The organism is Pseudomonas sp. MWU12-2345 (genome assembly GCF_023242385.1).
GTDB classification, from domain to species: Bacteria; Pseudomonadota; Gammaproteobacteria; order Pseudomonadales; family Pseudomonadaceae; genus Aquipseudomonas; species Aquipseudomonas gingeri_D.
This window is the reverse complement of the sequence record NZ_JALLJA010000008.1, coordinates 56,531-171,873: the sequence shown is the minus strand read 5'-3', so window position 1 is coordinate 171,873 and position 115,343 is coordinate 56,531. Positions and strand designations below refer to the sequence as shown.

At 62.1% G+C, this 115,343-nt stretch carries 105 protein-coding genes, 1 tRNA gene and 1 pseudogene (1 of these 107 cut by a window edge); 54 read left to right on the top strand and 53 right to left on the bottom strand.

Annotation, left to right across the window (positions count from 1 at the left end; all coding sequences use genetic code 11):
- Positions 1–10: 10 nt before the first annotated feature.
- From M5C71_RS17680 to M5C71_RS17670, 3 genes are all read right to left on the bottom strand, one after another.
- A complete protein-coding gene (locus tag M5C71_RS17680; protein ID WP_248768383.1) occupies positions 11–793 on the bottom strand; it encodes a class II aldolase/adducin family protein in 783 nt (260 codons plus the stop codon).
- Positions 794–910: 117 nt separating this feature from the next.
- Positions 911–1,597: an LrgB family protein gene (locus M5C71_RS17675; protein WP_248768382.1), complete on the bottom strand. Its 687-nt coding sequence runs from the start codon at positions 1,595–1,597 to the stop codon at positions 911–913.
- Positions 1,587–1,973, bottom strand: coding sequence for a CidA/LrgA family protein (locus M5C71_RS17670; RefSeq protein ID WP_248768381.1), 387 nt, complete (start codon positions 1,971–1,973; stop codon positions 1,587–1,589). Before M5C71_RS17670 ends, M5C71_RS17675 begins: the two co-directional genes overlap by 11 nt.
- 97 nt (positions 1,974–2,070) lie before the next feature.
- Between M5C71_RS17670 and M5C71_RS17665 the strand changes: the two genes are divergently transcribed.
- Complete coding sequence (locus M5C71_RS17665; protein WP_152740036.1) at positions 2,071–2,967, top strand: LysR family transcriptional regulator; 897 nt, start codon at positions 2,071–2,073, stop codon at positions 2,965–2,967.
- Here M5C71_RS17665 and M5C71_RS17660 read toward each other — a convergent pair.
- Entirely contained in the window at positions 2,951–3,403 is a 453-nt protein-coding gene (locus tag M5C71_RS17660; RefSeq protein ID WP_152740037.1) for a flavodoxin, read from the bottom strand. The two genes, M5C71_RS17665 and M5C71_RS17660, sit on opposite strands and share 17 nt — an antisense overlap.
- 158 nt (positions 3,404–3,561) lie before the next feature.
- Here M5C71_RS17660 and M5C71_RS17655 point away from each other — a divergent pair, with 158 nt between their 5' ends.
- Positions 3,562–4,026: a PAS domain-containing protein gene (locus M5C71_RS17655; RefSeq protein WP_103496562.1), complete on the top strand. Its 465-nt coding sequence runs from the start codon at positions 3,562–3,564 to the stop codon at positions 4,024–4,026.
- A gap of 44 nt (positions 4,027–4,070) precedes the next feature.
- Here the strand turns inward: M5C71_RS17655 and M5C71_RS17650 are convergent, their stop codons facing one another.
- Positions 4,071–5,042, bottom strand: coding sequence for a MerR family transcriptional regulator (locus tag M5C71_RS17650; RefSeq protein ID WP_103496561.1), 972 nt, complete (start codon positions 5,040–5,042; stop codon positions 4,071–4,073).
- Positions 5,043–5,253: 211 nt separating this feature from the next.
- On the opposite strand from M5C71_RS17650, the gene M5C71_RS17645 reads away from it, so the two are divergent.
- The 7 genes from M5C71_RS17645 to M5C71_RS17615 all read left to right on the top strand — a co-directional run bounded on the left by M5C71_RS17645 (position 5,254) and on the right by M5C71_RS17615 (position 9,671).
- The gene (locus M5C71_RS17645) at positions 5,254–5,823 is read left to right on the top strand and encodes an antibiotic biosynthesis monooxygenase (protein WP_103496560.1); all 570 of its coding nucleotides are present in this window, start codon (positions 5,254–5,256) and stop codon (positions 5,821–5,823) included.
- Positions 5,824–5,925: 102 nt separating this feature from the next.
- Positions 5,926–6,636: a dihydromonapterin reductase gene (gene folM / locus M5C71_RS17640; protein ID WP_248768380.1), complete on the top strand. Its 711-nt coding sequence runs from the start codon at positions 5,926–5,928 to the stop codon at positions 6,634–6,636.
- 24 nt (positions 6,637–6,660) lie between these two features.
- Positions 6,661–7,221 carry a GTP cyclohydrolase I FolE gene (gene folE / locus M5C71_RS17635; protein ID WP_103496558.1) on the top strand — a complete coding sequence of 187 codons (561 nt, stop codon included), beginning with the start codon at positions 6,661–6,663 and terminating at the stop codon, positions 7,219–7,221.
- A gap of 2 nt (positions 7,222–7,223) precedes the next feature.
- Complete coding sequence (folX, locus tag M5C71_RS17630) at positions 7,224–7,595, top strand: dihydroneopterin triphosphate 2'-epimerase (RefSeq protein WP_103496557.1); 372 nt, start codon at positions 7,224–7,226, stop codon at positions 7,593–7,595.
- 74 nt (positions 7,596–7,669) lie between these two features.
- Positions 7,670–7,966, top strand: coding sequence for a DUF1244 domain-containing protein (locus M5C71_RS17625; protein WP_103496556.1), 297 nt, complete (start codon positions 7,670–7,672; stop codon positions 7,964–7,966).
- Positions 7,959–8,297, top strand: coding sequence for a HopJ type III effector protein (locus M5C71_RS17620; protein ID WP_103496555.1), 339 nt, complete (start codon positions 7,959–7,961; stop codon positions 8,295–8,297). Before M5C71_RS17625 ends, M5C71_RS17620 begins: the two co-directional genes overlap by 8 nt.
- Positions 8,298–8,420: 123 nt before the next feature.
- Positions 8,421–9,671, top strand: a complete 1,251-nt coding sequence (locus tag M5C71_RS17615) for an aspartate aminotransferase family protein (RefSeq protein WP_248768379.1) — start codon at positions 8,421–8,423, stop codon at positions 9,669–9,671.
- A 54-nt stretch (positions 9,672–9,725) separates the two neighbouring features.
- Here the strand turns inward: M5C71_RS17615 and trxB are convergent, their stop codons facing one another.
- Complete coding sequence (gene trxB / locus M5C71_RS17610) at positions 9,726–10,688, bottom strand: thioredoxin-disulfide reductase (protein ID WP_100942218.1); 963 nt, start codon at positions 10,686–10,688, stop codon at positions 9,726–9,728.
- Positions 10,689–10,989: 301 nt separating this feature from the next.
- Here trxB and cysZ point away from each other — a divergent pair, with 301 nt between their 5' ends.
- On the top strand, positions 10,990–11,745 hold the full coding sequence (cysZ, locus tag M5C71_RS17605) for a sulfate transporter CysZ (protein WP_152740042.1): 756 nt from the start codon (positions 10,990–10,992) through the stop codon (positions 11,743–11,745).
- A gap of 81 nt (positions 11,746–11,826) precedes the next feature.
- A complete protein-coding gene (locus M5C71_RS17600) occupies positions 11,827–13,050 on the top strand; it encodes a glycosyltransferase family 1 protein (RefSeq protein WP_103498236.1) in 1,224 nt (407 codons plus the stop codon).
- Between the two features lie 6 nt (positions 13,051–13,056).
- Here the strand turns inward: M5C71_RS17600 and M5C71_RS17595 are convergent, their stop codons facing one another.
- The 3 genes from M5C71_RS17595 to M5C71_RS17585 form a co-directional block, all read right to left on the bottom strand.
- Positions 13,057–14,160, bottom strand: a complete 1,104-nt coding sequence (locus M5C71_RS17595; protein ID WP_152740044.1) for an NADH:flavin oxidoreductase — start codon at positions 14,158–14,160, stop codon at positions 13,057–13,059.
- A 157-nt stretch (positions 14,161–14,317) separates the two neighbouring features.
- On the bottom strand, positions 14,318–14,800 hold the full coding sequence (locus M5C71_RS17590) for a glutathione peroxidase (RefSeq protein WP_248768378.1): 483 nt from the start codon (positions 14,798–14,800) through the stop codon (positions 14,318–14,320).
- Positions 14,801–14,937: 137 nt separating this feature from the next.
- Positions 14,938–15,423, bottom strand: coding sequence for a peptidylprolyl isomerase (locus tag M5C71_RS17585; protein WP_103498239.1), 486 nt, complete (start codon positions 15,421–15,423; stop codon positions 14,938–14,940).
- 5 nt (positions 15,424–15,428) lie between these two features.
- Between M5C71_RS17585 and M5C71_RS17580 the strand changes: the two are divergent.
- The 3 genes and pseudogenes from M5C71_RS17580 to M5C71_RS17570 all read left to right on the top strand — a co-directional run.
- Positions 15,429–15,731, top strand: a pseudogene (locus M5C71_RS17580) (DUF3565 domain-containing protein); the annotation flags it as partial.
- 57 nt (positions 15,732–15,788) lie between these two features.
- The gene (pta, locus tag M5C71_RS17575) at positions 15,789–17,888 is read left to right on the top strand and encodes a phosphate acetyltransferase (protein WP_103498240.1); all 2,100 of its coding nucleotides are present in this window, start codon (positions 15,789–15,791) and stop codon (positions 17,886–17,888) included.
- Positions 17,889–18,794, top strand: coding sequence for an acyltransferase (locus tag M5C71_RS17570; protein WP_177101119.1), 906 nt, complete (start codon positions 17,889–17,891; stop codon positions 18,792–18,794). It begins immediately after the preceding gene.
- Between the two features lie 82 nt (positions 18,795–18,876).
- Here the strand turns inward: M5C71_RS17570 and cysN are convergent, their stop codons facing one another.
- The 3 genes from cysN to M5C71_RS17555 all read right to left on the bottom strand — a co-directional run bounded on the left by cysN (position 18,877) and on the right by M5C71_RS17555 (position 22,601).
- Positions 18,877–20,775 carry a sulfate adenylyltransferase subunit CysN gene (gene cysN, locus M5C71_RS17565; protein WP_103498058.1) on the bottom strand — a complete coding sequence of 633 codons (1,899 nt, stop codon included), beginning with the start codon at positions 20,773–20,775 and terminating at the stop codon, positions 18,877–18,879.
- A gap of 13 nt (positions 20,776–20,788) precedes the next feature.
- Positions 20,789–21,706: a sulfate adenylyltransferase subunit CysD gene (gene cysD, locus M5C71_RS17560; protein ID WP_100942227.1), complete on the bottom strand. Its 918-nt coding sequence runs from the start codon at positions 21,704–21,706 to the stop codon at positions 20,789–20,791.
- A gap of 136 nt (positions 21,707–21,842) precedes the next feature.
- A complete protein-coding gene (locus M5C71_RS17555) occupies positions 21,843–22,601 on the bottom strand; it encodes a Nif3-like dinuclear metal center hexameric protein (protein WP_248768377.1) in 759 nt (252 codons plus the stop codon).
- 102 nt (positions 22,602–22,703) lie between these two features.
- On the opposite strand from M5C71_RS17555, the gene algW reads away from it, so the two are divergent.
- A complete protein-coding gene (gene algW, locus M5C71_RS17550) occupies positions 22,704–23,861 on the top strand; it encodes a Do family serine endopeptidase AlgW (protein WP_152740050.1) in 1,158 nt (385 codons plus the stop codon).
- A gap of 110 nt (positions 23,862–23,971) precedes the next feature.
- Here the strand turns inward: algW and M5C71_RS17545 are convergent, their stop codons facing one another.
- The 11 genes from M5C71_RS17545 to M5C71_RS17495 form a co-directional block, all read right to left on the bottom strand.
- Positions 23,972–24,697: a hypothetical protein gene (locus M5C71_RS17545; RefSeq protein WP_248746774.1), complete on the bottom strand. Its 726-nt coding sequence runs from the start codon at positions 24,695–24,697 to the stop codon at positions 23,972–23,974.
- Positions 24,698–25,092: 395 nt separating this feature from the next.
- Positions 25,093–26,145, bottom strand: coding sequence for a histidinol-phosphate transaminase (hisC, locus tag M5C71_RS17540; RefSeq protein ID WP_248746773.1), 1,053 nt, complete (start codon positions 26,143–26,145; stop codon positions 25,093–25,095).
- Complete coding sequence (gene hisD / locus M5C71_RS17535) at positions 26,142–27,476, bottom strand: histidinol dehydrogenase (protein ID WP_248768376.1); 1,335 nt, start codon at positions 27,474–27,476, stop codon at positions 26,142–26,144. Before hisD ends, hisC begins: the two co-directional genes overlap by 4 nt.
- A 141-nt stretch (positions 27,477–27,617) precedes the next feature.
- The gene (gene hisG / locus M5C71_RS17530; protein ID WP_103498064.1) at positions 27,618–28,253 is read right to left on the bottom strand and encodes an ATP phosphoribosyltransferase; all 636 of its coding nucleotides are present in this window, start codon (positions 28,251–28,253) and stop codon (positions 27,618–27,620) included.
- Between the two features lie 88 nt (positions 28,254–28,341).
- Positions 28,342–29,607 carry a UDP-N-acetylglucosamine 1-carboxyvinyltransferase gene (murA, locus tag M5C71_RS17525; RefSeq protein ID WP_100942234.1) on the bottom strand — a complete coding sequence of 422 codons (1,266 nt, stop codon included), beginning with the start codon at positions 29,605–29,607 and terminating at the stop codon, positions 28,342–28,344.
- Positions 29,608–29,631: 24 nt separating this feature from the next.
- The gene (locus tag M5C71_RS17520; RefSeq protein ID WP_103498065.1) at positions 29,632–29,871 is read right to left on the bottom strand and encodes a BolA family protein; all 240 of its coding nucleotides are present in this window, start codon (positions 29,869–29,871) and stop codon (positions 29,632–29,634) included.
- Positions 29,872–29,987: 116 nt separating this feature from the next.
- Positions 29,988–30,293, bottom strand: coding sequence for an STAS domain-containing protein (locus M5C71_RS17515; protein WP_100942236.1), 306 nt, complete (start codon positions 30,291–30,293; stop codon positions 29,988–29,990).
- A complete protein-coding gene (locus M5C71_RS17510) occupies positions 30,286–30,945 on the bottom strand; it encodes an ABC transporter substrate-binding protein (RefSeq protein ID WP_103498066.1) in 660 nt (219 codons plus the stop codon). Before M5C71_RS17510 ends, M5C71_RS17515 begins: the two co-directional genes overlap by 8 nt.
- Before the next feature lie 11 nt (positions 30,946–30,956).
- The gene (gene mlaD, locus M5C71_RS17505; protein WP_103498067.1) at positions 30,957–31,424 is read right to left on the bottom strand and encodes an outer membrane lipid asymmetry maintenance protein MlaD; all 468 of its coding nucleotides are present in this window, start codon (positions 31,422–31,424) and stop codon (positions 30,957–30,959) included.
- Positions 31,424–32,221 (bottom strand): lipid asymmetry maintenance ABC transporter permease subunit MlaE, encoded by a 798-nt coding sequence (mlaE, locus tag M5C71_RS17500; RefSeq protein ID WP_103498068.1) that lies wholly within the window; start codon positions 32,219–32,221, stop codon positions 31,424–31,426. The genes mlaD and mlaE overlap by 1 nt, the downstream gene beginning before the upstream one ends.
- Before the next feature lie 2 nt (positions 32,222–32,223).
- The gene (locus tag M5C71_RS17495) at positions 32,224–33,033 is read right to left on the bottom strand and encodes an ATP-binding cassette domain-containing protein (RefSeq protein WP_103498069.1); all 810 of its coding nucleotides are present in this window, start codon (positions 33,031–33,033) and stop codon (positions 32,224–32,226) included.
- Positions 33,034–33,309: 276 nt separating this feature from the next.
- On the opposite strand from M5C71_RS17495, the gene M5C71_RS17490 reads away from it, so the two are divergent.
- The 10 genes from M5C71_RS17490 to M5C71_RS17445 all read left to right on the top strand — a co-directional run bounded on the left by M5C71_RS17490 (position 33,310) and on the right by M5C71_RS17445 (position 40,338).
- Complete coding sequence (locus tag M5C71_RS17490) at positions 33,310–34,284, top strand: KpsF/GutQ family sugar-phosphate isomerase (protein WP_103498070.1); 975 nt, start codon at positions 33,310–33,312, stop codon at positions 34,282–34,284.
- Positions 34,285–34,809 (top strand): HAD family hydrolase, encoded by a 525-nt coding sequence (locus M5C71_RS17485; protein WP_103498071.1) that lies wholly within the window; start codon positions 34,285–34,287, stop codon positions 34,807–34,809.
- Positions 34,810–34,817: 8 nt separating this feature from the next.
- A complete protein-coding gene (lptC, locus tag M5C71_RS17480) occupies positions 34,818–35,390 on the top strand; it encodes an LPS export ABC transporter periplasmic protein LptC (protein ID WP_103498072.1) in 573 nt (190 codons plus the stop codon).
- A complete protein-coding gene (gene lptA, locus M5C71_RS17475; protein WP_103498073.1) occupies positions 35,377–35,922 on the top strand; it encodes a lipopolysaccharide transport periplasmic protein LptA in 546 nt (181 codons plus the stop codon). Before lptC ends, lptA begins: the two co-directional genes overlap by 14 nt.
- Complete coding sequence (gene lptB / locus M5C71_RS17470; protein ID WP_103498074.1) at positions 35,922–36,647, top strand: LPS export ABC transporter ATP-binding protein; 726 nt, start codon at positions 35,922–35,924, stop codon at positions 36,645–36,647. Before lptA ends, lptB begins: the two co-directional genes overlap by 1 nt.
- Positions 36,648–36,834: 187 nt before the next feature.
- Positions 36,835–38,331 carry an RNA polymerase factor sigma-54 gene (locus M5C71_RS17465; protein WP_103498075.1) on the top strand — a complete coding sequence of 499 codons (1,497 nt, stop codon included), beginning with the start codon at positions 36,835–36,837 and terminating at the stop codon, positions 38,329–38,331.
- A gap of 78 nt (positions 38,332–38,409) precedes the next feature.
- Positions 38,410–38,715 carry a ribosome-associated translation inhibitor RaiA gene (gene raiA / locus M5C71_RS17460; RefSeq protein ID WP_017126531.1) on the top strand — a complete coding sequence of 102 codons (306 nt, stop codon included), beginning with the start codon at positions 38,410–38,412 and terminating at the stop codon, positions 38,713–38,715.
- 9 nt (positions 38,716–38,724) lie between these two features.
- Complete coding sequence (ptsN, locus tag M5C71_RS17455; protein ID WP_103498076.1) at positions 38,725–39,189, top strand: PTS IIA-like nitrogen regulatory protein PtsN; 465 nt, start codon at positions 38,725–38,727, stop codon at positions 39,187–39,189.
- A gap of 2 nt (positions 39,190–39,191) precedes the next feature.
- Complete coding sequence (rapZ, locus tag M5C71_RS17450; protein WP_152740058.1) at positions 39,192–40,049, top strand: RNase adapter RapZ; 858 nt, start codon at positions 39,192–39,194, stop codon at positions 40,047–40,049.
- Positions 40,050–40,065: 16 nt separating this feature from the next.
- Positions 40,066–40,338 (top strand): HPr family phosphocarrier protein, encoded by a 273-nt coding sequence (locus M5C71_RS17445; protein ID WP_248768375.1) that lies wholly within the window; start codon positions 40,066–40,068, stop codon positions 40,336–40,338.
- A 189-nt stretch (positions 40,339–40,527) separates the two neighbouring features.
- Here the strand turns inward: M5C71_RS17445 and pmbA are convergent, their stop codons facing one another.
- The gene (pmbA, locus tag M5C71_RS17440) at positions 40,528–41,874 is read right to left on the bottom strand and encodes a metalloprotease PmbA (RefSeq protein ID WP_248768374.1); all 1,347 of its coding nucleotides are present in this window, start codon (positions 41,872–41,874) and stop codon (positions 40,528–40,530) included.
- A gap of 108 nt (positions 41,875–41,982) precedes the next feature.
- Between pmbA and yjgA the strand changes: the two genes are divergently transcribed.
- Positions 41,983–42,504, top strand: coding sequence for a ribosome biogenesis factor YjgA (gene yjgA, locus M5C71_RS17435; protein ID WP_103496431.1), 522 nt, complete (start codon positions 41,983–41,985; stop codon positions 42,502–42,504).
- Positions 42,505–42,553: 49 nt separating this feature from the next.
- Here the strand turns inward: yjgA and tldD are convergent, their stop codons facing one another.
- The 8 genes from tldD to mreB form a co-directional block, all read right to left on the bottom strand.
- Entirely contained in the window at positions 42,554–43,996 is a 1,443-nt protein-coding gene (gene tldD, locus M5C71_RS17430; protein ID WP_100942256.1) for a metalloprotease TldD, read from the bottom strand.
- Between the two features lie 19 nt (positions 43,997–44,015).
- Entirely contained in the window at positions 44,016–44,861 is an 846-nt protein-coding gene (locus tag M5C71_RS17425) for a carbon-nitrogen hydrolase family protein (RefSeq protein WP_248768373.1), read from the bottom strand.
- A gap of 92 nt (positions 44,862–44,953) precedes the next feature.
- The gene (locus tag M5C71_RS17420) at positions 44,954–48,769 is read right to left on the bottom strand and encodes a YhdP family protein (protein ID WP_248746767.1); all 3,816 of its coding nucleotides are present in this window, start codon (positions 48,767–48,769) and stop codon (positions 44,954–44,956) included.
- Between the two features lie 76 nt (positions 48,770–48,845).
- A complete protein-coding gene (rng, locus tag M5C71_RS17415; RefSeq protein WP_103496434.1) occupies positions 48,846–50,303 on the bottom strand; it encodes a ribonuclease G in 1,458 nt (485 codons plus the stop codon).
- Between the two features lie 59 nt (positions 50,304–50,362).
- Positions 50,363–50,968, bottom strand: a complete 606-nt coding sequence (locus M5C71_RS17410; protein WP_248768372.1) for a nucleoside triphosphate pyrophosphatase — start codon at positions 50,966–50,968, stop codon at positions 50,363–50,365.
- 84 nt (positions 50,969–51,052) lie between these two features.
- A complete protein-coding gene (mreD, locus tag M5C71_RS17405) occupies positions 51,053–51,541 on the bottom strand; it encodes a rod shape-determining protein MreD (protein WP_100942261.1) in 489 nt (162 codons plus the stop codon).
- Positions 51,541–52,620: a rod shape-determining protein MreC gene (gene mreC / locus M5C71_RS17400; RefSeq protein ID WP_103496436.1), complete on the bottom strand. Its 1,080-nt coding sequence runs from the start codon at positions 52,618–52,620 to the stop codon at positions 51,541–51,543. Before mreC ends, mreD begins: the two co-directional genes overlap by 1 nt.
- A 147-nt stretch (positions 52,621–52,767) precedes the next feature.
- On the bottom strand, positions 52,768–53,805 hold the full coding sequence (mreB, locus tag M5C71_RS17395) for a rod shape-determining protein MreB (protein WP_002555108.1): 1,038 nt from the start codon (positions 53,803–53,805) through the stop codon (positions 52,768–52,770).
- Between the two features lie 256 nt (positions 53,806–54,061).
- Between mreB and gatC the strand changes: the two genes are divergently transcribed.
- The 6 genes from gatC to M5C71_RS17365 all read left to right on the top strand — a co-directional run bounded on the left by gatC (position 54,062) and on the right by M5C71_RS17365 (position 59,310).
- A complete protein-coding gene (gene gatC / locus M5C71_RS17390) occupies positions 54,062–54,349 on the top strand; it encodes an Asp-tRNA(Asn)/Glu-tRNA(Gln) amidotransferase subunit GatC (RefSeq protein ID WP_152740064.1) in 288 nt (95 codons plus the stop codon).
- 16 nt (positions 54,350–54,365) lie between these two features.
- Entirely contained in the window at positions 54,366–55,817 is a 1,452-nt protein-coding gene (gatA, locus tag M5C71_RS17385) for an Asp-tRNA(Asn)/Glu-tRNA(Gln) amidotransferase subunit GatA (RefSeq protein WP_248768371.1), read from the top strand.
- Between the two features lie 10 nt (positions 55,818–55,827).
- Positions 55,828–57,273, top strand: a complete 1,446-nt coding sequence (gene gatB, locus M5C71_RS17380; RefSeq protein ID WP_103496439.1) for an Asp-tRNA(Asn)/Glu-tRNA(Gln) amidotransferase subunit GatB — start codon at positions 55,828–55,830, stop codon at positions 57,271–57,273.
- Positions 57,274–57,452: 179 nt separating this feature from the next.
- A complete protein-coding gene (locus M5C71_RS17375) occupies positions 57,453–57,824 on the top strand; it encodes a septal ring lytic transglycosylase RlpA family protein (RefSeq protein ID WP_103496440.1) in 372 nt (123 codons plus the stop codon).
- A gap of 50 nt (positions 57,825–57,874) precedes the next feature.
- On the top strand, positions 57,875–58,918 hold the full coding sequence (locus tag M5C71_RS17370; protein WP_247263318.1) for a calcium/sodium antiporter: 1,044 nt from the start codon (positions 57,875–57,877) through the stop codon (positions 58,916–58,918).
- An 11-nt stretch (positions 58,919–58,929) separates the two neighbouring features.
- Positions 58,930–59,310, top strand: a complete 381-nt coding sequence (locus tag M5C71_RS17365; RefSeq protein ID WP_100942267.1) for a carboxymuconolactone decarboxylase family protein — start codon at positions 58,930–58,932, stop codon at positions 59,308–59,310.
- Between the two features lie 200 nt (positions 59,311–59,510).
- Here the strand turns inward: M5C71_RS17365 and M5C71_RS17360 are convergent, their stop codons facing one another.
- The 3 genes from M5C71_RS17360 to M5C71_RS17350 all read right to left on the bottom strand — a co-directional run bounded on the left by M5C71_RS17360 (position 59,511) and on the right by M5C71_RS17350 (position 61,566).
- The gene (locus M5C71_RS17360) at positions 59,511–60,452 is read right to left on the bottom strand and encodes an AEC family transporter (protein WP_103496441.1); all 942 of its coding nucleotides are present in this window, start codon (positions 60,450–60,452) and stop codon (positions 59,511–59,513) included.
- A gap of 79 nt (positions 60,453–60,531) precedes the next feature.
- Positions 60,532–61,005, bottom strand: coding sequence for a WbuC family cupin fold metalloprotein (locus M5C71_RS17355; RefSeq protein WP_248768370.1), 474 nt, complete (start codon positions 61,003–61,005; stop codon positions 60,532–60,534).
- Between the two features lie 3 nt (positions 61,006–61,008).
- The gene (locus M5C71_RS17350) at positions 61,009–61,566 is read right to left on the bottom strand and encodes a hypoxanthine-guanine phosphoribosyltransferase (RefSeq protein ID WP_103496443.1); all 558 of its coding nucleotides are present in this window, start codon (positions 61,564–61,566) and stop codon (positions 61,009–61,011) included.
- Positions 61,567–61,729: 163 nt separating this feature from the next.
- Here M5C71_RS17350 and upp point away from each other — a divergent pair, with 163 nt between their 5' ends.
- Together upp and M5C71_RS17340 are read left to right on the top strand one after the other, a co-directional pair.
- Complete coding sequence (gene upp / locus M5C71_RS17345; RefSeq protein ID WP_103496444.1) at positions 61,730–62,368, top strand: uracil phosphoribosyltransferase; 639 nt, start codon at positions 61,730–61,732, stop codon at positions 62,366–62,368.
- 1 nt (position 62,369) lies between these two features.
- A complete protein-coding gene (locus M5C71_RS17340) occupies positions 62,370–63,644 on the top strand; it encodes a uracil-xanthine permease family protein (RefSeq protein WP_103496445.1) in 1,275 nt (424 codons plus the stop codon).
- 177 nt (positions 63,645–63,821) lie between these two features.
- On the opposite strand, the gene hemH is transcribed toward M5C71_RS17340, so the two are convergent.
- Together hemH and M5C71_RS17330 are read right to left on the bottom strand one after the other, a co-directional pair.
- Positions 63,822–64,847 (bottom strand): ferrochelatase, encoded by a 1,026-nt coding sequence (gene hemH / locus M5C71_RS17335; protein ID WP_248768369.1) that lies wholly within the window; start codon positions 64,845–64,847, stop codon positions 63,822–63,824.
- 13 nt (positions 64,848–64,860) lie between these two features.
- On the bottom strand, positions 64,861–65,763 hold the full coding sequence (locus M5C71_RS17330) for a TIGR01777 family oxidoreductase (RefSeq protein ID WP_152740068.1): 903 nt from the start codon (positions 65,761–65,763) through the stop codon (positions 64,861–64,863).
- A gap of 195 nt (positions 65,764–65,958) precedes the next feature.
- Between M5C71_RS17330 and M5C71_RS17325 the strand changes: the two genes are divergently transcribed.
- From M5C71_RS17325 to M5C71_RS17280, 10 genes are all read left to right on the top strand, one after another.
- Positions 65,959–66,945, top strand: coding sequence for an FAD-dependent oxidoreductase (locus M5C71_RS17325; protein ID WP_103499268.1), 987 nt, complete (start codon positions 65,959–65,961; stop codon positions 66,943–66,945).
- The gene (locus M5C71_RS17320; RefSeq protein WP_152740069.1) at positions 66,942–67,157 is read left to right on the top strand and encodes a TIGR02450 family Trp-rich protein; all 216 of its coding nucleotides are present in this window, start codon (positions 66,942–66,944) and stop codon (positions 67,155–67,157) included. Before M5C71_RS17325 ends, M5C71_RS17320 begins: the two co-directional genes overlap by 4 nt.
- 112 nt (positions 67,158–67,269) lie before the next feature.
- A complete protein-coding gene (locus M5C71_RS17315) occupies positions 67,270–68,235 on the top strand; it encodes a DUF523 and DUF1722 domain-containing protein (protein ID WP_248768368.1) in 966 nt (321 codons plus the stop codon).
- 1 nt (position 68,236) lies between these two features.
- Positions 68,237–69,160: a MerR family transcriptional regulator gene (locus tag M5C71_RS17310; protein WP_248768367.1), complete on the top strand. Its 924-nt coding sequence runs from the start codon at positions 68,237–68,239 to the stop codon at positions 69,158–69,160.
- A gap of 29 nt (positions 69,161–69,189) precedes the next feature.
- Positions 69,190–70,635 (top strand): deoxyribodipyrimidine photo-lyase, encoded by a 1,446-nt coding sequence (phrB, locus tag M5C71_RS17305; RefSeq protein WP_248768433.1) that lies wholly within the window; start codon positions 69,190–69,192, stop codon positions 70,633–70,635.
- Positions 70,628–71,050, top strand: coding sequence for a nuclear transport factor 2 family protein (locus M5C71_RS17300; RefSeq protein WP_248768366.1), 423 nt, complete (start codon positions 70,628–70,630; stop codon positions 71,048–71,050). Before phrB ends, M5C71_RS17300 begins: the two co-directional genes overlap by 8 nt.
- Positions 71,047–71,829, top strand: a complete 783-nt coding sequence (locus tag M5C71_RS17295) for an SDR family NAD(P)-dependent oxidoreductase (protein WP_248746759.1) — start codon at positions 71,047–71,049, stop codon at positions 71,827–71,829. The genes M5C71_RS17300 and M5C71_RS17295 overlap by 4 nt, the downstream gene beginning before the upstream one ends.
- Positions 71,826–73,073, top strand: a complete 1,248-nt coding sequence (locus M5C71_RS17290; RefSeq protein ID WP_248768365.1) for an FAD-dependent oxidoreductase — start codon at positions 71,826–71,828, stop codon at positions 73,071–73,073. Before M5C71_RS17295 ends, M5C71_RS17290 begins: the two co-directional genes overlap by 4 nt.
- Positions 73,070–73,882: a DUF1365 domain-containing protein gene (locus tag M5C71_RS17285; RefSeq protein WP_248768364.1), complete on the top strand. Its 813-nt coding sequence runs from the start codon at positions 73,070–73,072 to the stop codon at positions 73,880–73,882. The genes M5C71_RS17290 and M5C71_RS17285 overlap by 4 nt, the downstream gene beginning before the upstream one ends.
- Positions 73,869–75,140 carry a cyclopropane-fatty-acyl-phospholipid synthase family protein gene (locus M5C71_RS17280; protein WP_248768363.1) on the top strand — a complete coding sequence of 424 codons (1,272 nt, stop codon included), beginning with the start codon at positions 73,869–73,871 and terminating at the stop codon, positions 75,138–75,140. The genes M5C71_RS17285 and M5C71_RS17280 overlap by 14 nt, the downstream gene beginning before the upstream one ends.
- Positions 75,141–75,169: 29 nt before the next feature.
- Here M5C71_RS17280 and M5C71_RS17275 read toward each other — a convergent pair whose 3' ends face one another.
- Positions 75,170–80,044 carry a DUF6543 domain-containing protein gene (locus M5C71_RS17275; RefSeq protein ID WP_248768362.1) on the bottom strand — a complete coding sequence of 1,625 codons (4,875 nt, stop codon included), beginning with the start codon at positions 80,042–80,044 and terminating at the stop codon, positions 75,170–75,172.
- 195 nt (positions 80,045–80,239) lie between these two features.
- Entirely contained in the window at positions 80,240–84,901 is a 4,662-nt protein-coding gene (locus tag M5C71_RS17270; RefSeq protein ID WP_248768361.1) for a hypothetical protein, read from the bottom strand.
- A 198-nt stretch (positions 84,902–85,099) separates the two neighbouring features.
- On the opposite strand from M5C71_RS17270, the gene M5C71_RS17265 reads away from it, so the two are divergent.
- Entirely contained in the window at positions 85,100–85,405 is a 306-nt protein-coding gene (locus M5C71_RS17265) for a YkgJ family cysteine cluster protein (RefSeq protein ID WP_103497627.1), read from the top strand.
- A 147-nt stretch (positions 85,406–85,552) separates the two neighbouring features.
- A complete protein-coding gene (locus M5C71_RS17260) occupies positions 85,553–92,185 on the top strand; it encodes a TcdA/TcdB pore-forming domain-containing protein (protein WP_248768360.1) in 6,633 nt (2,210 codons plus the stop codon).
- A 17-nt stretch (positions 92,186–92,202) separates the two neighbouring features.
- Here the strand turns inward: M5C71_RS17260 and M5C71_RS17255 are convergent, their stop codons facing one another.
- The 6 genes from M5C71_RS17255 to hemA form a co-directional block, all read right to left on the bottom strand.
- Positions 92,203–92,718, bottom strand: coding sequence for an acyloxyacyl hydrolase (locus M5C71_RS17255; protein ID WP_152740078.1), 516 nt, complete (start codon positions 92,716–92,718; stop codon positions 92,203–92,205).
- A gap of 110 nt (positions 92,719–92,828) precedes the next feature.
- A complete protein-coding gene (gene murI, locus M5C71_RS17250) occupies positions 92,829–93,620 on the bottom strand; it encodes a glutamate racemase (RefSeq protein ID WP_248768359.1) in 792 nt (263 codons plus the stop codon).
- Positions 93,613–94,368 (bottom strand): molybdopterin-synthase adenylyltransferase MoeB, encoded by a 756-nt coding sequence (locus M5C71_RS17245; RefSeq protein ID WP_248768358.1) that lies wholly within the window; start codon positions 94,366–94,368, stop codon positions 93,613–93,615. The genes murI and M5C71_RS17245 overlap by 8 nt, the downstream gene beginning before the upstream one ends.
- The gene (gene prmC / locus M5C71_RS17240) at positions 94,362–95,192 is read right to left on the bottom strand and encodes a peptide chain release factor N(5)-glutamine methyltransferase (protein ID WP_248768357.1); all 831 of its coding nucleotides are present in this window, start codon (positions 95,190–95,192) and stop codon (positions 94,362–94,364) included. The genes M5C71_RS17245 and prmC overlap by 7 nt, the downstream gene beginning before the upstream one ends.
- Positions 95,193–96,275 (bottom strand): peptide chain release factor 1, encoded by a 1,083-nt coding sequence (gene prfA, locus M5C71_RS17235; protein ID WP_103497632.1) that lies wholly within the window; start codon positions 96,273–96,275, stop codon positions 95,193–95,195.
- The gene (gene hemA, locus M5C71_RS17230) at positions 96,272–97,561 is read right to left on the bottom strand and encodes a glutamyl-tRNA reductase (RefSeq protein ID WP_248768356.1); all 1,290 of its coding nucleotides are present in this window, start codon (positions 97,559–97,561) and stop codon (positions 96,272–96,274) included. Before hemA ends, prfA begins: the two co-directional genes overlap by 4 nt.
- Positions 97,562–97,745: 184 nt before the next feature.
- Between hemA and M5C71_RS17225 the strand changes: the two genes are divergently transcribed.
- From M5C71_RS17225 to ychF, 8 genes are all read left to right on the top strand, one after another.
- Positions 97,746–99,470 carry a tetratricopeptide repeat protein gene (locus M5C71_RS17225; RefSeq protein WP_248768355.1) on the top strand — a complete coding sequence of 575 codons (1,725 nt, stop codon included), beginning with the start codon at positions 97,746–97,748 and terminating at the stop codon, positions 99,468–99,470.
- 4 nt (positions 99,471–99,474) lie between these two features.
- Entirely contained in the window at positions 99,475–100,092 is a 618-nt protein-coding gene (lolB, locus tag M5C71_RS17220) for a lipoprotein insertase outer membrane protein LolB (protein WP_177101174.1), read from the top strand.
- Between the two features lies 1 nt (position 100,093).
- Positions 100,094–100,945 (top strand): 4-(cytidine 5'-diphospho)-2-C-methyl-D-erythritol kinase, encoded by an 852-nt coding sequence (gene ispE / locus M5C71_RS17215; RefSeq protein ID WP_103497636.1) that lies wholly within the window; start codon positions 100,094–100,096, stop codon positions 100,943–100,945.
- Positions 100,946–100,979: 34 nt separating this feature from the next.
- Positions 100,980–101,054, top strand: a tRNA-Gln gene (locus M5C71_RS17210).
- Between the two features lie 46 nt (positions 101,055–101,100).
- Positions 101,101–102,042 (top strand): ribose-phosphate pyrophosphokinase, encoded by a 942-nt coding sequence (locus tag M5C71_RS17205; protein ID WP_003171603.1) that lies wholly within the window; start codon positions 101,101–101,103, stop codon positions 102,040–102,042.
- Positions 102,043–102,180: 138 nt separating this feature from the next.
- Complete coding sequence (locus M5C71_RS17200) at positions 102,181–102,774, top strand: 50S ribosomal protein L25/general stress protein Ctc (protein WP_103496900.1); 594 nt, start codon at positions 102,181–102,183, stop codon at positions 102,772–102,774.
- Positions 102,775–102,944: 170 nt separating this feature from the next.
- On the top strand, positions 102,945–103,529 hold the full coding sequence (gene pth / locus M5C71_RS17195) for an aminoacyl-tRNA hydrolase (protein WP_100942297.1): 585 nt from the start codon (positions 102,945–102,947) through the stop codon (positions 103,527–103,529).
- Positions 103,530–103,551: 22 nt separating this feature from the next.
- On the top strand, positions 103,552–104,652 hold the full coding sequence (gene ychF / locus M5C71_RS17190) for a redox-regulated ATPase YchF (protein ID WP_103496901.1): 1,101 nt from the start codon (positions 103,552–103,554) through the stop codon (positions 104,650–104,652).
- 141 nt (positions 104,653–104,793) lie between these two features.
- Here the strand turns inward: ychF and M5C71_RS17185 are convergent, their stop codons facing one another.
- From M5C71_RS17185 to M5C71_RS17150, 8 genes are all read right to left on the bottom strand, one after another.
- Positions 104,794–105,648: an alpha/beta hydrolase gene (locus M5C71_RS17185; RefSeq protein WP_248768354.1), complete on the bottom strand. Its 855-nt coding sequence runs from the start codon at positions 105,646–105,648 to the stop codon at positions 104,794–104,796.
- Positions 105,645–107,741 (bottom strand): tetratricopeptide repeat-containing sulfotransferase family protein, encoded by a 2,097-nt coding sequence (locus tag M5C71_RS17180; RefSeq protein WP_248768353.1) that lies wholly within the window; start codon positions 107,739–107,741, stop codon positions 105,645–105,647. Before M5C71_RS17180 ends, M5C71_RS17185 begins: the two co-directional genes overlap by 4 nt.
- 134 nt (positions 107,742–107,875) lie before the next feature.
- Complete coding sequence (locus tag M5C71_RS17175) at positions 107,876–110,488, bottom strand: autotransporter domain-containing protein (RefSeq protein ID WP_248768352.1); 2,613 nt, start codon at positions 110,486–110,488, stop codon at positions 107,876–107,878.
- Positions 110,489–110,799: 311 nt separating this feature from the next.
- Positions 110,800–111,840: a helix-turn-helix domain-containing protein gene (locus M5C71_RS17170; RefSeq protein WP_248768351.1), complete on the bottom strand. Its 1,041-nt coding sequence runs from the start codon at positions 111,838–111,840 to the stop codon at positions 110,800–110,802.
- A 3-nt stretch (positions 111,841–111,843) separates the two neighbouring features.
- Complete coding sequence (locus tag M5C71_RS17165) at positions 111,844–113,094, bottom strand: MFS transporter (protein WP_248768350.1); 1,251 nt, start codon at positions 113,092–113,094, stop codon at positions 111,844–111,846.
- Between the two features lie 416 nt (positions 113,095–113,510).
- Entirely contained in the window at positions 113,511–114,098 is a 588-nt protein-coding gene (locus M5C71_RS17160) for a hypothetical protein (RefSeq protein ID WP_248768349.1), read from the bottom strand.
- A 4-nt stretch (positions 114,099–114,102) separates the two neighbouring features.
- Positions 114,103–114,546: a DUF3592 domain-containing protein gene (locus tag M5C71_RS17155; protein WP_248768348.1), complete on the bottom strand. Its 444-nt coding sequence runs from the start codon at positions 114,544–114,546 to the stop codon at positions 114,103–114,105.
- Between the two features lie 387 nt (positions 114,547–114,933).
- Positions 114,934–115,343, bottom strand: partial view of a GGDEF domain-containing protein gene (locus tag M5C71_RS17150; RefSeq protein ID WP_248746742.1) — the end only. The gene runs 643 nt beyond the window's last position; 410 of the gene's 1,053 nt are visible here — the last part of the coding sequence; the start codon falls outside the window, past its right edge; the stop codon is at positions 114,934–114,936.

The following is a 115,343-nucleotide window of genomic DNA, read 5'->3' as shown; positions in this document are numbered from 1 at the left end:
AGCAGCGGCCTCAGAGCCGGAACCCGGAGTCCTCTTTGTCCAGCTTGCGCAGCAGCGCCGGCCAGGCCAGCGCCCCGCCCATGCCCTGGGCGCTACGGGTGACCGCGGCGACCATGGCCTTGGCTCCGGCGAGTATCTGCGGCTCGATGGCGATCAGCGGCGCCGCGCCATTTTGCGCCAGCACCTGGATATCGCAGGCGCGCTGGAAGGTGAACATCATCAGGAAGGTGTCGGCGATGGTCGAGCCACAGGTGAGCAGGCCGTGGTTGTGCAGCATCAGAAAGTTGTTTTCGCCGAGATCGGCCTGCAACCGCGCTTTCTCCTCATGGTTGAGGGCCACCCCTTCGTAGGCGTGATAGGCCAGGCTCGACAGCACGAACAGCGATTGCTGGCTGATGGGCAACACGCCCTGCTGCTGTGCCGAAACCGCGACACCGGCGGCGGTGTGGGTGTGCAGCACACAGGTCACATCGTGCCGCACCTCATGGATAGCGCTGTGGATGGTGTAGCCGGCCGGGTTGATCTCGTAGGGGCTGTCCAACAGCTTGTTGCCGGCCTGGTCGACCTTGACCAGGCTCGACGCGGTGATCTCGTGGAACATCAGCCCATAAGGGTTGATCAGGAAATCCTCGGTACCCGGCACCTTGGCCGAGATATGGGTGAAGATCAGGTCGTCCCAGCCGTGCATCGCCACCAGGCGATAACAGGCCGCCAGGTCCACGCGGGTCTGCCATTCGGCGGCGCTGACCTGGTTCTTCACATCGGGTGCGGCGGTAACAGGGGCTGCGTTCACGGCACTGACCTCGGGGTTTGCGGTTTTTATTCTAGTACCGACCAGTCTAGAACAGCCGGTTACCCCGACGGAGTCGCATTGCCAGCCAGCTTGATGACTCAGCGGGTCAGCGAGTCATCAGATCACTGCCGCCAACAGCGGTGCGGCAAACAGGTTCAGCAAACCGGTCAACACCATCACCAGGCCCGCCACCGAGCCCTCTTCGCCACCGACTTCACGGGCGCGACTGACCCCTGCACCGTGGGCCCCCACACCGAACAACGCACCGCGGGCCAGACTGCTGCGCAACGGCAACCACTTGAGCAGCAGCCCGCCGAGAAATGCCCCGAACACCCCGGTGACCATCACGAACACCGCAGTCAGTTCCGGCATGCCGCCGAGGTCCTGCGCCAGCGGCATGGCAAAGGGCGTGGTGATCGAGCGCGGCACCAGCGACAAGGCCAGGCTGTTATCCAGCGACAGCGCCCTGGCCAATCCGTAGGAAGTGCCGATGGACGCTGCGCTACCGGCGAGCATCCCCAGCAGCAATGCCGGGCCATGGCGCATCAGCATCTGCCGCTGCTGCCAGATCGGCACCGCGAAGGCCACGGTGACCGGCCCGAGGATCAGCATCAGCCAGTGGGTATCGCGCGAATATTCGGCGTACGCCGTGTGCAGCGGCAACGCCACCGCCAACAGCACGAACGGCACCAGGATCAGCGGCGACAGCAGATAGCGGCCCGTGCGCCCATACACCCAGCGGCTGAACACATAGGCCACCAGAGTCAGGCCCAGCCAGAACAGGGACATCCATTCAAGCTTCACGACGGCTGCTCCAGCGGCAGACAAACTCGACGGTAAAGGCCGTCGCCAGCATCACCGCCAGGGTACTGACGCCAATCACCAAGAGGATCCGCCAGCCGTCCTGGCGAACCATGGCGCCGTAGTCCAGCAGGCTCATCACCGCCGGGATAAAGAACAGCAACATCTCCGCCATCAGCAGCCCGGCCCCCAGTTGCAGGGTGGCGGGCTTGACCCGGCCGGTGGCGAAGGCCAGCAACAGCAGCGCCAGGCCGATCACCCCGCCGGGAATCGGCCAGTGGCTCCAGGCGGCGAACAGCGTGCCCAACTGATAGAGCCCCAGCAACACGGCCAGTTCGGCGAGCAGGCGGCAGGTTTTTTTCAACAACGGACGGTTCATCGGATTCGGCCCTCTCAAGGAGCCGATTTTAAAGTTGTCACTACCATCCCAAAAGCGAATTGTTAGACTGGCAGCCATTCCACTTTGGAATCAGGCCATGGAATTCAAGCAACTGCGCAGCTTTATCGAGGTGGTCCGCCAAGGCGGTTTCACCCAGGCGGCGAAAACCCTGCACATCAGCCAGTCGGCGGTGAGCAAGCAGGTCGCCCAGCTCGAACACGACCTCGGTACGCCGTTGCTCGACCGCCACGGCTCGCGGGTCCTGCTGACGGCGGCGGGCGGCGTGGTCATGCAACGGGCCGAAGCCATGTTGCGCCTGCGCAACGAGTTGCTCAGCGAACTGGATGACCTGAGCCACCTGGCCCGCGGTGAACTGCGCCTGGGTTTGCCGCAACTGGGCGGCGAGGCCCTGTTCGCCAGCCTCTTCGCCGAGTACCGACGGCGCTACCCCAATATCAGCATTCACCTGCTTGAAGGCGGTAGCCTGACGATCGAGCCGGCGGTGCTGAGCGGCGAGCTGGAACTGGGGGCGGGCCTCAAGCCGAGCGATCCGGCACTCGACTACCAGCCGTTTTGCGATGAGCCCCTGGATGTGTTGCTGGCGACCGATCATCCGCTGGCCGAGGAAGGCTCCATCCGCCTGGAACAATTGGCCGATACGCCGTTTCTGCTGTACCAGCGCAGCTTCGTACTCAACCACCGGTTGATGGAGGCCTGCCGGCGAGCCGGGTTCACCCCCAAGGAGAGCGGGCGCAGCGGCCAGGCGGACTTTCTCGCCGCACTGGTGGCCGCCGGGCAAGGCGTGGCGTTGTTGCCCAGCGTGGTCGCGCGTTCGCTGATACGGCCCGGGGTGGTGCGCCTGACCTTGAGCTCACCGACCGACCTGCGCTGGGACATCGCCTTTGTCTGGCGGCGCGGCGCCTACCTGTCCAAGGCCGCCCAGGCCTGGCTGGCGCTGGCGCGCGAGCGACCCAGCCTCAGCGCAACGCGCTGATAAATTCGGCCAGCCAGGGCTCGGCGTCGGTTTCCGGGGTGACGCTTTCGCTGGCATCCAGGCGCAGCATGTCCTTCACCTCGCGCACGCCCAGCTCGGCAAACAGCTCGCGCATTTGCTCGCCGCCGCCGCAGAAGGTGTCGCCGTAGCTGGAATCACCGAGGCCGATCACCCCGCCCGGCAAGCCGCGCCACGCCGCCGGTAGCTGGTCGCGGATGGCGTTGTACAAAGGTTGGAGATTGTCCGGCAACTCCCCCATGCCGGTGGTGGCGGTCACGGCCAGGAAGGCCTGCGGGGCAAAGGCCTGGACATCGGCGAGGGTCGCCCGCGGGTTGTGCCAGGCCTCGAAACCGGCCTCGCGAAGGATTTTTTCAGCGTGGCGGGCAACTTCTTCGGCAGTACCGTAGACCGAGCCGGAAAGGATGGCGACTTTCATCAATCTGATCCTGATGCTTGATAAAAAACCCAGGATACCAGCAGATGAGAGACTTTCTCACAAAACCCGCCCCTCGCCGCTCGCAAATGGGATGGATTATTCAGGACGATGTCTTAAACTTTGCCGGACATGTCAATGGATTGCGCGGGCGTTGAACAATGATAAATCCCAAACTGCTGCAAATGGTGATTGACGCGTCGAACGACGGCATCGTGGTGTCCGAACAGGAAGGCGAAGACCATATCCTGATCTACGCCAACCCGGCGTTCGAACGCCTGACCGGTTACACCAACGAAGAAATTCTCTATCAGGACTGTCGCTTCCTGCAGTCGGGCGACCGCGACCAGCCGGCGCTGGAACTGATCCGCGAAGCCCTGCACACCCGCAAGCCGTGCCGGCAGATCCTGCGTAACTACCGCAAGGACGGCAGCCATTTCTGGAACGAGCTGTCGCTGTCCCCGGTGTTCAACGAAAGCGACCAACTGACCTACTTCGTCGGCGTGCAAAAAGACGTGACGGTGCAGGTCAAGGCGCAGCAGCGGGTGGCCCAGCTGGAAGCGCAACTGGCCGAGGTCCAGGCGCAACTGGCGGCGCTCAAGGCGGCAGGCACAAACCAGCCATGACCGATCAGCGCGGCCGGCCGGTGCAGGAGACGCCTGAGCGGCGATCAGGTGTCGAGGCGGCCCGCCAACAGTTGTTGCAGGCGCCGGCGCATCAGCCGGCCGTCATTGCCCAGGCAACCGATGCTTGAGCCTTCCAGGCGCTCCTGTAACAGTTCCGAGACATCCCCGGCCAACATCACCGCACAGTCCACCGACAGCGCCAGGCGGTTGAGGCGGCGTGGCAGATCCGTCGTCGGCGAACGGTTGGAATACAGCACCAGCGCCTCGGGCCGGACCTTTTCACAGACCAGGGTCAGTTCATCGAAGGGCTGGCCAACCGCCAGGACACTGACGCAGCGGTCGCCGTCACCCAGCAACAGGCCGGCCACCAACAATTCGAGCTCACGACATTGATCCGGTAAAGCGGCGAGCACGATGCGCTGGGAGGGCAGCCCGCGAACCACGTGCAGGCGCTGCAGGACCCGCGCGCGCAGGAAGGTATCGAGAAACAGCCATTCGCTGGTCTGGCCGAACTCACCGCTCTGCAACTGCAGGCGCTGCCACAGGGGCAGGAGGATATTCTGGAACACCACGGTCAGCGGGTAGCTGGAAAACACCTGTCCGTAGAGACGTTCGAGGGCCGGTTCGTCGAAAGCGCTGACCGCCGCGCGCAATTGCGTCTGCCAGTCGTCCCATTCCGTCTGGGCAATCGATTGCACCGCAATGCCGGAAGGGGTGTGAATGGGCGCTGCCTGGGCGGCGGTCTTCGCCAGGATCTTGCCGACCTTGCTCACCGCCACGCCGCGCTCGATCCAGCCCATGATGGTGCGGACCGTCTCGATATCGCTCATGGCATAGAGCCGATGCCCACTTTCGGTGCGGGTCGGCTGAATCAAACCGTAGCGCCGTTCCCAAGCCCGCAGGGTGACCGGATTGACGCCGGTCAGGCGCGAAACTTCGCGAATGGGAAACAACTCTTCCTGTTTCAGCGCCCGCAACAGCGGCGCGGCAGGTTCAAGTTCGGTCATGACGGGCATCTGTCACACATTTATGGGTAGGATTTAACCGATATTCTAGCCCACTGGATCCAACACCCTGCAAATCATACGCAATGCGACTTACTGGCTTGGTGCATTTCCCGGGAATAGGGAATAATTCTTGCCTGTCCAAACACGCAGCCCACCACCCCGGCGCTGCGTTGCGCATCAGCCCTATCCGGGCGGCATGCTTGTCTTACGGAGATACATGATGTCTACCTCACCCGTCACCATGATGGTGGCCCGGCGCGTTGCCGATGGCCGCTACCAGGACCTGCTCGCCTGGTTGCACGAAGGCGAACTGCTCGCCACCGACTTCCCCGGTTACCTGGGCTCCGGCGTGCTCGCCCCGCCGCCCGGGGACAACGAATTCCAGATGATTTTCCGCTTCAGCGATGCCACGACCCTGGGCGCCTGGGAGCACTCCGCTTCGCGCAAGGCCTGGCTGGCGCGCGGCAGCGACCTGTTCGCCGGGCCACAGGAGCGCCGGGTCAGTGGCATCGACGGCTGGTTCGGCGTCGTCGGCCAACGTCCACCGCGCTGGAAGCAGGCGGTGGCGATCTGGCTGGCGTTCTTTCCCGTGTCGCTACTGTTCAACTTTGGCCTCGGGCCGTTGCTCGCCGAGCTGAATCTGCTGCCACGGGTACTGGTCAGCACCCTGGTGCTGACCCCGCTGATGGTCTACTTCTTCATTCCGCTGTCGACCCACCTCCTCGCGGGCTGGTTGCACAGTACCCAGGCCAAGGCGCTGCCCGGCGACACGGCCACTGCCCGGCATTGACAGTACGCAGTATCCGGCTTGGCAGTTGTACAAGCGGTGTGGCTGGTATAGCTTTGACTTCAACGTCAACCGACGCCTCTCCACCGCTGCCACGAGCCTTCGATGCCATCGTCTTGTGCCCCCATCCTGATTACTGGCGCCGGCCAGCGTGTCGGCCTGCATTGCGCAGAGCGACTGCTGGCCGACGGCTACCCGGTGATCTTCAGCTATCGCAGCGAGCGCCCAGGCGTCCAGGCCCTGCGCGACCTCGGCGCCACCGCGCTGTTCGCTGATTTCTCCAGCGAAGCCGGGATCCTGGCCTTTATCGAAACGCTGAAGCAGCACACCGACTGCCTGCGGGCGATCGTCCACAATGCCTCGGCCTGGCTGGCGGAAACTCCCGGTAACGAAACCGTGGCCTTTACCCGGATGTTCAGCCTGCACATGCTCGCGCCCTATCTGATCAACCTGCACTGCGCCGAACTGCTGGAACGCTCGCCAATGGCCGATATCGTGCACATCAGCGACGATGTCACCCGCAAGGGCAGCAGCCAGCACATGGCCTACTGCGCCAGCAAGGCCGGCCTGGACAGCCTGACCCTGTCCTTCGCGGCCCGCTACGCGCCACGGATCAAGGTCAACGGCATCGCCCCGGCGCTGCTGATGTTCAACCCCGACGACGACGCGGCGTACCGCGCCAGGACCCTGGCCAAATCGGCCCTGGGTATCGAGCCCGGAGCCGGGGTGGTCTACCAGAGCCTGCGCTACCTGCTGGACAACCCCTATGTCACCGGCACAACCTTGACCGTCAACGGCGGCCGGCACCTTAAATAAGCCGCCCCGCGAGGAATCCTTTCCATGAGTGCCACACTGCCCGAGCATTACCGCGAGATCCTTCTGGGGCTGGGCGAAAACCCCGACCGCGAGGGCCTGCTGGACACCCCGAAACGGGCCGCCAAGGCCATGCAGTACCTGTGTCATGGCTATGAGCAGAGCCTCGACGAGGTGGTCAACGGCGCGCTGTTCGCTTCCGACAATGACGAGATGATCATCGTCAAGGACATCGAGTTGTACTCGCTGTGCGAACACCACCTGCTACCCTTTATCGGCAAGGCCCATGTCGCCTACATGCCCACCGGCAAGGTTCTGGGGCTGTCGAAGATCGCCCGGATCGTCGACATGTTCGCCCGCCGCCTGCAGATCCAGGAAAACCTCACCCGGCAAATCGCCGACGCCATCGAGCAGGTGACCCAGGCCGCCGGCGTGGCGGTGGTGATCGAAGCCCAGCACATGTGCATGATGATGCGCGGCGTGGAAAAACAGAATTCGACCATGAACACCTCGGTGATGCTCGGCGCCCTGCGCGACTCGAGCACCACCCGCATGGAGTTCCTGCAACTGATTGGACGGAGCAAGTAGCAATGCCACAACTTCAACCCGGCATGGCACGCATTCGGGTCAAGGACCTGTGCCTGCGGACCTTTATCGGCATCAACGAGGACGAGATCCTCAACAAGCAGGATGTGCGGATCAACCTGACCATCCTCTATGCGGCCCAGGAAGCGGTCCGCGACAACGACATCGATCACGCCCTGAACTACCGCACCATCACCAAGGCGATCATCCAGCATGTGGAGGGCAATCGCTTTGCCCTGCTCGAACGCCTGACCCAGGAACTGCTGGACCTGGTGATGAGCAACGAAGCCGTGCTCTATGCCGAGGTCGAAGTCGACAAGCCCCATGCGTTGCGCTTTGCCGAGTCGGTATCGATTACGCTCGCGGCGAGCCGTTGAGCCACTGAGCCGTCTGGCGTTCGCCGCGCCAGGCTCTTATCATCGCGCCCTACTTCACCCGCACAGAGCCCATCATGACCGAGCAAGAACGCCTCGAACTCGAAGCCGCCGCCTTTCGCCGGCTGGTCGCCCACCTGGACAGCCGCAAGGATGTGCAGAACATCGACCTGATGAACCTCGCCGGGTTCTGCCGCAACTGCCTGTCCAAGTGGTACAAGGCCGAAGCCGACGAACGCGGGGTCGAGGTCAGCCTCGACGACGCCCGTGAAGTCATCTACGGCATGCCCTATGCCGAGTGGAAGGCCCAATACCAGCAAGAAGCCAGCGCCGAACAACAGGCAGCGTTCGCCAAAGGAAAACCCCATGAGTGATTTGAACACCCTGCGCGCCAGCCTCAACAGCGGCGAACATGTTTTTGCCGACACCCTGGCTTTCGTGGCCGCCGGTTACGACTATCAGCCACAAGCCTTCAACAACGGCGGCGTGGAAAACGCCGCCGGGCAGAACGAAGGCTCGTGCAAGACCCTGGGGCTGGCGCTGCTGGAAGGCTTAAGCGACCAGGAAACCTTGCTGGCCTTCGGCGAGCATTACCGTTCGGTCCTGGCCACCCCTGAAGGCAGTGACCACGGCAATATCCGCGCGTTGATTGCCCACGGCCTGGCCGGCGTGAAGTTCACCCAGGCGCCGCTGACCCGGCGCTGATTCAAGGCCCGGCCGGCACATCGCAACTTTTAAGATTGACCCGGCGACTTTATTTCGTTTGCCGGGGACCGCTGCTCACAGCTTAGATAAAAAGAAGTCTTCCTTCTTTCGAGTCAGGTCTCCATGAGCAGCGAAACCATCAGCCAGTCGATTTCCATCGTTCACCCGATCAGCCTCAGCCACGGCAAGAACGCCGAGGTCTGGGACACCCACGGCAAACGCTATATCGATTTTGTCGGTGGCATCGGCGTACTCAACCTCGGCCATTGCCACCCGCGTATCGTCGAGGCCATTCGCGAACAAGCCACCCGGCTGACCCACTACGCCTTCAACGCCGCGCCCCATGCGCCCTACCTCGAACTGATGGATCGCCTGACGGCGTTTATTCCCGTGACCTATCCGGTCAGCGGCATGCTCACCAACAGCGGCGCGGAGGCGGCGGAAAACGCCTTGAAGATCGTCCGTGGCGCCACCGGTCGCACCGCCGTGATCGCCTTTGACGGCGCCTTCCACGGCCGCACCCTCGCCACCCTCAATCTCAACGGCAAGGTGGCCCCCTACAAACAGAAAGTCGGGGTACTGCCCGGGCCGGTGTATCACCTGCCCTTCCCCAGCCAGGACAATGGCGTGACCTGCGCCGAGGCGCTGAAGGCCATGGAGCGGCTGTTCAGCGTCGAAATCGATGTCGAGGACGTCGCCTGTTTTATCCTCGAACCGGTGCAGGGCGAAGCAGGCTTCCTGGCGTTGGACGTGGAGTTCGCCCAGGCCCTGCGGCGTTTCTGCGATGAGAAAAAGATCCTGCTGATCATCGATGAAATCCAGTCCGGTTTCGGCCGCACCGGCCAGCGTTTTGCATTCTCGCGACTGGGGATTGAGCCGGACCTGATCCTGCTGGGCAAGAGCATTGCCGGCGGTGTGCCGCTGGGGGCTGTGGCCGGCCGCAAGGCGCTGCTCGACACCTTGCCCAAAGGCGGACTGGGCGGCACCTATTCGGGCAACCCGATTGCCTGCGCCGCGGCCCTGGCGACCCTGGATGAAATGACTGATGCGAACTTGCAGGCCTGGGGCGCGCAACAGGAAGAGGCGATTGTCGGCCGTCACCAGGCCTGGCGCGCCAAGCAGCTTTCACCCTACCTGGGGCGCCTGACCGGTGTTGGCGCCATGCGCGGCATCGAGTTGATCAACCCCGACGGCAGCCCTGCGTCGGCACAGTTGACGCAATTGCTGGCCCTGGCCCGCGAGGCCGGTTTGCTGCTGATGCCCAGCGGCAAGTCGCGGCACATCATTCGCCTCCTGGCCCCCTTGACCACCGAGGCGGCAGTGCTGGAAGAAGGGCTGGATATCCTCGAGGCGTGCCTGGCCAGGCTTGCCTGAAACCCGCGGGCAGAAAAAAACCGGCCGAGGCCGGTTTTTTTCATAACGATGCAATCAGAACGAAGCGTTCTGCAGGTCGTCGAGGTAGCGCTCGGCGTCCAGGGCCGCCATGCAGCCGGCGCCGGCCGAGGTGATGGCTTGACGGTAAACGTGGTCGGCCACGTCACCGGCGGCAAACACACCTTCCACGCTGGTAGCGGTGGCATTGCCGTCACGGCCGCCCTGCACCACCAGGTAGCCGTCTTTCAACGCCAACTGGCCTTCGAACAGCGAGGTGTTCGGGGTGTGGCCGATGGCGATGAACACGCCGTCGACTTTCAGCTCATCGAAGCTGCCGTCGTTGTTCTTCAGACGGGCACCGGTGACGCCCATGTTGTCGCCCAGGACTTCGTCCAGGGTGGCATTGAGCTTGAGGACAATCTTGCCCTCGGCGACGCGGGCATGCAGTTTGTCGATCAGGATCTTCTCGGCACGGAAGGTCTCGCGACGGTGCACCAGGGTCACCTTGCTGGCGATATTGGCCAGGTACAGCGCCTCTTCCACGGCGGTGTTACCACCACCGACCACGGCGACTTCCTTGTTGCGATAGAAGAAACCGTCGCAGGTGGCGCAAGCGGAAACGCCCTTGCCCATGAACGTCTCTTCCGACGGCAGGCCCAGGTAACGAGCGCTGGCGCCGGTGGCGATGATCAGGGCGTCACAGGTGAAGGTGCCGCTGTCGCCCACCAGGGTGTAGGGCTTTTTCGCCAGGTCCACCGCATTGATGTGGTCGAAGACGATTTCGGTTTCGAAACGCTCGGCGTGCTCTTTCATGCGGTCCATCAGCGCCGGGCCGGTCAGGCCGTGCACGTCGCCGGGCCAGTTGTCGACTTCGGTGGTGGTGGTCAATTGCCCGCCGGCCTGCATGCCGGTGATCAGCAGCGGCTTGAGGTTGGCGCGCGCGGCATAGACCGCGGCGCTGTAACCGGCAGGGCCGGAACCGAGAATAATCACTCGCGAATGGCGTACTTCAGACATGACTCACTCCTATCGACCGCCCGTCAGCTACCGGTGCGGAACGCCGGCGGACCGGCTGGAATAAAAAAGGACCGCGAAAGCACTTGGGGAAGGCTTGTAGCACACAGTCCTGAAAAATAATGAGGTGCAGCGTATCGAGGAGGCGAAGATTAAGGAAATACGCAATAACAATCCAGCTCATAGCAGGTCTCTATCCTGAACGGTGTTCTTCAAGACGCCTTTGTTACTGCAAATGTCGAACCTTTCACCGGCCCTGCAAAGCCGGTAAGGTCGGCGCGTTTCCCCCATCTCGGAGCACGTTATGCCCGCACCCGTCCTGTCCGGCCCGCAATATCTGCGCGAGGGCCTGAAGCTGGTCCTGAGCCCGGGCCTGCGCCTGTTCGTCCTGCTGCCGCTGGCGATCAACCTGGTGCTGTTCGTCGGCTTGATCTACCTGGCCGGCCATTATTTCAGTCTCTGGGTCGATACGCTGATGCCGACCCTGCCCGGCTGGCTGAGTTTCCTCAACTACATTCTCTGGCCGCTGTTCGTGGCGCTGGTGGTGCTGATGGTGTTTTTCACCTTCACCATGATTGCCAACGTGATCGCCGCGCCCTTCAATGGCTTTCTCGCCGAGAAAGTCGAAGTGGTGGTGCGCGGCACCGACAATTTCCCGGCCTTCAGCTGGGCCGAACTGCTGGCGATGATTCCCCGCACCCTGGCGCGGGAAATGCGCAAGCTGGGTTACTTCCTGCCGCGGGCCATCGCGCTGTTGGTGCTGTCGTTCATTCCGGTGGTGAATATCATCGCCGCACCGCTGTGGTTGCTGTTCGGGGTGTGGATGATGGCGATCCAATACATCGACTACCCGGCGGACAACCACAAGCTGAGCTGGCAGGGCATGCTCGCCTGGCTGCGGCAGAAACGCTGGCAGTGCATGAGTTTTGGCGGGATCGTCTACCTGGTGCTGCTGGTGCCGGTGGTCAACCTGCTGATGATGCCGGCGGCGGTGGCCGGGGCGACCTTGTTCTGGGTCCGTGAGCGCGGTGAAGAGGCGGTGGCCGGCGAGAAGCGCTGAGGCGCCCGCAACGCCGGCCTCGTCACAAATCCATCATCAAACAGCCACAGTGTCGCAACCGCCCGGGGCGACACTGTAAACATGACGACAGCTCTGCATATCACCCTGATCACCGAAACCTTCCCACCGGAAATCAATGGGGTGGCCAATACCCTTGGCCGCTTGTGCGACGGACTGCGCGCCCGCGGACACCAGATCGAGCTGGTGCGCCCGCGCCAGAGCTGCGACCAGTCCCGCCCCAGCGATACCGAACTGCTGCTCTGCCGTGGCTGGCCGCTGCCCGGTTACCCCGGCCTGCAATGGGGGCAGTCGTCGATGCACAAGTTGCTGCGACGCTGGAAGAACCAGCGCCCGGATGTGCTGTATATCGCCACCGAAGGTCCGCTCGGCTTGTCGGCCCTGCGTGCGGCCAGGCGTTTGGGGATTTCGGTAGTCAGCGGTTTCCACACCAACTTCCAGCAGTATTCCCATCAATACGGCATGGGCTTGCTGACGCGGGTACTGACCCACTATCTGCGCTGGTTCCACAATCGCTCCAAGCTGACCCTGGTGCCCAGCGTCAGCCAACGCATGGAGCTGGAGCGGCGGCATTTCGAGCGCCTGGAACTGCTCTCCCGCGGCGTCGACAGCCAGTTGTTCCATCCGGCCAAGCGCTTGAGCGCCCTGCGCGACAGCTGGGGGCTGGCGGACGACGATATCGCCTTGCTGTATGTCGGGCGACTGGCGACCGAGAAGAACCTCGGCTTGCTCAAACGCACCTACGAGCGTCTGCGGGAAACTTATCCACAGCGGCGGATGAAGCTGATGGTGGTCGGCGATGGTCCGCAACGTGGCGTGCTGGAAAAGGAAATGCCCGAGGCGTTGTTCTGCGGCACACAGCGGGGCGAGGCCCTGGCCTGTCACTATGCGTCGGCGGATATGTTCCTGTTCCCGAGCCTGACCGAAACCTTCGGCAATGTGGTGCTCGAGGCGCTGGCATCCGGGTTGGGGGTGGTGGCTTACGATGAGGCCGCGGCGGCCCAGCATATCCGCCATGGTTACAACGGCGTGCTGGCCATGCCCGGCGACGAGGACGCATTTTGCGATGCCGCCTGCTGGTTGCTGGAAGGTCGGGAGACCTTGCGCAATGTCCGCCTCAATGCCCGCCAGCATGCCAGCCGGCAAGGTTGGGGAGCGATAGTCGAGCAGTTCGAGAAGCAGTTGCGTGGGGCCTGTGACGCGCCGCTCGTGGAGCGACGCGCTCCGGCCCTGCCGGTGGATGCCGTTGTGACCAATGGCATCCTGAAAACACCGCGCAACCTGTAACCGGGCTTACGCCAGGCTCATCAACGCCTCTCGGCTGAACGGCAGGATGTCCTGCTCGCGGCCGTCGCGCACTTTCACCGCCCAATCCGGGTCCACCAGCAGCGCGCGGCCCACGGCAACCAGGTCGAACTCATCGTTGCCCAGGCGCTCCAGCAGCTTCTCCAGGCTTGCCGGCTGGGCGACCTTGTCGGTGTTGACCATGAACTGCAGGAACTCGCCGTCCAGGCCGACGCTGCCCACGGTGATGGTCGGCTTGCCGGTCAGCTTGCGAGTCCAGCCCGCCAGGTTCAGCTCGGAACCGTCGAACTCCGGCTCCCAGAAACGCCGCGTGGAACAGTGGAAAATATCCACCCCGGCGTCAGACAACGGCTTGAGGAACTCGCCCAGGGCCTCCGGCGTCTGCACCAGGCGGGCGCTGTAGTCCTGCTGCTTCCATTGGGAAAAGCGGAAGATGATCGGGAAGCCAGGCCCCACCGCCGCGCGCACGGCCTGGATCAGCTCGATGGCAAAACGCGAACGGTTGGCCAGGCTGCCACCGTATTCGTCGGTGCGCAGGTTGGTGCCTTCCCAGAAGAACTGGTCGATCAGGTAACCGTGGGCACCATGGATCTCGACACCGTCCATGCCGATGCTTTGGGCATCACGAGCCGCCTGGGCGAAGGCCGCGATCACCTCGTCGATGTCCTGTTTCGTCATGCCGTGCACCACGACCTGACCGTCCTTGAGCTTCTCGCTCGGGCCATAGCCCGGCACGCTGGCATCCGGCTCGGTGCCCAGGCGCCGTACATTACCCACATGCCAGAGCTGCGGAACGATCTTGCCTCCTTCGGCGTGCACCGCATCGACGACTTTTTTCCAGCCGGCCAGGGCCGCTTCGCCATAGAAATGCGGCACGTTCGGGTAACCGTTGGACGCCTGGTGACCGACGGTGGTGCCTTCGGTGACGATCAGGCCGACACCGGCCGCCGCGCGCTTGCGGTAGTACTCGATGACTTTCGAGTTGGGCACGCCACCCGGGGAAAACGAACGGGTCATCGGCGCCATGACCACACGGGTCGGCAACTCCAGCGCGCCAAGATGGAAAGGTCGGAACAGGGCTTTAACGGGCATGGGAGCACTCCACGGCGCAAGGGAAATTTATGATCAGGATAATATTCCGCCATGAACGCGCCGCCCAGCACTATTGATCTGAGTGATTAAGCTTTAGAAGTCGTTGCAGGAGCAGCCGGTCGACATGCTCCTGCGTGCGGCCCGAACCGGGCGAGAATCAAGCCAGGGCTTTTTCGATCGCATGGATCACTGCCGGATCATCCGGAGCGGTGCGCGGCGAGAAACGCGCCAATACGCGGCCATCCTTGCCCATGAGGAACTTTTCGAAATTCCAGGTGATGTCCCCCGGAAACTCAGCGCCCTCGCCCGCCAGCAGACGGTACAACTGGTGACGGTCATGACCGTTGACCGCAAGCTTGCTGCTCAACGGAAAGCTAACGCCATAGTTCAGGCTGCAGAACGCCTGGATCTCCTCCTCGGAGTCCGGTTCCTGCCCGGCAAACTGGTTGCACGGCAGACCGAGCACGCTGAAGCCCTGGGCCTTGTATTGCTGATAGAGGTGCTCAAGGGCGGCATATTGGGGTGTCAAGCCGCACTTGGAAGCCACGTTGACCACCAGCACTACATGCCCTTTGAAAGGCGCCAGCGGCAGTTCCTGACCATCCAGCGCTTTTAGTGTCAGATCGTGAAAAGCACTCATGACGAACTCCCGTTTTTCCCGGACTTATACGCGAACATTGTTGCCTGACAGCCTGACCGGTTTCCAGTTAAAAACCGCGGCTGACTAAAAAAGGCGCCCGTGGGCGCCTTCCAACTACCAGAGCTTAGCAGCAGAAATCAGTGGTGATGGCCGCCTTCGCCATGGACGTGACCATGGGCGACTTCTTCCTGGCTGGCATCACGGATTTCGATGATCTTGACCTGGAAAGTCAGGCGCTGGCCAGCCAGAGGGTGGTTGCCGTCAACGGTGACATCGTCGCCGTCCAGGTCGCGAATGGTGACGATCTGCATCTGGCCGTCCGGAGCGGAAGCGTGGAACTGCATGCCGACTTCCAGCTCGTCGACACCTTCGAACATGCTGCGGCTCAGGGTGCTGACCAGTTCAGCGGAGTATTCACCGTAGGCATCTTCCGGCTCGACGGACACCTTCAGCTCGTCGCCGACGTTCTTGCCTTCCAGGGCCTTTTCCAGACCTGGGATAATATTGCCGGCACCGTGCAGGTACACCAGCGGGGCGCCGCCGGCAGAGCTGTCGATGACCTCACCAGCATCGTTGGTAAGGGTATAGTCGATGGAGACAGCCTTGTTGGCAGCGATCGTCATATGAGCGAGACCTTTTGCATAGGAATAAAGAGCGGACAAGTCTAAACAAGGATTCGTCCGAAAGCGAACTGAACCCGGACAGACGGGCCAAGACCATGCCTGTAACCATTATCGGCTTTCATCAGGACGAGGACGGGCACTGGGTGGCCGAGCTGTCCTGCGGCCATACCCAGCACCTGCGCCATCAACCACCCTGGCAGTCGCGGGACTGGGTGCTCGATCCCGTGCGGCGCGCGGAAAAAATCGCTCAGGGCTTTGAATGTGGTTGGTGCGCTCGAGGCTCGGTTAACGATAACCTTGGCGACTGAACTTCGCAGACGACCAGACATAGGCCGTCGCACTTGCGCTTCCTCAAGAGAATACGCATGCAAACTTTTTTTATCGCGCCCACCGATTTTGGTGTGGGTCTGACCTCGATCAGCCTCGGGCTGGTCCGTACGCTGGAACGCGCCGGGTTGAAAGTCGGCTTTTTCAAACCCATCGCCCAGCCCCATCCCGGCGACCTGGGCCCGGAGCGCTCCACCGAACTGGTGGCCCGCACCCATGGCCTGAAACCGCCCCAGCCCCTGGGTCTGGCCCATGTCGAGCGGATGCTCGGCGACGGCCAGCTCGATGAGCTGCTGGAAGAAATCATCACCCTCTACCAACAGGCCGCCGTCGGCAAGGACGTGCTGGTGGTCGAAGGCATGGTTCCGACCCGTAGCGCCAGCTATGCGGCCCGGGTCAACCAGCACCTGGCCAAGAGCCTGGATGCCGAGGTGATCCTGGTCTCGGCGGCGGAAAACGAAGTGCTCAGCGAACTCTCCGGGCGGGTCGAATTGCAGGCGCAATTGTTCGGAGGTCCCAAGGACCCGAAAGTGCTCGGGGTGATCCTCAACAAGGTCCGCACCGACGAGAGCATGGCCGACTTCTCTGCCCGTCTGAAGGAGCATTCGCCGTTGCTGCGCAGTGGCGATTTCCGCCTGCTGGGCTGCATTCCGTTCCAGCCGGACCTGAATGCGCCGCGCACCCGCGATGTCGCCGAACTGCTCGGCGCCCAGGTGCTCAACGCCGGTGACTACGAGCAGCGGCGCATGAACAAGATCATCATCTGCGCCCGTACGGTGCGCAATACCATCGACCTGCTCAAGCCCGGCGTGCTGGTGGTGACCCCGGGCGACCGCGACGACATCATCCTCGCCGTGAGCATTGCCTCGATGAACGGCGTGCCCCTGGCCGGCCTGTTGCTGACCAGCGACACCCTGCCCGATCCACGCATCATGGAACTCTGTCGTGGCGCGATGGCCGCGGGCCTGCCGGTGTTGTCGGTGAGCACCGGCTCCTACGACACCGCCAACCAGCTCAATGGCCTGAACAAGGAAATCCCCATCGATGACCGCGAGCGTGCGGAGATCATCACCGATTTCGTCGCCGGGCACCTCGACGCCCACTGGCTGCACCAGCGCTGCGGCACCCCACGGGAAATGCGCCTGACCCCGGCGGTGTTTCGCTACCAGTTGATCCAGCGTGCCCAGGAAGCCAACAAACGCATCGTCCTGCCCGAAGGCAGCGAACCGTTGACCGTGCAGGCGGCGGCCATCTGCCAGGCCCGGGGCATCGCCCGCTGCGTGTTGCTGGCCAAGCCGGCGGAAGTCGAGGCGGTGGCCCGGGCCCATGGTTTCGAACTGCCGCCGGGGCTGGAGATTCTCGACCCGGACCTGATTCGCGGGCGCTACGCCGAGCCCATGGTGGCCTTGCGCAAGAGCAAGAGCCTGAACACGCCGATGGCCGAGCAGCAACTGGAAGACACCGTGGTGATCGGCACCATGATGCTGGCGCTGGACGAGGTCGACGGACTGGTTTCCGGGGTGATCCACTCCACCGCCAACACCATTCGCCCGGCCCTGCAACTGATCAAGACCGCGCCGGGTTGCACCCTGGTGTCATCGGTGTTCTTCATGCTGTTCCCGGACCAAGTGCTGGTCTATGGCGACTGCGTGATGAACCCCCATCCGTCAGCGGCGGAGCTGGCGGAAATCGCCCTGCAAAGCGCCGACTCGGCCCAGGCCTTCGGGATCACGCCACGGGTGGCAATGATCAGCTACTCCAGCGGTGAATCGGCCAGTGGCGAGGAAGTGGAGAAAGTCCGCGAAGCCACCCTGCTGGCCCATGAGTCCCAGAGCACGTTGCTGATCGACGGCCCGTTGCAGTACGACGCCGCGGCCAACGAAGCCGTGGCCCGGCAACTGGCGCCCAACAGCCAGGTGGCGGGACGCGCCACGGTGTTCGTGTTCCCCGACCTGAACACCGGCAACACCACCCACAAGGCGGTGCAGCGCAGCGCCGACTGCGTCAGCCTGGGGCCGATGCTGCAAGGCCTGCGCAAGCCGGTCAACGACCTGCCGCGCGGCGCCCAGGTGGACGACATCGTCTACACCATCGCCCTGACCGCGATCCAAGCCGCCAACCGACCTGTGGATATCTGAATGTTAGACTTTCTCCCGGCCCCGCTACGGGGTGTGATCGCCTCGCTGCTGTTGACGTTGAATACCTTGCTGCTGTGTTCCTTCCTGTTCTGCGTGGCGCTGCTCAAGGTGCTGCCCTTTGCCCTGACCCAGCGTGTCACCCACTGGCTGATGAACCATACCCATGAGGCCTGGGTCAGCAACAACAAGGCCTGGATGCAACTGGTCCGCCGCACCCGCTGGCACCTCAGCGGCCTGGAGGGCCTGGACTACCAGCATTCCTACCTGGTCACCAGCAACCACCAGAGCTGGGTCGACATCATGGTCTTGCAGTACGTGCTCAACCGGAAGATCCAGCCACTGAAGTTCTTTCTCAAGCAGGAACTGATCTGGGTCCCGGTGATCGGCCTGGCCTGGTGGGCACTGGGTTTTCCGTTTATGAAGCGCTATTCCAAGGCGTATCTGGAGAAGCACCCGGAAAAGAAAGGCAAGGACCTGGAAACCACCCGCAAGACCTGCGCGAAGTTTCGCGACAATCCTGTGGGTATCTTCAATTTTGCTGAAGGCACGCGCTTTACCAAGGGCAAGCATGCGCAGCAGCAGTCACCGTTCCGTTATCTGTTGAAACCCAAGGCCGGCGGTATCGCCTTTGTGCTGGATGCCATGGGCGAGCAACTGGAGTCCATCGTCAACGTGACCATCCACTATCCGGGCGGCAAGCCGGGGTATTGGGATCTGCTGTGTGGCAACGTGCGGGATGTGGTGGTGCACTTTGAAGAACTGAAGGTTCCGCGGCAGTTTGTCGGCAGGAACTACGACCAGGACGGAGAATACCGCCTGGCGTTCCAAGGCTGGATCAACCAGTTGTGGGAAGAGAAGGACGCGTTGTTGGCGCAGATGCATCGCGAGTATCCCGCCAAGTCTTGAGGCGCCGCGAAGACGATCTCCAAGACACAAAAAAGCCCGCAGCCGATCACTCGACTGCGGGCTTTTTAACAGCTGCTGATCCTTAGATCGCGCCGCGCTGGCGCAACAGCTCCAGGACTTGCTTCACGCTGTCTTCCAACGACAGTGCTTGCGTATCCACCACCAGATCGGCATCCAGCGGCACATCGTAGGGGAACGACTCGCCCGGAATGTTATCGCCACCGGCCGCGTACAGGCCCTGGGGATCACGTTCCTGGCACGCCTGCGGCGAAGCCTGGACATAGACCGTCAACACACGTTCGCTACCGATCAGCGCCTTGGCCTGTTCACGGCCCTCGGCATCCGGTGCGACGAACGCGGCCAATGTCAGCAAACCCGCCTCGTTGAACTGACGCGCCACATGCGCGGCACGCCGCCAGTTCTCGGTACGCCCGGCACGGTCCTGCGGCAAGCCCTTGTTCAGGTCATGACGCAGGTTCTGGCCGTCCAGCACAAACACCGCACGACCCAGGTCGAACAGCTTGCGCTCCACGGCATAAGCCAGGGTGCTCTTGCCCGCGCCCGACAGACCGGTGAACAGCACCGTCGCCGGTTGCTGGCCGAAACGCTGGGCGCGTTCCTCGGTGGCCACATGGGCCAGCTTGCCGTGATGGGTGGCGCTGCCATGGGCCAGCGGTTGGGCGACGATCATGCCGGCGCCGACGGTGCCATTGGTCAGACGATCAATGATGATGAACGAGCCGGTGGTGCGGTTGCTGTCGTAACCGTCCAGGGCAATCGGCGCGTCCAGGGCGATCTTGACCTTGCCGATCTCGTTCAACTGCAAGGCGCTGGCCGGGCCTTCTTCCAGGGTGTTCACATCGACCTTGTTGACGATGCTGGCAATCGAACCCGGAACGTAGCTGGTAGCGCGCTTGATGTCGTATTTCTTGCCCGGCAGCATCGGTTCTTCAGCCATCCAGACCAGCATGGCCTCGAAGCTGTCGGTCACCGGCGGCACATTGTCGGCATGCACCAGCAGGTCGCCACGGGAGATGTCGATCTCGTCTTCCATGGTCAGGGTCACGGCCTGGCCGGGACCGGCGCTTTCCAGCTCGCCTTCGAAGGTGACGATGGACTTCACCCGGCTGCTCTTGCCCGAAGGCAGCACCACCACGTCATCGCCCTTCTTCACGATGCCGCTCGCCAGGGTACCGGCGAAGCCACGGAAGTTCAGGTTCGGTCGGTTGACGTACTGCACCGGGAAACGCAGGTCGGTGAAGTTACGGTCGCCCGCCACTTCCACGGTTTCGAGGATTTCCATCAGCGACTGGCCGGTGTACCAGGGCGAACGCTCGCTCTTGTTCACCACGTTGTCGCCCTTCAAGGCCGACATCGGCACGAAGTGCATGCTGGTCGGCTTCAGCTTCAAGCCTTCGGCGAACTTCAGGTAGTCGGCCTTGATCGACTCGAACACGCCCTGGTCGAAGTCCTTGAGGTCCATCTTGTTGATGGCGACGACGATATGCTTGATCCCCAGCAACGAGGCGATAAAGCTGTGGCGACGGGTCTGGGTCTGCACGCCGTAGCGGGCGTCCACCAAGATGATCGCGAGGTCACAGGTGGAGGCACCGGTGGCCATGTTGCGGGTGTACTGCTCATGGCCGGGGGTGTCGGCGATGATGAATTTGCGCTTGGCGGTGGAGAAATAGCGGTAGGCGACATCGATGGTGATGCCCTGCTCGCGCTCGGCCTGCAGGCCGTCGACCAGCAAGGCCAGGTCGATGTCGTCACCGGTGGTGCCGACTTTCTTCGAATCGCGGGTGATGGCTTCCAGATGGTCTTCGTAGATCATCTTGGAGTCGTGCAGCAGGCGCCCGATCAGGGTGCTCTTGCCGTCGTCGACGTTACCGCAGGTCAGGAAACGCAGCAGTTCTTTACGCTCGTGCTGGCCCAGGTAGGCGAGGATGTCCTCGCTGATCAAATCAGATTGATGCGACATGCTTAGACCCTGTTTAGAAATAGCCCTGACGTTTTTTATCTTCCATTGAGCCTGCGCCATCGTGATCGATGACCCGGCCCTGGCGCTCGGAAGTACGCGTCAGGAGCATTTCCTGAATGATGTCCGTGAGGGTTTCAGCCTCGGACTCCACCGCGCCCGTCAACGGGTAGCAGCCAAGGGTACGGAAACGCACCTTCTTCTTGACGATGCGCGCCTTGTCCTCGTCGGACAGGTGCTCGAGGATCCGCTCGTCGTCGATCATGATCAGGGTGCCGTTCTTCTCGATAACATCGCGCTCGGCAGCGAAATACAGCGGCACGATCGGGATGCCTTCGAGGTAGATGTATTGCCAGATGTCCAGTTCGGTCCAGTTCGACAATGGGAAAACGCGGATCGACTCGCCCTTGTTGACCTTGCCGTTGTAGACGTTCCACAACTCCGGACGCTGGTTTTTCGGGTCCCAGCGGTGCTTGCTGTCACGGAAGGAGTAGACGCGTTCCTTGGCCCGCGACTTCTCTTCATCACGCCGGGCGCCGCCGAAGGCCGCATCGAAACCGTACTTGTCCAGGGCCTGCTTGAGGCCCTCGGTCTTCATGATGTCGGTGTGCTTGGCGCTGCCGTGGGTGAAGGGGTTGATGCCCTGCGCCACGCCGTCCGGGTTCACATGGGTGATCAGGTCCAGGCCCAGCTCGGCAACCATCTTGTCGCGGAAGCTGTACATCTCCTGGAATTTCCAGCGGGTGTCGACATGCATCACCGGAAACGGCAGCTTGCCCGGGAAAAACGCCTTGCGCGCCAGGTGCAGCATCACGGCGGAGTCTTTACCGATGGAGTACAGCATCACCGGATTATCGAACTCGGCGGCCACCTCGCGGATGATATGGATGCTTTCCGCCTCCAGCTGTTTCAGATGCGTCAGTTTGTCGACCATGGCTACTCACGAAAAGCGTTCTTATGGACGGCCAGCGGGCCGTGTTCGAGCGAGGCATGCTAGCACAGCACCCTATTCTATTGAGGGGGCCGACTAGATCGAAACGGTATAAGAATATACCGGGGCGTTTGACCGCTCAGATCGGGTTCGGACAATCGATAAACAGATGCTCCACCGCGAAACGCCGCGCCAGGTAATCGCCCAGCGCCTGCACGCCATAACGCTCGGTAGCGTGATGACCGGCGGCGATAAAGCTGATGCCATTCTCCCGCGCGCTGTGGAAAGTCTGTTCGGAGGCCTCGCCACTCAGGTACAGGTCGACACCGGCCAGCACCGCCTGGTCGATATAGCCCTGGCCGCCGCCGGTGCACCAGCCGACCCGGCGGATCATGTCGTCGCCCTCGATCAGCAACGGCTCGCGCCCCAGGACTTCCTGGACCTTGCGGGCGAAGTCACGGGCGGTCATCGGCTCGGTCAGGGAGCCCACCAGCCCGACAATCTTCGGGTTGTCCGGGTCCAGCGGGCCTTCCACGGTAATATCCAGCTGCCGCGCCAACTGCACGTTGTTACCGACCTCCGGATGCAGGTCCAACGGCAGGTGATAGGCCAGCAGGCTGATGTCGTGCTTGAGCAGGGTCTTCAACCGGCGCTGCTTCATGCCGGTGACACAAGGGTCCTCGCCCTTCCAGAAATAACCGTGGTGCACCAGAATCAGGTCGGCCTGGGCTTCGACGGCCGCATCCAGCAGCGCCTGGCTGGCGGTGACGCCGCTGACGATGCGCATCACCTGTGGCCGACCCTCGACCTGCAAGCCATTGGGGCAATAGTCGGCAATCCGCGCGCTGTTCAGAAAGCGATCCGCTTCCTCGACCAGCGTATTCAATGAAACCGCCATAAAAACTCCTGAATATCCCATTCAGAGGCGCCCGCGGCCTCGTATAATGCGCCACATTATGGGCCGTCCGACATGGCCTGCAACCTTCCAGGACTTTGCTCAATGCTCAAGGCTCTGCGTTTCTTTGGCTGGCCGCTGCTGGCCGGTGTGCTGGTGGCTTTGCTGATCATCCAGCGCTACCCGCAATGGGTCGGCCTGCCCAACCTCGATGTGAACCTGCAACAGGCGCCGCAGACCACCTTTCACCAGCAGGGTCCGTACTCCTATGCCGACGCGGTGGACCTGGCCGCGCCGGCGGTGGCCAACCTGTACACCACCAAGATGGTCAACAAGAACACTCATCCGCTGTTCGAGGACCCACAGTTCCGGCGCTTCTTCGGCGACAACCTGCCCAAGCAGAAGCGCATGGAGTCGAGCCTGGGTTCGGCGGTGATCATGAGTTCCACCGGCTACCTGCTGACCAACAACCACGTGACCGCCGGGGCCGACCAGATAGTGGTGGCCCTCAAGGATGGCCGTGAAACCCTGGCCAAGGTGGTCGGCAGCGACCCGGAAACCGACCTGGCGGTGCTCAAGATCGATCTGCCGAACCTGCCGTCGATCACCATCGGCCGTTCCGACCAGATCCGCATCGGCGATATCGCCCTGGCCATCGGCAACCCGTTCGGGGTCGGCCAGACCACCACCATGGGCATTATCAGCGCCACCGGCCGCAACCAGCTGGGCCTGAACAACTATGAAGACTTCATCCAGACCGACGCGGCGATCAACCCCGGCAACTCCGGCGGCGCGCTGGTGGATGCCAACGGCAACCTGACCGGTATCAATACGGCGATCTTCTCCAAGTCCGGCGGCTCCCAGGGCATCGGCTTTGCGATTCCGATCAATCTGGCGGTGGAAGTGATGAAGGCGATCATCGAGCACGGCCAGGTGATTCGCGGCTGGCTGGGGATCGAGGTGCAGCCCCTGACCCAGGACCTGGCGGAGTCGTTCGGCCTCAGCGGGCGTCCGGGCATCGTGGTGGCGGGCGTGTTCCGTGACGGTCCGGCGCAGAAAGCCGGTTTGCAACTGGGGGATGTGATTCTCAGCATCGACGGCGAGCCGGCCACGGACGGTCGTCGTTCGATGAACCAGGTGGCGCGGATCAAGCCGACTGACAAGGTGGCCATCCAGGTGCTGCGCAACGGCAAGGAGCTCAAGCTGATGGCGGAAATCGGCCTGCGGCCACCGCAGCAGACGCCGCCGCAGGAAGAGGAATAAGGCAATCGTGCCGACGCTGGACTTGACTCCAAGTCCAGCGTCGCCTATCAGGCCGCTATCGCCAGCAAGCCGGCTCCTGCAAGTCGCTGTCCCAGCGCAATAACACAGTATCAGCCAGCCATCTTGGACGACTTCAGTTCCTCACTGAAGCGCTGCGAACGCACGCCCTTGTTGTCGTAATACTCTTCGACCGACTTTACAAAGCGCTTTTGCGCGGGCACATACCAGAACGCCTTGTACAAGCGACCACTGGCCGGACGCGCCGCAACACGTTGAGCATTGGAGATCGTTGTCACCTGACCGGGTGTCACGACAGCTTGCGCACCGCCTACCGCCACGGGTGCCAGCATCGCCGACCACTGGCCTTCGGATTCGATCTTCAGTGCCCTGAACTTGCCTGCAGGCACCTCGACATCCTCCCAACCGGTGACGACGTAGTCGTTATGAATGGTCTCGCTGGAGTGCTGGCGATTAGGGTTCAGCTCGGTGTATTCGACCGTCCATGTCTTGCCTTCGCTCAAGGGAAACGCCAACGGGCGATTGACCACTTGCTGCTTGCCGTTGATATCACGGGAGCGACTCCAGTCCAGGCCCGTCAGGCTTTCAACCGGTGGCTGGTTGGACCCGTCCTGCTTGCTGCTGATCAGCATGCTCTGGCTGCTGACGCGTTCGACCGTCATCAATGTGTTCTTGCTCGAGAAACCCTGTGGGCCGGTTTCCACTGTTTCGGCATAGACCCAGCTATCCCCGGCCTTCAAGGACGGCGCATCGACCGATTGGGCATACGCCGAACCGCACATCAAACCAAGCACAGCGGCAGATAGTGTTTTAAGCATCACATTTTCCCTGAATGTCTGACTTGGCAAGTCCACTGAGGCTCACCAAACGTGTGACGCGAGTGACCCTTGCCGATGGCGGCACGAGCATCCTGAACAACTGCAACCCCAACTGCCTGGATATGTAAGCTCACCTCAAACGGCGTAACCAAGCCCATGAGCGGCCATTCGAAACACAACAGGCAATCATTCGAAGGCTCATATCATTGTGCCATTTGAAAATGAGCTCACGTGAGCTGATGATTTCGTCGACATCATGAATATGAGGACCGTTCAGCAAAGCGACAGCATCCGCCCCGGCCCAAGCACGTCGTTCAAATCAATAAGAGGGTTTGTTGCGCTGCATCACAGAGACCCACCCCGCAACCGATGCGTTACGGGGTGGGGCTACAGGCTTAGAGTTCGCCCAAGGCGTCGATCAGCGCCTGGTTCTGAGCCGGCAAACCGATGGTGATCCGCAGGAACTGGGCAATGCGCTCCTGCTTGAAGTGCCGCACGATCACGCCCTGCTCCCGGACCTTGGCCGCCAGCGCCGCCGCATCGTGTTGCGGGTGACGGGCGAAGATGAAGTTCGCCGCCGACGGCAGCACCTCGAAACCCTTGGCCTGCAACTGCGCCACCAGCCACTCGCGACTGTCGATCACCTTGCGGCAGGTCTCTTCGAAGTACGCCTTGTCCTCGAACGCCGCCGCCGCACCGGCAATCGCCATGCGGTCCAGCGGGTAGGAGTTGAAGCTGTTCTTGATCCGCTCCAGGGCCTCGATCAGGTCCGGGTGCCCGACCGCCAGGCCGACCCGCAATCCCGCCAGGGAACGCGACTTGGACAGGGTCTGGGTCACCAGCAGGTTCGGGTAACGGTCCACCAGGCCGATGGCCGTTTCGCCGCCGAAGTCGATATAGGCCTCGTCGACCACCACCACCGAATCCGGGCTGGCCTTGAGTATCTGCTCCACCGCGTCCAGTGCCAGCAGGCAACCGGTCGGCGCGTTCGGGTTGGGGAAAATGATCCCGCCGTTGGGCCGCGCGTAGTCCGCCACGCGAATCTGGAACTGTTCGTCCAGCGGCAAGGCGTCGAAGGTGATTCCGTACAGGCCGCAGTACACCGGGTAGAAGCTGTAGCTGATATCCGGGAACAGCAAGGGTCGATCCTGCTGGAACAGACCGTAGAAGATGTGGGCCAGGACCTCGTCGGAGCCGTTGCCGAGAAACACCTGGTTGGTGTTCACGCCGTAGTACTCGGCCACGGCGTGCTTGAGCAGGTCGCCGTTGGGGTCCGGGTACAGACGCAGATTGTCGTTCACTTCCGCCTGCATCGCGGCCAGGGCCTTGGGCGAAGGACCGTAGGGGTTCTCATTGGTGTTGAGCTTGACCAGCTTGGTCAGCTTCGGTTGCTCACCCGGCACATAGGGCACCAGGTCCTTGACGAATTTGCTCCAGAACTTGCTCATGCTGGTTTCCCCTGTTCCTTATCAGCGACAATCCGATATTCCGCACTACGGGCGTGGGCGCTCAGCGACTCACCACGGGCCAGTACCGAAGCGGTCTTGCCCAGCTCGGACGCGCCCTGCTCCGAGCAGAAAATGATCGACGAACGTTTCTGGAAGTCATACACCCCCAGCGGTGACGAGAAGCGTGCGGTGCCGGAAGTCGGCAACACATGGTTGGGACCGGCGCAGTAGTCGCCCAGGGCCTCGGAGGTGTGACGACCCATGAAGATCGCCCCGGCGTGACGGATCTGCGGCAGCCAGGCCTGCGGGTCGGCGACCGACAGCTCAAGGTGCTCCGGGGCGATGCGGTTGGCCACATCAATCGCCTGCTGCATATCTCGCACCTGGATCAAGGCGCCACGGCCGTTGATCGAGGTCTCGATAATCGCCGCACGCTCCATGGTCGGCAGCAGCTTGGCGATGCTCGCGGCGACCTGGTCGAGGAACGCGGCGTCCGGGCTGACCAGGATGGCCTGGGCATCTTCGTCATGCTCGGCCTGGGAAAACAGGTCCATGGCGATCCAGTCCGGGTCGGTCTGGCCGTCGCAGACCACAAGGATCTCCGACGGGCCGGCGATCATGTCGATACCGACCTGGCCGAACACGTGGCGCTTGGCCGTGGCCACATAGATATTGCCGGGGCCGACCACCTTGTCGACCTTGGGCACGCTCTCGGTGCCATAGGCCAAAGCCGCCACCGCCTGGGCGCCGCCGATGGTGAACACCCGGTCGACCCCGGCGATGCACGCCGCCGCCAGCACCAGCTCGTTGATTTCGCCACGGGGCGTCGGCACCACCATCACCACTTCGGCAACCCCCGCCACCTTGGCCGGAATCGCGTTCATCAGCACCGAAGACGGATAGGACGCCTTGCCACCCGGCACGTACAAGCCGGCACGATCCAGCGGCGTGACCTTCTGGCCCAGCACCGTGCCGTCGGCCTCGGTGTAGCTCCAGGAATCCTGCTTCTGTTTTTCGTGGTAGCCGCGCACGCGCTCGGCGGCCTTTTCCAAGGCTTCGCGCTGTGGCGCGGTGATCCGCGTCAGGGCCAGTTCGAGGCGCTCACGGGGCAGGATCAGATCAGCCATGGAAGCGACTTCCAGGCCGTCGAAACGCTGGGTGAACTCCACCAGCGCCGCATCGCCGCGCTCGCGCACGGCCTTGATGATATCGAGCACCCGCTGGTTGACCGAGTCGTCGGACACACTTTCCCAGCTCAGCAGATGATCCAGATGATGAGCGAAGTCGGGATCGGCAGCGTTGAGTCGGCGAATTGCGTTGGACGTGGTCATAGCGTGGGCCTCAATAATTGGCGAATGCTTGGGAACAGCAGATCTCAGGCGCCGCAAGACTACCAAGCCATCCGCGTGGGCACCTGAGAATTCTGGCTATGACACGGATAGATGGGCGCGGCTCAAGGCCGCGCAATTGAATCAGCTGCGATGTCGCGATTCCACTGCCTTGCGCAGGGTATCGATCAGGGACTGGATGCGGGCGTGCTGCATTTTCATCGAGGCCTTGTTCACCACCAGGCGCGAACTGATGGTCGCGATCAGCTCCTGGGGTTCCAGACCGTTGGCCCGCAGGGTATTGCCGGTGTCGACAACGTCGATGATCTTGTCGGCCAGGCCGATCAGCGGTGCCAGCTCCATCGAGCCGTAGAGCTTGATGATATCGACCTGACGCCCCTGTTCGGCATAGTAGCGCTTGGCGACGTTGACGAACTTGGTCGCCACCCGCAGGCGGCCCTTGGGCTCGACGGCACCGATAGCACCGGCGGTCATCAGCCGGCACTGGGCGATCTGCAGGTCCAGGGGTTCATACAGACCCTGGCCGCCGTATTCCATCAGCACATCTTTACCGGCCACACCGAGGTCGGCCGCACCATGCTCGACATAGGTCGGCACGTCGGTGGCCCGGACGATCAGCAGGCGTACATCGGCCTGGGTCGTGGGAATGATCAGCTTGCGGCTCTTGTCCGGATTCTCGGTCGGCACAATGCCCGCTTCTGCAAGCAGCGGCAGGGTGTCGTCGAGAATGCGGCCCTTGGACAGTGCAATGGTCAGCATGGGGAAACTAAGTCCTTCAACCTGTATCAGTAAGGCTCATTCTCCCTTGTCGGCGCGAGCAGGCTCGCACCGGCAAAGGGGGACAACACTAGCCCGGAACGCGGCGGATCTTGGCACCGAGCATCTGCAACTTCTCTTCGATGCACTCATAACCACGGTCGATGTGGTAGATGCGGTCGATCAGCGTGTCGCCTTCAGCGGTCAGGGCCGAAATCACCAGGCTGGCCGAAGCCCGCAGGTCGGTGGCCATGACCGGCGCGCCTTTCAGGCGTTCGGTACCGGTCACGATGGCGGTGTTGCCTTCGACCTGGATCTTGGCGCCCATGCGATGCAGCTCGTACACGTGCATGAAACGGTTTTCGAAAATCGTCTCGATCACCGCGCCGGTGCCTTCGGCAATGGCGTTGAGCGAAATGAACTGGGCCTGCATGTCGGTCGGGAATGCCGGATACGGCGCGGTGCGCACGTTGACGGCCTTCGGACGCTTGCCATGCATGTTCAGCTCGATCCAGTCTTCACCGGTGGTGATTTCAGCACCGGACTCCTTCAGCTTCTCGAGCACGGCTTCGAGAATGGTCGGATCGGTGTCCTTGACCTTGACCCGGCCACCAGTGGCAGCCGCGGCCACCAGGTAGGTACCGGTTTCGATACGGTCCGGCATCACCTTGTAGGTGGCCGAATGCAGGCGCTCCACACCGTCAATGGTGATGGTGTCGGTACCGGCACCGCTGACCTTGGCGCCCATGGCGTTGAGGAAGTTCGCCAGGTCGACCACTTCCGGCTCGCGCGCGGCGTTCTGCAGCACGCTGCGGCCACGGGCCAGGGAAGCGGCCATCATGATGTTCTCGGTACCGGTCACGGAGACGGTATCGAAGAAGAAGTTTGCCCCGCGCAGGCCGCCTTCCGGCGCCTTGGCCTTGATGTAGCCGCCTTCGACGTCGATCACCGCACCCATGGCTTCCAGGCCACGAATGTGCAGGTCCACCGGACGCGAGCCGATGGCGCAACCGCCAGGCAGGGCGACTTCGGCTTCACCGAAACGGGCGACCATCGGGCCCAGCACCAGGATCGAGGCGCGCATGGTTTTCACCAGCTCGTAAGGCGCGATCAGGGTCTTGATGGTGCGCGGATCGATTTCCACGCTGAGCTTCTCGTCGATCACCGGCTCAATGCCCATGCGCCCGAACAGCTCGATCATGGTGGTGATGTCGTGCAGGTGCGGCAGGTTGGCCACGGTCACCGGGCCATCGCACAACAACGTGGCGGCCAGGATCGGCAGGGCGGAGTTCTTCGCCCCGGAAATGCGGATTTCGCCATCAAGACGAACGCCGCCAGTAATAATCAGTTTGTCCATAAGGGTCTCGACGCCAATTCAGGCTCAGGTGCGCTCGGCCCAGGCCGCGCGGCTGAAAAATTTCATAGTGACCGCATGGATGCTGCCATCGGCGATCCACGGGTTCAAATGGGCATAGATGCTCTGCTGACGCTTCACCGGGCTCAGGGCCACCAGTTCGTCGCTAATCACATTCAGCTGGAAGTTGCAGCCTTCGCCTTCAACTTCAACACGGCTTCCCGGCAGCTTTCCCTCAAGGAAGCTCTTCACTTCTATGGCCTGCATGCTCAACCTCAATCGGCGCCCAACGCGCGCGGGTCGGCCATCATACAAAAAAGCCCCGCGCCTGCGAACCCCGCATTGCAGGACTCTGACGGGGGGCTTCTTTATTCATGGCACTGTCAATGAACGCCGAGGATCTCCGTCAACTCGGAAACCTCGGCGATTTCACGCATGTCTTGCGGCATGGCGCGAATACTCAGGGATTTGCCGCCCTCGGCGGCGTCACGCATGAATGCCAGCAGCAAGGCCAGGCCGACACTGCTGGATTTCTCCACCGCGGAACAGTCGACCACCAGGGCCGGCGCGGTGCTGGCCTTGATCAGCGCCTGCCCGTCCTTGCGCAAGGCCGGGCCGGTGCTGTAGTCGATCACGCCGGCCAGCAGCACTTCACCTGCCTCACCGGCGCGAACGCTGGCTTCACTCACTCTGCGCCCCCTTCTGCGGGTTCTTCTCGGATTCGGCCTTGGCCTTCTCCACTTCACCGGCCCAGTTGTTGATGGTCTGGTCCAGGTTGTTACCGTTGCGCTGCATCGCGTCGGCGAACTGATCGCGGAACAGCTTGCCGATATTGATGCCGTTGATGATCACGTTGCGCAGTTTCCACTCGCCATTGATTTTCTCAAGGGTGTAGGAAACCGGATAGACGGCGCCATTGTTGCCTTTGACGGTCATGCCAACGCTGGTGCGATCGCCCGACTCATCCTTCGGCGCGTCGACGGTGATGCCCTGGTTGTTGTACTCCAGCAAGGCGTTGCCGTAGAACTGGAACAGACCCTTCTTGAAGTTCTCCTCGAAGGTTTTCATCTGCTCGGGCGTGGCCTTGCGCGAGTACTTGACCGTCATGATGCTTTTGGAAATACCTTCGGCGTCCACCACCGGGCCGACGATGCTGTTAAGCGCATCGTAGAAGGCCTGGGGGTTCTGCTTGTACTGGGCCTTGTTCGCGGTCAGGTCGGCCAGCATCCGGTCAGTGGTGCTCTTGACCAGGTCATGGGCCGACGTGTCCGCCATGGCGTTGCCCATAAGAGGCAAGGTCGCCAGCAGCACCAACAGACTACGTCGCAACATCGAGATCATGGAAAAACTCCTCATTTGGCGTCTTTGTTCACGGTATTGAGCAGGAATTTACCGATCAGATCTTCCAGTACCAGCGACGACTGGGTGTCGTGGATGGTCCCACCATCCTTGAGCACGGCACTTTCCCCGCCCACGCTGAGACCGATGTACTTCTCGCCGAGCAAGCCCGCCGTGAGGATAGACGCAGTGGAATCAGTCGGCAGGTTGTTCACGCGTTTTTCAACTTGCATGGTCACCCGGCCGGTGAAACTGTCATGGTCCAGATCGATCGCCGTCACCTTGCCGATGGTGACACCGGCCATGGTGACCTTGGCTCTGACAGTCAAACCGGCGATATTGTCGAAGTACGCATATAATTTATACGTTTCAGTGTTTGTCGTAGGGGACAGTCCACTGACCCGCAACGCAAGCAGCAGCAAAGCCAGGATGCCAGCCAGCAGAAAAAGGCCGACACCGATTTCCAGGGTGCGGTTTTGCATCAGAAATCTCCAAACATCAAGGCGGTCAGAATAAAGTCAAGGCCCAGCACTGCCAGGGAGGCATAAACCACGGTCTTGGTCGTGGCGCGGCTGATCCCCTCGGAAGTGGGTTCACAATCGTAGCCTTGAAACACGGCAATCCAGGTCACCACGAAGGCGAACACGATACTTTTGATAATGCCATTCAGCACGTCGCTGCTGAAGGTCACGCTGTTCTGCATGTTGGCCCAGTAGGAGCCGTCATAGACCCCCAGCCAGTCCACCGCCACCCAAGAACCGCCCCAGATCCCGACCACACTGAAGATCATCGCCAGCAGCGGCAGGGAGATAAAGCCGGCCCAGAGCCGCGGCGCAACAATGTACTTGAGCGGATCGACACCGATCATTTCCAGGCTGGACAGTTGCTCGGTGGATTTCATGTTGCCGATTTCGGCGGTCAGCGCCGAACCGGCCCGTCCGGCGAACAGCAGCGCGGTGACCACCGGCCCGAGTTCACGCAACAGGGTCAGGGCAACCATCTGCCCCACCGCCTGCTCGGAACCGTAGCTGGAAAGAATGTTGAAGCCCTGCAAGGCCAGGACCATGCCGATGAACACGCCGGAGACGACGATGATCACCAGGCTCATCACGCCCACGGAATGCAATTGCTTGATCAACAGCCCGAAACCGCCGCCAATGCCGCCTCGGCCGAACAGCACATGGAACAGGAACAACGTCGAACGGCCGAGCACGGCGAGCACGTCCAGGCCCGAACGGCCGAACAGACGCACTCTCTCGATAAGTGATTTCTTGCGCATTGTCAGCGCTTCCCCAACAGGTCGGCGCGGTAGTCCGTCGCCGGAAAGTGGAACGGCACGGGACCGTCGGGATCGCCCTTCATGAACTGGCGGATACGCGGGTTATCGGCGTTCATCAGTTCTTCCGGGGTGCCTTGCCCGAGCACCTGGCCGTCACCGACCACATACAGGTAGTCGGCGATGCTTGCGGTTTCGGCCAGATCGTGGGAAACCACGATGCTGGTGATGCCCAGGGCGTCATTGAGCAGTCGGATCAGGCGCACGAGGACGCCCATGGCGATCGGGTCCTGGCCGACGAACGGTTCGTCATACATGAGGATCTGCGGGTCCAGGGCAATCGCCCGGGCCAGGGCCACACGCCGTTTCATACCACCGGACAGCTCGTCGGGCATCAGGTCGACCGCCCCGCGCAGTCCCACCGCCTGCAATTTCAGCAGAACAATGTCACGAATCATTTCTTCCGGCAGTTCGGTATGAACCCGTAGCGGAAAGGCGACGTTCTCGAAAACATCCAGGTCGGTGAACAGCGCACCGCTCTGGAACAGCACGCCCATATGCTTGCGCGCGTCGAACAGATCGCCGCGCGACAAGGTGGGAAGATTCTGACCATTGACCCAGACTTCGCCGCCGCTGGGGCGCAGTTGCGCGCCCATCAGCCGCAACAGGGTGGTCTTGCCGCACCCGGAAGGTCCCATGATGCCGGTGACCTTGCCTCGCGGGATACGAATGTCGACATTATTGAAGATGCTGCGCGCACCGCGCTTGAAGGTCACACCCTTCAGCTCGACCGCGTAGGCGTTATCGGCGCTCATCTAAACTCCTTGCGATACAGCCTCGGACTCGGACACCAGGCCTCTCTAGAAGAGGCGCATACTTCCTGAGCGGGCCGAACTAGCCGCGAACTATATCACCGCTGATACGACCCGCCCAAGGCCGAAGCCACCCTTGTTCGGTATAAATACAGCCGGGCTTGGCGGCTTGCGAGGCAAAGTCCTATAGGCACCACGCAAAACGCAATGATCTAGTGGGAGTGGAGAAGGCATTACCGCTATAATCGCGCCTTTTCATCAGGCTAACCGATTTCTGACATGAGCCAATCCAGCGACCTGATTCAATCAGCACAACGCACCATCCGCCTCGAACGCGAAGCCGTAGAAGGCTTGCTCGCCCATATCGACGCAGATTTCGTACGCGCTTGCGAAATGATTCTGGCCAGCAAGGGCCGTGTGGTCGTGGTCGGCATGGGCAAGTCCGGGCACATCGGCAACAAGATCGCCGCGACCCTGGCCAGCACCGGCACCACAGCGTTTTTCGTCCACCCCGCCGAAGCCAGCCACGGCGACATGGGCATGATCACCCGCGATGACATCATCCTGGCCCTGTCCAACTCCGGCTCGACCGCGGAAATCGTCACCCTGCTGCCCTTGATCAAACGCCTGGGCATCCAGTTGATCAGCCTGACCGGCAATCCCGACTCACCGTTGGCCAAGGCCGCCGAAGTCAACCTCAACGTGCATGTCGAGCACGAGGCCTGCCCGCTGAACCTGGCGCCGACCTCCTCCACCACCGCGGCCCTGGTGATGGGCGACGCCCTGGCGGTGGCCCTGCTCGAGGCCCGCGGCTTCACCGCCGAGGACTTCGCCTTTTCCCACCCGGGTGGTGCCCTGGGCCGGCGCCTGCTGCTGAAAGTTGAAAATGTCATGCACGCCGGCGATGAGCTGCCGCAGGTCCTGCGCGGCACCCTGTTAAAAAATGCGCTGATGGAAATGACTCGCAAAGGCCTTGGCATGACCGTGATCGCCGAAGCCGACGGGCGCCTCGCCGGGATCTTCACCGACGGTGACCTGCGCCGGACCCTGGACCGCACCATCGACATCCATACGGCCCTGATCGAAGACGTCATGACCCCTCACGGCAAGACCGCCCGGGCCGACATGCTCGCCGCCGAAGCCCTGAAAATCATGGAAGACCACAAGATCAGCGCGCTGGTGGTGGTCGACAGCGACGACCGCCCGGTGGGCGCCCTGAACATGCACGATCTGCTGCGCGCGGGAGTGATGTAAATGAACGACGATCTGTTGCAACGCGGCAAGGCCATCAAGCTGGCGGTCTTCGACGTCGATGGCGTACTGACCGACGGTCGCCTGTACTTCCTCGAGGACGGCAGCGAATTCAAGTCGTTCAGCACCCTCGACGGCCAGGGCATCAAGATGCTGATGGCCGCCGGCGTGCAAACCGCTATTATCAGCGGTCGCAAAACCGCACTGGTCGAACGACGGGCGCAGAACCTCGGCATTCCCCACGTCTACCAGGGCCGCGAGGACAAGCTGGTGGTGCTCGACACCCTGCTCGCCCAGCTCAATCTAAGCTATGAACAGGTCGCCTACCTGGGTGACGACCTGCCGGACCTGCCGGTGATCCGCCGCGTCGGCCTGGGCATGGCCGTGGCCAACGCCGCCAGCTTTGTCCGCGAACACGCCCACGGCATCACCCGGGCCCGGGGCGGCGACGGCGCCGCCCGCGAATTCTGCGAGCTGATCCTGCAAGCCCAGGGCAGTCTTGAAGCGGCTCACGCCGCCTACCTGTAGAGCTATTTATGCTGAGCAAGAAAATTCGCAATATTCTGCTGTTCGCAGTCATCGCCGCCATTTTCGCGGCCGTTGGCTACTGGAACATCAGCCCGGAACGTTTCCTCGAGCGCCCGGTGGCGCAGGTCGATGAAACCCAGATCGACTACTACGCTATTAACGCCCACAGCATTCAGTACATGCCCGACGGTCGAGTACAGTACGACCTGACCGGCGACAAGGTCGAACACCTCAAGGCGTCCGACGTGACCTTGGTGACCAAGCCAGACATGCACATCTACCGTGGCACGGTCTATCCCTGGCATGTCCAGAGCGAGCACGCCGAGGTCAACCCGGACGGCACCGAAATCGAACTGATCGACTCGGTACGGGTGGCGCGGACTGATGAACTACAGCGGGAAGTCATCATTACCAGCAGTCGTATGACAGTATTCCCACAGAAGCAATATGCGCAGACCGAGCAAGCCGTTAGAATCGACGGCGCCGACGGCGTGACCACTGGCAAGGGAATGAAAGCGTATTTAAACGACAGCCGGATACACCTGCTGTCCAATGTAAGAGGACAGTATGAGTCTCGTTAAAACCCTCCCTATTTTGCTTGGCCTCGGTGCGGCACTGGGAAGCGTGAGCGCCTGGGCTCTGCCGACCGACAGCCAGCAGCCCATCCGCATCCAGGCCGACGACGCTCAGCTGGACGACAAGCAAGGCATCGCCACCTACAAAGGTGACGTGGTCATTACCCAAGGCTCGATGATCGTCAAGGGCAACACCGTGACGCTGACCCGGACCAAGGACGGCGCCATCGACGTGGTGACCTCCGTGGGTAACCTGGCCTACTTCGAGCAACTGCAGAAAGTCGGCGATCCGAAGCCGGTGCAGGGCTATGGCGTGACCATCCAGTACCACGCCCAGCAGAACCGCATCATCCTGATCGACAAGGCCAAGGTGATCAACGACGGCAACACCACCGAAGGCGAGAAAATCGTCTACGACACGGTGAAGCAGATCGCCCAGGCCGGCCGCGCCAACGGCAGCACGATCACCGCCCCGCGCCCACGCATCGACATGGTCATCCAGCCGAAGCAGAAAACCGAACAGCAGAAGGCGCAGTAATGGCAACCCTGAAAGCCCAGCATCTGGCCAAGGCCTACAAAAGTCGCCAGGTGGTGCGTGATGTCAGCCTGTCGATCGACAGCGGGCAGATCGTCGGCTTGCTCGGCCCCAACGGTGCCGGCAAGACCACCTGCTTCTACATGATCGTCGGCCTGGTCCAGGCCGATCAGGGTCGCGTGCTGATCGACGACCAGGATATCAGCCACCAGCCGATGCACGGTCGCGCGCGCGCCGGGATCGGCTATCTGCCCCAGGAAGCATCGATCTTCCGCAAGCTGTCGGTGGCGGACAACATCATGGCGATCCTCGAGACCCGCAAGGAGCTCGACAAGAACAGCCGCCGCAAGGAGCTGGAAAGCCTGTTGCAGGAATTCCACATCAGCCACATTCGCGACAACCTCGGCATGAGCCTGTCCGGTGGTGAACGGCGCCGGGTGGAAATCGCCCGCGCCCTGGCCACCGCGCCGAAATTCATCCTGCTCGACGAGCCCTTCGCCGGGGTCGACCCGATTTCCGTTGGCGATATCAAACAGATCATCCATCACCTCAAGGCCAAGGGCATCGGCGTACTGATCACCGACCACAACGTCCGCGAGACCCTGGACATCTGCGAAACCGCCTATATCGTCAATGATGGACAACTGATCGCCGAAGGCGATTCGGCCACTATCCTGGCCAACGAACTGGTCAAGGAAGTCTACCTGGGCCATGAGTTCCGCCTGTAAACATCGAGGTAACGGATCAACCGCCAGAGCGCTCCCTGTTCAATAAAAACCACAAGATTTTTATTGTTACAGCGCTCTAGGCAAAGGCTCGGGTTTCAGGCATATAATTTGCTTATGTTTGGCGCCCCGGCGCCCTGTAGAGTGGATGGCGCATGCGCGCCGGCGAATAAGGTGTTAAGCCCCTGCCATGAAACCATCGCTAGTCCTGAGAATGGGCCAGCAGCTGACGATGACACCGCAGCTGCAACAGGCCATCCGCCTGCTCCAATTGTCGACCCTGGACCTTCAGCAGGAAATCCAGGAGGCCCTGGAGTCCAATCCGATGCTCGAACGCCAGGAAGAAGGCGACGACTTCGACAATACCGACCCGTTGGCCGACAACGCCGAGCACAAACCCAACACTGAAATCCAGGAACCCTCCTTCCAGCAGGAAACCGCCCCGACGGTGGACAACCTCGAGGAAGGCGACTGGAACGAGCGCATTCCCAACGAACTGCCCGTCGACACCGCCTGGGAAGATGTCTACCAGACCAGCGCCAGTAGCCTGCCGAGCAACGATGACGACGAGTGGGACTTCACCACCCGTACCTCGGCCGGCGAGAGCCTGCAGAGCCATCTGCTCTGGCAACTGAACCTGGCGCCGATGTCAGACACCGATCGGCTGATCGCCGTGACCCTGATCGACTGCATCAACAATCAGGGCTACCTGGACGAAACCCTCGAGGAAATCCTCGACGCCTTCGACCCGGAGCTGGATATCGAGCTGGACGAGATCGAAGCGGTACTGCATCGCATCCAGCAATTCGAACCGGCCGGCATCGGCGCGCGCAACCTCGGCGAATGCCTGCTGCTGCAATTGCGTCAGCTGCCAGCGCGCACGCCCTGGCTGGCCGAAGCCCAGCGCCTGGTCAGCGACTACATCGACCTGCTCGGCAGCCGCGACTACAGCCAACTGATGCGGCGCATGAAGCTCAAGGAAGACGAGCTGCGCCAGGTCATCGAGCTGGTCCAGAGCCTCAATCCGCGCCCGGGCTCGCAAATCGAGTCCAGCGAAGCCGAATACGTCGTCCCCGACGTGATCGTGCGCAAGGACAACGAGCGCTGGCTGGTGGAACTGAACCAGGAATCGGTGCCGCGCCTGCGGGTCAATCCGCAGTACGCCGGTTTTGTCCGCCGCGCCGACACCAGTGCCGACAACACCTTCATGCGCAACCAGTTGCAGGAAGCCCGCTGGTTCATCAAGAGCCTGCAGAGCCGCAACGAAACCCTGATGAAGGTCGCCACCCAGATCGTCGAGCACCAGCGTGGCTTCCTGGAATACGGTGACGAGGCGATGAAGCCGCTGGTCCTGCATGACATCGCCGAAGCAGTGGGCATGCACGAGTCGACGATTTCCCGGGTGACCACGCAAAAATTCATGCATACCCCCCGCGGTATCTATGAACTGAAATACTTTTTCTCCAGCCACGTCAGCACCTCCGAAGGCGGCGAATGCTCGTCCACGGCGATCCGCGCGATCATCAAGAAACTGGTTGCAGCGGAAAATCAGAAAAAGCCGTTGAGTGACAGCAAGATCGCTGGTTTACTGGAGGCACAAGGCATTCAGGTGGCCCGTCGTACTGTCGCCAAATACCGTGAGTCCCTGGGGATAGCCCCCTCCAGCGAACGGAAGCGACTGATGTAGTGGACGGGCCCCGTTACAGCGTTCCAGTGGTAGGCACAAGCCTGCCGCTTTATGCACTGGCAACGAAGGAGAAGCTGTATGCAAGTCAATATCAGTGGACACCAGCTGGAAGTGACCGAACCCCTGCGTGCTTACATCGGCGAAAAACTCGACCGACTGGAGCGTCATTTCGACAAGATCACCAACGTACAGGTGACCATGGCCGTCGAAAAACTGAAGCAGAAAATCGAAGCCACCTTGCATATCCACGGCGGTGAAGTGGTCGCCAACGCCGAGCATGACGACATGTATGCGGCGATCGACCTGCTCACCGACAAGTTGGACCGACAACTGAAAAAGCATAAGGAAAAGAACCTGCACCTGCTCCAAGGTACAGGTCGCTGATACCCATCCATGATCCGACTTGAAAGCATCCTGACCCCCGGCCGTTCTTTGGTGAACGTGCCGGGCGGCAGTAAAAAGAAAGCCCTCGAGCAAATTGCCAACCTGATCAGCCACGAAGTTCCTTACCTGGCCATGCAGGATGTCTTCGACAGCCTGATCGCCCGGGAGAAACTCGGCTCGACCGGTTTCGGCAATGGCATTGCCATCCCGCACTGCCGCCTGAAGGGTTGCGTGGCGCCCATCAGCGCCCTGATGCACCTGGACGCCCCTATCGATTTCGACGCCATCGACGGCGCGCCGGTTGACCTGCTGTTCGTCCTGCTGGTCCCGGAAGCCGCCACCGATGCCCACCTGGAACTGCTTCGGCAGATTGCCAGCATGCTCGACCGCAAGGACGTACGCGACAAACTGCGTGCGGCAACCTCCAACCAGGCCCTGTACCAGGTAGTCCTGGACGAGCAGAGCGGTCACTGACCATGCGCTTGATCATCGTCAGCGGCCGCTCCGGCTCGGGTAAAAGTACCGCCCTCGATGTCCTCGAGGACAACGGTTACTACTGCATCGACAACCTGCCGGCCGGCCTGCTGCCGGAGCTGGCCGAACGTGCGCTGATCCATACCGAGCTGGCGCAACCGCTGGTCGCCGTTTCCATCGACGCACGCAACCTGCCCAGCCACCTGTCACGCTTCCCGGAACTGCTCGATGAAGTACGCAGCCGGCATATCCAGTGCGATGTGCTGTACCTGGACGCCGACGAGGAAACCCTGCTCAAGCGTTTTTCCGAAACCCGTCGACGCCACCCGCTGAGCAATGCCAATCGCTCACTGGCCGAGGCCATCCGCGACGAAAGCAACCTGCTGGGGCCGATCTCGGACCTGGCCGACCTCAAGGTCAACACCACCAACCTGAACCTCTATCAACTGCGCGACACCATCAAGCTGCGCCTGCTGAACCAGCCGGAACCGGGTACCGCTTTCCTGGTCGAGTCATTCGGTTTCAAGCGCGGGATGCCGGTGGATGCCGACCTGGTGTTCGACGTACGCTGCCTGCCCAACCCCTACTGGAAACCGGAGCTGCGCGAACAGTCCGGGCTCGACCAACCGGTGGTCGAATACCTGGCCGCACAAGCCGACGTCGAGGAGATGTACCAGGATATTTCCAGTTATTTGCTTAAATGGTTGCCGCGTTTCGCCGCCAGCAACCGGGCCTATGTCACTATTGCCATCGGCTGCACGGGCGGGCATCACCGCTCCGTCTACCTCACCGAACGCTTGGGCAAGGCCCTGCAACAATCCCTGAAGAACGTCCAGGTCCGCCACCGCGACCTTAGCTGAAAGGACCACCACCGCGATGCCCGCTCTGGAAATTGAAATCATCAACAAACTGGGTCTGCACGCCCGTGCTTCGGCGAAATTCGTCGGCGTGGCCGGCCAGTTCCCCTGCCAGATCCGCGCCGGGCGTACACCGGAAAGCATGGTCGACGGCAAGAGCATCATGGCCATGATGATGCTGGCCGCTGGCAAGGGCACCAAGATTCACCTGAAGACCGAAGGCGAACAGGAAGAGGCGGCTATGGCGGCGCTGGTCAAGCTGATCAACAATTATTTCGACGAAGGCGAGTAAGTCCTGCGGCGTCCATTCGGACGCCATCGCCGGCAAGCCGGCTCCCACAGGGACCGTGTTTGGCCTTAACTGAACGGCATCAGGGCAAGCCCGCTCGCCACGGGTCCAGTACAACCAAAGGTCCCCGTGAGGCCAAAAAAAGGGTGTCATCCATTGGATGACACCCTTTTTTACAACCGATACGCCGAATCAGCTACCGGCGACCATCATCCGCTCGATCAATACCGAACCGGTGCGGATATGGCTGCGCAGCTCAAGATCGCTGCCAACGGCCACGATCTGCTTGAACATGTCGCGCATATTGCCGGCAATGGTCACTTCCTGGACCGGGAACTGGATCTCGCCATTCTCGACCCAGAAACCCGCCGCCCCGCGCGAATAATCCCCGGTAACCATGTTCAGGCCGTGGCCCATCAACTCGGTCACCAGCAGGCCGCGGCCCATGCGCCGGATCAGCGCGTCCTGGTCCTCGACCCCATGGGTGACGAACAGGTTGTGTACGCCACCGGCGTTGGCCGTGCTTGGCAGGCCCAGCTTGCGCCCCGAGTAGGTACCCAGTACATAGGAGACCAGGGTGCCATTTTCGACGAACGGCTTGGCATAGGTCGCCAGGCCATCGCCGTCAAACGCTGAACTGCCCATGGCCTGCATCAGGTGCGGACGCTCGTCGAGGGTCAGCCATTCCGGGAACAGGCGCTGGCCCATCGCCCCTTCGAGGAAAGAGGACTTGCGGTACAGGTTGCCGCCGGAGATCGCCGAGAGGAAATTGCCGAACAAACCACCGGCCAGTTCCGCCGAGAACAGCACCGGCACTTCGCAGGTCGGCACCGGACGCGCGCCCAGGCGGCTGGCCGCCCGTTGCGCGGCCTTGCGACCAATGCTCGCGGCATCCGCGAGCAGTTCGCCCTGGCGATTGACGTCATACCAGTAATCGCGCTGCATCTGGCCGTCGCCTTCGGCGATCATTACACAGCTGAGGCTGTGCCGGGTCGAGGCCGAACCGCCGATAAACCCGTGGCTGTTGCCATATACGCGGCAACCCTGGGAGGTGCTCAGGGTAGTGCCGTCGGCATTCTTGATCCGGCTGTCGGCATCAAACGCCGCCGCCTCGCAGATCAGCGCACGTTCGATGGCCTGCTCGGGGGTGATATCCCAGGCATGGAACAGATCGAAGTCCTTGAGCTCCTTGGCCATCAGGGCGGCGTCGGCCAGGCCCGAGTGCTCGTCTTCCGAGGTGTGCTTGGCGATGGCCAGGGCCGCCGCCACGGTTTCGCGAATCGCTTCAGGACCACTGGCCGAGGTGCTGGCCGAGCCCTTGCGCTGCCCCACGTACAAGGTGATGCCGAAGCCCTGGTCGCGGTTGAACTCGACGGTTTCCACTTCCCGCTGGCGCACCGAAGTCGACAGCCCCTGCTCCAGGGATACCGCCACTTCACAGGCACTGGCGCCCTGGCGTTTGGCTTCGGCGAGAATCTGCTCGACCTGCTCCTGCAGGACCGGCAACGCCTGCGGGCCGACGCTTTGTGCTGAACTCATGGCTTTCTCCACTCAAATTCTGCTTTCGGTCAAGGTCTTCGAGCGACCGGGCCGGACAAGCGGCCCCCGACTGGTTATCATGGCGGCGTTTCTTTGCGGACTGCCACCATGGTTGATTCTTACGACGACTCCCTCGATGGGGAGAAAAGCAAAACCCAGGTCAAACGCGAGCTGCATGCTCTGGTTGATCTCGGCGAGCGCCTGACAACACTCAAGCCCGACCTGGTGGCAAAACTGCCACTGACCGACGGCTTGCGCCGTGCCCTGGCCGAAGCGCCGAAGCACACCGCGAATATCGCGCGTAAACGGCATATCCAGTTCATCGGCAGGCTGATGCGCGATCAGGATACTGACGCCATTCTGGTTCTGCTCGATCAACTCGACGCCTCCACCCGGCAATACAACGAACGTTTCCACAATCTCGAACGCTGGCGTGATCGCTTGATCGCAGGCGCCGACGATGTGCTGGAAAAGTTCGTCGCCGACTACCCGGACGCTGATCGCCAGCAACTGCGTTCCCTGATCCGCCAGGCTCAACACGAGCTTGCGCAGAACAAGGCGCCGGCCTCCAGCCGTAAAATCTTCAAGTACATCCGTGAGCTGGACGACGCTCAACGCGGTCTGCGTTGATCTTCGCCCCGGGTGAGGCCTTGGCGCTCACCCGACGCTCCACCTCTTCCTACGACCCCGTGCCACCCACGGTGATCGCATCGATTTTCAAGGTTGGCTGACCGACCCCCACCGGTACCGACTGCCCATCCTTGCCGCACGTGCCCACGCCGCTGTCCAGCGCCAGGTCGTTGCCGACCATCGACACCCGACTCATGGCTTCCGGGCCGTTGCCGATCAGGGTCGCGCCCTTGACCGGGGCGGTGATCTTGCCGTCTTCGATCAGGTAGGCCTCGCTGGTGGAGAACACGAACTTGCCGCTGGTGATATCGACCTGGCCGCCGCCGAGGTTGGCGCAGTAGATCCCGCGTTTCACCGAGGCGATGATTTCCGCCGGATCGCTTTCGCCACCGAGCATGTAGGTGTTGGTCATGCGCGGCATCGGCAGATGCGCATAGGATTCGCGACGACCGTTGCCGGTGCGCGCCACACCCATCAGCCGGGCATTGAGCTTGTCCTGCATATAACCTTTGAGCACGCCGTTTTCGATCAGCGTGGTGCACTCGGTCGGTGTGCCTTCGTCGTCGACGCTCAGGGAACCGCGACGACCGGCCAGGGTGCCGTCATCGACGATGGTGCAGAGTTTCGAGGCAACCATCTCGCCCATCCGCCCGCTGTAGGCCGAGCTGCCCTTGCGGTTGAAGTCGCCTTCCAGGCCGTGGCCGACCGCTTCGTGCAGCAGCACCCCGGACCAGCCGGAGCCGAGCACCACCGGCAAGGTGCCGGCCGGCGCGGGAATCGCTTCAAGGTTGACCAGCGCCTGGCGCAGGGCCTCGCGGGCATAACCCATGGCCCGGTCTTCCGTGAGGAAATAACGATAGTCGGTACGCCCGCCACCGCCATGGCCGCCGCGTTCACGCCGGCCGTTCTGCTCGACGATCACACTGACATTGAAGCGCACCAGCGGCCGCACATCCGCCGCCAGGCCGCCGTCGGTGGAGGCCACGAGAATCCGCTCCCAGACCCCGGCCATGCTCACCGAAACCTGCTGGATACGCGGATCAAGGGCGCGAGTGGCGACATCGACACGCTTGAGCAACTCGACCTTCTCGGCACGGCTCATCACATCCAGCGGGTTATCCGGCGCATACAACTGCGTCACTTCCTGGCTGCTGAACACCTGGACCTTGCCATGCTGCCCGGCCCGGGAAATCGAACGGGCGGCACGCGCCGCCGAGCCCAGGGCTTCGAGGGTAATGGCGTTGCTGTAGGCAAAACCGGTTTTCTCACCGGACTGGGCGCGTACGCCGACACCCTGGTCAAGGTTGAAACTGCCTTCCTTGACGATGCCGTCTTCCAGGGCCCAGGACTCGGAGATCTGCCCCTGGAAATACAGGTCGGCGGCATCGATGCCCGGCCCGGCCAGGTCGCCCAGAACCGCTTGCAGACTTTCGATGGTCACGCCACCCGGCGCCAACAGGTGTTCGCTGACTGAGGACAACAACTCGCTCATGGTTTTGCGCCTTATTTCGTCATTCCGATGCAGGTCGCTGCGCGCCCTGCGAGAAAAAGCGCCGATGGCTCGCCACCGGCATCCGCGCCCGGATGGACGCTTGTTCATTACTGTCGCGTTCGGCCAGCAACACCGCTTCGCCTTGATCCTGTTCGGCGACTATGCGCCCCCATGGGTCGACAATCGCCGCATGCCCGAAGGTTTCCCGCGGCCCCGGATGCACCCCACCCTGGGCCGCCGCCAGCAGGTAGCACTGGGTCTCGATGGCCCGGGCGCGAATCAGCACCTCCCAGTGCGCGGCACCGGTCACGGCGGTAAAGGCCGAGGGCGCGGTGATCAATTCGGCACCGGCCTTGCGCAATTCACTGTAGAGCTCGGGAAAGCGCAGGTCGTAACACACGCTCAGGCCCAGCCGACCTACCGGGGTATCGGCCACCACCACCTGGCTGCCATAAGCATAGTCATCGGATTCGCGATAACGTCCGCGCGTGTCCGCCACGTCCACATCGAACAAATGCAGCTTGTCGTAACGTGCCACCGTCTCGCCCTGCTCATCGATCAACAGCGAGCAGGCATTGGCCTTGGCATGCGGTTGGTCAACGGGCGGTAACGGCAAGGTGCCCGCCACTATCCATAACTTGAGGTCGCGGGCGGCCTGTTTCAACCAGGGCAGGACAGGTCCTTCACCCATGGCCTCGGCGCGGCCGATTTCGGCGACGTCGCGACGGCCCATGGCGGCGAAGTTTTCCGGCAGTACGGCCAGCCGCGCCCCTCCATCGGCCGCCCGCTCCAGCAACGCGCGGGCCTGGGCCAGGTTGGCCAGCACATCGCTCTGGCTGACCATCTGGATGACGGAAAAGGTCATGGCGCACTCCTTCAAAGACATAGCGTCATGCTACTCCATGCAGCTGCACGCCCAGTACGAAAAATGTCGGCGCAACAGGGTCGCGCCGGGCCTTACTTCGACTTGTCAAACGGCTTGTCGAAGGTGATCTTCGGTTCTTTCCAGGGGCCGGTGACGCTGTATTTGACGCTGGCGAAGCGCGCCACGCGGTCGCCGATCAGCTTGTCGATCAGGAACAGTGCGCCGCCGATGGCCGGCGCACCGACGATCAACGCGGCAATCGGCAGGTTGTTGGTCACCGGCAAGGTCACCAGCAGCTTGGCATCGACCCGGTCGGCGACCATATCGAGGGTGCCGTTGAGTTCCAGGTTGCTCGAAGGCCCGGTCAGGGTGATCGGCTTGCGCGTCACATAGACGCCATCGCTGGCCACCAGCAGGCCCTTGACCCGATCGTAGCTCAGGCCTTTGCCCAGCAAGTCGGAAAAGTCCAGGCGCAGGCGGCGGCCGATGGAGTTGAAGTTCAGCAGGCCGAACACCCGTAGCGCCTGGGCACCGCCGTCAGCCTCGACGAACTGCCCCTTGTTCAGGGTCGCATCAAGACTGCCCGAGAAGCGCTTGAGACCGACCCAGGCCGGCGAACCGGGCCAGCGACCGTCAACGTCGAGCTGGAAATCCTCACTGGTGACGGTCGGGGCAAAGCTCCAGGCCTTGAGCACGTCCGCCAGGTTCTTGCCTTCCAGGCGCCCGTTGAACCAGCTGCCGCTGGCGCCGGGTAGGCCTTCCCAGCCACCGGAGCCCCGCAGTTGCAGGCCCTTGAGGCCGAGATCGAGGTCATTGAGCTTGATCCCCTTGGGGGTCGGGCGCGCCTTGAGCGACCAGGCACCGAGCAGGTCGTTGCCCTGGAACAGTTGCTCGATGCTCACGTCCACCGCTGGAATCTGCCGGGGGTCGACCGACGCCAACGGGTCCGGGGCATTCTCATCGGCGACCACGCTCGGGTCCGGTGCCGGCAAACGCACATAGGCCAGCTTGACGCCAATCGGCACACCCTTGGCATCCGGCAAGGTCACGCTGCCCTTGGCCTGCCGACTGTCGATCTGCAGGCCCCAGGCATTGGCACTGCGAGCCATCAGCAAACTCACCTGGTCGAACTGGCTACCGAAAGCGCTGAGCGTGCCGACCTTGAAATCCGCGCTGCTGAGCAATTGCTTGGCACTGCCGCCCGGATCCTGGCCGGCATAACGGTCAGCAACGGCTTTCCACGGCGCCAGGTCCAACTCCGACAACACCCCACGGATCCGCAAGCCCTGGGTCGCCGGCAGTTGTGCATCGCCTTCGCCAAGGAACAACTCACCACGGCCATCGCCGAACTTGCCGCTCGGCGCGGCAAAGGTGAAATTGGCCAGGGTGCCGTAATCGAACCAGTAACGCCGCTCGGCGCCTTGCAGGGTCATGCGGAACACGCTGTCGCGGCCCAGGCCGGCGGGCATGCCGAACGGCGCCGGCAGGTCGACGGCAACGCCCTTGAGGTTGGAGTTGATCATCAACTGGCTGTCGGGACCGTCCAGGGTCAGTTGCAACTGGTAAGGCAGGTCGCCGGAAATCGGCAATGGCTGGCTGACATTCAGCCAATCGGTAAGTTTCTTGATCGCCACCTGCCCCTTGGCCACCACCCGGGTATTGAGGCTGCCCGGCTTGCCATCGGCGAAAATCTGCGCGGTGATCGGTCGCTCGAATGCCTGGGCACTGATGTTGCCGGCGCTGAGGCCCTTGGCGCTGTCGAAGCGGAAGTCGCCCTTGAGCTGGCTCAGTTCGAGGACCGGATCAGGAAGCTTGAGCGTGGCCTTGTCGGTCTTGAAGTCCACTAGGATCTTCGGCTCCTCGGCCTTGACCAGCGGCACATCGAGGCTCACCTTGCCCGACAGATCACCCGTGGCCTGCCAGCCGGCAAAGGTCGCGGCGGTGCCGATCGGCGCCTCCTGGAGAATCTTCAGGCCGTCGCCCAGGCCGCCGGCAAAGTTGCCGTCGAGGAACATGCGGCTGTGCTGGCCGCTGGGCACATGGGGAATATTGACCATGATGTCGCTGACCTGGGTGTTGAGCAACTGGCCTTCGCTGGCCTTGATCCGCACCCCGCTGTCCTCGATAAAGACATCGCCCTTGACCTTGCTGACATGGGGCCAGCCCGGCTGGAACGCCAGTTCGGCATCATGGACCTTGAAAAACAGGCTGATATTGCGCGCCGCCGCCGAGGCATCGTGGTTCAGCGAACCCTGGTACTGGAAGAAGCCCTGCTCCACCGCGCCATGCAGGATCGAGCTGCGCAGCCATTCGTCCAGCGCCGGGCTCAACACCGCCGGCAGGTACTTGGGCGTGAAACGACCCTCGCCATCCACCAGGCCGACCCGCAGGTCCATATAGTCTTCGGTGCCCTGGGCGAAGTGCAGGCGAATCAGGAAGTCGGCGGCGATCTTGCCTTCTTCCCCGAGCACCTTGATGTAGGGCGCGATCAGGGTGAAACCTTCCTGGTCCAGGCGCCAGGTCAGGCGGGCATTGGCTTGCAGGTACTGCCAGGGGTTGTTGAAGATCGGGTACAGGTGCAGGGAGAAATCCTTGCTGTCCATGCGCAGTTCGCCCTGGCCGAGGTCGCCGCTGATGCTGCCGCTGACGTTACGCGCCGCCGGGGCGCCGTGGTAGGCGTCGAAACCGACCCGTTCCAGGTTCGCGGCGAAACTCAGCTTCTGGTCGCCGGTTTCCTGGGGCCGGTAATCCAGCAGCACGTTGCGCAGGGTACCGATGACTTTCAGGTGATCGATGGCCGTGGCCAGGCCTTCAGGCAAGGGTGCGAGGGCGTCGAGCAAGGGGGTGATCGGTGTCAGGTCGAGGCGGTCGGCCTGCAGGTGCCAACGTTCCGGATCCTTGTCGGTGGCCGCGAGTTGCTGCAATTGCAGATGGCTTTCCCAGCGCGTCTTCCCCAGGTTCATGGCCAGGGAATTGAGCTGCACGTCAAAACCCTGCCCGGTGTGCTGGACATAGGCGTTGAGGGCCAGGTTGTCGATGCTGATCGCCTTGCGCTGGGCATAGGCGCCCTGGAATTGCGGGGCATTGAGGCGGACCACGGCGTTCTGCACCGTGCCATTGCCCCAGTTCAACCAGAATTCGCCACCGGCCTTGAGTTCGGTGATTTTCATTTGCCCGGTCAGGCGCGCCGGCAGCCAGCGCGCCCAGTCGCTTTGCGGCAGGCTCAGGTAGGCTTGCGCGGTGCCGTTGCGCCAGTCACTGGCGCGCAGGCGGGTCTTCAGGTTCAGGGCCAGGGGCTGGCCGTCAGGCAAATTCAGGCGCAGATCGAGGCGCTGGCGGGAAATACCGCTTTCCAGGTTGAGACCGACATAAGTCAGGGTCAGCGGCGACTCGCCGAACGGCTGCAAGGTCACCTGGCTGTCAAGCACCGACAGCTGCTTGACCATCTGCATGCGGGTCAGCAGCTGCGCGGGGTCCAGCGGCTGATCGTCCTGTACCGGCAAGCCCTGGAGGGCCCAATGGCCGTCCTGGTCTTCTTTCAGGCTCAGTTGCAGGCCGCCCAGTTCCAGATGGGCGATCCGCACTTCGCGGGCGCGCAGGCTGGCCCAGAGATCGGGCACCACCTGGACCTTGTCCAGCAACAGCGCCGAAGCGCCCTCGCCGACTTTCACGTCATGGGCCAACAGCACCGGGGCCAGGCCATGCCAGCGCCCTTCCAGGCTGCCGATGGACAGCGGCAAACCTACGGCGGCCTGGGCCTTGCTTTCGATCTCGGCGCGATACTCGGCCACCAGCGGCACCAGTTGCCGGCCCAGACTGGCATACAACGCCACCAGCACCAGCAACAACGCACAGAGGCCCATGGTCCAACGGGTCAAGCCGGCAACAAAGCGTGTCAGACGCTCCATGTCAGTGCCCCCTTGAGGCATGGTTCAATGAACAGGTCGACACCGGGCCGGGCTTGCAGGTTCTCAGTACGGGAAATCAGAGCAGCACCACGTCATATTGTTCCTGGGAATACATGGTCTCGACCTGGAAACGAATGGTGCGGCCGATAAAGCCTTCCAGCTCCGCGACATTGCCGGACTCCTCGTCCAGCAAGCGATCGACCACCTTCTGGTTGGCCAACACTCTATAACCTTCAGCCTGGTAGGCGCGGGCTTCACGCAAAATTTCACGGAAAATCTCGTAGCAAACCGTTTCCGGGGTCTTCAGCTTGCCGCGCCCCTGGCAGCTGCTGCAGGGCTCACAGAGCACCTGTTCGAGGCTTTCGCGGGTGCGCTTGCGGGTCATCTGCACCAGGCCCAGCTCGGTGATGCCGATGATATTGGTCTTGGCGTGATCGCGCTCCAGCTGCTTTTCCAGGGTCCGCAGGACCTGGCGCTGGTGCTCCTCGTCTTCCATATCGATGAAGTCGATGATGATGATCCCGCCGAGGTTGCGCAGACGCAGTTGCCGGGCAATCGCGGTGGCCGCTTCGAGGTTGGTCTTGAAGATGGTTTCTTCGAGGTTGCGATGGCCGACAAAGGCCCCGGTATTGACGTCGATGGTGCTCATGGCTTCGGCCGGGTCGACCACCAGGTAGCCGCCGGACTTGAGCGGGACCTTGCGTTCCAGGGCCTTCTGGATCTCATCCTCGACGCCATAGAGGTCGAAGATCGGCCGCTCGCCGGGGTAATGCTCCAGGCGGTCGGCGATTTCCGGCATCAGTTCAGCGACGAACTGCGTGGTCTTCTGGAAGGTTTCCCGCGAGTCGATGCGAATTTTCTCGATCTTCGGGCTGACCAGGTCGCGCAGGGTGCGCAGGGCCAGGCCAAGGTCTTCGTAGATCACGCTGGGGGCGCCGATGGTCTTGATCTGCGCGCCGATCTGGTCCCAGAGGCGCCGCAGGTAGCGGATGTCCATCATGATCTCGTCGGCCCCGGCGCCCTCGGCCGCCGTGCGCAGGATAAAGCCGCCGGCTTCGGTGATGCCTTCACGGGCCACGCAGTCGCTGACCACCTGCTTGAGGCGCTCGCGCTCGGCTTCGTCCTCGATCTTCAGGGAAATGCCGACGTGGGCCGTACGTGGCATGTACACCAGGTAACGCGAGGGAATCGACAGTTGTGTGGTCAGGCGCGCCCCCTTGGTGCCGATGGGGTCCTTGGTGACTTGCACCACCAGGCTCTGCCCTTCGTGCACCAGGGCGCTGATGCTCTCCACCGCCGGCCCTTCGCGCATGGAGATTTCCGAGGCGTGGATAAACGCCGCGCGGTCCAGGCCGATATCGACGAATGCCGCCTGCATGCCCGGCAACACCCGCACCACCTTGCCCTTGTAGATATTGCCGACGATCCCGCGTTTCTGCGTACGCTCGACATGAACCTCTTGCAACACGCCGTTCTCTACCACCGCCACGCGCGATTCCATCGGCGTGATGTTGATCAGGATCTCTTCACTCATGGCTGGGTCTCGTTCAGGCGTATTCACAATAAAGTTGCCGTATCGCGGGCGTGCGGCAATCAGCGCACGACAAGGTTTTGCCAACAGGGTATGCCGAAATGGCCAAGCAGTTCTGCGGTTTCGCACAGGGGCAGGCCGACGACGGCGGAATAACTGCCATTCAAGCCCACCACGAAAACCGCCGCCAGGCCTTGAATAGCATAGGCGCCCGCCTTGTCCCGGGGTTCCCCGCCGGACCAGTAGAGATGAGCTTCTTCCGGGTGTATTGCACGAAATTTCACCAGGCTGCGCACCACCCGTGACTCGCAGCGCTCACCGTCGAGCACGGCAATAGCGGTCAGCACTTCGTGTTCGCGGTCGGACAGGGCCAGCAACATGGCCAGCGCATCGGCTTCATCCACGGGTTTGCCGAGAATCCGACCGTCCAGCACCACGGCGGTGTCGGCCCCCAGCACACAGGTCCCGGCCGCCGCCTGACTGGCACCCAGCCGTGCACGACCGGCCGCGGCCTTGCCCCGCGCCAGGCGCTCGACGTAGGCCAGCGGGCGTTCATCGGGCAGTGGGGTTTCGTCGATCTCGGCACTGATGACGCTGAACGGCACGCCGATCTGTGTCAGCAGTTCACGCCGACGCGGTGAGCCGGAAGCCAGGTAGAGCGAGGTCATGGAGACATCTCCGTGTCGGGGCTCTTTATAGGAGCTATGTCAGCAGAATCAGCAGCCCACCTGCAAATAGCAGGTGACATCCCGTCAGTTGATTTTGTAGCGGCGGCGCAGTCCACGCAGGCCGAAGCTGACCCAGGGCCAGAGCAAGGCACTGACCAGGGCCGGCAGCACCAGCGCCAGGGTCGGTTGGCGGTTGCCGGTCAAGGCGCTGAGCCAGAGTTGCACCAACTGCGCCAGGCCGAAGATCACCAGGATCACCAGGCTCTGTTGCCACATCGGGAACATCCGCAGGCGTTGTTGCAGCGACAGCACGAGGAAAGTGATGAGGGTCAGGATCAACGCGTTCTGCCCCAGCAGGGTGCCGTAGAGCACGTCTTCGGCCAGGCCCAGCAGGAACGCGGTGACCATGCCGATCTTGTGCGGCAGGTACAACGCCCAGAACGCCAGCAACAGCGCCAGCCACAGCGGACGCAGGATCTCCATGAACTGCGGCAGCGGCGAGACGCTGAGCAGCAGGCCGATGGCGAAGGTCAGCCAGACGATCCAGCCATTGCGGGAAAAGGTACCAGCCATTATTCCTCCGTCCGGGGCGCAGCCCGTGTCGCCGCCGGCGGTTTGCTGGCAGCAGGTTTGGCAGGGGTTGGCTTGACGGCATGGGCCGCCGGCTTGGCCGGGGTTGCCGGTGCAGCGGCAGGTGCGACGGGTGCGCTCGGCTTGGCCGGTGCGGTCCCGGGCTTGGGCACGGTGGCCGGTACCACGGGCGCGCCGTCCCCACCCTGGCGATCCGCTTCCTGGGCCTGCGCCGCTTCGTTGGCACGCTCTTCCGGGGTACGGCCGTCGCTGAACACCAGCAACAGGTAACGGCTGCGGTTCAACGCGGCGGTCGGCACGGCGCGGACAATAGCGAAAGGCTGGCCCGAGTCGTGAATCACTTCCTTGACCGTCGCCACCGGGTAACCCGCCGGGAAGCGCTGGCCCAGGCCGGAACTGACCAGCAGGTCGCCTTCCTTGATATCGGCGGTGTCGGCGACATGGCGCAGTTCCAGGCGCTCGGGGTTGCCGGTTCCGCTGGCAATCGCCCGCAGGCCATTGCGGTTGACCTGCACCGGAATGCTGTGGGTGGTATCGGTGAGCAGCAGCACGCGCGAGGTGTAGGGCATCAACTCGACCACCTGGCCCATCAGGCCACGGGCATCGAGCACCGGTTGGCCGAGGACCACGCCATCACGTTCACCCTTGTTGATGATGATGCGATGGGTAAACGGGTTCGGGTCCATGCCGATCAACTCGGCCACTTCGACCTTCTCGTTGACCAGTGCCGAGGAGTTGAGCAATTCGCGCAGGCGTACGTTCTGCTCGGTCAAGGCCGCGAGTTTTTGCAGGCGCCCTTGCAACAGCAGGTTTTCGGTCTGGAGTTTTTCGTTTTCGGCGACCAGCTCGGTACGACTGCCGAACTGACTGGCCACGCCTTGCCACAAGCGTTGCGGCAGGTCGGTGATCCAGTACGACTGCATCAACACCAGCGACATCTGGCTACGCACCGGCTTGAGCAGCGTGAAACGGGCATCGACCACCATCAGCGCGACCGATAGCACGACCAGCACCAGCAAGCGCACGCCCAATGAGGGGCCTTTGGCAAAAAGCGGTTTAATGAGCCGCTCCTCCCAGGCAATGAGTCATTTTATTCATACGGCATCACACCGGCCTGGATGAAGTTGACAGAAGATAAACGCAACAGGCAGCACTGCCTATGCAAAGTGCTGCCTGCGAGCGGAACAGCATAGAGCTTCCCGGCGAACTTACTCGCTGGAAAGCAGATCCATGGTGTGCTTATCCATCATTTCCAGGGCACGACCGCCGCCACGGGCCACGCAGGTCAGCGGATCTTCGGCGACGATCACCGGCAGACCGGTTTCCTGGGCCAGCAGCTTGTCGAGGTCACGCAGCAATGCGCCACCACCGGTCAGCACCAGGCCACGCTCGGCGATGTCCGAAGCCAGTTCCGGAGGCGACTGCTCCAGGGCGCTTTTCACCGCCTGGACGATGGTCGCCAGGGATTCCTGCAAGGCTTCCAGGACTTCATTGGAGTTCAGGGTGAAGGCACGTGGCACGCCTTCGGCCAGGTTACGGCCGCGTACGTCGACTTCACGCACTTCGCCGCCCGGGTAGGCGGTGCCGATTTCCTGCTTGATGCGCTCGGCGGTGGATTCACCGATCAGGCTGCCGTAGTTGCGGCGCACGTAGGTGATGATCGCTTCGTCGAAGCGGTCGCCGCCAACCCGTACGGATTCGGCATAGACCACGCCGTTCAGGGAGATCAGCGCGATTTCAGTGGTACCACCACCGATATCCACGACCATCGAACCGCGGGCTTCTTCCACCGGCAGACCGGCACCGATAGCAGCAGCCATCGGCTCTTCGATCAGGAACACTTCACGGGCACCGGCACCAAGGGCCGATTCACGGATGGCACGGCGCTCGACCTGGGTCGACTTGCACGGTACGCAGATCAGCACCCGAGGGCTGGGCTGCAGGAAGCTGTTTTCATGCACCTTGTTGATGAAGTACTGCAGCATCTTCTCGCAGACGCTGAAGTCGGCGATCACGCCGTCTTTCATCGGACGAATGGCCGCGATATTGCCCGGCGTACGGCCGAGCATGCGCTTGGCCTCGGTGCCGACGGCGACGACGCTCTTCTGGTTGCCATGGGTGCGAATCGCAACAACCGATGGCTCATTCAGGACGATACCGCGCTCGCGCACGTAGATAAGGGTGTTGGCTGTGCCCAGGTCGATGGAGAGATCGCTGGAAAACATGCCACGCAGTTTCTTGAACATTGGAAAGGGACCCTGGGCAACGCGTGGGTAAAAAAGTGCGGCAAACTCTAACAACGACGGGGATTTTGGGCAAGGCGCCAATATGTTAAATTAGGCGTTTTTCCGAGCACCATCCCATACAATCGCGGCCATGTGACCGTAGAAATGCGGTAGTGTTCCGACAATCGTAAGTCGCGCCCGCACTTATTGACACTCTTTATTGTGTATTGCCTAACCGAACGGACCCCTTTCGTCCGGTTTTCCACTGGAGATCCCCATGGCGCTTGAACGCTCCGACGTGGAAAAAATCGCTCACCTGGCCCGCCTGGGCCTGGTCGAAGCCGATCTTCCACGCACCACCGAGGCCCTGAACAGCATTCTGGGTCTGGTCGACCTGATGCAGGCCGTCGATACCAGCGGCATCGAACCCCTTGCCCACCCTCTGGAAGCGAATCAGCGCCTGCGCGCCGACGTCGTGACCGAGCGAAATCACCGCGAGGCTTATCAGTCCATCGCGCCAGCGGTCGAAAACGGCCTGTACCTGGTTCCGAAAGTCATCGACTAAAGGGAAAGAGCCTGCAATGCATCAAATGACCCTGGCCGAGATCGCCCGTGGCCTCGCCGACAAGAAATTCTCCTCCGAAGAGCTGACCCGGACCCTGCTGGCGCGTATCGCCCAGCTCGACCCGCAGCTCAACAGCTTCATCAGCCTCACCGAGGACCTGGCCCTGAGCCAGGCCAAGGCCGCCGACGTGCGCCGTGCCGCCGGCGAGAACGGTGCCCTGCTCGGTGCGCCGATCGCCCACAAGGACCTGTTCTGCACCCAGGGCATCCGCACCAGCTGCGGCTCGAAGATGCTCGACAACTTCAAGGCGCCCTACGACGCCACCGTGGTCGCCAAGCTGGCCGCCGCCGGCACCGTGACCCTGGGCAAGACCAACATGGACGAATTCGCCATGGGCTCGGGCAACGAATCGAGCTACTACGGCCCGGCGAAAAACCCGTGGAACCTGGAGCATGTACCGGGCGGTTCGTCCGGCGGTTCGGCGGCCGCGGTTGCCGCGCGCCTGCTGCCGGCGGCCACCGGCACCGACACCGGCGGCTCGATCCGCCAGCCGGCGGCACTGACCAACCTCACCGGGCTGAAACCGACCTACGGTCGTGTCTCGCGCTGGGGCATGATCGCCTACGCCTCCAGCCTCGACCAGGGCGGCCCGTTGGCGCGCACCGCCGAAGACTGCGCCCTGCTGCTGCAAGGCATGGCCGGCTTCGACCCGCAGGACTCCACCAGCATCGATGAGCCGGTCCCGGATTACTCCGCCAGCCTGGGCACCTCGATCCAGGGCCTGCGCATCGGCGTACCGAAGGAATACTTCAGCGCCGGCCTCGACCCGCGTATTGCCGAACTGATCCAGGCGAGCATCAAGGAGCTTGAGAAACTGGGCGCGATCGTCAAGGAAATCAGCCTGCCGAACATGCAGCACGCGATTCCCGCGTACTACGTGATCGCCCCGGCGGAAGCCTCGTCGAACCTGTCGCGCTTCGATGGCGTGCGTTTCGGCTATCGCTGCGAAAACCCGGTAGACCTCACCGACCTGTACAAGCGTTCCCGTGGCGAAGGCTTCGGCGCGGAAGTCCAGCGCCGCATCCTGGTCGGCGCCTATGCGCTGTCGGCCGGCTACTACGACGCCTACTACCTGCAGGCGCAGAAGATCCGTCGCCTGATCAAGAACGACTTCATGGCCGCCTTCAACGAGGTCGACGTCATCCTCGGCCCGACCACGCCGAACCCGGCGTGGAAGATCGGCGCAAAGAACAGCGACCCGGTTGCCGAGTACCTGGAAGATTTCTACACCGTCACCGCCAACCTCGCGGGCCTGCCGGGCCTGTCCATGCCGGCCGGTTTCGTCGACGGCCTGCCGGTAGGCGTGCAACTGCTGGCGCCGTATTTCCAGGAAGGCCGTCTGCTCAACGTTGCGCACCAGTATCAGCTCAACACTGACTGGCACACCCGCACACCTGAAGGCTTCTGAGGAGAAACACATGCAATGGGAAGTCGTGATCGGGCTGGAGATTCATACCCAGCTCGCCACCCAATCGAAGATTTTCTCCGGTAGTGCCACCACCTTCGGTTCCGAGCCGAACACCCAGGCGAGCCTGGTAGACCTGGGCATGCCCGGCGTCCTACCGGTGCTGAACCAGGAAGCGGTGCGCATGGCGGTGAAATTCGGTCTGGCAATCGACGCCGAGATCGGCCAGCACAACGTGTTCGCGCGCAAGAACTACTTCTACCCGGACCTGCCCAAGGGCTACCAGATCAGCCAGATGGAACTGCCGATCGTCGGCAAGGGCCACCTGGATATCACCCTGGAAGACGGCACGGTCAAGCGCGTCGGGATTACCCGTGCGCACCTGGAAGAAGATGCCGGCAAGAGCCTGCACGAGGATTTCAGCGGTGCCACCGGCATCGACCTGAACCGTGCCGGCACGCCGCTGCTGGAAATCGTTTCCGAACCGGATATGCGCAACGCCAAGGAAGCCGTGGCTTACGTCAAGGCGATCCATGCACTGGTGCGCTACCTGGGCATCTGTGACGGCAACATGGCCGAAGGCTCGCTGCGTTGCGACTGCAACGTTTCGGTCCGGCCAAAAGGCCAGGTCGAGTTCGGCACCCGCTGCGAGATCAAGAACGTCAACTCGTTCCGCTTTATCGAGAAGGCGATCAACACCGAAGTGCAGCGCCAGATCGAACTGATCGAGGACGGCGGCCGGGTGATCCAGCAGACCCGCCTGTACGACCCGAACAAGGACGAGACCCGCGCCATGCGCAGCAAGGAGGAAGCCAACGACTACCGTTACTTCCCCGATCCGGACCTGTTGCCGGTGGTGATCGAGGACACGTTCCTCGATGAAGTCCGCGCACAGTTGCCGGAGCTGCCACCGCAGAAGCGCGAGCGCTTCCAGGCCCAGTTCGGCCTGTCGGTCTACGACGCCAGCGTGCTGGCTTCCAGCCGCGAGCAGGCGGACTACTTCGAAAAAGTCGTGAGCATCGGTGGCGACGCCAAGCTGGCGGCCAACTGGGTCATGGTCGAGCTGGGCAGCCTGCTGAACAAGCTGGGCGTGGACATCGACCAGGCGCCGGTCACGGCCGAGCAGTTGGGCGGCATGCTGCTGCGGATCAGCGACAACACCATCTCCGGCAAGATCGCCAAGATGGTCTTCGAAGCCATGGCCAATGGTGAAGGCAGCGCGGACGAGGTGATCGAGGCCCGTGGACTGAAGCAGGTCACGGACAGCGGCGCCATCGAGAAGGTGCTGGACGAAGTGCTGGCGGCCAACGCCGAGCAGGTCGAACAGTATCGGGCGGCGGATGAAGCCAAGCGCGGCAAGATGTTCGGCTTCTTTGTCGGCCAGGCGATGAAAGCCTCCAAGGGCAAGGCCAACCCGCAGCAAGTCAACGAACTGCTGAAAAGCAAGCTCGAAGGCTGACAGCGACTAGGCTCTCAAGAGCGCTAAAAGCTTCGCGGGCAAGCCCTGCTCCTACAAAATCTCGCCGTACACAAAATTTGTGTTCGACGATGAACTGTAGGAGCCTGGCTTGCCAGCGAAGAGGCCTTCAAGATCACCAAAAGGCCCTCAGGCAAACACACCTGTGTAGAGGACATCCGATGAAGCGCCTGCTCGCCGCCCTTGCCCTCCTCAGCCTGCTGGCCGGCTGCGCCAGCCACGACATCAATCCCCGCGGCTATGACGAAACCGGCATGGCTTCGTATTACGGCGCCCAACACCAGGGCAAACGCACCGCCAGCGGCGAACCCTTCAACCAGCACGGCCTGACCGCCGCCCACCGCCAACTGCCCTTCGGCACCCGGGTGAAAGTCACCAACCTGGCCAACGACAAATCGGTCATAGTGCGCATCAACGATCGCGGCCCCCATACCCGTGGACGCCTGATCGATCTTTCGCGCGAAGCGGCCGCCCAATTGGGTATGCTGCAAGGCGGCACTGCCCGCGTACGCATCCAAAGCCTCGACGACTGACCGCTGGAGCCCCCGCCATTTTCGGATTGACCACCCTTCCCTGGCTAAGCCTGATTCAACTGGGCGGTGGCCTGCTGTTGCTGATCGTCGGCGCTGAACTGCTGGTGCGCGCAGCCGTGCGCCTGGCCGCAAGCCTGGGCGTGCGCCCGTTGCTGATCGGCCTGACCGTCGTCGCCTTCGGCAGCAGCGCGCCGCAACTGGCGGTCAGCGTGCAGGCGGCCGCGGCAGAGAATGCCGATATCGCGGTGGGCAGCGTGATCGGCGGCAATATCTTCAATACCCTGGTCACCCTGGGCTTCTCTGCGTTGATCATCCCACTGCGGGTCTCACGCCAACTGATCCGCCTGGACATCCCACTGATGATCCTCGCCAGCCTGCTGGTGTTCGGCCTCGCATTCAACGAGGAGCTGGGGCGTCTCGACGGCCTGGTGATGCTGGGCGCCTTCGCGCTGTACCTCGGCCTGCTGCTGCGCCAGTCCCGCCATCACCACGCCGCACCGCCGACCACCTCGCATAAATCCACACCCTGGCTGAGCAGCCTGGCGTGGATGGGCCTGGGCCTGGCGCTGCTGGTGGCGGCCGGGCACCTGTTGCTGGACGCCGCCATAGACGTGGCCACCGAACTGGGCCTGTCCGAACGCATCATCGGCCTGACCGTGGTGGCGGTCGGCACCTCCCTGCCGCAACTGGCTACCTCGCTCATCGCCGCGGTTCGCGGGCAACGGGATATCGCCGTGGGCAATGTGATCGGCGGCAACCTGTTCAACCTGCTGGGGGTGCTTGGCCTTACCGCGCTGCTCGCCCCCACGCCGCTGTCGGTGTCACCCAATGCCCTGGCCTTCGACCTGCCGGTGATGCTCGGGGTGGCCATGCTGTGCTGGCCGGTTTTCTACTCCGGCTACCGCATCACCCGCGCCGAGGGACTGCTGTTTCTCGGTTTGTACCTGGCCTACGGCCTGCATGTGGTGTGGTTCACCACCGGCATGCCGATGGCGGACAAGCTGGAGCGCCTGATGCTGTTTTTCATCCTGCCGGTGCTCTGTGCGTTCCTGCTCTTCAGTACGTTCAGGGCCTGGCGTCGCCAACACTCATAGGAGCTGCTGCAATGACCGATCAGAAGAAACCCGGTGTCGAGATGCGTCGTCAGGTCATGGGTGATGCGTTCGTCGACCGTGCCCTGGGCAATGCCACCGAATTCAGCCAGCCGCTGCAGGACTTCGTCAACGAACATGCCTGGGGCAGTGTCTGGAACCGCGAAGGATTGTCACTGAAGACCCGCAGCCTGATCACCCTCGCCGCGCTCACCGCGCTCAAGTGCCCGCAGGAACTCAAGGGCCACGTACGCGGCGCCTTGAACAATGGTTGCACGGTGGAAGAGATTCGTGAGGCGCTGCTGCATTGCGCGGTGTATGCCGGGGTGCCGGCGGCTATCGACGCGTTCCGCGCGGCCCAGGAAGTGATCGACGCCTACCAGAAGGCAGACTGACAACCTGTTACTGGCGGCGTCCGTATTGGCAGTGCATGGCTCGCGGGCCTCTTCGCGGGCAAGCCCTGCTCCTACAATTTTGTGTCGATCACCGGTTTTGTGTACGACTCAGAACTGTAGGAGCAGGGCTTGCCCGCGAAGACGTCAGCTCAAGCGATGCAAGACTCAAGGATCACAGCGTCCCTTGCAGACGCCAAACCTCAGATCCAACCGCCCCACTGCAGCACAAAAATCCCGATATTGGTGGTGATCGCCGCCATCAGGGTGGTGATCACGATAATCGCCGCCGCCAGTTCGTGATTGCCGTTGGCCGCCCGGGCCATGACAAAACTGGCCGCGGCCGTCGGGCTGCCGAAGTACAGGAACAGAATCCCCAGTTCCGCCCCACGAAAGCCGCAGAGCCAGGCCCCCAGCGTCGACAGCAGGGGCATGCCGACCATTTTCACCAGGCTCGCACTCAACGCCAGGTCGCCACTCTTGCGCAATGCCGCCAGGGACAGGGTCCCGCCAATACAGATCAGCGCCAGCGGCAAAGTCATCTGCGCCAGGTAATTACCCGAGGTTTCCAGCCAGCCGGGCAAGCCGATCTTGAAATAGGCAAAAGGCGCCGCCGCGATCACGCTGATGATCAGCGGATTGCTCAGCACACTCTTGAAGATGCTCCAGGGATCGGACTTGATCACCGGGCTGTAGACCGCCAGGACAATGGTCGACAGGGTGTTGTAGAACAGGATCACCAGGGCCGCGAGAATCGCCCCGAGGGAAATCCCGTAGGCGCCGTACATGCTCGCCGCCAGGGCCAGGCCGATCACCCCGTTATTGCCGCGAAAGGCACCCTGGGTATAGATCCCGCGATCAATCTCGGGGCAACGCCAGATCGCCCAGCACCAGGCACCGGCAAAACCCAGCAGGGTCGCGACGGAGAAGTACGCCAGCACCTTGGGCTGCAACGCCGCATGCAGGTCGGCATGGAGGATGCCGAGAAACAACAGCGCCGGCATGCAGACGTTGAACACCAGCGCCGAAGCCGTGTGGATAAAGCTGTCGTTGATCCAGCCCACGCGCTTGAGCAGCACGCCCAGGAACAACATGGCGAAAACCGGCGCGGTGATGGTCAAGATACCGAGAAAGATGGCCAGCATGCCCTGGGAACCCGTTGCCTGTCGTCAGACAGCTAATGATAGGGCAAAGTTACCCTTACACCCGTCCATGGGGCCTCGTTCAATCGAACTGCGCGCGCATCCAGGCCTGGTACACGGCCACTTCGGCGTCACCTTCACGCGGCGCCCAGTCGGCCAGCTCGCCTTCGCCCACCGGCCGATAAGGGCCGGCCTTGCATTCGAACATTACACTGTCGGCTTCCAGCACCACCAGGCCATGGAAGACCCCGGCCGGCAGGTCGACACCCGGGCATTCACCGCCCGCCTGCAACACGCGCTTGGCCAGCAGTTGACCCGCCTCATCGAATACCAGCAAACCCAGGCTGCCCTTGAGCACCAGCAAGGTTTCCGCCTTGTCGGCACTCAGGTGCCGATGGGGGGCGATATAGGTATTGGGCTGTAGCCCGACAGCCAGCCGATGGCACGGCTCGTCCATCTGGTGAAAATTGTGATGAACCCGGCCACGGGGATTCGCCGCGGCTTTCCCGGCCAGTTCGGCGAACAAGGTTGCATCGAGAAAGCTGGGCGTGCCCATCCCTTACATCCCCTTGACGGCGTAGATGCCGGCGGCGTTGCGCCAGTAGCCCTTGTAGTCCATGCCGTAGCCGAAGATGTAGCGGTCGATGCACGGCAGGCCGACGTAGTCCGCTTTCAGGTCCGGACGGGCCTTGCGGTCGTGGTCCTTGTCGATCAGTACGGCGGTGTGCACCCGACGTGCGCCGGCGTGTTTGCAGAAGTCGATGATCGCGCCCAGGGTGTGCCCTTCGTCGAGGATGTCGTCGATGATCAGCACATCGCGGTCGATGAACGAGACTTCCGGCTTGGCCTTCCAGAACAGCTCGCCGCCGCTGGTTTCATTGCGGTAGCGGGTCGCGTGCAGGTACGAGGCCTCCAGCGGGAAGTCCAGGTGGGTCATCAGCTTGCCGCAGAAGATCAGGCCGCCGTTCATCACGCAGAACACCACCGGGTTGCTCTCGGCCAGTTCGGCGTTGATCTGCGCGCCGACACGGGCGATGGCCGCTTCGACTTCGGCGTTGCTGTACAGGCAGTCGGCTTCGCGCATGACTTGACGGATATGCTCGAGATCAGCGGACATGGCGCTCTCCAAAAGGGGGCTTATGTAAGAAAAGCGGGCAAAGGTACGCACCCCGCGCGACCAGATCAAGGGTTTCTGGACTAACGTACGGCTGATCTATAGGACATCACCTGCGGATAGATTAATCTAAGCCGTTTTTTGCCCGCCGCCGGAGCCTATTCCCATGCCCATCCGTGAGATCCGCCACCCGCTGATCCGCCACAAGCTCGGCCTGATGCGCCGCGCTGACATTAGCACGAAGAACTTCCGTGAGCTCGCTCAGGAAGTCGGAGCGTTGCTGACCTACGAGGCAACCAAGGACCTGCCCCTGGAAACCTACGATATCGAAGGCTGGTGCGGCACCGTCCAGGTCGAGAAGATCGCCGGCAAGAAGATTACCGTGGTGCCAATCCTGCGCGCCGGTATCGGCATGCTCGAAGGCGTGCTCAGCCTGATCCCGGGCGCCAAGGTCAGCGCCGTCGGCGTGGCCCGCAACGAGGAAACCCTCGAAGCCCACACCTACCTGGAAAAGCTGGTCCCGGAAATCGACGAACGCCTGGCGATGATCATCGACCCGATGCTCGCCACCGGCGGCTCGATGGTCGCGACCATCGACCTGCTGAAGAAAGCCGGCTGCAAGGACATCCGCGCGATGGTCCTGGTGGCGGCGCCGGAAGGCATCGCCGCGGTCGAGAAAGCCCACCCGGACGTGACCATCTACACCGCTTCCATCGACGAAAAACTCAACGAACACGGCTACATCATTCCGGGCCTGGGCGATGCCGGCGACAAGATCTTCGGCACCAAACAGAAGGACGGCTGATATGCAGGATGAGTTCAACGACCCGCTCTGGCGCACGGTGCTGTCGGGCGCGCAAATGCTGTTCGTGGCCTTTGGCGCCCTGGTGTTGATGCCGCTGATTACCGGTCTCGACCCGAACGTCGCGCTGTTCACGGCGGGCCTGGGGACTCTCTTGTTCCAGGTGGTCACCGGGCGTCAGGTGCCGGTGTTCCTCGCTTCGAGCTTTGCCTTTATCACCCCGATCATCCTCGCCAAGGGCCAGTTCGGCCTGGCGGCGACCATGGGTGGGGTGATGGCGGCCGGCTTCGTCTACACCTTCCTGGGCCTGGCGGTGAAGATCAAGGGCACCGGCTTTATCGACCGGCTGCTGCCGCCGGTGGTAATCGGTCCGGTGATCATCTCCATCGGCCTGGCCATGGCGCCGATTGCCGCGAACATGGCGATGGGCAAGGCCGGTGACGGTTCCGAGCTGATCCACTACCAGACCGCCATGCTGATCTCGATGCCGGCGCTGCTGACCACCCTGATCGTGGCCGTGTTCGGCAAGGGCATTTTCCGCCTGGTGCCGATCATCTCCGGGGTCTTCGTGGGGTTTGCCATGTCGTTCTATTTCGGCGTGGTCGACACGGCGAAGATCGCCGCCGCGCCCTGGTTCGCCCTGCCGCACTTCACGGCACCGGAATTCAACTGGCAGGCGATCCTGTTTATTGTCCCGGTGGCGCTGGCGCCGGCCATCGAGCATATCGGCGGGGTGATCGCAGTGGGCAGCGTGACCGGTCGCGATTATCTGAAGAAGCCGGGCCTGCATCGCACTTTGCTGGGTGACGGTATCGCCACCACGGCGGCCGGCCTGTTTGGCGGTCCGCCCAACACCACCTATGCCGAAGTGACCGGCGCGGTGATGCTGACCAAGAACTACAACCCGAAAATCATGACCTGGGCGGCAATCTTTGCTATCAGCCTGGCGTTTATCGGCAAGTTCGGCGCCTTGTTGCAGAGCATTCCGGTGCCGGTGATGGGCGGGATTCTGTGTCTGCTGTTCGGTTCGATTGCCGCGGTGGGGATGAATACCCTGATCCGTCACAAGATCGATCTGGGCGAGGCGCGCAACCTGGTGATTGTTTCGGTGACGCTGGTGTTCGGTATTGGTGGCGTGCTGGTGGGAACGGGTACCGGCCCGGATGACTTCGGCCTCAAGGGCATTGCGCTGTGCGCCGTGGTGGCGATTGCGCTGAACCTGCTGTTGCCGGGTAATGACGGTTGGAAAAACAAGAAGGCGGATGAGCCGTTGTTGTAAGGCTCCCCCTCGCTCTTACAGTTCTGTGTTGTATGCAAATCGGCTATTCAACACAGAACTGTAGGAGCAGGGCTTGCCCGCGAAGCTTTTGGCGGCTTCAAGGGCCCCTTCGCGGCGGTGCGGCGATCCGACAAGCCCTGCTCCTACAAGGTTCTGCGGCGTTTTCGAGATTTGCGTTTAAAGAGCCAACGGCGCCCGCTCGCACAGGGTATTCAACGCCGCCGCCCATTGCGGTTCGTCGTTCAGACACGGCACCAGCACCAACTCCCCGCCCCCCGCCGCGACAAACTGCTCGCGCCCGCGATCACCGATCTCCTCCAGCGTCTCGATGCAATCGGCGACAAACGCCGGGCACATCACCAGCAGCTTCTTCACCCCGGCCTTGACCAACTCATCCAACCGCGCTTCGGTGTAGGGCTCGATCCACTTCGCCCGACCCAACCGCGACTGGAATGATACCGACCATTGCCCGTCCGCCAAGCCCATGCGCTCGGCAAACGCCGACGCCGTGCGCAGGCACTGGGCGCGGTAGCAAGTGGCAAGTACCGCCGGCGAGGCGTTCCTGCAGCAATCGGCGTCCTTGAAACAATGACTGCCGGTGGGATCGAGCTTGGTCAGATGCCGCTCCGGCAAACCGTGGAAACTCAGCAACAAGTGATCGAAACCCTGGGCCAGATGCGGCCTGACACTGGCCACCAAGGCCTCCAGATATTCCGGTTGATCGTAGAAGGGTTGCAGGATGGAGAACTGCACATCGAGCTTGCGCTCGCGCACCACTCGCCGGGCTTCCTCGATCACCGTGGTCACGGTGCTGTCGGCGAACTGCGGATACAGCGGCGCCAAGGTCACCTTGCGGATGCCTTGCCTGGCCAGGCGGGTCAGCACCGTCTCGACCGACGGCTCGCCGTAACGCATCGCCAGCTCCACCGGGCCCTGGGTCCACTGGGTGGTCATCTGCTGCTGCAAACGACGACTGAGCACCACCAGCGGCGAACCCTCCTCCCACCAGATCGAGGCGTAGGCATGGGCCGACTGCTCCGGGCGCTTGATCAGGATCAGCGACACCAGCAAGCGGCGGACCGGCCAGGGCAGGTCGATCACGTAGGGATCCATCAGGAATTGATTGAGGTAGCTGCGCACGTCCGCCACCGAAGTGGAAGCCGGAGAACCCAGATTGACCAGAAGCAAGGCGTGATCGGTCATGCAACGTCCTATTTCAGAGGCGGCTCGAGAGATCGTCGAGAGCCGCGGGCAGATCGTTAAACTGAAAAACAAATCCTGCCGCCAGCAACCGGGCCGGCGTCACGCGCTGGCCGCCGAGCAACAGTAACGCCAACTCACCCAGGCCAAGGCGCAGGACAAAGGCCGGCAACGGCACCAGCGCCGGGCGATGCAGGACCTTGCCCAACGCCTTGGCGAATATCTTGTTGCGCACCGGCTGTGGCGCGCAGGCATTATAGGGACCACGGGCATCACTGCGATGCAGAAGAAAATCAATCGCGGCGATTTGATCACGCACATGTATCCACGGCATCCACTGCCGACCGTTGCCGATCGGCCCGCCCAGCCCCAGTTTGAACGGCAGCAACAGGCGCGACAAAAAGCCGCCCTCGGCCGCCAGCACCAGGCCGGTGCGCACCAGCACCACACGAATCCCCAGGGCCTCGGCGCGCTGCGCGGTTTCTTCCCAGGCAATCGACAGGCGACTGGCGAAATCCTCGCTCACCGGCGGCGAATCCTCGGTCAGCTCACGCTCGCCGCCATCGCCGTACCAGCCCACCGCCGAACCGGAAATCAGGACTGCTGGACGCTGCTCACGCCCCTCCAGCCAGGCCAGCAGGGTTTCGGTCAGCTGGATCCGGCTGCTCCAGAGCAGGGCCTTGCGCTTGTGGGTCCAGAGTCGGTCGGCAATCGGCGCGCCGGCCAGGTTGATCACCGCATCCAGCGGCTCACCGGACAGTTCCTCGAGATGCCGCACACCACGCACCTGGGCACCGCATAAACGCGCCACCTGCTCGGGGCGACGGCTCCACACCGTCAGCCGATGTCCCTGCGTCGACCAGTACGCGCACAGTTGGCGCCCGATCAAACCAGTACCGCCGGTCAGCAATATGTGCATGAGTGCGTCCTCGCGTAACGTTTTGTCGAAAGCGTTAGTCTATTTTTAAAACAGGGCTCTTTTCTCTCGACCGAAATATGTTTTAACAATAGGACAGTGTGAACCGACAGGCAGGTCGCAAGTTATACCAAAAAACAAGATTGTACAGGTTTTGCTGACGGCGTAGTCTGTGCTTACAGGTAACGAGGCCCACCCATGACTGTACCTATCGCAATAATCGGTGCCGGCATCGCCGGACTTTCGGCTGCCCGGGCGTTGCACGATGCCGGGTATTCCATCGAAATCTTCGACAAGAGTCGCGGCAGCGGCGGGCGCATGTCCAGCAAACGCAGCGATGCCGGTGCGCTGGACCTGGGCGCGCAGTACTTCACCGCCCGCGATCGCCGCTTCGTCAAGGAAGTCCAGCGCTGGCAGGGTGAAGGCTGGGTCGCCGAATGGGATCCGCAGCTCTACAACTTCCAGAACGGCCAACTGAGCCTGTCGCCGGACGAACAGACCCGCTGGGTCGGCACGCCGCGCATGAGCGCCATTACCCGCGGTTTGCTCGGCCGCCTCCAGGCGCATTTCAGTTGCCGGATCACCGAGGTGTTCCGCGGTGAACAGCATTGGCACCTGCAGGATGCCGAAGGCTACACCCACGGCCCGTTCAGCCAGGTCATCATCGCCACGCCCGCACCCCAGGCCACCGCCCTGCTGGCGGCCGCGCCGAAACTCGCCGGGGCCGCCGCCGGCGTGCAGATGGAGCCGACCTGGGCCATCGCCCTGGCCTTTGACACGCCGCTGGACACACCGATGGAAGGCTGCTTCGTACAGGACAGCCCCCTCGACTGGCTGGCCCGCAACCGCAGCAAGCCGGCGCGCGACAGCCAGCTCGACACCTGGGTCCTGCACGCCACCAGCACCTGGAGCAAGCAGCATCTGGACCTGTCCAAGGAGGCTGTGATCGAGCAGTTGCACGGCGCCTTTGCCGAGTTGCTCCACGCCAGCATGCCGGCCCCGGTCTTCACCCTCGCCCACCGCTGGCTCTATGCTCGCCCGGCCGGCGCACGGGAATGGGGGGCGCTGGCCGATGCCGACCTGGGCCTGTACGTGTGTGGCGACTGGTGCCTGTCGGGACGTGTCGAAGGCGCCTGGCTCAGCGGCCAGGAAGCCGCCCGGCGACTGATGGAACACCTGGGTTGAACCGCATCAACCCGCGCAAGCTGCTGCTGTCGAAATGGACGGCAGCCCGCCCTCTGAATCGGGAAAAACATTTCCTGGTCACCGAACTGTTTTGCGATGAGCAAGGCACCGTGCTCGAAGTCGAGCTGCAAGCGGTGATGAGCCAACGCAACCAGCGCATCAGTTGGACCCATCTGCAAGATGCCGAGACCTGGCGAATGGGCTGGCAGTAAACGCCCCAGAAAAACCTGTACAAATAATTTGACTTGTACAACACAGAACCTATGATGAGCTTTAGTTGTACAAGCATGCTTGCCTGTACAAGTATTTCTCTCGAGGTTCTCCATGCCCGCCACCACCGAGTTGCCGCGCAAACCCAAAATCGCTGTCAGCGCCTGCTTGATGGGCATTGAGGTGCGCTACAACGGTGGGCACAAGGAATCGCGACTGTGCAGCCGCACCCTCAGCGAATATTTCGATTTCATCCCGCTGTGCCCGGAAGCGGCCATCGGCCTGGGCATCCCCCGCGAGCCGATTCGCCTGGTGGGTGACCCGCAGCAACCACGGGCCGTGGGCAGCGTGCACGCCGAGACGGATGTGACCCGGGCACTGGCCGACTATGGCAATCAGATGGCCGCCGAACTCACGGATATCAGCGGCTACATCTTCATGCAGAAGTCGCCGTCCTGCGGACTGGAGCGGGTCAAGGTCTACCAGGAGGGCGGGCGGCCCGCCGAAGACGGACGCGGCATCTACGCCCAGGCGTTTTGCGCGCAACATCCCGACTTGCCAGTGGAAGAGGACGGCCGGCTGAACGATGCGGTGCTGCGGGAAAACTTCCTGACCCGGGTCTTCGCCTACGCGGCCTGGCAGGACCTGCGCCAGGCCGGCCTCACGCGACGCGGCCTGACCGAGTTCCACGCCCGCTACAAATACCTGCTGATGGCTCACAACCCATTGCAGTACAAGGTGCTCGGCAAACTGCTGGGCAGCATGGGCAACACGGATGCCGAAACCATCGGGCCACGCTATTTCAGCCAGTTGATGGCCGCCCTGAAAAAATGCGCGACCCGCCGCACCCACACCAATGTCCTGCAACACCTCACCGGCTACCTGAAGCAATCCATCAGCGCCGAAGACAAACAGGAAGTGCTGCAGGTCATCGGCCAATACCACCAGGGTATCGTGCCCTTGGTGGTGCCGTTGACCCTGCTCAAACACCATTTCCGCCAGCACCCCGATCCCTATATCGCCCGCCAGGTGTACCTGCAACCGCATCCGGAAAACCTCAGCCTGCGAAATGCCATCTGATATGACCGACTCCCTCGAAGCGCCCGCTGATTACGCCAGCGCACTGGAACAGGGCTGGTTGCCCATTCGCGAAGTGGCCCGACAGACAGGCGTCAACGCCGTGACCCTGCGGGCCTGGGAACGCCGCTATGGCCTGGTGGTGCCGCACCGCACCCCCAAGGGCCATCGGTTGTTTTCCGCCGAGCACGTGCAACGTATCCAGGCCATCGTCACCTGGCTCAATCGCGGCGTCGCGGTCAGCCAGATCAAGCAACTGCTCGATGCCGGCCCGACCCTGGCCGAGCCTGCCACCAACGATTGGCAGGCCTTGCGCCAGGACCTGGCGCGGGCCATCAGCCAGTTGGCCGAGCGCCAGGTCGATGACCGCTTCAACCAGGCCATGTCGCTGTACCCGCCGCGCACCTTGTGCGAACAGCTACTGATGCCCCTGCTGGCGGAACTCGAGCAGCGCTGGCAAGGCCAGTTCGGCGGGCAGATGGAGCGGGCGTTCTTCTACACCTGGCTGCGCAGCAAGCTGGGCGCGCGGATCTATCACAACAATAGGCAACTCAAGGGCGCACCGGTCTTGCTGGTCAACCATTCGGACCTGCCCATGGAGCCGCACCTGTGGCTGACCGCCTGGCTGGTGAGCAGCGCCGACTGCCCGGTGGAAGTCTTCGACTGGCCCTTGCCGGCCAACGAATTGGCCCTGGCCACCGAACACCTGAAGAGTCGCGCCGTGCTGCTGTATTCGAGCAAGGCCATGAACCTGGCGGCGCTACCCAGGCTGCTGGTGGGGATCAACTGCCCGATCCTGATTGCCGGACCAACGGTATGCATCCATTTCGCCGAGTTATCCGTAAGTACCCGGGAGAGCGCTGAGATGACCCTGGCCGAAGACCCGTTGTCCGCTTACCAGAACCTGACCCGGCTCGGCCTGATCTAGCGCCCTCGCCCACGAATCAAGGAATGACTATGCAACTGCTCTGGCTGCGCACCGATCTGCGCCTGCATGACAACACCGCCCTGGCCGCAGCCGCCGGGCAAGGGCCGACGGTCGCTGTTTACCTGGTGACGCCCGGGCAATGGCAGTTGCACGACGATGCCCCGTGCAAGGTGGATTTCTGGCTGCGTAACCTGCAGGTACTGAGCAAGGCCCTGGCCGCGCTGAATATCCCGCTGCTGATTCGTCATGCCCAGACCTGGGAGCAGGTGCCCGAGGTGCTGGGCACCCTGTGCCAGACGCTGAAGATCGCTGCCGTGCACGTCAACGAAGAATATGGCGTTCACGAGAGCCGCCGTGATCAAGCCGTGGCGCACACCCTTGAAGCACAAGGTGTGAGCTTCCATAGCCACCTGGATCAACTGTTCTTCAAGCCCGGCAGCGTATTGACCCGCACCGGCACCTACTTCCAGGTCTTCAGCCAGTTCCGCAAGGTCTGCTACAGCCGTCTGCACGGTGCCTTGCCGCGCCTGGTCACAATACCCAAAGCCCAGGCAGAGTTGGCGTTCAAGGCCGATCCGGTGCCTGGCGAAGTCGACGGGTTCGCGCGCCCCAGCCAGGCCCTGCGCGACCTCTGGCCTGCCGGCGAGGATGAAGCCCGGCGGCGCCTGAGCACCTTCGCCGAGCAGCAGATCGACTATTACCAGAGCGAACGGGATTTCCCGGCCAAACCCGGCACCAGCCAACTCTCCGCCTACCTCGCCGCCGGTGTGATCTCGCCCCGCCAGTGCCTGCACGCGGCGCTGCAAAGCAACCAGGGCGAGTTCGACAGCGGCAGTATCGGCGCCGTCACCTGGATCAACGAACTGCTCTGGCGCGAGTTCTACAAACACATTCTGGTGGGCTATCCACGGGTCTCGAAGCAGCGCGCCTTCCGCGTGGAAACCGAAGCCCTGGCCTGGCGTCAGGTGCCGGAGGAACTGGCGGCCTGGCAAGAAGCCCGCACCGGCCTGCCGATCATCGACGCGGCCATGCGCCAACTGCTCGAAACCGGCTGGATGCACAACCGCCTGCGGATGGTGGTGGCGATGTTCCTGACCAAGAACCTGCTGATCGACTGGCGCGAAGGCGAACGTTTTTTCATGCGTCATCTGATTGACGGCGACCTGGCGGCCAACAACGGCGGCTGGCAATGGAGCGCGTCCACCGGCACCGACGCGGCGCCCTACTTCCGGATTTTCAACCCGCTGAGCCAATCGGAAAAATTCGACCGCGAAGGGCTGTTTATCAAGCACTGGCTACCGGAACTGGCCGGCCTGGACAAAAAGGCCGTGCATAATCCGGCGGCACTCGGCGGCCTGTTCGGCCTGGCAAGTTATCCACAGCCCATGGTCGACCTGGGCCGCAGTCGCGAGCGTGCCCTCGCCGCCTTCAGGAACCTGCCACAACGGCTGGAGGCCGGAGGTGCCCATGAGTGAGTTCCTGCACCATTTCGCCCAGCAATTCGTCCTGCTCGACAAGGACAACCTGTCAGGCCTCGGCGAACTCTACAGCGACGAGGTGCTGTTCACCGACCCGCTGCACGAAATCACTGGCCTCGTGGACCTGCAGCACTATTTTGCGCGGATGTACGCCTCGATCAGCGAGCTGCAATACAACATCCACGGCCTCGATGACGTCGGTGAAGGCGAAGGTTATCTGCGCTGGCACATGAGCTATCGTCATCCGAGATTGGCCAGAGGAAGGCCTATTCACGTCGATGGGTGTTCGCATCTGTTGTGGTTCGACAAGGTCTATCGGCATCGCGATTACTTCGATGCCGGGGCCTTGTTATATGACCATGTGCCGCTACTGGGCCACGCAACGGCCTGGTTGAAAAGGAGATTGGGATGAGCATTACAGCTCCACGACGTATCTGGCTGACGGGCGCCAGCAGCGGTATCGGCGCGGCCATCGCCGAAGTCCTGCTCAAGGCCGGCGTACACCTGGCCGTCAGCGCCCGCAGCCTCGAACCGCTGCAAGCCCTGGATAAGCGTTATCCCGACCAGGTCCTGCTGGTGCCCGGTGACCTGACCGACAGCCAGCAGGTCCGCGAAATCGGCGAGCGCATCACCCAGGCCTGGGGAGCCCTGGACACGGTGATCCTCAATGCCGGCACCTGTGAATATGTCGATGCCCAGGCCTTCGATGCTTCGATCATCGAGCGGGTGGTACGTACCAACCTGCTGGCCAGCAGTTACTGCATAGAAGCCGCCTTGCCACTGCTGCGCGCCGGCATCCAGCCGCATCTGGTGGGCATCGCCAGTTCGGTCACCTTCCTGCCGCTGCCCCGGGCCGAAGCCTATGGCGCGTCAAAAGCCGGCATGCGTTACCTGTTCGAATCCCTGCGCATCGACCTGGCCCACGAAGGCATCACCGTCACCGTGGTCAGCCCCGGCTTCGTCGACACACCGCTGACCCAGAAAAACGACTTTCCCATGCCACTCAGTTGGTCAGCCGAGAAAGCCGCCGAGCATATCTGTGAAAAGCTCAGGCAACGGCCCCTGGAAATTGCCTTTCCGGCGCTGTTCATGGCCGCGCTCTGGCCCCTCTCGCGCCTGCCCAGACGGCTGCAACTGGCTATCGGCAAACGCATGGCCCGCACCTCCGCGCAAAACAAGGGTCAGTCATGAAAATTGCCCTTGTCGGCAGCGGTATCTCGGGGCTGACCTGCGGACACCTGCTGAGTCGCCAGCACGAGATCACCCTGTTCGAAGCCGCCGATCGGATTGGCGGCCACACCCATACAGTGGACGTGACGGTCAATGGCCAGCGCCATGCCGTGGACACCGGTTTTATCGTGTTCAACGACTGGACCTACCCGAACTTCATCCGCCTGTTGAGCAGCCTGGGCGTGAGCTACAAAGCCACCGAAATGAGTTTCTCGGTATGCGACCCGGCCACGAACCTGGAATATAACGGCAACAACCTCAACAGCCTGTTCGCCCAACGGCGCAACCTGCTGTCGCCAGGGTTCTGGGGCATGCTGCGCGATATCCTGCGCTTCAACCGCCAGGCCCTCGAAGACCTCGAACAACAGCGCATCGCCAGCGACACCAGCCTCGGCGACTACCTGCGCGACGGTGGTTACGGCCAGCGCTTTATCCAGCACTACATCGTGCCCATGGGCGCGGCGATCTGGTCGATGTCCCTGGCGGACATGCTCGGTTTCCCGCTGCAACTGTTCGTGCGTTTCTTCAAGAACCACGGACTGCTGTCGCTGAGCAACCGCCCGCAATGGCAGGTGATCGAAGGCGGTTCGCGCCAGTACATCGAGCCGTTGGTCGCCGGATTTCGCCAGCATATCCGCCTCAACTGCCCGGTGAGCCGGGTCGAGCGCGATGAACAAGGCGTAACGATCCACAGCAGCACCGGCCGCGAGCGCTTCGACAAGGTGATCTTCGCTTGTCACAGTGACCAGGCGCTGCGCCTGCTCGCCGAACCGAGCGAGGCCGAACGGCAGATCCTCGGCGCCTTGCCCTACGCGGACAACGAGGTGGTGCTGCATACCGATACCCGTCTGCTGCCGGATCGCCCGCTGGCCTGGGCCAGTTGGAACTATCGCCTGGGCGGTGAAGGCCAGCGCCTGGCCGCCGTCACCTACAACATGAACATCCTGCAGGGCATCGAGAGCGACACCACCTTCTGTGTCAGCCTCAACCAGAGCACAGAGATCAATCCGCTGAAAATCCTCGCCCGCTACACCTATGCCCATCCGCAGTACAGCCTGAACGCTGTCGCGGCGCAGAATCGGTGGAACGAATTGTATGGCGATCAACATACCTACTATTGCGGCGCCTACTGGGCCAACGGCTTCCACGAAGACGGCGTGACCAGCGCCCTGCGGGTCTGCGCCGCCTTTGGTGAGTCCCTGTGAACAGCGCCCTGTACAGCGGCTGGATCAGCCACCGACGCTTTTCGCCACGGGCCCATGCATTCCGCTACCGGATCGGCCTGCTGTACCTGGACCTCGACGAACAGGACGCGGTACTCGGGCTCTCGCCATTGGCCGGCAGCCAGCGCCTGGCGCCCTTTGCCTTTCGCGAAACCGACTACCTGCGCAGCTTCACGCGCCAGGGCATGCGCCTGATCGATGCGGTTCGCCTGCAAGTCGGTGAAGCCCTCGGGCAAACCCCACAAGGCCCGATCCGCCTGCTGACCCAGGCCCGCAGCTGGGGCCTGGCGTTCAACCCGGTGAGCTTCTTCTACTGCCATGACCTCGACGGCAAGCTGCTGGCGATTCTCTGCGAAGTCACCAACACCCCCTGGGGCGAGCACTACCACTACGTGCTGCCCGCCGAGGGCGACGGTCACCAGCACGTCAGTGTGGCCAAGGCCTTCCACGTCTCGCCGTTCCTGCCCCGGGACCTGGAATACCGCATGAGCTTCAGCCCGCCCGCCGAACGACTCGGCGTGCACATGGCCGACTGGCAGGGCGACCTCAAGGTCTTCGACGCGACCCTCAGCCTGCACCGCGAAGTCCTTGATCGCGCCAGTCTGCACCGCTACCTGCGGCGCTTCCCCTGGATGACCGCCAAGACCTGCCTGGCGATCTACTGGCAAGCCCTGCGCCTGTTTCTCAAACGCACACCGATCTTCTCCCACCAGGCCGCCGACGGCACCTTCAGCCTGGCCGCCACGCAAACCGAGGAGCGACACCATGAGCAACGCCATGAAAAGTTCTAGCCTGGTGACCCGGGCCAATCGGTTCAGCGCCAACAGCCTGTCCAGCGCCGTCTTGCGCCGGGGTGTGCTACGCCAATTGAACCAGCTGCGCCATGGCCAGTTGCTGGTGGTCGAAGACGGCGAGCGACAACTGTTCGGCCAGGCCGGCGCCAGCCTGCTGGGCGAGATTCATATCCAGGACCCGGCGGTCTGGGGCATGGTCGCCGGCAACGGTTCCATCGGTGCCGGAGAGGCCTTTATCCATGGCTACTGGAGCAGCCCGGACCTGACCGCGGTGGTGCGGGTATTTGTCAGCAACCTGGACGTGCTCGATGCCATGGAGAGTGGCCTGGCCCGCCTCGGACGGCCGTTCATCCAGATCCTGCACTGGCTCAACCGCAACACCCGCAAGGGCTCGCGGAAAAATATCGAAGCGCATTACGACCTCGGCAACGAGCTGTTCGAACAGTTTCTCGATCCGACCATGATGTATTCCGCCGCGCAGTTCCTCAGTCCCGACGACAGCCTCGAACAGGCCCAGTTGAACAAGCTGGAACGCATCTGCCGCAAGCTCGACCTGCAACCCAGTGACCATTTGCTGGAGATCGGCACCGGCTGGGGCAGCATGGCGATTTATGCCGCGCAGCACCATGGTTGCAAGGTCACCACCACCACACTGTCCCGGGAACAGTTCGCCTACACCCGGCAACGTATCGACAGCCTGGGCCTGCAAGACCAGGTTACGTTGCTGCTCGAAGACTATCGCGACCTCAGCGGCCAGTACGACAAACTGGTGTCCATCGAAATGATCGAAGCCGTCGGTCATCAGTTCCTCGACAACTACTTCAAGCAATGCGCGCACCTGCTCAAGAGCGATGGGCTGATGCTGCTGCAAGCCATCACCATCCGCGAACAACGTTATGAGCAGGCCAGGAGCACGGTCGACTTTATCCAGCGTTATATTTTCCCCGGTGGCGCCCTGCCCAGCGTGCAGAAGATGCTCGAGGTGGTCAGCCACGAAACCGACATGAACCTGCTGCACATGGAAGACTTCGGCCTGCACTACGCACGCACCCTGCGCCTGTGGCACGAGAACTTCCGCCGTGCCCACGGGCGCCTGAGCGAACTGGGCTACGACGATTATTTCCTGCGTTTGTGGGAGTTCTACCTGTGCTACTGCGAGGGCGGTTTCCTCGAACGCAGCATCGGCACCGCGCAACTGCTGCTGGCCAGGCCGACCGCCCGAACGCAGCCGCTGCTCGGGCGCTTCGATAGTTAAGGCGGCTGGTTGGTCGTGGCCCGGATCAGCTAAAGCTGACGCAGTTGCTCACGCACCACGGCTTCGCGTTCCGCGGCATTGAAAAACAGCTGGCGCGCCATGTTCAGGCTGATCTCGCTGCGCCAGATCCGGAACACCTCCAGGGCCCGCCCGGGTTGACCTTGGCGGATCCGTTCAAAGCGCTCCTGCTCGGCCCGGGCCTGGGCCTTGACCCCGAGAAAACGCTCGTCCCAGCGCTTCAGATGAGCGCCATGGGCTTGTGGCTTGCCGTCCTTGCCCAGGGCGCCGCGCATCACGAACAACTCCTCCGGGGTGGTTTTTTCGGGATAGTGGAAATGTGCCACCCAGATATTCTTGCCGGCCGCCTTGTCGCGCACCACATACTCCTGGAGAAAGTCATCTTTCCCGAGTCTTGTGCGCGGCCCGTTGCGAAAGATCTCGACCTCGTTGTGTTCCTTGAGAAACAGCAGCCGCTCGGTGTCCGGCGCACTCGACTTGGTCACTGCGATTCGCGCCAGCAATCCCTCATGCCTGAGCGTCCCGGCCTGGAGACGCAGTTCCGAGGCCTGAACCTTGGCGGCGGAGATTTCGCTTTGGCTCACCGAACCGTTCGACTCGGCCAGCGCCCGGTCGATTTGCCCGGCCAGCGCCTCCAGCGCCCGCGCTTGCACTTCGAGCACATCCTGCAGATAGACCGGGTCCTTGGCGACCGGGATCTGCCGCTTGGCCATCTCGACCTCCCGACCGGCCTGGCGGATCTGGCTCTCGGCCATCTGTACCAGGCGCTTGAGGCCCGGCTGCGGCAGGGGCTTGGGCAAGGGGGCCGCCGCCGGCTTGGGCAACGGCTGCCAGTAGCCGTCCTCTTCTTCAACAAAGGAATCGATCGGTTGACCGGTCTGGGGATCCATCAACTCGACGACCTCATGGCCATCCTGGCGCGTGTCCCGAACATAACCGAGGTAGTTTTTCTTGCGGCGGGTACGGATGACTTTCCGGGTCTTGCCGGGTTGCCGCGACGGTACCTCAGGTTCGTCTTGCTCCGGAGCCTGCGCCTCGATGCGCTCGACCAGGCTGCGCTCGGCCTCCTGCTGCAACTCGACCAGGCGCCGGACAAACAGATCGCCCCAGACCAGACGGCTACCTTGCGGCAAGAAGCCGGTCTTGTACTCGACCATGGCCAGCACTTCGTTATATTGACTCACGCAGGTGTTGAGCACCGCCATGTCCGCCTCGGCGGACAGCGGCGAAGCGGCTCGCTCATCGAGAATGGACTGGGAGGCCAAGGCACTGCGCAGATCCTCGAACTTCATCCAGATATCGCTATCAAGCTGCTGCGGATCCAGCTCCCGGAAGCAATACAGCCCGAGCCGACAGGTTCTGATGGCTTTCAATCCAGCCACATCACTCCCTTGCCCCCTGACCTCGCGGATGCCCTGGTATTCCGTCAAATCCCGGTTGCGATGACGGCCCAGTTCGGAAAACGCCTGTTTCTCCCGCTCCGCCCAGTCGATATACAGGTCTGCGGCACGGTTTTCTCGTTGCTCTATCTGCTGCCTTTCCAGCGATACCCGGCCCGCGGCGTCCTGATAGGGCAAGCGCTCAATGATCAGCAGGCAACGACGTTCGACGATCCTTATCGAGTCCAGGGCAAACTGCATCCCCACGACGAACCGATGCAAGCAGGCAAAGAGTGTCCCCTTGTAGCCCCGCAGGAATACCGTCTCGTTCATCCGCAGCTTGTTGATCTGTTGCTCGTAACCGTCGAGAAAGGCTTTTACCCGGTCGCCGAGGCGGTCCATTCGAGCGAACCACTGCTGGTTGGTATAACGCTCGGGATTGCCTTCCATCGTCCTCAAGGCTTGCGCCTCGGGTAGTAGCGCTTCTGCCCGCGTCCCCTGCGCCTGGACCCCCTCATTCCACTCGTCCATAAAGCGCGAACTGACCTGGTCCCTCTGTTCCTGCTCCCGGCGTTTTTCCTCCAGCAGGGCGGCTCTTCTTTTCCCGACATTTCCCGAACGCCCCGATCCGCCGCGCAGGCGTAGCTTCAAGTCCGGCGTCCAGCTTCCCGCGCCATCGTTTTTCAGATAGAACCCTTCACTACGACCGTCCGGCGCGACCACCCGGACATTGCCCTCGGCATCCACCTTTACCGCAAACAGCCAGCCACCGAAGTAGGCTGCCAGCCGGCTCGACTCTTTCAATCGGATCAGTCCCTGCAAATCGCCGGAGGCGATGACTTCCCCCAGGGTCTCAGGCTCGGGCCAGGGATACGGGTAAATCTTCAAGGTGAACGAACTGACCGTCGGGCGCGAGGAGAGCGTGCCGGGCGCCACCGGGTTGTCCAGTTTCATCGGCAGTGGCCGGTCCGGCCCTTCGCTGATCGTTGCCCGGATCGGCGAGCGCTGGCCCTCCTCCATCGGGATCTGCTGCGGTGTCTCGGCGTGCGCCTGCTGGCGGGTCAAGCGATGTCCGAGAATAAAGGCGATATTCACCAATACATCGGCCCAGGCACTGGCCTTGGCCCCGGGGTCCTTTTCCTGCAGGCGTCGAAAGTCGGAATCGACACTGGCGACCACGGCGAAAATCCAGCTGGCCACCGCCGCCGGGCCGCGGATAAACATCAGCGCCACGTTGAACAGTTGCCAGCCGCCCTCCTTCAAGGTGTTCCAGCGCAACTCGGCATTGGACACCGATTGCCGGTCCGCCAGGGCGATCAGGGTCCTGGCCATCGAACCGAACAGGTGATGCAAGTAGTCGCCCTGGACCACCGCGTCATCGAGGGTAGCCGGGGCCACCGGCAACAACGCGGCAAAGTCGTCCTCGAACGAGCGCCGCAGATGGGGCTCGACAAAGCCGCCATTGGCATAGGTACGCCGGGCCTCATCGCTCAACCAGGCCAGGATGCTGTCCTGCACGGCACCGGGTTGCTTGAGCGCCGCGAACAGGGCCGCCAACGTCGGGTATTGCAGGAGCGGCTCGACGGGAGGCGTGGGGCGGGCGTCATTGTCGTGGGGACAAAAGGCCTTGTCCGGCGCCGACTGGAACTGCTGGAAGAGCGACGCCTGTGGGTCGGCCTTGGCGAGCAGGGGCCGATAGAGAATGAACGGGCCGTGGCGAGTGTCCCTCGGGCCGATAATGAACATGGACGCCACCACATCCGCGGCCGCATCGGCTTCGGCCTTGAAGGCCAGGGGACGCAGGACAATCTCCTGGCCGTTCACCTGACGCTTCGCTGCGTCGGGCTGCACTAGCGCCTCGACATAGCGGTATCCCGATTCGTCGAAGTTCGCTTCGCCGCGAATCTTCAGCTCCAGTGCCGCCATGGGCAATTGCACCCGCAGTTGCTCGCTGAACAGTTGTTCCCGGCGCCGGGCCTCGTCGGCGTCGTCGATAAGCTTGGCCCGCAGTGCATCCAGGTAGGTTTTGCCGATGTCCACGGCAGTGACCAGCCCCTTGACGTAGTCCGGGGTCAGCCATTCGGGCACCGGCTTTTCCACGCCACAGTGGCGGATGCCGATCTTCATCTTCGCATGCCGAAAACCGCCGAGATTCTCCAGGGCAAACTCCGTCAGGCTCATCCGCACCTTGACCACCGTCCCCAGCGCCCCACCCGCGCCCCCGGCAACGGCCACCGCAATGACCTTGTCGAGCTCCAGGCGAATATCGTCGGGGTTAGCGATATCGACGGTTTGCGGATGATCCTCGCCCATCTGCTTGAGCAGCGCCTTGGCGGCGAAGCCCGGCAGATCACCCACGTCATCAAGATAGGCCTTGCCGCCCGACGCGCGCTGCACATCGGCGAGTTTTTCCAGCAGGGCGCGGTAGGCGCCAAGGTCTTCGCTCGGCGCCCCGAGCAACCAATGCGGCAAGCCGTCACTGAGCGCCGCCAGCGCTTCGGGCAACTCGACCACCGTATGGGGCTCTGCCCGCACCGGCGTGAAAAACCAGTTATCGGGACGGGTGATCGCGTCGAGCCGGCGCTGGTAGTCCTCGAGCGTCCACTCGCTATCGGGCCCGATCAGCGAAATCGCCTGGACCTGGTTTTCCAGCAGGCTTTCGGCAAGGCTGGCGAGCGCTTGCTCCAACTGCATATCCGGGTCGCCCTTCTGCCAGAGCAGATGTTCGCGGTACTCGATATTGCGACCATTGGCCCGGGCACTCATGAACAAGGGCACCAGTTCTCCGAGATCCGTGGTGCTGGCCCTGAAAAGGCCTTTGGCCAGACTGAGCACCAGCGGGTTCTGCTCGATCCCCCGTTCCTTGCGGCGGGCCACCAGCACGGGCAAGGCTTCCGGATAAGCGCCGCCCCAGGTGTCCTTGCTCACCGCCTGTACGCCATAGAGAGAAAATTGCTCCTCGGGCCGTTCCAGATTGATCGACATAAAGGCACGATGCTGTTCACGATCGGCGGACAGGATCCGCCCCAGTATCCTGCCAAGACGATAAAAGCGACTGTAGCCGTCCTCATCCTCGGCGTTCCAATAGTCGACCAAGGCCTGCTGATAGAGTTTCAGCAGGATATCGCCCCAGGACCCGAGCACAGCCTGGATGGCCGGCGCATCCACCACAAGCCGGTCACCGGGCAAACTGTCGAGCTTGATCTCCAGCACATGCTCGGCGGTAAAGACCGGCGCCACGCCGGTCATGAAATGCTCGAGCACCAGGTCGATCACGGCGCGATATTGATAGCCGCCCGAGAACCCTTTTCCGTCGCGCTCAAGCCATTGGAGTTTGCCGACATACAGATGCGAGGCATTGCGCTGCGGATTCCAGCGGCTGAAAAAATACCCCTGGATGGCCGACAAGGCCACTTCCCGCAAAGTCGGCGGCTGGGCAAAAAGCGCCTTGGCCGCCTCGATCTCGTGCTCAAGCGACAGGCCTGGCAGTGTGACTGTGTCATTCATACAGACTATTCCCTTCAAGCAGATCCGACAGGTCTGGGTTCAAGCGCCATGCCCGGCACCGAACACCGGTACAGGGCCAGTAGACGCCTGACACACCAGGCCCATGCGGTATCCGCTTATCGTGGAAATATTCCATACCGCTATCCGCCAGCCAAACCAGCGGCGCCACTTGCTCGGAGGGTTCAATGGGTGAAACTAGTCCACCTCGGGTACCCAGGAAGCTATCTTCAGTCGCATGGAAAAATGCCTGAGATCGCGTAGCGCGTCGGCGGTTGAAGTGCCCAGGGCCAGACGCATAGTCTCGTCGCTGTATTCAGGGGAGATCAGCAGGCCCCACAGTGGCTGCGCCACCGTTCGAGGATGCCGGGACAAGGTCGTGAACAGATCGGGGGTGTCCAGCAACAAGGCCACCCGACTGTTGGACAACCTGCCTGAGGCGGGTGTGAACGCGGCCGTGACATAAGACATGGCGAACGAGTCGTTGAGTGTCTGTTCACTCACATACGCGACAAACTCAAGCAGTGTGTCGGCAAAGGCCCGGTCGCCAGGATGCCGACGCCGGTTGAGGGCGCGCTCGACGATATTGCGCAGATTGTGATCGTCGAACGGGCGCATCCACTCCGTATCGACGATCTCGTGTTCCTGCATCTCGCCCGCACGGGTTTCCAGGTAATCGGAGATAATCCTTAAGCGGGCATTTGACAGGCGCGGGTCCCGTATCAAGTACGCCAACTCTTCCAGCCCGACACTCCAGCCCAGATGAAAGCTGAAGACGTCCGAGCGCAGGACAATATCCGCCCTCGCCGATAAATCGGCAAAGCGCCCCAGCGCCACTCTCAGCGAGGCAACGCTCCTTTGCCCTTCATCGTAGGCCCTCCAGTTGCTCAGCAGCGCCTCCCGGTCAACGAACAGATCGTCCCTGTTGTTACGCTCGGGGTTCCTCTCGAAAAAAGCCAGGTAGTCATCCAGAAACCTGTCGATTTCGGCCGGATCCGGTTCAAGGCGATTGCCGGCATCATCGAAGCCGATTGCCCGATAATGATCAGTCAGTTCCTGTACCGTCAGGCCGTACTCCAGCAGGATGTACATGACCTCATTGCTCGGCCAGATATAACGACGGGCGAACCGTTGCAGCAGCCTGTCCAGCCCTTGGCTCAGTTGCGGCCCGGGAAGCAGGGTATGGTTCAGAAACGCCCGGATATCACGATCACGCTGGAACAACCCCTGCATGGGATTTCTGAACGGCAGATAAGCCGCGATGATCTGCAGTAATTCAGCAGGCAGGTGCGCCTCTCCCGTGCGGGTCGTCCATAGCAGTTGCCGGTTCTGCCGGTCGTTTGGCCAATTCGCAATGTTGTTCAGATAACGGATAGCCGGCCTGAAAAGACCGAGCACCGCCAGGTGCTCCTCGATCCTCGACAGGAGATCGACCGGCAAGACACCGTTGTTTTCGGCGCGCAGCGTTATCAGTTGGCGTGCGCTGTCTGGCCAGTCGTCGATAAGCTCCGGGTTATTCGCCATGGCCGATGCCAGCTGTGACTCGTAGGATTGTCCATTGACGATCCGGGTCAGCACCGCGAACGCATGGTTGCCCAGAATGCCCTCCAGCGGGTAGGCCACGTCAAACAATGCCTGCTGCACGGGGGTGCGTCGCGAGACCACATAGTCAGCCACTTGCGGGTGTTGATCGATATGATCCGCGACCCTGGCCCGCAGGTTCTGCCCTGAGTGCCCTGAGTGCCCCCTGCCCGCCAGGGCACCGGCCAGCGCATTGAAGAAACAATCGCCATCGGCGGGAACGTCCTCCCAGCGCCGGTTTCTCCACATCTGGTAGTGATTGCTTTCGATCCTGCGCAATACGACATCACTCACGGTTCGCTCGGGGTGGCGAACCGTGGGGTGCGTCACCTGGTGACGTCCCGGGCTATAGCGCACCGACCAACCCTGTCCCGCACTGATCTCGTCGAGAATCAGCAAAGCCCTGTGCCGTGGCCAGTCCGCAAGCTCGGTCATCAGCGAGGGGACCAGATCCATGATAGGGGTGTTCCAGTTTCCGGGCCTGCGTATGGCGTCGGAAATGCGCCCGGCAGTGGTTTGCACGACAGGCACGTTCGGAGTCGGCGTTTCCAGCCTTGGTCGTGACGGGCCGGGTTGGGGGGTCAGGGGAGAAGCGGCGGGCCGTTTACCGCCCAACTCATAGCCCAAGCGCCCCTCGGGCTGACGCCGGGGCGCATTGAAGAACGGCCTCTTCGGTACCCGCGCCGTTGCCACGGCCCTGGGCGCGGGGGCCAGCACCTTTCGGCCACCCTCGGTGGCGCGGTACACCAGGGCGAAGACGCCCTTGTCTTGCGGTAAAAGCCCCGTGGCCCTTAGCGTATTGAAGGTGATCAAGGTTCCCCTGGCCGCCCGCAAGCCCACCGCCCCGAGCGTGCTCACGGTGGGAAGCACTTCAGCCGCGGTCAGCACCAGGTTGAGACGGGTCCGGAGCTCGACCTCCGCGTTGCTCCTGGCGCGATGATCCGCATGCCGGATCTGAAAGCGCACGCCCGCCTGCGCCAGTTCCCTGATGAAATGCCCGCGCAATGGCAGGCAGCTCACCAACGCTCCCGAGCCCGTCAGTCCCAGCAAATGCTTGATCTCGCTTTTGTTCGCGGTGGCGATGCGCTGGGTGAAGTAGCCTTGCCACTCTTCGCTGTTCAGCAGTTCCCGGACACCCGTCTTCAAATCGGCAAACTCGCAAATATCGTTGCCATCCGGGCTGTCCGGAAAATAAACCCCCACCGTTCCCACGGTTTGTCCCCCTTGGAGGTGATCGGAAAACACCAGCACGCCATCGATACTGGCGGGGTCAGGTACCCAGTAGCCGGCAGGTGGACGCGCCATGAAACTGTTACCCAGGAACAGACGACACACCTGCACATCCCGGTCATTGACCTGCAGGCGCGAGGCCGGCTCGGGTGACAACAGGACTGTCTCCAGCCAGCGTGGAACCTGTTTCTCCGTGAGCGTGATGCCATTGACCTCGGTACACACCTGCGCCCTGAACACCTCGCCATTGTCCTTCAGGGCCGCCTCCAGGCTTTTCAATTTCAGCATGAGGAGGGTCAGCGCTTGCGTGGCACTGGCAATGGCGCGACTGGTTGGCGTGTCGTCCTGCAAGGTCTTGTGGAGCAGCGCCCGATAGTTTTTATCGACATCGCAGGTTTTCACCAAGGTCTCGATGTAATCGGGGCCCAGGACAATGTGATAACCATTGGCCGGATTGACCAGTTCATCGCCCTTGCTGTCGCGCAGCTTCGTCGGCATCAGCACCACGATGTCCTTGCTGGCCTCAGCCTTCCAGGCCGGCAAGTTATTGATCACCAGTTCAGTCAACGACATGGCGTGGGACTGATCACCGAATATCGCGCGGTCGATCACGGTCATCCAATGGTGCCACTTGACTTCGGGCACATCGAAACGAATCACCATCTGGTCCGGGTCGGGATCCAGTCCCGGGTAGCTTTTGTGCAGGTACTCCCTGGCCTGCTGTCGGGCAAACTGATTCAGCGTCGGGATATCCCGGGTCAACTCGCTCAATACCCGTTGCGCGGCAACGATCTTTTTCTCCAGCGCCCGATACTGCTTCTGCCGTGCTCGCGTGGCGGTTTTATAAAAAGCCGGACGCATGGATTCGAGCACATCCCGGTTATGCGCGGCCACCAGGCCTTCGACGCCCGCCATGGGCATCGACGAAGCGTCTTCGAGTTTTTTGGCGAGCGACTCTATCGTCAAGGTTGCGCGACTGGCCTCATGCAGCACATTGACCAGCGTGGCGTACTGCTGATCGAACAGGTCGCGGGCGGCCTGTTCAAAAACCTGCTCGAGGGGTTCATCGTCGATCCCCTGGATCGTCCAGGCGGCCCCGGCATGGTGGAGTTGAACCTCTTCTTTCAATACCTCTGGCGAAGAGAATCTCTGGAAGCCGCCCTCCCGGGAGTAAAGAAAAAGACGCGTCTGTCCCGGCAGCTTCAAGACCATGGCAGCGGGCCATTTGCGTACCTTTCCGTCACCCGCCATCAACCTGACAGCATGGGCCTGGGCAACGGGGCTTGTGCCCAGGCGATTGCGCGCTTCTCGGGAAGGGTGGGCCGCCAGGTCATCCAGGAGGTTATCGTCCCGCTGTTGCTGAGTGCGTTCCGTGGAGGTGAGCTGGCTCTGCGGGGGGCGATCGGTTTTATAGAGTTGCAGCGCGTATTGGTATTGCCATTGAAACTCATGGGCGAGGAAGGCTTCTGCCGTAAGCCCTTGCGGATTATCAAGCGCCTCGCCCCAACGGCAAGTCCTCCATTGCCGGTAATCTCCGGTCAATTGCTCGTGCAATGCTCGGTTGCTGCCGGGTTCGGCAATATAGAGCGCGGTCGCCAGCGTACGCAGTATTTCCGCACTCGCCGGACAACCCAAAAGGCTGTCCGCCTCCTCGATCGCCTCCGGGTGATCGGACAACACCACGGCACCGGGAGAATAGGTCGCCGCCGTATCGGTGATCAGCCCCTCCTTCATCGCCGCCATGAATGTCTGGGAGGCCATCTGTTTTCGCGTGCCGTCCGCGCCCACGGAAAATGTGTTGATGTACAAGGCATCCGGATCAAGCACCCGTTGGTGGAGGCCGGGAAAGTCTTCTTCGGTAAATCTCAAGCGGATCTGCGCAATCAAATAATGGCCGAGCACAGTGTCGAAAGTCGGCTGGCTGGCCAGCAGCGCAGCCACTCTCTGGTCCGACTGATCCAGAAGGTCCAGTTGCGTTATCTGTTGTTCTTCTTGTGAGCCGACCAAGGGTGATGTCGCATTTGCAGCAGGCGTGGCTTCAGTGTTCATGATGGATTCCCTTCGGGAGCAGAAAAGTGCCGGTACAAACGCAAACCGGCACGGCTTTGCAGCCAGTACACAGGGGAAACTCGTCTGAAGGCGGTAGCCCGATAGGACCGCGCCTGGCCTGGCGCCTTGCATGCCCGGCTATCGCGAGACCCGCTCCCCGGGCATACAGCACCGTGGCACTGGCATACACTGGCGCCCATGACCACTATCCCCCTGACCGACCTCACCACACCGGCAATCAGTTGCTCTTCCTGCGCGGCCTGCTGCTGCCGGCTGGAGGTGCTGCTGATCACCGATACCGGTGTGCCCGAGCGCTATATCGATATCGACGATTGGGGCGGCGAAGTGATGTTGCGCCTGGACGACGGCTGGTGCGCGGCGCTGGATCGCGACACCATGCGCTGCACCATCTACGCGAAACGCCCGTTGATCTGCCGGGAGTTCGAAACCGGCTCGGAGGAGTGCATGGAGGAACGCCAAGGAATCACCACGGCCTATCGCTGAATCGAAGGACCGAATCAGGGCGATTTCATCCCTGAGTCAAAGACACGTCTCATATATCCAGTGAACCCGCTCAATCCACACTTGGGACCACACGTCACAAGCAGCGGGCAACTCAATGTTGCCCCCGGACCCTGAGATCACTGGCTCATGAAAACCCTCGACCCTCCCCGTATTTCGCCCCCCAGCGCCGCCGATAGCCCCCCGGCGCCGATCGACACCGCGCAGCTCCAGTCGCAGTTGCTGCTGTCGCTCAATAGCGCCAATGCGCAAGTGGCCGCCCTGCTCGATGAGCTGCCGCGCCCGGCCATGCCCGAAGTGAATCCGGCGACTGACAAGACCGAGCAGATACGCCAACTCCAGCAGGCTTATCTGGCGCAGTTGCAACAGTTCTGGACACAACCCAATAGCGCCACCGACGGTTTGCCCGCCGATCAATGGCTCGCACTGACCCTGGAGACGCAACTGCGGACCGAGGCGCAACTGCGCGGCGTCGATGGGACGCTGGACGCCGATGACCGGCAACTGATCGATCAGGTACTGGACCTGCCCACACGGGAACAACGGGAAAGTGCACTGCCTGTCCTGCCCGTCGTCTATCGACCCGGGGTCTACTGCATCGCCTTCCTGGAAGAAAATACCTCGGCCCCGACCCCATGGCCTGGCGCATTCGTAATCACCAGCCGAGACGGTGCGGTGCTGCAGGGCAGCGATCCCGACCCGAAGCAGTTCAAGGGCAAGAAAGCGGTCGAGATCCACAGTGATCTCGGGCCGGTCGTGCTCTACACCCTGGAATATGGCCTCGAAACCTTTGCCTCCCTCAGGATCCTGCACACGACACTGCTGGTGCGAACCGGGCAAAAAATCGCTGACCGTTTCAGCGCCAGCGATGACAAGCACGAAAACCTGTTCGCCTGGCAGGTCCGGTCACTGCGCAATGCCCAGCAACGGCAGGTGAACGATGTGTTTGCCGCCTCCCCGGCGGACGCGTCGCAGGCCATGCTGGAACGCCTCGAAGCCGCCGCGGACCTGCGTGACGTCCTGGATATCGGCACGCGAGTGAATCGACGCGCGCAAGCCTTGCAATACAGCATCTGGAGGCAAGTCTTCAAGGCGGCCGACAGGCAAGACTGGCAACGCTACAGCACCGCCGCCGGCCGAGTGCAGGCCGGCCGCCTGGCGCTGGCCCTGGCCTTGATCAATGTACTGCCGCCAACCTCGCCCAACGACAGCTACGACGGGCCGATCATCCCGGATCAGGCGGCACTGGAGGCCATCGTCCAGGCCCTGAGCGAGCAGCCGTCGGCCTCGGCCACCGCGCAGCGGGCGCAGGCGATACGCGATACCTGGCAATACGCCAATGCCGCGTGCCTGCAACTGGCGCTCCTGGACGCCACGCTCCGCGGCCGAATCGCTACGCGCCAGCGACAGTGGGTCCAGGTGGTGCTCAACTATCCGACCCCGGCCACTCGCCCCACGATCGGTACACACGTCATCAGCGCCAACGCGCTGGGTTTGTGGGTACATCACAAGAATGCCCAGAGCACGCTCCATATCATTGGCGGCGGCGTACTCGCGATCACCAGCGCGGACCCGGACGACCCGAGTGTGGTGCTGCATACCCCGGATTCAGCCGATGACAACGACCTCAAGGTACTGAGCCAACGCGGTGACCTGGACCGGTATTTCCAGGAACCGCCATGGCGGGACTATGTTGCCGCGCGACTGAGAAAATCCAGTACGCCAACCCTGCAGTCGCCGCCCCCGGCAAACGCCGCTCACGTCCAACTGATCCCGATGCCGGGCAACGTGCATCAGTGCCTCTACGAAATACAGCGTGACGCGCTGATCGAGCAGGCCCGCCACCGTCTCCCCGACGGGACCGCGAGTAACCGGCAAGCACTCATCGATCAGTGGGCGTTTGGCAATGTCGTCGCTCAGAAGAACGCCGGCTTGATCAGCACCTTCCTGCCCGCAAAGGCTTGGCTGCCACGAATAAGGGCGACCGGACAAACAGACATTGCAGTGCAGCCGGGCAGCCGGGCAACAGATCGCCAGGGCACAACCAGTACCGACACCCTGCCACCTGCGAGCACGGACATTGCGACCCTGGTCAGCCGGATGGGTGCCGACGGCAAGACCTCGCTGACTGCCGGCCCGGTCCTGCAAGCGATGCCCCAGCCACGCCAAACCCTCGGCACCGTGCGGCTGAGGTTGCGGGGCGGTGCGCCGACGGGGCCATCCCTCGGCGGGCGATTGCCTCCTGCCGTATCAGCGCGACTTTCAACCCTGGCCGGCCTGATTCGCCTGGGGTCCTGGAACTCACAGGTCATGGACATCATTGCGCCCCTCATGCCCAGCCTGGCGGAGTGGCCGCAAGACAGCAACCTGGTGATTATCGACGCCCGCGATCCGGGATTTGGCTGGTCAGTACGCTACCGGCAGGGACTGCGCGAAGACACCTATGGATACCGGGTGAACCCGGAGTTGTTCGGTGCCCTCCATGATGTGGTGCTGTACCGATACAGTCCGAATCATTATCGCGTCTGGCTCGACGGCAACCCGGTGGACGTCCCCGCCGGAGAGGACAGCTTCTTTCATGCCGTGGCCCTGTCACTGAACCAGGGCCATGAGCCCGACACATTCACGGTCGAGAGACTGCGCAATGCCGCCGCCGATCATATCGAACACAATCCGGATATCGCGCCCTTCGTGACCGCCGAGCATTTGCCTCTCTATGCCCAGGCACTGGAGCATTGCCTGGAACTGAATATCTGGCTGGGCGATAGCAGCTATCGAGAGTTGACCGCCATCCTCAAGGGGGCCGCCAATCCATACGGTCTCTTTCAGCCGGCCATCCGCTACCTGGAGACGACTTTGCCGGCCCGCTCACAAAGGATCCGCGCCGCCGTCGATGATGCGTTCAACTCCGTTCGCGAGCGCCATGACCTGCGCCCGCTGCCCGCCGAAATACGTCAGATCGTTGATCGCTACATTGACAGCGACCCTCGTCCGGAACTGTCCTTGTGGGTCGACGAGCCGAGGCGCAGGCGGTTGCTGGAAACACTGTTGAACGGCCCCTCACAAGCGGCAGACATCGACTTCCTGACTCACCACACCTTCATTTTCAATGACAGCGTCCGGCATATTCTGCTGGAGTATGGGGTGACGGCCACCCAGCTACGCCTGTATGCCGCCCAGCACGTGGGCAATCAGATCAGCGCACGACGTGACCTGATCAGGGCCGTGCTCGGTCGTGTCCCGGCGCTGCTTGAGCGGGTCGATATCATTTTCAGTTCAGCGAACCTGACCCCGCCCCTGGAAGAGGGGCTCAACACCAATCAAATCGCCCATTTGCTCCACGATCCGCAAATCTCAACGGACAGGCTACGATTGATCGCCCGCTGCGCGGATGCCGGCATCATCCGTATCAACCTGCTGGAGAACGCCGACGGGATAAAGTCGTTGACCGACGACGTGTTGACCCGGCTCCTCGGACATCAGCAGGAACTGCTGGCGGTGGCCCGGCAAATGGGCTTCCAGGAAATCGCGCCGCTGCTTTTGCCCTTCAAGACCAATGCTACTGCATGGAGCCGACATTGCTTCCGATCGGCCTATCTCGCCAATGCCAGGCTCCAGCTTCTGCTCGATACACCCGAGTTGTTTACCTTGCTCAGGAAGAAGTCGGGCCGGGTCGTCGACAAGATGTGGACCCAACTGACCAGCAACACCCATGACAATGCCAGGATTCGATATGCACTGGCCAACCCGTTCCACACGCTCAGCAGCCTGGCCCAACTGAACAGAGTTCTGAACGCAGCTCTTCCGAACACAGGAGAAGCCGGACCTTCGACGCAGTCGCAGCCGGCCTGGCTGAGGGGATATGAGATGCGCAGCCGATCGGCGCTGGATCCGACCGGACCGGATGCGCGAGGCCTGTATCTCACGCCGGACGGCAGGACGTACATCCTCTACGAGGGCCTGCGCTACGAAGTCCGGGCCTTCCGCGACAGGTTCCGGATCATCCATGCCACCGAAGGTTTCAGGCGCTCGACCTATGAGGTGCAACGCCGTACCGACGGCTCGTGGCAGATCATGGACACTCCCGGTCTGGGCGGCGATGTACGCAGGCCCTATCCCGCCATAAGCGAGCAATCGCGGATGCAACGCAACGCGTTCGCCGAGCTGGGCCAGGCCGCACAACAGGAGTGGCAAAGGCTCGGAGCCGACTCGGCAGTGTCCGGCCGGGTCCCCGACCTGAACGCCATCGAATCCAGAGCCGCTGGCGACACGATGGAGCTGATCGGCCCGGCTGGTGCACCACGCCGGCACCTGGAACTGGAGAAAGACAGCGCACTGGCCAGGCTCTCGGCACGTATCCGCGACACCGTCGATACGCTCCACCACGACTTCGAGTTCCAGGACGGTCAGATGCTGCCGCGCCCTGGCGTCACCCATCACGAGGTGGTCCATGGCCTGGCGCAACTCGATGGCCTGAACAGCCTGAATACCGGCTTCGCCCTGTTGCAGCTCAATAGCGGCAGGCGCCATGTCTTGTCGACGGAACTGGCCAGCGCGGTCCAGGTGCAGTTCTACACGCAACTGGCCCAGGTGGTGGCCGGCGTAGCCTGCGATGGAAAAATACTCGCCCAGGCGATTTACCTCGGCCTGAAGGAGGCCGGGCACCTGGGTACAGAAAGCATCAGCCTGCTGGACAAGGCCGGCCGAGTTATCAGTCTGGGCGGCAAGACACTGACCCTGGGTGGACTGTTGGCCGCCGGCAATGCCTTGCTGCTCCTCGCGAGCCTGGGGGTGGACAGCTATCTGCTGGCCCATGCCGAGAGCGCCGAGGAAAAAGCCACCTACGGCACCAACGTCGGGCTCGACACCCTCGCGCTGGGCACGGTACTGGCCGGGTTTGCCGAGGGCGCCGAATTTCTCGGGCCACTGTCGATACCCTTGGCCGGCCTGGGCCTGGGTGCCAGCAGCCTGGTGTCGGTGTTCTTTGCCAAGGCCCATAAGGTCCTGGCCACGGGTGAGCAATTCATCCGGGAGATCCAGGCCTATCGCAGCGGCTATATCGAGGATCCTGAAAGCCATGCGCTGCGGATGGCCGGTCCCGTGGTGGTGACCCATCTGGATCAGCGCAACGGCCAGGTCTACCTGGGCAGCCCGAAGATCTACGCCGTCGACAATTCGCATTCGGGCGATCCACGGGTGATCCTGGACGAACAGCAGGCGATCGATGTCGGCCAGGTCTTGGAGCTTCCCGGGCAGAGGCCGTTACCCGTTTCGGAAAGCCTCCGTACCCTGCATCTGCCGGGTACGCCCGAGCACACCTATCTGCCGCAATACGGCTGGCTAGTGGGTGCCACCCAGCGCAATGACGCGGAATTGCAGCTGTTCAAGGCGCTCGAGCAAAAGACCCAAGGCAAATTCATCGAAACCGAATGGGTCGCGGCCTTCCAGAAGGTCGTGGAAAAGCTCGAGCCCCGCTACCACGCCACGCGTATCCGGGTCAGCCTGGGACAGGTCGCGCCGCCGTTGGTCATGGACGATCTGGCGGAAGGCGGTCGGTACCTGCGCTACGACATCGAAGGCCAGGGCAGTCAATATGACCTCTACCTGAGTGAAGGCGCGACGATCAATCTGTCCAGTTGTGCCACGTCACCACCCTCCACCTGGGTGCTGCACACCGATCACCTGAGCCGCCCGGACGACATCCGGCTTGAGCCCGGCCGGCTGACGGTGGGCGGTGTCGTGGTGCAGGTTCAGGACAAGGAGGTCCTGTATACGGTCAACAAGCTTGATGAGGCCTTCCGGTTGGATCTTGCCGGCGGGCGCTGCACGCTGGCGACACTGAGTGCCCGGGACCACGAGAATATCGATACGCTGGTGCAACGCCTGCAAGCACTGCAAGGCCGCCAGCAATTGGGCGCGCCGGTGCCTATCGAAGACCTGTCGGTGCCCGAGTGTCCGGGTCGGGGGATTTATTATCGGCCCACCAATGGCGGCTTCGCGGCCATTCCCGTGGACGGGGAGGATCACGGCGACGAGCTGTACCAGATCCCGGTGTCGCCCGACATGCTGGTGATCGCCCCCAGCCCGCAGCGCGAGAAAGTCTTGGAGGCCGCCGCGACACTGGCCGAACTGACGACCTATCTGAACGCCGAGTATCGGAAATTCGGCGGGCGTTCGGCGGGATTCTGGAGTGCCCACCCCGCCGACGGCGTGTTCGGCAACGAGCAGTGCTATGGCGATTATCTGCGGGCGCAATACCGGCTGGAGGTCCAGCGCGCGCGCCTGCAAGGCGGCTACTCGGACACCGCCTACCCAATGATGCTGCAACTGCTGCCCCGGCACGAACGCGAGCACCCGGCTCCGGGGCCGCGCCAAGTGCAGGTGCACCGCTTGAGCATCAACGGCTATCCCTCCGATGACATCCTGGTACTCGGCGATCCCCAGCAGGGCACGCTGCTGTTGTGGGTGCCGGCGTCAACCCCGGCATTGAGCGAGTTCAGTGGCGTCAGCGAGCTCAAGGCCTGTGTGCAAAGGTTGGCCGCCGCAGACGCGACGCGCCAGGAGCTACAGGAACACTTTCCGCGCAGCTGTCGCGCCAGTAATCACAGTGCCCTCTGGGGCTACACCGGAACGGACGAGGCGCTGGAAAAACTCGGGGACAACGGCGACTGGACGGTGATCCAGATCGACCGCTACCCCATCGATGACGATGATGTGTTTGCCGCGCTGGCCAGCCTCAAACGCCAGAGCGAAGGAGGCTGACGCCGAACGAACGGCCGTTACAACGGCATCGTGTAGTGCAAGGCGTAGCTTTCGATGCCCTCGTTCGGCGTGCGGATGCCGGCATTGGAATAGTGGGTCGCGCGGATCCCCACTTCATGCCCGCCGGCGAAGCGCAGGCCGAAACCCAAGCGGTCCTCGAAGAGGAAGGCCGAGCCCAGCTTGTTGCCTTCCACTTCGGTGTGGGCAAACAGGGCGACACCTATCCCCGCCTCGATATAGGGTTTGATCGATGCCCCGGAAAATTCGTAGACGAATACGGGGGAGAACGACAGGCTGTGATTGCCGGGACTCTTGTCGCCTTCCCAGTAGGTGTAGGCTCCGCTCCAGTAGCCGGTCAGGCGGCCTGCATCGCTTTGCAGCCAGCTTTTGTCCCAGTCCGATTGCAGGCCCAGGCGATAGGCCCGGGTCGAATCGCTGGTCTGGCCAACGGAGAACTCGACACCGGCAGCCTGTGCCATGGCGCCATACCCCAGGGCGGCCGCAAGCGCAGCCAAGCAGAACAATTGCTTCATGAGAAATATCCTATTTCCAACGCATTTCAGGTGCGACCAACAAGCTCCTCGCAATGAAAGCCTGACGTTAAGCCTGGGCTCACGAGGGATTCGCCGCTCTACGCCGACGTTTACCCTGTGAAGCTTTGCACAACCCCGGACTTCTGCCAGAGCAGCGGCAGAATTTTCCTGAAATGATCCGGATCGGCGCTGGTCCAGAACTGCGCGTCGCGCGCCGGCCCTTGGGACAGCAGGTCCCGCGCTTCCAACAGGCGCTGAAGTTGCCGGGCCACGGCGGCACCGGTGTCGATCAGGCTGATGGACGCCGGAATCATCTCCAGCAGCAGCGGCTTGAGGAAGGGATAGTGGGTGCAGCCGAGGATGATGGTGTCGCAGCCTGCCGCCAGCAAAGGGTCGACATAGCTGCGCAGCAACTGGCGCAAGGCCTCGCTGTGCAAATCGCCGTCTTCGATCATTTCCACCAGGCCGGGACAAGGCTGGGTGATCACCCGTACATCGTTGGCAAAGCGGTCGAGCAAGGCGGCGAACTTGGCGCTTTGCAAGGTCCCGGTGGTTGCCAGCACGCCGACCACACCACTGCGAGTGGCCGCCGCCGCGGGTTTGACCGCCGGTTCCATGGCCACCAGCGGCCAGTCCGGGTAACGCTGGCGCAAATCGGCGGCAGCCGCCACGGTGGCGGTATTGCAGGCAATTACCAGCGCCTTGGCGCCTTGCTCGCGACAGAAACCGGAGATCACCGCGCAGCGCTGGCGAATGTACTCCGGGCTTTTTTCGCCGTAGGGGATATGCCCGCAGTCGGCGACATAGAACAGCGACTCATTGGGCAGCAGGGCCTGGATTTCCTTGAGCACCGACAGGCCGCCGACGCCAGAGTCGATTACCGCGATCGGTGCGTCACGCATCGCCGCCACCACAGACGCTGCATTGCGGATCGCGCTTGACCCGCAGTTCACGGAATTTCGTGCCCAGGGCATCGATCAGCAGCAGGCGGCCGACCAGCGGCTCGCCGAAACCGGCGAGCAATTTCAAGGCTTCCAGGGCTTGCAGGCTGCCGACCAGGCCGACCAGCGGGCCGATGACGCCGGCTTCACTGCAGGTCAGTTCGGCTTCGCTGCCGTGCCCGTACAAGCAGTGGTAGCAGGGGCTTTCCGGACGCCGCGGATCGAACACCGAGAGTTGCCCCTCAAGGCGAATCGCCGCGCCGCTCACCAGCGGTTTGCTGGCGGCGACACAGGCGGCGTTGACCGCCTCGCGGGTGGCGAAGTTGTCACAGCAGTCGAGCACCAGGTCCACCGCTGCCACCGCGACACCGAGGGAATCCGCGTCCAGGGCGTGGCGATGGGCGACCAGGGTCACTTCAGGATTGATCGCCGCCAACCGGCGCAGCGCCGAATCGACCTTGGTCGTACCGATGCTGGCGGTGTCATGGATGATCTGGCGTTGCAGGTTGGTCAGCTCGACCGTGTCGAAATCCGCCAGATGCAGTTCGCCGACCCCGGCGGCCGCCAGGTAAAGCGCCACCGGGGCGCCAAGACCGCCAAGACCGACGATCAGCACCCGGCTGTTTTTCAGACGCAACTGGCCGTCGATATCGACCTGTTGCAACAGGATCTGCCGGCTATAGCGCAACAGCTCCTGGTCGCTCAGCACGATAGGCGCCCCAGACTGATGCGTTGATGGCCGCCCAGGTCAGTGCGGCTGTGGACGTCGCTGAAACCTTGCGCCGAGAGCAACTCACGCACGGCTTCAGCCTGATCGTAACCATGTTCGAGCATCAACCAGCCATCGGCCTCCAGGTGCGCGGGCGCCTGGGCGATGATCAGGCGCAGGTCGTCCAGGCCATCGGCACCGGCCACCAGGGCACTGGCCGGCTCGAAACGCACATCGCCCTGGGCCAGGTGCGGGTCGCTCGAAGCGATGTACGGCGGGTTGCTGATGATCAGTTGAAAACGCTGGCCATCCAGGGCGCTGAACCAATGGCTACTCAGCACCGTGGCGTTGTTCAGCCCCAGGCGCTGGCGATTGCGTTCGGCCAGGGCCACGGCTTCCGGCACGCGGTCCACCGCCGTCACCTGCCAGGCCGGACGCTCATTGGCCAGGGCCAGGGCAATCGCGCCGCTGCCGGTGCCGAGATCGAGCACCCGGGCCGGAGTTGCCGGCAACAGCTCAAGGGCGGCTTCCACCAGCAGTTCGGTGTCCGGGCGCGGAATCAGGGTATGCGGCGCCACTTCCAGGTCCAGCTTCCAGAAGCCCTGCTGGCCGAGGATATAGGCCACCGGCTCGCCACCGCGACGGCGCAGCAGAAAGTCGGAAAAGGCCAGCGCGGCTTCGCTGCTGACGATTTTTTCCGGCCAGGTGTGCAGGTAACTGCGGGATTTGCCCAGGGCCGCCGCCAACAGCAGTTCGGCGTCCAGGCGCGCGGTCGGCGAATCAGGCAGGTCGGCGGCGCGTAGCAGACTGGCAATAATGGTCATTCAATCACCCAAGGCGGCCAGTTGATCGGCCTGGTATTCGGCCAACAGCGGTTCGATAACGGCTTCCACCCCCCCGGCCAGGACTTCATCCAGGGAGTACAGGGTCAGGTTGACACGGTGGTCCGTGACCCGGCCCTGTGGAAAGTTGTAGGTACGGATACGTTCGGAGCGGTCGCCCGACCCCACCAGCAGCTTGCGCTCACTGGCGATGGCATTGGCCGCGGCGCTAGTCTGCTGGTCGTTGAGCTTGGCCGATAGCCAGGACATGGCGCGCGCGCGGTTCTTGTGCTGGGAACGCTCTTCCTGGCATTCGACCACGATCCCCGAAGGCAAGTGGGTGATGCGGATCGCCGAGTCGGTCTTGTTGACGTGCTGGCCACCGGCGCCGGAGGAGCGATAGGTGTCGACGCGCAGGTCCGCCGGGTTGATCTCGATGGCTTCCTGTTCGTCGGGCTCGGGCAATACCGCGACCGTGCAGGCCGAGGTGTGGATGCGGCCCTGGGATTCGGTGGCCGGTACGCGCTGGACGCGGTGGGCACCGGATTCGAATTTCAGCTTGCCGTAGACATTGTCGCCTTCGACCCGGGCAATGACTTCTTTATAGCCGCCGTGCTCACCCTCGTTTTCCGAGAGGATTTCCACCCGCCAACCACGCCGCTCGGCATACCGCGAGTACATGCGGAACAGATCGCCGGAGAAGATCGCCGCCTCGTCGCCGCCGGTGCCGGCGCGGATTTCGAGAAACACGTTGCGACCGTCGTTGGGATCCTTGGGCAGCAACATGCGTTGCAGGCTGCCTTCCAGTTCAACCAGCTGTTCCTTGGCCTCGCGGACTTCCTCGACGGCCATTTCGCGCATGTCCGGGTCGTTGTCCTTGAGCAGCGCCTGGGCGCCTTCGAGGTCGGACTGGACCTTCAACACCTGCTTGTAGGCCGTGACAATCGGCTCGACTTCGGCGTACTCCTTGGAATAGGCGCGGAACTTGTTCTGATCGGAAATGACTTCGCCATCGCCGAGCAAGGCGGTCAGTTCCTCGAAACGGTCCTGGAGGATGTCCAGCTTATTGAGCAGTGACGCTTTCATTGCGGTTTCTTATCCGAAAAGCTATCCGATGAGCCCTCACCGAGGGCAAAGAGTTCCTGGGCCATGGCCAGCGCATCGAGGCGGCCTTCGGCGGACAACTTTTTCAGTTGCACGCTGGGCGCATGCATCAACTTGTTGGTCAGGCCACGGGCCAGTTGCACCAGCACCTCTTCGGCGCTGCCGCCGTTGGCCAGCAGGCGCTGGGCCTTTTGCAGTTCTTCGTCGCGCAGGCGCTCGCTCTGCTGACGGTAGGCACGCAACACATCCACCGCGGCCAGCTCGCGCAGGCGTGCCATGAAGTCGTCAACGCCACTGCTCACCAGTTCTTCGGCGGCTTGGGCGGCGCCCTGGCGGCTCTTGAGGTTTTCGGCGACCACTTCGTGGAGATCGTCGACGCTATAAAGGTAAACGTCGTCCAACTCGCCGACTTCCGGCTCGATATCCCGGGGTACGGCGATATCCACCATGAAGATCGGCTTGTGCTTGCGCAGCTTCAAGGCACTTTCCACCGCGCCCTTGCCGAGGATCGGCAACTGGCTGGCGGTGGAACTGATGACGATGTCGCTGTGCACCAGTTCCTGGGGGATGTCGGACAGCAACACCGCGTGGGCACCGAACTCTTCGGCGAGGATCTTGGCCCGCTCCAGGGTCCGGTTGGCCACCACGATACGCTTGACGCCCTGCTCGTGCAGGTGGCGGGCGACCAGGGTGATGGTTTCGCCGGCGCCGATCAGCAACGCGCTGCTGCGCTGCAGATCACTGAAAATCTGTTTCGCCAGGCTGACGGCGGCAAACGCCACCGACACCGGGTTCTCGCCGATGGCGGTGTCGGTGCGCACCTGCTTGGCGGCGCTGAAGGTGGCCTGGAACAGGCGCCCGAGCAGCGGCCCGATGGTGCCCGCCTCCCGTGCCACGGCATAGGCCGACTTCATCTGGCCGAGAATCTGCGGTTCGCCCAATACCAGCGAATCCAGGCCCGAGGCCACACGCATCATATGACGAACGGCGGCATCGTCTTCGTGCACATAGGCGCAGGCCCGCAGGTCTTCGAGGCTCAGGTGGTGATAATCGGCCAGCCAGCGCAGGACCGTGTCCGACGTAATGTGCTCCTGCTCGATATACAGTTCACTGCGGTTGCAGGTCGAGAGGATCGCGGCTTCACGGCTGTCGGTGAGGCGGCACAGCTGCTGCAGGGCCTCCACCAATTGCTCGGGGGTAAAAGCCACGCGCTCGCGTACGTCTACGGACGCCGTCTTGTGGTTGATGCCGAGTGCGAGGAAGGCCATTCAGGGTCGCTGATGATGTCGAGAAGCCGACAATTGTCCACCTTCGAATGATTCAGAACAACCATTGCCGACTATTGTCCTAATGTAACGTTGCTATAAGTGTCTGGTGAGCGTCTCGGGTATGGTTCTGCCCGCCGCTTGTGTCATGATGCCCCGACCCGCAGGTAAGTCGTCCTTCTCCTATATGAATAGATCCTCCGCGTTGCTCCTCGCTTTTGTCTTCCTCAGCGGCTGCCAGGCCTTGGCACCCGTGTCGCCGGGGCGTACGCCGTCGGCTGAAGACACCACTCCGGCCCCGGAAAAGCCCAAGGTCTACAGCTCGTTCACCGAAGATACGGTGTTCAGCCTGTTGAGCGCGGAGCTGGCCGGACAGCGAAATCGTTTCGATATCGCGCTGGATAACTACGTGACCCAGGCGATCAACACCCAGGATCCGGGGGTTTCCGAGCGCGCTTTCCGGATTGCCGAGTACCTGGGCGCCGACCAGGCGGCCCTCGACACCTCGCTGATCTGGGCGAAAAACGCCCCGAATGATCTCGAGGCACAACGCGCGGCCGCCATCCAGCTGGCCCGCAGCGGGCGTTATGACGACTCCATGGTCTATATGGAGAAGGTCCTGCAAGGCAAGGGCGACACCCATTTCGACTTTCTTGCCCTGTCGGCCGCCGACACCGACCAGGACACCCGCAACGGCCTGAAGAAAAGTTTCGACCGCCTGCTGGTCAAGCACCCGAAGAACAGCCAGCTGATTTTCGGCAAGGCCCTGTTGCTGCAACAGGACGGCGACACCCAGGCCGCCTTGGCGCTGCTGGAGAAAAACCCGCCGGAAGACGGCGAAATCGCCCCGATCCTGCTGCGCGCACGCTTGCTGCAAGCGCTCAACCGCGGCAAGGAAGCCTTGCCGATCCTGGAAAAAAGCATCAAGCAGTACCCGGACGACAAGCGCCTGCGCCTGACTTACGCGCGCATGCTGGTGGAACAGGACCGCATGGCCGACGCCAAGACCCAGTTCTCCAGCCTGGTGCAGCAATACCCGGAAGATGACGAACTGCGTTTCTCCCTGGCGCTCGTCTGCCTCGAGGCCAAGGCCTGGGATGAAGCCAAGGGTTACCTGGACGAACTGATCGCCCGCGACAGCCATGTCGACTCGGCGCACCTGAACCTGGGCCGCATCGCCGAAGAGCACAACGACCTGCAGACCGCCCTGGATGAATACGCCCAGGTCGGGCCGGGCAACGATTACCTGCCGGCACAACTGCGCCAGACCGATATCCTGGTCACCACCGGGCGCGGCGCCGAGGCATCGAGCAAACTCAAGACGGCCCGCGACGAGCAGCCGGACTACGCGATCCAGCTTTACCTGATCGAGGCCGAGATCCTCTCCGCCAACCATCAGGGCGATCGTGCCTGGAGCGTTCTGCAGCAAGCCCTGTTGCAGTACCCCGACGACCTGAACCTGCTTTACACCCGCGCCATGCAGGCGGAAAAGCGTGACGACCTGGCGCAGATGGAGAAAGACCTGCGCGCCATCCTCAAGCGCGAACCGGACAATGCCATGGCGTTGAACGCCCTCGGCTACACCCTGTCGGACCGCACCACCCGCTATGCCGAGGCCAAGGAACTGATCGAGAAGGCCCACCAGCTGAATCCGGAAGATCCGGCCGTGCTCGACAGCCTTGGCTGGGTGAACTTCCGCCTGGGCAACCTCGACGAGGCCGAACGCCTGCTGCGCCAAGCCCTGGAGCGGTTCCCCGACCAGGAAGTCGCCGCGCACCTGGGCGAAGTCCTCTGGGCCAACGGCAAGCAACGCGAAGCCAAGCAAATCTGGGGCAAGTTCCTCAAGGATCAGCCCGACAGCCCACTTCTGCGCAGCACCATCAAGCGCCTGACCGGTTCCGAGACTCTTTAAGCTTATGTTTTTGCGCCACCTCGTTGTTTTCAGCCTGATCGCCCTGCTCGCCGGTTGCGCGGGCTTCGGTGCCCGTGAGTCCGTTGAAGGGCACGGCGACCCGGCCCTCTGGGCCAAGCACAAACAGCAATTGAGCAGCCTCGACGGCTGGCAGATCAATGGCAAGGTCGGTATCCGCGCACCGAAGGATTCCGGCAGCGGCACCCTGTTCTGGCTGCAACGCCAGGATTACTACGACATTCGCCTGTCCGGCCCGTTGGGGCGCGGCGCTGCCCGCCTGACCGGGCGTCCCGGCCAGGTGAGCCTGGAGGTCGCCAACCAGGGCCGCTATGCCGCCACCAGCCCCGAGGCCCTGCTCCAGGAGCAATTGGGTTGGGAGCTGCCGGTGTCCCATCTGGTCTGGTGGGTCCGTGGCCTGCCCGCTCCGGACAGCAAGAGCCGCCTGAGCCTGGACAACGACAGCCGCCTGGCCTCCCTCGAACAGGATGGCTGGCAGGTCGAGTACCTGAGCTACAGCGAGCAGAACGGCTACTGGTTGCCCGAGCGCATCAAGCTGCACGGCCGCGACCTCGACGTGACCCTGGTGATCAAGGACTGGCAGCCGCGCCAGCTGGGCCAGTGACATGAGCGCCGCCCGCCTGACGCTGCCGTCGCCGGCCAAGCTCAACCTGATGCTGCATATCCTTGGTCGCCGCGCGGACGGTTATCACGAGTTGCAGACGTTGTTTCAGTTTCTCGACTACGGCGACGAACTGAGCTTCGCCGCGCGTGACGACGGCGTGATCCAGTTGCACACCGAATTCGAAGGCGTGCCCCACGACAGCAACCTGATCGTGCGCGCCGCGAAAAAACTCCAGGAACAATCGGGCAGCCCCCTGGGCGTGGATATCTGGATCGAAAAAATCCTGCCCATGGGCGGCGGCATCGGCGGCGGCAGCTCGAATGCCGCGACGACTTTGCTCGGCCTCAATCACCTCTGGCAACTGGGCTGGGACGAAGATCGCCTGGCCGCGCTGGGCCTGACACTGGGCGCCGACGTGCCGGTTTTCGTCCGTGGCCACGCGGCTTTCGCCGAAGGCGTGGGGGAAAAACTCACCCCGGTAGACCCCGAAGAACCCTGGTATGTCGTGCTCGTTCCGCAAGTCTCTGTAAGTACAGCAGAAATTTTTTCCGATCCGCTGTTGACACGTGACTCCGCGCCCATTAAAGTGCGCCCCGTTCCCAAGGGAAACAGTCGTAATGACTGCTTGCCGGTTGTCGCAAGGCGTTATCCAGAGGTACGTAACGCTTTGAATTTGTTAGGTAAATTTACCGAAGCAAAGTTAACCGGAACTGGAAGTTGTGTGTTTGGGGCCTTCCCAAACAAAGCTGAAGCTGATAAAGTCTCGGCCCTTCTTACAGAGACCCAAACAGGGTTTGTGGCAAAGGGAAGCAATGTTTCGATGTTGCATCGCAAGCTGCAGAGTCTGCTCTAGGAATCGAGTACTGGGTACTCGTTGCAACAGATACAGGGGCGTCGCCAAGCGGTAAGGCAGCAGGTTTTGATCCTGCCATGCGTTGGTTCGAATCCAGCCGCCCCTGCCATTTTCCTATACTCATCCAGGTTACCCTCAGCCTTCAGGTACTGCGCGTGTCCAAGATGATGGTCTTTACGGGGAACGCTAACCCCGATCTGGCTCGGCGTGTTGTACGTCAGCTGCATATCCCACTCGGTGACATCTCTGTCGGCAAGTTTTCCGACGGCGAAATTACCGCTGAGATCAATGAAAACGTCCGCGGTAAAGACGTCTTCATCATTCAGCCGACTTGCGCTCCGACCAACGATAACCTGATGGAACTCGTCGTGATGGCTGATGCCTTCCGCCGTTCCTCAGCCACTCGAATCACTGCGGTGATCCCTTACTTTGGTTATGCCCGTCAGGATCGCCGTCCGCGTTCCGCGCGTGTGGCTATCAGCGCGAAAGTCGTTGCTGACATGCTCACCGTCGTCGGCATCGACCGTGTTCTCACGGTTGACCTGCACGCAGACCAGATCCAGGGCTTCTTCGATATTCCGGTAGATAACATCTACGGCTCCCCCGTTCTGGTGGATGACATCGAAGACCAACGCTTCGAAAATCTGATGATCGTGTCTCCGGACATTGGTGGCGTCGTGCGTGCACGGGCCGTTGCCAAGTCGCTGGGCGTGGATCTGGGCATCATCGACAAACGTCGTGAGAAGGCCAACCACTCCGAAGTGATGCACATCATCGGTGACGTCGAAGGCCGCACCTGTATTCTCGTCGATGACATGGTCGACACCGCCGGCACCCTGTGCCACGCGGCGAAAGCCCTCAAGGAACATGGCGCTGCCAAGGTCTTTGCCTACTGCACACACCCTGTGCTGTCGGGTCGCGCGATCGAGAACATTGAAAATTCCGTGCTGGACGAGCTGGTGGTGACCAACACCATCCCGCTGTCCGCTGCAGCACAAGCCTGTGCGCGTATCCGTCAACTGGATATCGCACCGGTAGTCGCCGAAGCGGTTCGCCGCATCAGCAACGAAGAATCGATCAGCGCGATGTTCCGCTGAGGGCCCAGCCCTTTCGGATGTCTCGTTGACGAAAAGCGCCCCGCCCCAACACCTGTTGGGGCGGGGCTTTTTTGCCCATACCGCCTTTAGCGCTGGTCGCAAACGCTAGGGTGGATGTGGTTAATTTGGAGAGTCAACATGAACGAATTTACCCTGAATGCTGAAGTGCGTTCCGACCTGGGGAAAGGTGCGAGCCGCCGCCTGCGTCGTCTCGCAAGCCTGGTTCCAGCTGTAGTCTACGGCGGCGAAAAAGCCCCTGAGTCCATCAGCATGCTGGCCAAAGAAGTTGCCAAACTGCTCGAAAACGAAGCGGCTTACAGCCACATCATCGAGCTGAACATCGGCGGCGCCAAGCAGAACGTCATCATCAAGGCACTGCAACGTCACCCGGCCAAAGGCCACGTGCTGCACGCTGACTTCGTCCGCGTTGTTGCCGGTCAGAAACTGTCCGCTCACGTTCCTGTGCACTTCGTCAACGAAGCCGCAGCGATCAAGAAAGGCGGCGAGATTTCCCACGTTGTGGCTGAAGTCGAAGTGACCTGCCTGCCGAAAGATCTGCCTGAGTTCATCGAAGTCGACCTGGCTGATGCCGAAGTCGGTTCGATCGTTCACCTGTCGGACCTCAAAGCTCCGAAAGGCGTTGAGTTCGTTGCACTGGCCCACGGTAACGACCTGGCTGTTGCCAACGTTCACGCGCCACGTGTTGCACCGGAAGCTGACGCTGCCGAGTAATATTTACTCCGTAACGTTGGAGTCATGGAAACATCGCGAGCTGGCAAGTAGCGAGTAAAGCGGGCGGGATCGCGAAGTTTGCATCATGTAAATGAGCATGTTTCGTCCACGTTCGCCGCGACGCTGATTAGCCGCGATGTTATCCACAACTCCTAGGAAGGGCCCCTGTCGTGACTGCCATCAAACTGATCGTTGGCCTGGGAAACCCAGGCACCGAATACGAACAGACCCGGCATAACGCGGGGGCCCTTTTTGTTGAGCGCATCGCCCACGCCCAAGGTGTCAACCTGGTGGCCGATCGCAAATATTTCGGCCTGACCGGGCGTTTCAGTCACCAGGGTCAGGATGTTCGCCTGTTGATCCCCACCACCTACATGAACCGTAGCGGCCAGGCCGTCTCGGCATTGGCTGGATTCTTCCGCATCACGCCTGAAGAAATCCTGGTGGCCCACGACGAACTGGACTTGCCTCCCGGCGTCGCCAAGCTCAAACAGGGCGGCGGACACGGCGGGCACAACGGCCTGCGCGACATCATCGCGCAGCTCGGCAACCAGAATACCTTTCACCGCCTGCGGCTTGGCATTGGCCACCCGGGCGTTGCCAGTATGGTTTCAAATTTTGTCCTGGGTCGTGCGCCACGCGCCGAACAGGAAAAACTCGATGCCAGCATCGATTTTGCCCTCGGCGTGCTGCCGGATATCCTCGCCGGGGAATGGAACCGCGCGATGAAAAACCTGCACAGCCAGAAGGCCTGACTCTTATCCGAGGGGAAACACCATGGGATTCAATTGCGGCATCGTCGGCCTGCCCAACGTCGGCAAATCCACCCTGTTCAACGCCCTGACCAAATCCGGTATCGCGGCGGAGAACTTCCCCTTCTGCACCATCGAGCCGAACAGCGGCATCGTGCCGATGCCCGACCCGCGCCTGCAGGCCCTGGCCGAGATCGTCAAGCCCAAGCGCATCCTGCCGACCACCATGGAATTCGTCGACATCGCCGGCCTGGTGGCCGGTGCTTCGAAGGGTGAAGGCCTGGGCAACAAGTTCCTCGCCAACATCCGCGAGACCGATGCCATCGCCCACGTGGTCCGCTGCTTCGAAGACGAGAACGTGATTCACGTCTCCAACAGCGTCGACCCCAAGCGCGACATCGAGATCATCGACCTGGAACTGATCTTCGCCGACCTCGACAGCTGCGAGAAGCAACTGCAGAAAGTCACGCGCAACGCCAAGGGCGGTGACAAGGACGCCGTGGTGCAAAAGGGCCTGCTGGAGCAGTTGATCGCCCACTTCACCGAAGGCAAGCCGGCGCGCAGCCTGATGAAGAGCATGAGCGACGACGAGAAAGCGGTGATCCGTGGTTTCCACCTGCTGACCACCAAGCCGGTGATGTACATCGCCAACGTCGCTGAAGACGGCTTCGAGAACAACCCGTTGCTGGATGTGGTCCGGGCCATTGCCGAGGAAGAAGGCGCGGTCGTGGTGCCGGTGTGCAACAAGATCGAAGCGGAAATCGCCGAGCTGGAAGACGGCGAGGAGAAGGACATGTTCCTCGAGGCCCTGGGCCTTGAAGAGCCTGGCCTGAACCGCGTGATCCGTGCCGGTTACGAAATGCTTCACCTGCAGACCTACTTCACTGCCGGTGTCGAAGAGGTCCGCGCCTGGACCGTGCGTGTCGGTGCGACCGCGCCACAGGCCGCTGGTGTGATCCACACCGACTTCGAGAAAGGCTTTATCCGCGCCGAAGTGATCGCCTACAACGACTTCATCCAGTACAAGGGCGAAGCCGGGACCAAGGAAGCCGGTAAATGGCGTCTGGAAGGCAAGGAATACATCGTTAAAGACGGTGATGTGATGCACTTCCGTTTTAACGTGTAAGCGCATCGCCGGATTCCGGTGATGCCAGCGGACACTAAGCCCCCGTACTCACGCAGTGATACGGGGGTTTTTACTATCCGCCAATATCCACGAGGATTAACGGTAGCGCTTGGGGTGCGGTGCTCAGATGGTTATTCAGCCTCAGTGTCCATTGGAGCATGAGGGCAGAATCCTGAGCAGTTCCGGCCAGCGTCCCGCCCAGTTGCTGTCATGACTCATGCCCGGCACGATATGAGTCTGTGCGCAGTGACCACCCGCAGCAATGACAAAACGTTTCGCGATCACCGGCGGCACCACCGAGTCATCGTCGCCGCTGAAATGAATCTGCGCAATGGTCGCTACCTGGGAAGCAACGTCGATGGCGTTCAGCGATTCCGGCATGGCCGAGACCTGGTGCAAGTGATTGACCTCGGCATGATCGAGATTGCCGGCCACGGTACGCAGCGAGGCGACATCGTCACGCCGGGCGGCGATCAACACCGCCAGGGCGCCGCCTCCCGAATAGCCGACCAGATGGATGCGCTGCCCAGGCACCTGGAGAGCAAAGTGGCTCACGGCCTGGTTCATCGCCACGACCACTTCCTCGGCAAAGCGCTTGCTGGTCCAGTAGGCTTTATCGCAGCGAGGGTTGAGCACCAGCGGCGTGAATTGACAGGGGCGCGCCAGGTACACAACATTGGGCCCCGGGTCCGCCGCCGCCAACGCCAGGCCCTCGGCCTGATGCGGCGTCGGATTTTCCGACGGGGTCGTACGCGAGCGCCAGGCCAGGCCATCCCCCTCGATGTACACGCTCAGAGGCAAGTCAGGTCGGGTTATCCGGAAGAAGCTGGTCAGCACGAATGCCTCGGCCCTGACCTCAGCACGCTGCAAGTGAGCGTCATGCGCCATGGCATCGGCATGCCGGTTCGGATCGGCGCAGCCTGCGAGCATTGCCGCCATCAGGCACACACTGGCGAACAAGGCCGACAGCGGCCACCGCGCACCTGCCCCCCTCACGAGTCAGCCACTCCCAGCACCGCCAACAGCGGCCCAAGCTGTCCGGCATGGGCGCGCCAGCGACCTTTCGAGGTCTTGTAGAGAGGCTGGCGCACCTGATTGACGCTGGCAGTGCGCACCACGCGTTGGGTCTTGTGAAAGTCCAGGCAGGCCCCGTCCCAGGGCAGGTCAATAAAATCGATCAAGCGCCTCGCCTGCCCTTCAAGATCGTCCAGTACCGACTCGTAGTCCACTTCAATAAAGGATTCGGCGGGCAGCAACTGACGCCAGTGACTCATCAAGGCGTCATAATCACGATAGAACTGCCCCAACTCGATCTGGTTATAGCTGAACGGCTGATCACCGCTGAATTGCTTGCTGTAACAGGACAGGCAGGTATCCACCGGGTCGCGGCGACAGTGAATGATACGGGCACCAGGCAGGATCAACGGAATCAGGCCGGCATAGACAAAATTGCCCGGCATCTTGTCCACCAGGCGGTCCTTGCCATCGGCCAGTGGCTTGATGCGCTTCAGGTAGTCATGACCGATACTGGCCAGGTCCTGCGCTGAACAGTTGACCAGGCTTTGCGGGAAAGCCCCCTTGCGTTCCACTGCCAGGCGTAACGACGACAGCTCGCCCGCGCCGTGCACCCGCGGATGGGAGGCCAGGATCTGCTCGACAAGGCTGGTGCCGGAGCGTGGCATGCCGACGATAAAGACCGGCAGCGACGATGCCGCGCCCAGCCCTTGCCGCGCGGATTGAAATTCATCGGTGAACAACCCGGCAATGCTCTGCATCCATTGCCGCGCGGTCTGGGAATCATAGGCAAAGGTGGAGCGCTTGAGTCGGTTTCCGGCATCCAGGTGATGGAAGGCTCGCGCGGAATCGCCCGTGTCGAGATATGCCTTGCCCAGGGCAAAGTGGGTTGTCAGCTTGTCGGCCAGCAACAGGCCTTCCCCACGCACCAGCCCGGCCTCCATGGCGGCGATATCGGCATCACCGGTTTTAAAGGTCTTGCTGTCCGAGCGACCTGCCAGTGCGCGGATCGACCCGGGAAATGCACTCAACACCTGTTCGAAGGCCACCGCGGCCTCTTCCTTGCGACCACTCTCCAGCAACAGTACAGCTCGCGCGATCAGCGCCTCTTCAGCCACCGAGCCAGGCAATGACGCCGCCTGGCTGAAATGCGCCAGGGCCTCCTCGTGCCGCCCCAAGGCCTGCAGAGTATGGCCCATGGCGTTATGGACACCGGCATCATTGGGCGCCAATGCCAGCGCTTGCTGTGCGCAGTGCAGTGCTTCGTCGAGAAGCCCGCCCTTTTTTAAGACCAGGGCTCGCGCCGTCAGACCTCCGACATGTTTGGGGGCCAAGCTGTGCAGGGTATTCAACCAGTGCAACGCATCGCCATGGTTCAAGCGTTGGGTTTCGGCTTCGGCGATATTCAGGTACGCATCGATCAACCGCGGATTGAGTTCAATGGCCCGTCGTCCGGCCGCCACCGCCTCATCGAAATGCCCTTGCGAACTCAGCAGGAAAGACAGGTTGCTGTAGGCCTCGGCGTAGTTCGGATCGAGGATCAATGCCTGCTCGTAATGCCAACCGGCGCGGTCCTGTCGATCCAGGCGGCGATAGGTGTTGGCCAGATTGTTGTGGGCTTGCGCGGCGTCGGGGCGCAGGGTCAGGACGCGGGTCAAACACTCAAGGCTGTCGTCCAGCTTGCCGCTTTCCTGCAGGATGATGCCCAGGTTGCTCCAGGCATCCACCAGCCCGGGGTCCAGCGCAACGGCCTGCCGCCCAGCCTGCTCGGCCTCGACCAGCAGGCCTTGTTGTCGGCATATTTCGGCCAGGTTGCTGAAGTGGATCGCCGGCGCGCCCTGTGTCAGGCAGGCCTGGCGCAAGTGGCTGATGGCCAATGCCGACCGCCCCGTGGCGTGGGCAATCAGCCCGAGCAAATGCAGGGCATCGCTCGATTGTGGCCATTTCGCCACGATGCGCTGACACAGTTGCTCGGCCTGTTGTGCCTGACCCGCGTTCCAGTGGCTATGGGCCAGGGCCATCGCTTCAGGGAATGTCAGCTGCGGGGGACCGGAGTCTGTCGGTGTACCGCTCATACGGGGCCTTCTAAATGGGGAGTGGAAACTCTTGTGCAATGGGCTTTGGTTCACATCCGCTGCTGAGCGAAGGATAAACGCCCATGATTCATCACTGAAAAATGGGCGTTATCAGGTCAGTTGAATCTAACGGATCAGAACTGCCAGCGCACCTGCACATCGCCCGTATTAGCGGTGTAACCGTTCGCCGCTTCCAGGGTGTACTTCGCCCCCAGGCTGAGGTTTTCGCTGTGCAGCAGCGTAATGCCCAGGGTCAGCACGCCAGTGTCGGCAACCGGTTTCGCCCCGGCGCTGGTGAAGCTGGTGGCGCCCGAAGTATCGGCGGCATAGTTGGCGACCGATTGCAGACCCTTGTCGTGATATTCATGCCGCCAGGTCAGTTGCGCCGAAGGTATCACGCTGCCGTAGGACGTGGCGAAGGAGCGTTCCAGCTTGGCGCCCAGATCGCTTTTGAGCGATTGGTTGCTGCTGGAGTCGATACGCAGTGCCGCACCGTTACCGCCGCTCTCGGTGTAGCTGTCCTGACGCAAGGTGCTGTAGGTCAAGCCGGCAATCGGCGTGAGGATGGTGTGGGCCAGTGCCGGGCCGAGGTCGATCGGGTAGCCGGCTTGTGCCGAGGCAATGTACTGCATCCCGTCATGCTGACCTTTGGCCGCGCCGTTGAAACCGCTGAAGCTGATTTCACGCTGGGTATCGTACTGGTGCTGGATGGCCCCGAGCGACAGGTCCAGGTACCACGGCTGGCCCTGGTAGCTGGCATAACCGAACAGGCCGTAGGACTTCACATCGGCGGAACTGCCGCTGTTGTCGCCGTCGTTGTTGACCGTGGTCTTGGTGTAGCTGAACAGGCCGCCGGCGCGCCAGCTGTCGTTGAGCACGGCATCGGCGCCCAGCAGGAAACCGCTGTAGCGGGCGTGGTAACCGGCGATATCGTCGCGTTCACCCAGGCGCGAACTGCCACCGAAGGCCTGGCCCCAGAGCCCGGTGTTGCTGGCGCTTTCGCCTGTGGCGACACCGCTGCCGACGCTGTCGTTCTGTGCGGTGCGCAACCCATCGAGGTGCGCCGCGGCGACATTGAGCACTTGTACGGTGGAAGCGGTCGACGCCTGGGTGGCGGCACTGGCGTTCGCGGTCGGGCTCAACTGGGCCCCGGCGTGGTTGCCAGCGGCCGAAGAGTCGAGGGCGGCGGCGGCGTTGAACAGGTTCATCAAGCCGGCATTCAGACCGTCGTAATGGAACAGCCCGGCCAAGGTTGCGCCGCCGTTGGCCGTGGTGGCCTGATTGATCGGGGTGGAAGTCGGGGTCGTGACCGGAGGTGTAACCGGTGGCGTGACCACTATCGCGCTGCCCAGCGTCAACAGCAAGTCAGTATTGCCGCCGTCGGCCACGCTGCTGCCCGCTGCGTTATAACCCGCCACCGTGTAGTGAAGGGTGCCGGCGTTGTAGTTGGTGCCGGTGGCATTGGCTTGAATCACGACGTAACGCTGGCCCTGGGCAAAACCATAGCTGCCCAGCTTCTGCAGGCCGATCGTCGAACCCGAATCGATGTTCGCGCTGCCGGACACCACCAGGCGGCCATAGCCTGCGTCGGTATTGATATTGCCGGTGGTCACGGCATTGTCGGCGACACCGAGGATCAGGCTGGAGTTAGCGGCCTGGGTGTAATTACCGGTGATATTGATCGTGTTATTGACCTGCAGCGTGCCTTGGTTGGCCACATTGAAGCTGCCGACGTTGATATTGTCGTTAAGCAACTGATTACCGACACCGAACACCAGATTCGAGGTGGTATTGCTGATCGTACCGGTCGTGCCACCGAAGCCAGTCAGGGTGCCGAAGGTCGATCCCGTGCCACCGTCGATGGTCAGGTCCTGGCTGGAGAGGTTCACGATATCGCCCGCTATCGTGCCTGAGTTGGTAATCACGCCTGAGGTGCCGCCGAGCACGCTGGTCTCCTCGTTGTAAAGCGCGGCGCTGCTGCCGGTGATCAGGCCGCTGTTGTTTAGCGTACCGATCGTGCCGCCGCTGTTGTGGAGGCCGTAGCCGATGCCAGTGCCGCTGACCGTGCCACTGATGGTGCCACTGTTGCTCAGCGTGCCGATCGTGCCGGTGTTGTAGAGGCCAGTGCCGCGATTGCCAGAGTTGCTGTTGCTGCCGCTGATGGTGCCGCTGTTGTTCAACGTGCCGATGTTGCCGCCATTGTTGTTGATGCCCGCTTGGTAGCCACCCCTGATGGTGCCGCTGTTGCTCAGCGTGCCGATCCTGCCGCTGTTGTCGATGCCGGTACTATAGCCGCTGATGGTAGCGCCGGCATTGTTGGTCAGCGTGGTGATGCTGCCGAAGTTGTACAGGCTGTCGCTAGAGCTGTCGCTGATAAGGCCATTGTTGGTCAGCGCGCCGATCGTGCTGCCGGAGTCATTGTAGAGGCCGCCGTTGCCAGCGCCGCTGAGGGTGCCACCGACATTGTTGGTCAGCGTGTTGATGCTGCCCGTGTTGTAGATACCGCGGTTGTTGCCGCTGATAACACCGCTGTTGCTCAGCGTGCCAAGCGAGGATCCCGTTGCCGACACGGCTGTGCCGCTGGATATCGAGACGCCATTGTTGACCGTGAGATCGCTATTGGTCCATGAAAACTGGTTAGTGGTATTGGAGGAAATAACCGTCGGCCCCAGAGCCGCGCTCGCCATCGCCATCGTGGGCGCCAGCGCCGCCAGCGCCGCCGTTATCGACATGCTTAACAGGGTCAACCGGCCAGCCGTCGATGGCTGTTGATATCTGGATGGACGCATCGTCATGTACTGCATTTTTTCTCCCCGGTGTCACTTTTTGAATAATTATTAAGTTCGCCGGAGTTTATTCAATCCGCTTTCACAGCCTTGACCGTGCGTCCAAGTTACTGGAAACAAGCAATTACAATTTTTTATTAAAGGGAATGACTCGCAAAGACGGCGGAAGAACGACGTATCGCTGACGTCAAAGATCGCGATCCTCGACAACCGCGGCGCAACATACGCAGACAATCAATGCGAGGAAGAATAGGTGCTCGGTCCTGGGGGGGTTAACGCCCAAGCGAAGCGGCATAGGCATGTAAATCCTGTGGAGCCATGTCATAGGCCCGGCGAAATGCGCGCGTAAAACTCGACGCATTGTTAAACCCCAGTCCGAAGGCAATATCCTTCACCGCCAGATGCGGAAAGCGGACCAGATCACTGGCCGCCGCGCGCAGCCTGCGGCTGCGGATATAGGCAGCCAGGCCACCTTCATGCGCAAACAAGCTGTAGACGCTGGCGCGCGACAGATGCAATTGCTGCAAGACCCTTTCGGGCGATAAATCAGGGTCGTGCAAATGCGCCTCGACATAACGCCGCACCTGTCCATATACGGCTGCGCGCACCGCCGCGCGGGCGTTGCCGCAAAGCCCCGCCTGCTGGCTGAAAGCCGTGGCCAGCAACTGAATCCCCGTGCGAAAGGCGCTATCCGCTTCGTCCTTGCTCAGACCGACGATCTGTTGATTGAGTGTCACCAGATGCGCAACCAGCATCCGTGTCAACGGCGTGGTCGCCTCAACCCGTCGACCATGCAGAGAGGCGGCATCGGGAAAAACCTCTTCCACCAATGCACGCGGCACGAAAAATATCAGCATTCGGCCATGAAAACTCCGGACAGTGCATGGCTGGCCCAGGTCCTGCACCAGAATGCTCGGCGCCGAGGGCCGGTGCGTATCGAGCCAATGCTCGTAACCCTTCATATGGGCGGGCGTTCCATCCAGGAACAGGCTGAAAGAGAGATCGCAGACGCTCTCCGTCGACACGCGCCCAAGTGAGCGCTCGGCCACATTCGGGCTGGTGTGAATGTCGAAGAAGCTCAGATTACCGATCGAGTAACGGCAAAGCGAAGCCGCGAAGCCGTCCTCATCCTTTGCCGATGAAGGACGAAGATCGTAGACCGGGTCCATCCGTTCCTGCCAGGCCAGAAAGCTCAGGTTGGCATCGCCGTGCACGCTGAAATGGCTGCAAATAATGCCGGGCGCGAGGAGGGGTCGCTCCGGCGGCAACAGCAGACGTTTTTCCGGCACGCCATCCACCGCTCTATCAGTCATTCGTCAATCTTCGTGGACGGTATCGGGAAACCGTATCAACGCGAACAGGCTGATACATAAGGTGGCCAGCAGGTACCAGGCGGGCGCCATTGGGTTACCGGTCACGCCGATCAACCAGGTCACGATAAAGGGTGAAAAACCGCCGAAAGTCGCCACGCCCAAACCGTAAATGATGGAAATGCCGGTGGCCCGGTGGTGACGCGCAAAAGCTTCGAGCATCATCACCGAACTGGGCCCGGTATTGGTTAAAGCCAGTGCGACATAGCCCATGATAATGAGCAAGGAGGCAATCTCTCCGACGCCATGCGTCAACGCCAGGAACGCGGGGTAGACCAGCAGGATGCAGCCGGTCAGCAGCAGGTACTGGATCGGCTTGCGGCGGGGTTGTCGATCGGAAATAGCGCCCAGCAACGGCGTGCCCAGGAAAATGACCGTGCTGGCGAGACAGGCGCACAGCAGACTGAAGATAGGTGGCAGATGCAATACCGTCACCAGGTAAGTCGGCATGTAAAACACCATGATATAAGCACTGGCCGAGGGCCCCGCCATCGACAGTATCCCGAACCACAGCGCGCGCGGATGCTGTGTGAACATGCTCTTGAGCGAGGGGCGATAGGTTGCCTGCGTCGGGCGCTCTGTCATTTGCCGTCGCAGATACCATCCCACCGGCCCGATCAGCATTCCCAGTATGAAAGGGATGCGCCAGCCCCAAAGCTGCATGTCCTCGGACGTCAGCAGCGCTGTGGTGCAGGCGCCGATCAATGCACCGGCCAGCGCGGCCAGTCCCTGGCCGGTGCCCCGCCAACTGGTCAGATAACAGCGTCGGCCCTTATCGGCCAATTCCATCAAGGCCGCCGTGGAGACGCCGATCTCCCCGCCCGCCGCGAAGCCCTGCATCAGCCTTGCCAGCACCATGAGCAGCGGTGCCGCCCAGCCAATGGACGCGTATGACGGGGTGAATGCGATGATGCCGGTGCCCAGCGTCATCAATGTGATCGAGAGCGTCAGTCCCGCCTTGCGCCCCTTGCGATCCGCCAGATTACCGATGAGCAGCGCCCCCAGCGGACGCATGATGAAACCGACGCCGAATGTGGCAAGCGACAGCAGCAGCGATACGAGGAGGCTGCCCGATGGAAAAAAGAGTTTGCCGATGATGACAGCGGAAAAACTGTACACCGTAAAATCGTAGGTGATCAAACCGTTGCCAATGGCAACCGCCCAGATGATGCGCCTTGACTGTTTGTCGGCGCTCACGGCATTTTCAGCGACAGGCATGGGGGCTGAGACGGGAAGCATGGTTATTTTGGCCTTCGGTTATCGAGCAAAATCCATGCCCAATTCAGCAAAATCCATGCCAGGGAATTCAAAGCGCTGTCCGAGTCTCAAAATAGAAACTGGCCGTGATATTTCGCACTGAGCCGACAACAATGACCATTTTTTTATTGTGCCCGCGGATGCCATACACATCCGACACGCTGATCCGGCCACAAGGTCGGAGCGCCGCGACGCAGGCTCGCATTATTAATCCGAAGTGCCTGCCGCCGTCAATTTCGTCACACGCCCGCGTATCGATTCATCCTTGAGTTCGATGCGACAAGCGTTGCAGGAATCGAATAGGCCGCGTTGACTCGCGGCTTTTTATGGGCGGGGCATCGACCCGCCATGCGTGACTAGAATAGATACCCCATATAGATCGCCGCACTACCACCAGCCTGTACGCCAGCGTTCATGCCGGCCATGACTACCGCGCCCTTGGCCGACTGCAGCAACTGCCGGTTGACCGTGGCGGAGGCAATGAGCGAGGTCGCCGGGTTGGAACTCACCGCCGCCGCCAACGCCAGCAGCTTGGGATCAAGCCCGAACAACAGGGCCGTGGCCGAACCGCCGACCACCAGACCCGCCGCCACCTCGGTATACAGGCAAGGCCCGGTGATATCGTCATCGGTCAGGTCACGACTGAGCAAGGCGTCGCTGACAAACACCTTGCCGGTACTGGGAAAAGCCTCCGCCGCACCGGCTGCCCCCACGCTCTTGCCCTTGAGCTGGATATTGATCTTGCCGATACGCGGCAGGCGCGCGCCAAATCCGACACCCGCCCCGACGCCACCGTAGCGGTAGCTGACGTCCTTGCCCTGGGGCGAACGCAGGATGATCGAACCGCCACTGCCGGCCAACAGGGCCACGCTCAGACCGCCGCCACTGGCGGTCTGATACTGCCAGCGACTTTCATTGACCGGGATCGGGATGTTGTAGCTCATACGTTCAAAGTCCTTTAAGTGAATGAACCGCACCACGACCGCGCTGACGGATACCCCTTGTCAGGCCGGCAATGATGAACACCAGACCGATACCAGCCAGTACCCCGGGAGTGCCCCACAGTGCGGCCGGGTCATCGATAACGGCGCTACTGGCCGGCTGCTCGGGCAGGTAATACACCCGTACCCTCTGATCCTTCTGGTAGCCGAAAATAAACCCGCCCTGGGGGTAGGAGATCTTTTCACCACCGCTGGCGGTGAAGGCAATTTCAGGATGTGAACCACCGGCATTCAAGTGGCTGACGATGCCATCGGCGGTTTGTGCGTGGGCGAGGAATTCGCGTCGATCAAGGGTGAGATTGACGGCAATGCCCAACAAGACGATACCGATCAGGGCAAAGAGCAGACCCTGCAATATCTTCCCGAGGCGTGACGGGGTGGAGTTAGCCATGGCTTCTCTCGGTATTCGTCCATGAAAGAGGATGGTCAGGATAGCAAGAAACCTTCGGGAAGTGCTTTGTACAGCACGACGGGTGAGGCATGTTCGAGTATTGCGACGTGCTGACCGAAGCAAGGAAAGTATTGAGAATCCCAGGACTGACTGAGCTGTAATGAGCTTTATTGAACAGTAATGAGCCGTAATGAGCCGTAACGAGCTATAACTCGCGCCTGGAGGGCAACCGTTACTCCTTGCTCGCCACCGAGGAGTTGTTCAAGAGTGGCGCTACCGGCTGACGATGAAGCAGACCGAGAACTGGATCAGTGCCGGTCGCCCTTTGCAGGGTTAAGCATGCGTGCAAGTGAGATCGACCAGTTGCCGAGTGCACCTACAGCGCAATCAAGCCAGCGCCACTTCCACCCTGTTGCGCCCAGCTGACTTGCCCTCGTAGAGCGCGCGATCGGCCCGCGCAATAGCGTTACTCAGCGCCTCCTGGGCCCGATATTGGGTAATGCCGATGGACAGGGTCACGCTGACTTTATGACCGTCACTGTCAATCACCAGCGCCTGGATCGCCTTGCGTATGCGCTCCGCGCTTACAGCCGCCTGATCAAGATCGGTTTCCGGCAATACCGCCAGAAACTCTTCGCCACCCCAGCGCCCGATAAAATCCTGTTCGCGCATTGAGTGCTTGAGTACCAGGCTCACCGCATCAAGCACCCGGTCGCCGATATCGTGGCCGTACTGATCATTGACGTGCTTGAAGTGGTCGATATCCATCAACATCAAGGTCAGGTTGCTGGGGCATC

Excerpts from the sequence above, each read along its gene's own strand:
- M5C71_RS17670 (WP_248768381.1), bottom strand. The coding sequence starts at position 1,973 with ATGAACCGTCCGTTGTTGAAAAAAACCTGCCGCCTGCTCGCCGAACTG.
- M5C71_RS17665 (WP_152740036.1), top strand. The coding sequence starts at position 2,071 with ATGGAATTCAAGCAACTGCGCAGCTTTATCGAGGTGGTCCGCCAAGGC.
- M5C71_RS17660 (WP_152740037.1), bottom strand. The coding sequence starts at position 3,403 with ATGAAAGTCGCCATCCTTTCCGGCTCGGTCTACGGTACTGCCGAAGAA.
- M5C71_RS17655 (WP_103496562.1), top strand. The coding sequence starts at position 3,562 with ATGATAAATCCCAAACTGCTGCAAATGGTGATTGACGCGTCGAACGAC.
- M5C71_RS17650 (WP_103496561.1), bottom strand. The coding sequence starts at position 5,042 with ATGCCCGTCATGACCGAACTTGAACCTGCCGCGCCGCTGTTGCGGGCG.
- M5C71_RS17645 (WP_103496560.1), top strand. The coding sequence starts at position 5,254 with ATGTCTACCTCACCCGTCACCATGATGGTGGCCCGGCGCGTTGCCGAT.
- folM (WP_248768380.1), top strand. The coding sequence starts at position 5,926 with ATGCCATCGTCTTGTGCCCCCATCCTGATTACTGGCGCCGGCCAGCGT.
- folE (WP_103496558.1), top strand. The coding sequence starts at position 6,661 with ATGAGTGCCACACTGCCCGAGCATTACCGCGAGATCCTTCTGGGGCTG.
- folX (WP_103496557.1), top strand. The coding sequence starts at position 7,224 with ATGCCACAACTTCAACCCGGCATGGCACGCATTCGGGTCAAGGACCTG.
- M5C71_RS17625 (WP_103496556.1), top strand. The coding sequence starts at position 7,670 with ATGACCGAGCAAGAACGCCTCGAACTCGAAGCCGCCGCCTTTCGCCGG.
- M5C71_RS17620 (WP_103496555.1), top strand. The coding sequence starts at position 7,959 with ATGAGTGATTTGAACACCCTGCGCGCCAGCCTCAACAGCGGCGAACAT.
- M5C71_RS17615 (WP_248768379.1), top strand. The coding sequence starts at position 8,421 with ATGAGCAGCGAAACCATCAGCCAGTCGATTTCCATCGTTCACCCGATC.
- trxB (WP_100942218.1), bottom strand. The coding sequence starts at position 10,688 with ATGTCTGAAGTACGCCATTCGCGAGTGATTATTCTCGGTTCCGGCCCT.
- cysZ (WP_152740042.1), top strand. The coding sequence starts at position 10,990 with ATGCCCGCACCCGTCCTGTCCGGCCCGCAATATCTGCGCGAGGGCCTG.
- M5C71_RS17600 (WP_103498236.1), top strand. The coding sequence starts at position 11,827 with ATGACGACAGCTCTGCATATCACCCTGATCACCGAAACCTTCCCACCG.
- M5C71_RS17595 (WP_152740044.1), bottom strand. The coding sequence starts at position 14,160 with ATGCCCGTTAAAGCCCTGTTCCGACCTTTCCATCTTGGCGCGCTGGAG.
- M5C71_RS17590 (WP_248768378.1), bottom strand. The coding sequence starts at position 14,800 with ATGAGTGCTTTTCACGATCTGACACTAAAAGCGCTGGATGGTCAGGAA.
- M5C71_RS17585 (WP_103498239.1), bottom strand. The coding sequence starts at position 15,423 with ATGACGATCGCTGCCAACAAGGCTGTCTCCATCGACTATACCCTTACC.
- pta (WP_103498240.1), top strand. The coding sequence starts at position 15,789 with ATGCAAACTTTTTTTATCGCGCCCACCGATTTTGGTGTGGGTCTGACC.
- M5C71_RS17570 (WP_177101119.1), top strand. The coding sequence starts at position 17,889 with ATGTTAGACTTTCTCCCGGCCCCGCTACGGGGTGTGATCGCCTCGCTG.
- cysN (WP_103498058.1), bottom strand. The coding sequence starts at position 20,775 with ATGTCGCATCAATCTGATTTGATCAGCGAGGACATCCTCGCCTACCTG.
- cysD (WP_100942227.1), bottom strand. The coding sequence starts at position 21,706 with ATGGTCGACAAACTGACGCATCTGAAACAGCTGGAGGCGGAAAGCATC.
- M5C71_RS17555 (WP_248768377.1), bottom strand. The coding sequence starts at position 22,601 with ATGGCGGTTTCATTGAATACGCTGGTCGAGGAAGCGGATCGCTTTCTG.
- algW (WP_152740050.1), top strand. The coding sequence starts at position 22,704 with ATGCTCAAGGCTCTGCGTTTCTTTGGCTGGCCGCTGCTGGCCGGTGTG.
- M5C71_RS17545 (WP_248746774.1), bottom strand. The coding sequence starts at position 24,697 with ATGCTTAAAACACTATCTGCCGCTGTGCTTGGTTTGATGTGCGGTTCG.
- hisC (WP_248746773.1), bottom strand. The coding sequence starts at position 26,145 with ATGAGCAAGTTCTGGAGCAAATTCGTCAAGGACCTGGTGCCCTATGTG.
- hisD (WP_248768376.1), bottom strand. The coding sequence starts at position 27,476 with ATGACCACGTCCAACGCAATTCGCCGACTCAACGCTGCCGATCCCGAC.
- hisG (WP_103498064.1), bottom strand. The coding sequence starts at position 28,253 with ATGCTGACCATTGCACTGTCCAAGGGCCGCATTCTCGACGACACCCTG.
- murA (WP_100942234.1), bottom strand. The coding sequence starts at position 29,607 with ATGGACAAACTGATTATTACTGGCGGCGTTCGTCTTGATGGCGAAATC.
- M5C71_RS17520 (WP_103498065.1), bottom strand. The coding sequence starts at position 29,871 with ATGCAGGCCATAGAAGTGAAGAGCTTCCTTGAGGGAAAGCTGCCGGGA.
- M5C71_RS17510 (WP_103498066.1), bottom strand. The coding sequence starts at position 30,945 with ATGATCTCGATGTTGCGACGTAGTCTGTTGGTGCTGCTGGCGACCTTG.
- mlaD (WP_103498067.1), bottom strand. The coding sequence starts at position 31,424 with ATGCAAAACCGCACCCTGGAAATCGGTGTCGGCCTTTTTCTGCTGGCT.
- mlaE (WP_103498068.1), bottom strand. The coding sequence starts at position 32,221 with ATGCGCAAGAAATCACTTATCGAGAGAGTGCGTCTGTTCGGCCGTTCG.
- M5C71_RS17495 (WP_103498069.1), bottom strand. The coding sequence starts at position 33,033 with ATGAGCGCCGATAACGCCTACGCGGTCGAGCTGAAGGGTGTGACCTTC.
- M5C71_RS17490 (WP_103498070.1), top strand. The coding sequence starts at position 33,310 with ATGAGCCAATCCAGCGACCTGATTCAATCAGCACAACGCACCATCCGC.
- M5C71_RS17485 (WP_103498071.1), top strand. The coding sequence starts at position 34,285 with ATGAACGACGATCTGTTGCAACGCGGCAAGGCCATCAAGCTGGCGGTC.
- lptC (WP_103498072.1), top strand. The coding sequence starts at position 34,818 with ATGCTGAGCAAGAAAATTCGCAATATTCTGCTGTTCGCAGTCATCGCC.
- lptA (WP_103498073.1), top strand. The coding sequence starts at position 35,377 with ATGAGTCTCGTTAAAACCCTCCCTATTTTGCTTGGCCTCGGTGCGGCA.
- lptB (WP_103498074.1), top strand. The coding sequence starts at position 35,922 with ATGGCAACCCTGAAAGCCCAGCATCTGGCCAAGGCCTACAAAAGTCGC.
- M5C71_RS17465 (WP_103498075.1), top strand. The coding sequence starts at position 36,835 with ATGAAACCATCGCTAGTCCTGAGAATGGGCCAGCAGCTGACGATGACA.
- raiA (WP_017126531.1), top strand. The coding sequence starts at position 38,410 with ATGCAAGTCAATATCAGTGGACACCAGCTGGAAGTGACCGAACCCCTG.
- ptsN (WP_103498076.1), top strand. The coding sequence starts at position 38,725 with ATGATCCGACTTGAAAGCATCCTGACCCCCGGCCGTTCTTTGGTGAAC.
- rapZ (WP_152740058.1), top strand. The coding sequence starts at position 39,192 with ATGCGCTTGATCATCGTCAGCGGCCGCTCCGGCTCGGGTAAAAGTACC.
- M5C71_RS17445 (WP_248768375.1), top strand. The coding sequence starts at position 40,066 with ATGCCCGCTCTGGAAATTGAAATCATCAACAAACTGGGTCTGCACGCC.
- pmbA (WP_248768374.1), bottom strand. The coding sequence starts at position 41,874 with ATGAGTTCAGCACAAAGCGTCGGCCCGCAGGCGTTGCCGGTCCTGCAG.
- yjgA (WP_103496431.1), top strand. The coding sequence starts at position 41,983 with ATGGTTGATTCTTACGACGACTCCCTCGATGGGGAGAAAAGCAAAACC.
- tldD (WP_100942256.1), bottom strand. The coding sequence starts at position 43,996 with ATGAGCGAGTTGTTGTCCTCAGTCAGCGAACACCTGTTGGCGCCGGGT.
- M5C71_RS17425 (WP_248768373.1), bottom strand. The coding sequence starts at position 44,861 with ATGACCTTTTCCGTCATCCAGATGGTCAGCCAGAGCGATGTGCTGGCC.
- M5C71_RS17420 (WP_248746767.1), bottom strand. The coding sequence starts at position 48,769 with ATGGAGCGTCTGACACGCTTTGTTGCCGGCTTGACCCGTTGGACCATG.
- rng (WP_103496434.1), bottom strand. The coding sequence starts at position 50,303 with ATGAGTGAAGAGATCCTGATCAACATCACGCCGATGGAATCGCGCGTG.
- M5C71_RS17410 (WP_248768372.1), bottom strand. The coding sequence starts at position 50,968 with ATGACCTCGCTCTACCTGGCTTCCGGCTCACCGCGTCGGCGTGAACTG.
- mreD (WP_100942261.1), bottom strand. The coding sequence starts at position 51,541 with ATGGCTGGTACCTTTTCCCGCAATGGCTGGATCGTCTGGCTGACCTTC.
- mreB (WP_002555108.1), bottom strand. The coding sequence starts at position 53,805 with ATGTTCAAGAAACTGCGTGGCATGTTTTCCAGCGATCTCTCCATCGAC.
- gatC (WP_152740064.1), top strand. The coding sequence starts at position 54,062 with ATGGCGCTTGAACGCTCCGACGTGGAAAAAATCGCTCACCTGGCCCGC.
- gatA (WP_248768371.1), top strand. The coding sequence starts at position 54,366 with ATGCATCAAATGACCCTGGCCGAGATCGCCCGTGGCCTCGCCGACAAG.
- gatB (WP_103496439.1), top strand. The coding sequence starts at position 55,828 with ATGCAATGGGAAGTCGTGATCGGGCTGGAGATTCATACCCAGCTCGCC.
- M5C71_RS17375 (WP_103496440.1), top strand. The coding sequence starts at position 57,453 with ATGAAGCGCCTGCTCGCCGCCCTTGCCCTCCTCAGCCTGCTGGCCGGC.
- M5C71_RS17365 (WP_100942267.1), top strand. The coding sequence starts at position 58,930 with ATGACCGATCAGAAGAAACCCGGTGTCGAGATGCGTCGTCAGGTCATG.
- M5C71_RS17360 (WP_103496441.1), bottom strand. The coding sequence starts at position 60,452 with ATGCTGGCCATCTTTCTCGGTATCTTGACCATCACCGCGCCGGTTTTC.
- M5C71_RS17355 (WP_248768370.1), bottom strand. The coding sequence starts at position 61,005 with ATGGGCACGCCCAGCTTTCTCGATGCAACCTTGTTCGCCGAACTGGCC.
- M5C71_RS17350 (WP_103496443.1), bottom strand. The coding sequence starts at position 61,566 with ATGTCCGCTGATCTCGAGCATATCCGTCAAGTCATGCGCGAAGCCGAC.
- upp (WP_103496444.1), top strand. The coding sequence starts at position 61,730 with ATGCCCATCCGTGAGATCCGCCACCCGCTGATCCGCCACAAGCTCGGC.
- M5C71_RS17340 (WP_103496445.1), top strand. The coding sequence starts at position 62,370 with ATGCAGGATGAGTTCAACGACCCGCTCTGGCGCACGGTGCTGTCGGGC.
- hemH (WP_248768369.1), bottom strand. The coding sequence starts at position 64,847 with ATGACCGATCACGCCTTGCTTCTGGTCAATCTGGGTTCTCCGGCTTCC.
- M5C71_RS17330 (WP_152740068.1), bottom strand. The coding sequence starts at position 65,763 with ATGCACATATTGCTGACCGGCGGTACTGGTTTGATCGGGCGCCAACTG.
- M5C71_RS17325 (WP_103499268.1), top strand. The coding sequence starts at position 65,959 with ATGACTGTACCTATCGCAATAATCGGTGCCGGCATCGCCGGACTTTCG.
- M5C71_RS17315 (WP_248768368.1), top strand. The coding sequence starts at position 67,270 with ATGCCCGCCACCACCGAGTTGCCGCGCAAACCCAAAATCGCTGTCAGC.
- M5C71_RS17310 (WP_248768367.1), top strand. The coding sequence starts at position 68,237 with ATGACCGACTCCCTCGAAGCGCCCGCTGATTACGCCAGCGCACTGGAA.
- phrB (WP_248768433.1), top strand. The coding sequence starts at position 69,190 with ATGCAACTGCTCTGGCTGCGCACCGATCTGCGCCTGCATGACAACACC.
- M5C71_RS17300 (WP_248768366.1), top strand. The coding sequence starts at position 70,628 with ATGAGTGAGTTCCTGCACCATTTCGCCCAGCAATTCGTCCTGCTCGAC.
- M5C71_RS17295 (WP_248746759.1), top strand. The coding sequence starts at position 71,047 with ATGAGCATTACAGCTCCACGACGTATCTGGCTGACGGGCGCCAGCAGC.
- M5C71_RS17290 (WP_248768365.1), top strand. The coding sequence starts at position 71,826 with ATGAAAATTGCCCTTGTCGGCAGCGGTATCTCGGGGCTGACCTGCGGA.
- M5C71_RS17280 (WP_248768363.1), top strand. The coding sequence starts at position 73,869 with ATGAAAAGTTCTAGCCTGGTGACCCGGGCCAATCGGTTCAGCGCCAAC.
- M5C71_RS17275 (WP_248768362.1), bottom strand. The coding sequence starts at position 80,044 with ATGAATGACACAGTCACACTGCCAGGCCTGTCGCTTGAGCACGAGATC.
- M5C71_RS17270 (WP_248768361.1), bottom strand. The coding sequence starts at position 84,901 with ATGAACACTGAAGCCACGCCTGCTGCAAATGCGACATCACCCTTGGTC.
- M5C71_RS17265 (WP_103497627.1), top strand. The coding sequence starts at position 85,100 with ATGACCACTATCCCCCTGACCGACCTCACCACACCGGCAATCAGTTGC.
- M5C71_RS17260 (WP_248768360.1), top strand. The coding sequence starts at position 85,553 with ATGAAAACCCTCGACCCTCCCCGTATTTCGCCCCCCAGCGCCGCCGAT.
- M5C71_RS17255 (WP_152740078.1), bottom strand. The coding sequence starts at position 92,718 with ATGAAGCAATTGTTCTGCTTGGCTGCGCTTGCGGCCGCCCTGGGGTAT.
- murI (WP_248768359.1), bottom strand. The coding sequence starts at position 93,620 with ATGCGTGACGCACCGATCGCGGTAATCGACTCTGGCGTCGGCGGCCTG.
- prmC (WP_248768357.1), bottom strand. The coding sequence starts at position 95,192 with ATGACCATTATTGCCAGTCTGCTACGCGCCGCCGACCTGCCTGATTCG.
- prfA (WP_103497632.1), bottom strand. The coding sequence starts at position 96,275 with ATGAAAGCGTCACTGCTCAATAAGCTGGACATCCTCCAGGACCGTTTC.
- hemA (WP_248768356.1), bottom strand. The coding sequence starts at position 97,561 with ATGGCCTTCCTCGCACTCGGCATCAACCACAAGACGGCGTCCGTAGAC.
- M5C71_RS17225 (WP_248768355.1), top strand. The coding sequence starts at position 97,746 with ATGAATAGATCCTCCGCGTTGCTCCTCGCTTTTGTCTTCCTCAGCGGC.
- lolB (WP_177101174.1), top strand. The coding sequence starts at position 99,475 with ATGTTTTTGCGCCACCTCGTTGTTTTCAGCCTGATCGCCCTGCTCGCC.
- ispE (WP_103497636.1), top strand. The coding sequence starts at position 100,094 with ATGAGCGCCGCCCGCCTGACGCTGCCGTCGCCGGCCAAGCTCAACCTG.
- M5C71_RS17200 (WP_103496900.1), top strand. The coding sequence starts at position 102,181 with ATGAACGAATTTACCCTGAATGCTGAAGTGCGTTCCGACCTGGGGAAA.
- ychF (WP_103496901.1), top strand. The coding sequence starts at position 103,552 with ATGGGATTCAATTGCGGCATCGTCGGCCTGCCCAACGTCGGCAAATCC.
- M5C71_RS17180 (WP_248768353.1), bottom strand. The coding sequence starts at position 107,741 with ATGAGCGGTACACCGACAGACTCCGGTCCCCCGCAGCTGACATTCCCT.
- M5C71_RS17170 (WP_248768351.1), bottom strand. The coding sequence starts at position 111,840 with ATGACTGATAGAGCGGTGGATGGCGTGCCGGAAAAACGTCTGCTGTTG.
- M5C71_RS17160 (WP_248768349.1), bottom strand. The coding sequence starts at position 114,098 with ATGAGCTACAACATCCCGATCCCGGTCAATGAAAGTCGCTGGCAGTAT.
- M5C71_RS17155 (WP_248768348.1), bottom strand. The coding sequence starts at position 114,546 with ATGGCTAACTCCACCCCGTCACGCCTCGGGAAGATATTGCAGGGTCTG.